Consider the following 115,343-nt stretch of genomic DNA (forward strand, 5'->3'; position numbering starts at 1 on the left):
GAACATCGTACCAGTGATTGCCACACCGAAAGTTAGCGACGTTGTGACAAGCACTCTCGATGCTGTTTCTGCCGCCCTGACGACGAAAGATCTCGTCGTTATGAACGGTCGTCTGGCCAATCACGACAGTTTCGATGTCGTGGCGGGCGACTGGCTGGCCGAACACAAATTGAACTGAATCCATCGGCAAAGGGCGTGGCATTGCCCCTCCCTTTGCCGACAACCCTGCGTATTGGTGACGTCATAGCTATGGATCACGACAGAAAGATTTTCCGGGAAGTGATGTCACCGATATCTGAGAACGCTCATGACGCGCAGGGCACCGAAGACCAGAGTTCACCACTCTATGTAAAGCTGAAGGACTATGTCCGCAGTCGCGTCGAGGCGGGTGAGTGGAAGATCGGTCAACGTGTTCCATCGGAAAACGAACTGGTCGATATTCTCGGTGTCAGCCGTATGACGGCCAACCGCGCTTTGCGTGAGCTGGCCGACGAAGGGCTTGTGGTGCGTGTACGCGGCAAAGGTTCGTTCGTTGCGTCCAAGAAGCGCACATCGCAGTTCCAGAGCGTACCCAACATTGCCGAAGAAATAACACGCAACGGCGGTGTTCACAGCGCGCGGGTCATACTTCTTCAAATCGAAACCTGCGATCCAGATCTTGCCGAAGCGCTCGCTGTTCCGGCTGGCAGCCTTGCTGCGCACTCGATCATTGTGCATGCGGAAGACGGCGTGCCGATGCAAATCGAGGATCGTTTCGTCAATTCGGACTGCGCGCCCGATTACATCAAACAGGATTTCAACCTCGTAACACCCAACAGTTATCTCACGCGAGTGGCACCGATCGTGAAAGCCGAGCAGCATATCGAGGCGGTCAGCGCACAGCCCTGGGAATGCAAGCTGCTGGCGATTTCCAAGACGGAACCATGCCTGCTCGTGCGTCGTCGCACATGGTCGACAAAGGGGATCGTGTCTTCTGTCCGCCTCCTTTATCCCGGCAGCCGCTATCGTCTTTACAGCAGTAATTGAGACACGGGCCAACGCCGGCAGTATTCAAGATGGAAAATTCCCGCTCCTCGCAGCCGTTTCTGCATCATAGGAAAACGTCATGACTGTTCTACTGGATGATGGATTGAGTTGGCGCGATGTGGCCCATATCGGCAAGGGCGAGGCACTGCGTGTGTCAGACGCGGCCTATCTGCGGATTGACCGGGCGAGCCAGATCGTTGACAGCATCGTCGAAAGCGGTGTGCGTGCCTATGGCATCAATACCGGGGTCGGTGCACTGTCGGACACTGTGGTGGATCGCACCGCGCAGGGTCGGCTGTCGCGCTCCATTATTCTCAGCCATGCCTGCGGTGTCGGCCCGTTGTTGGATCCTCGCGAAGTTCGGGCAATCATGGCGGCGCAGATCGCCAATTTCGCCCATGGGCACTCCGGTGTCCGACGCGAGATCGTCTCGCATCTGTCGACGTTTCTGGAACAGGATTGTATTCCCGACGTGCCGTCCCGCGGATCGGCGGGCTATCTGGTGCACAACGCGCATGTTGCGCTTGTTCTGATCGGAGAGGGCCAGGCCCGGCTCGGCGGGCGCGTTATGAGTGGACGAGATGCCCTGGCGGCAATGGGACTTCAACCCATCGTGCTGGGTGCCAAGGAAGGGCTGAGCCTCGTCAATGGTACAGCCTGTGCGACCGGTCTTTCCTGCATGGCACTCGCGCGGGCCAATCACCTGCTAGATTGGGCCGATGCCATAGCGGCGCTGACGCTTGAAGCAGCAGGCTGCCAGATCGACGCTTTTGACGAGACGGTTCTCGCGCTGCGTCCCTCGACGGGAATCGCGGCCGTCGGGGCCGCTCTGCGATCCCGGCTTGAAGGCAGTGGGCTGGTTGCCGCCGCTCATGGCAGGCGGACACAGGACGCGCTAAGCCTGCGTGCCGTGCCGCATGCGCATGGTGCTGCACGCGACATCTTCGATGCCTGCGCCTCCATCGTTGACCGAGAGCTCGCCTCCGTCACCGACAATCCCGCGATCCTTGGCACGCCCGAGCAGCCCATCGTCTCGTCGGAGGCCCATGCCGTTGCCCCGGCATTGGGGCAGGCGGCAGACAGTCTCGCCATCGCCATTGCACAGATTGCGTCCATGAGCGAGCGCCGTATCGACAGGCTGGTCAATCCTCTGGTGAGTGGTCTGCCGCCATTTCTGGCGACCGATGCCGGAAGCCATTCAGGTTTCATGATCGCGCAATATACGGCCGTAGCCCTTGTCGGCGATAGCAGACGTCTTTCCGCGCCTGCCTCCACAGATGGAGGGCTGACATCGGGATTACAGGAGGATTTCCTCTCTCATCCCACGGCAGCCGCCAACAAGCTGCTCGCGGTTCTCGACAATGCAGAATATATTCTGGCCATCGAATGGATGGCCGGGGTGCAGGCCCATGATTTCCTGGAAAATGTTGCCGGGCGGGCAGCCGGAACAAATGCGGTCTACAATCTGCTTCGCGAGCACCTCCAGCCCTATTCGGATGACCGGCCCCTGTCTGCGGACATGGAAAAGGCAAGGCTGCTCCTGCGTGATTTCTCGCCACCGGATATGTGATTGAAAGCCGTAAGGCTCGTGCCTTACATGGTGAAAGGCAGATCGATACCCTTGGCGCGGATGAAGGGCAGGCCTTTGCGCCGTGCAGTCCAGCCGATAACGTGAAGGCTCCGGGCGGCCGGTTCATGCCGTTGCGCAAGCATCCAGGATTTGCAGTCGATCGCGGCAATGTCCGCCCGGCCCTCGGCCACTGCGATGACGGAAGCGCGGTGCGCACCGGTTTCGAGACAATTTTCAAACAGATCGAGGCCCGCGCCTTCTGCTTCCAGATCGCGTTTCAAGCTGAGATAGCCGGATAATGACTTGTGCTCGTTGAATGCCAGTATTTTCCCGCTAAGAAATCCTTTCGGCAAAGCGGCCTCACCGGTTCTCGAAGGTTCAGCACCCTCTCCACCGTCTGCTATGCGGGCAATGATGGCGCTGGAATAGAACTCGCCTGCACCACCCTTGATGCCATTATAATCGCTCTGTCCAATCACCTGCACATGATCCTGCAGGCCAAACTCCATTGGCCCCCAGCAGGTGCCGGAGATCAGCAGAGCCGGATGCCGCCAGAGCACCGCAAGATCCAATGCATCGGGATCGAGCGTGGCAGGGTCTGCGGCAATGATGGCGCCGTCCTTTCCACGAATACCTCCCGGAACCGCCGGCATATCGCCGTTGCGTCTGGTGAGGCCTTTGGGAGCGTCGATACCCTCTGCTAAAAAACGGGTGCGCATATCGGCCCACAGCTTGTCCGTCTCATTGCGCAGTTCGGGCCAGTCATACATTGGCAGTGCCGCGATCCATGTCACGACGGAATTTCCAGTCTCACGTCTTGTTCCTGCATCGCATGGTCAGAAAAAATCAGAGCGGCAGGCACGACGGGTGACGCGATTAAAACTTGCTCGTCCCGTCTCAAGACAGGATGCGCTACCGGTTCCTTGGCCTTGAAGGCGAAAGCGCGGAACACCTCGAAATAATTGCTGAACACATATCCGTCATTCATCTTCTGCCACTCCGCCCGCCTCTCGCTGTAGAGGGAGGGCAATTTATACCAGGCGGCTGTCGGCATTTTGTGATGCACGAAATGCAGGTTGTTATAGAGAAACAGTGGAGCCAGGATGGAGTTTTCAACAATGATCGTTCTCCCATCCGGCTGTTCGGACCATTGATGTTCGCAATAGGAGCGAATGGCAATGATGGATATGCCCAGATAGGCCGCCACACTAACATAGAGCCAGATTGGAACGCCGAAAATCAGGGATATGACCAGCAGTGTCGGAACAAGTCCGGCCAGATGCAGGGTCCAGGCATAGATCACCCGCCGATCACCCTGCGCGATCTTGCGCCATTCGGATATCGTGAAACCAACAACCATCAACGGAGGGCCGATGACCAGACGCCCGATGAACGTATTGTTCCATCCCAGCAGGACCTTGAGGAACGACGGCATCTTTTGCCAGTCGCCCATGGCCCGGTAATAGCTTTCCGGATCGTCGAATGGGTCGGTCAGACGCTCGTCTGCATGGTGTTGCAGATGCGTGCGCTTGTAACTGCGATAGGGGTAGAAAATCCCGAGCGGCAGAAAGACCAAAGCTTCGTTCAGTCGTGCATTGCGCGTGGGGTGCCCATGCAGAACCTCGTGCTGGAGCGAGGAGTGCAGGGCAACTGCAATGCCCATGAGCACCAGAGAAACGATTGGAAACAACGGATACAGAAAATATCCCGCGAAAATCCAGAGACCGTAACAGACCGCCAACAGCGAGACTGTTGGCCATTCAATTCGGTCACGCGTTCTTCTGCGGCGAATGCCAGTCAGCCGCGCCGTCTTCTTTGCCAATATGTCTGTCATTTCATACTCTTGATGCCCCTGTCACCGTAGGGTCGCATCAGTCTCAGCCAGCCACAACGGGTTTATGGTGACCAACTGTTGATTTTGATAACAGTTTAAGCATTATGGTGATAATTATAAACAAACGGGTGAATTATGGACAAACGCGCGCTCGCAGAATTGTTTCGTGCCCGCCTGATCCAGCTGGTGAACAGGTCAGAAGACAGCCAGGCGTCTTTTGCCGCCGCCATTGGCATTGATCGATCAGCACTTTCGCAATTGCTTTCCGGTGATTCGGCGCGGCTTCCGCGTGTGGAGACGCTGCTGAATATCGCCGAGCGACATTCCGTCTCGCTCGACTGGCTACTCGGTCTTTCCCATGATCAGGGGTTGATGGGGGAATTGCGGCCAAGTTTCGAGATCGAGGAGGGCGGTGCTGATTATACGGATACGCTGTTGATGAAGTGGCATGCGGAAGCTGCAGGCACCAAAATCCGTTATGTTCCGGCACGCATTCCCGATCTGCTTCGCACACCCGAGATCATCGCTTTCGAGGCCATGGGCGCGCATCAGAGTGTGATGGCGCAGGCCAGCGAAACGGCGTTTCGACTCGATTATAATCGCCAGCCTGGTACCGACATGGAAGTTTGCATGCCGCTCGAAACGCTGGAAGCTTTTGCGCAGGGGCGCGGTATGTGGAGCGGTTTGGACCGCGAGACACGTGCCGAACAACTCAAACATATGTCGGGACTTATCAGCGAGCTATACCCATCGTTCCGGCTGTTTCTGTTCAATGAAAAAGAACGCTTTTCCGTGCCCTATACGATCTTCGGTTCGCAACGGGCAGCACTTTTCGTCGGCGCCATGTATCTTGTGCTCAACAACGCTGAAGCCATCCGTAAGATGCAACGTCACTTCGACGAGCTGATACGTTTTACCCGCATTCATGCCCATGAAACCGCGGATTTTGTGATGAATTTGGAAGTCGCTTAGTCCTGTGACGGGTACCAGCTTTCGCACATCATCGAACCGGTTTGCTACGTGACGACATGGTCGGGATTGAACAGGAGAGGAAGGCCGCCATGGCCGCGAAATAACGACCTCCTCCACAAACCGGATCTTTTGTAACGGCGCCAGAAAAAGCCCGGCAGTGCCGGGCTGTAATCTATGATGTTACTTCGGCCGAAAACGCGGATTTGATCAGTGTTTTGGTATATTCAGCCGCCGGCCGCTCGAATATCGCGTCCGTTTCTCCCTCTTCGACAATCTTCCCGTTTCTCATCACGATGACATAATCCGAAATGGCTTTGATGACAGAGAGGTCGTGGCTGATGAAGATGTAGGAAAGGTTGTGCGTTTTCTGCAAATTACGCAAGAGATCGATGACTTGGCCTTGAATGGATCGGTCCAGCGCCGATGTAGGTTCATCGAGAATGACGACATCTGGCTTGAGGATGATCGCGCGGGCAATTGCGATACGCTGACGTTGCCCGCCTGAAAACTCGTGCGGGTAGCGGTTGCGGGCGGCGGGATCGAGGCCGACTTCTTTCAGCGCTTCTATTGCTCGCTCGTCGCGCTGCGCGCGGCTGAGCTGTGGGTCGTGCACAAAGAGACCCTCAGTGATGATCTCTCCAACAGTCTGCCTTGGCGAAAGAGATCCATACGGATCCTGGAACACAAGCTGCAGCTGCCGCCGCAATGGCCTCATTGCCGTTCGGCCAAGTCCGGTGATTTCCGTCTTGCCGAAGAAAATGCGGCCCTCTGCAGTGACAAGGCGCAGAAGCGCGCGACCGAGCGTGGACTTGCCTGATCCGGATTCACCGACGATGCCGATCGTCTGCCCTTGATGAAGGCTGACATTAACGCTGTCCACGGCCCTGAAAGCCCGTGACTTCGACAGGAAGCCGCCCGGGATCACATAATCGATCGTGACGTTCTGGCCAGAAAGAACGACCGGCGCTTCTTTGCCGACCGGCGGCTTGTGGCCGCTGGGTTCGGCATCGAGAAGCATCCTCGTATAGTCCGCCTTCGGGCGCTCGAAGATCTCTTCCGTCGGACCGGTTTCAACGATCTCGCCTCGGCGCATAACCGCAACACGATCGGCAAAATGCCTGACGACACCGAGATCGTGCGTTATCAGCACCACTGCCATGCCGAAGCGCTGCTGCAACGACTTCAGAAGATCGAGAATCTGCGCCTGGATTGTCACGTCGAGCGCGGTGGTTGGCTCATCCGCGATCAGAATATCCGGCTCGTTTGCCAGCGCCATGGCGATCATGACGCGTTGGCGCTGGCCGCCGGAAAGCTCATGCGGGTAGCTGTCGATGCGCCGCTCCGGGTCCGGAATACCGACAAGTTTCAGAAGTTCGAGAACGCGTGCCCTTGCTTCCTTCTTGCTGCCGCCCCGGTGATGGACGATTGGCTCGGCGATCTGCGCGCCGATCCTGTAAAGCGGATCGAGCGAAGTCATCGGCTCCTGGAAAATCATGGTGATTTTCGCGCCACGGATTTTGTTCAGCTCGTTGACCGGCAAGCCTACCAACTCGCGTCCACGATATTGCGCCGAGCCTTGAATGACGCCGTTGGAAGCCAAGAGGCCCATGATGCCCATCATGGTCTGGCTTTTGCCGGAGCCGGATTCCCCGACGACAGCGAGCGTTTCACCCTGCTTTACGTGGAGATCGACACCTTTGACGGCGTTGACCGTGCCGTCTGGCGTGGCAAAATCGACCTTGAGATTGCGGACGGTGAGAATGTTTTCAGATGTCGTATTCATGTCAACGATCCTTGGGATCGAGTGCATCACGCAATCCGTCGCCTACGAAGTTCAGCGAAAAAAGCGTCAGCACGAAGAAGATTGCCGGGAATATCAGTAACCACGGGGCCGACTGAATATTGTTGGCGCCTTCGGAAATGAGCGCACCCCAGCTCGTGAGTGGCGCCTGAACGCCAAGCCCCAGGAAGGAGAGAAAGCTTTCAAGAAGAATGACTTTCGGGACAACGACCGTCACGAACACGACCACGGGACCGATGGTGTTGGGGATGATGTGACGGCGGATGATCTGCCAGTCACTCAAACCCAAGGCCTGAGCTGCCGCCACAAATTCCCGCCGTTTCAAGGCAAGCGTCTGGCCACGCACGATACGCGCCATATCCAGCCACTCCACTGCGCCAATGACAAGGAAGATCAGGATGAAGCTACGCCCGAAGAAAACCACGAGAACCACGACCAGGAAGACGAAGGGCAGCGAATAGAGGATCTCGACGAAACGCATCATTACATTGTCGACGCGCCCGCCGATGTAACCCGCCGTAGCGCCGTAAAGCACGCCGATGCCGAGCGAAACGAGGCTGGCGAGAACGCCGACGGCAATGGAGATCTGGCCGCCCAGCATTACGCGAGCCAGCATGTCGCGACCGTTTGAATCTGTGCCGAAGAAGAAGTATTCGCGATTGACATCGCCTTCCAACTTAAGCGTTCGACCATCATCTTCCGTAGCAACGACTTTCGTGTTTTCGAATTCGTTGGCGCGGTCGAAATAACGTGTCGTGCGCGGGTCAATCGGGCTGCTGGAGGTAACCGTTGCCGTGAAGGTCTGCCCTTCGACGGCAAACTCCTTCAGTTCGACGCGCGCACGGCCTGCCACACCTTCCATGACGCTCTGGAGGTTGTTCACGTCCGGGCGCGGCTCGAGGCTTGGCGCGACGGAGACGTAGGACGAAAACACCTGATCATAGGTGTGTGAAAGGAAATGCGGGCCGATAAACGAGAAAAGTGTGATCAGCACAAGCATGATGGAACCAGCCATGGCGGCCTTGTTTCGTCTGAAACGCAGGGCTGCAAGCTGGAACAAGCTTCGGCTTTTCACCGATGGCTGAGGGGCTATATTGCCGGAGATATCAGTCATGTCTGACCCTCGGATCGAGCAGGCCGTAGAGAATATCGACCACGAGATTGAACAGGATGACGAAAATGGCGATGAGAACCACCGTTCCCATGACCAGCGTGTAGTCGCGATTGATGGCGCCAAGAACGAAGTAGCGGCCGACACCGGGAATGGTGAAGATCGTCTCGATGACCGCCGAGCCCGTCAGCAGCGCTGCGGCGCAAGGCGCAAGATATGAAACGACCGGCAGCATCGCCGCGCGCATGGCGTGAATCACCACGACGCTGCGAGCCGGGAGGCCATAGGCCCTGGCGGTGCGGATATGGTCCATGCGCAGAGCCTCGATCATTGCACCGCGCGTCAGACGCGCGATGACCGCAAGCTGCGGCAAGGCGAGCGCGATCATCGGAAGAATGAGATAGCGTAGCGACCCATCACCCCAGCTACCTGCGGGCAGAAGCCCCAGCAACACGGCGAAGATAAGCGTGAGGACAGGTGCGACGACGAAGTTCGGCACGGTGATACCGATGGTCGAAATGGACATGATGGAGAAATCGAAGGTGCTATTCTGCCTGAGTGCGGCAAAGGTGCCGGCAAGAATACCGCCGACCAACGCCAGCAAAAGAGCATAGCAACCGAGCTCCAGCGAATAGGGCAGGCCTTTGCCGATCAACTGGGCGACGGTGTTGTCCTTGTAGATGTAGCTCGGACCGAAATCGCCGGTGGCGGCGTTGCCGAGATAGATGAGATACTGGCGCCACAATGGCTCATCCAGATGATAGGTTCTCATCAGGTTTTCCATGGTTTGCGGGGGCAGGGGCCGCTCGAGGTTGAACGGACCGCCCGGTGCGAAACGCATCAGGAAAAACGAAATCGTGACGACGATGAACAATGTCGGCACGGCGCTCGCCAAACGGCGCAGGATAAATGAAATCATGATTTTCAGGCTCCGACATGGCACGGTGGTTTCGGCCACCGTGCCAGCACTGCTTATTCGGAAACGCTCAGGAAGCGGCTGAGGTGTTCGTTAGCAGCATTGTCTTCCCAACCCTTCACGCGGTTGGAAACCAGCCACAGGTCCGCCTGTGTGAGAAGCGGAGCAACCGGCTGTTCCTTCATGAGGATGGTTTCTGCCTCGTGCAACAGTTTGGAGCGAGCAGCAGGATCCTTTTCGTCATAGGACTTCTGCATCAGCGCATCATATTCGGCATTATTGAACTTCGAGTAGTTGAAGGTCTTGTTGGAGGATACCGAAAGGGCGAGGAAGTTTTCCGCATCCGCATAGTCGGCAACCCAGCCTGCACGCGCAACGTTGTACTTGCCGCCTTCCTGCAGGTAGCCGTAATGCGAGGCGACGTCGAGGTTCACCAGTGACACTTTGGCGCCAAAGGTGTTTTTCCACATATCCGCAATAGCGGTGGCAACGCGCTCATGGTTCGGGTTTGTGTTGTAGCGAATTTCAACGGAAAGCGGCTTGCCACCCTCGCCGTAACCGGCTTCCTTCATGAGTTTGACGGCTTCGTCTTCACGATCGAGTTGCGACAGCGTCGCAAACTCTGCTTTCGCAGGCTCACCGTAGGAGTCCATGCCCGGAGGAACCATGGAGTAGGCGGGAACCTGCGAACCGCTGTAGATTTCCTTGGCGAGGAAATCGCGGTCGACTGCCATGGACAGGGCTTGACGGACGCGGACATCGTTATACGGCGCTTCACGCGTGTCGAAGGTATAGTAGTATGTCGCAAGCGTCGGCGAAACGTGAACCTGTTCGCCATAGGCCTTGCGCAGGCGGTCGATCTGGTCCGCGGAAAAGTTGTAGGCGAGGTCCATTTCCTTGGCTTCGAAACGACGAACGGATGCGGCCTGGTCGTCGATCGGGTAGAAGATGACCTTGTCGATCTTGGTGTTCGATGCGTCCCAGAAGTTGGTGTTCTTGACCACCGTCAAGCTGTCATTGGGAACATGCGCTTCAAGCTTGTAAGCACCGTTCGACACCATGACGCCCGGCTTTACGAAGTTGGTTCCGTTCTTGTCAAAGCTTGCCTTCGAGATCGGCAGAGCTGTCTGGTGGGCAAGGAGTTCAAGGAAGAACGGTGTTGAGCGCTCGAGTGTGATCTCAAGGGTCTTGTCATCCACGGCCTTGACGCCAAGCTGGTCAACCGAAGTTTCACCCTTGTTTATTTTCTCGGCGTTCTTGATCGGATAAAGAATATTCGCATATTTTGCTGCGGTCTTCGGGTCTTCGACGCGCTGATAGGAGAAAACAAAATCTCCAGCCGTTACCGGAGTGCCATCCGACCACTTCGCATCTGCACGCAGTTTGAACGTGTAGACGGTACCATCCTCAGACAGCGTCCAGCTTTCCGCCGTACCGGGAACGATCTTGCCGGCAGCATCGTAAATGGTGAGACCTTCATAAAGGTCTTTGAGGATAAAGGCTTCGATATTGATCGAGGTCTGTGCCTGATCGAGCGTCTGAGGCTCCCCGGAATTGCCGCGGTGAAGAACTGTTTCTGCAAGTGCGGAACTTGCGCCAATCAGAAGCGATCCTACCAGCAGCGTGGCGCGAGTTGTTGTTTTTATCGACATAATTTCCCTCCCGTGAAGAGTGTGAGTCTACAAACAAGGCCAAATTGCTCCGAAGGGCAACCACAATAAATTGTGAGTTTATGCATACACCGTGACTGCTGATCGAACAGAATAAGGGCAAAGCCATGGCCCGCACGCTGGACATTGCCTCGCGTGACGCGACCTCCGGACGGTTAAATCGATGCGGGAAGCCGTCGGCCCCATCGATATCCTCGTGAAAATACCGATGCCGCCAAAAGCCCGAGTAAGTTTACGGCATCATACATGTCATCGTTTGCATATGCCGGGTAACACTTCATTTAGTAATTTTGTGAAATCTAAAATACGCAGGTTCCAAAGTTTCATCGGCGGGGCTGGTAGAACGAGTGGATCCAACGCGCCCAGCCTTTGGCGGCCCGGAGCGGATATCCGCTTGTCGCCCTATGAGGAGGGGCACAGCTACCCGCGATGTTCCATTGTTTGTTTCCCTGGCTTCCTGCGCGGACAGCTGGAGGAGCGCTTGCCCTGAGGCTATTCATGTCTTTCCTGAAGAATACCAAAATAAAAACAAAGGTCTTATTCGTCATATCAGTGATGAGTTTGATGTCGCTTTCCGGAATCAGCTACGTCAGCTTGCAGTATAAAAATACCGACAATGTTTACAGCGATTTCATCGCCAATGAGGCGCTTGCTGCGGTGCTGAACGCCCGAACGAGCGGCAATCTCAATGCACTCGGCATGCAGATGCTTCGCGCCAGCCTCAATGACTCGACCAGCAGTGATTTCGAGGCCGCTGTCAAAACATTCAAGGCCGACCGGAAGCAACTGGAAGAACGGCAGAATAAAATCATGCAGCTGGTGCCGGCCCGGACGGATGCCGCTCGTGATATCCTCAAGGGCGTTGCCGAGGTTGAGGAAATCGGCAATCAGGTCATCGCTCTCATGCAGGCGGGAAAAAATGCTGAAGCTCAGCAGATGGCGCTTAACGTCCTTCGAAAAATAACTGAAGTCTCACCGAAAATCAGTGCGGGCAACGAGCAACTGATCCAGGTGATGAACGATGGAAGAGAGCGCCTCACGGCCAGCACCAACACGACAATCTGGACAGCTCTGGTCAGCATAGCAATTGTTTCCCTGGCATTGATCGCGCTCGGCCTGCTTATTTCTTCGCGTGGCATTACCACTCCGATTGCGCGGCTTCGCGAGCGGATGGGGTCGTTGGCGGCAGGCGATACAGCCAGCGAAATCGAAGGTATGGACCGCAAGGATGAAGTCGGCCAGATGGCCGCTGCTGTTCAGGCATTTCGCGAGAACGCCATCGAGCGCCTCCGGCTTGAGAATGAAACGGAAAACCATCGGTCATCTTCAGAGCAGGACCGGATAGAGCGCGAGAAACAGAAGGCGAAAGAAGCTGCCGACGTGCAATTCGCCGTCGACAACCTTGCTGCTGCCCTTTCGAAGATCGCTCAGGGCGACGTTACTTACCGGATCGCTCAGCCGTTCGTGTCCAGCCTTGACGGTATTCGCGGCGACTTCAACAGGGCAGCGGAACAGCTGCAATCGACTCTGAACCAGGTGGCGCAGAACGCGCGCGGCATCGACTCCGGCGCGAACGAGATCAGGGCCGCAGCCGACGATCTGGCCAAGCGTACGGAACAGCAGGCAGCGGCCGTCGAGGAGACAGCTGCTGCACTGGAAGAGATCACCACGACGGTGAAAGACTCGACCAAACGGGCGCAAGAAGCGGGCCATTTTGTCAGTCGCGCAAAAGTCGGTGCGGAACAGTCGGGAGAAGTGGTGCAGAAAGCTGTCACGGCAATGGAGCAAATTGCTGCATCCGCTGATGAGATTTCCAACATTATCGGCGTGATCGACGAGATTGCTTTCCAGACCAACCTTCTGGCGCTGAATGCAGGCGTGGAAGCTGCCCGTGCCGGTGAGGCGGGCAAGGGATTTGCGGTTGTTGCCCAAGAGGTTCGCGAACTGGCCCAGCGTTCCGCCGGTGCCGCCAAGGAGATCAAGAATCTCATTACGACATCGAACAGTCAGGTTCAGCAGGGTGTGCAACTGGTTGGCGAAACGGGCAAGGCACTCGAACTCATCGTCACGGAAGTACAGGAAATCAACCGTCACGTGATGGCGATCGCGGAATCGGCACAGGAGCAATCCTCTGGTCTCCAGCAGATCAATACGGCTGTGAACCAGATGGACCAGGACACCCAGAAGAACGCTGCCATGGTGGAAGAAAGCACGGCGGCAAGCCACGGGCTTGCACGCGAGGCTTCGTCGCTCAACCAACTGCTCGCTCGGTTCAAGTTGTCAGAAGGTGGTTACAGCGAAATCTCCGCACCGGTTCGCGCAGCCTCGTCCGCCGACAGGCCTGCAGTTTCTCCTGCGCGTGCACTCGGCGGAAAGATTAAAGCTGCGTTCTCCGGCAATGCTGCCCTGAGCACATCGCCGGACAACTGGGAAGAGTTTTGATAAATGCGCGTCTTTCACGCCTGACGTCTGATGAGAGACTGAAAGCATTGTTTTAAACACTTGCACCGGCGATTGGACTCTGATCGCCGGTGTCTTGCCGATCGCACATCGAATCCGTGACGATTTTTGATCGTATCTCCCCCAAAAAGCGTCCGCTCTTGGGAGAAGTGCCAGTTGATCATTCCAGTACTATTGGCGATTGCCCGCATCACCGACACCTTGCAACCGTATTGGTGGTTATAGCGGTTGTTCTGCGCAGGCGGATCGATATATCTAGGGCCTGGTTCGTCACTTTAATCCGCGGGTACATGGAAACTTCGCTTTATCTGCCCGTCAAAAGTTTCCTCGAGGAAGCGGGCTACACTGTCAAAGGCGAGGTTGGCAGTTGCGACCTCGTGGGCTTGAGCGATAACGATCCGCCTGTTGTCGTCATCTGCGAGCTGAAACTGAGCTTCAATCTGGAGCTTATTTTGCAGGCGGTTGATCGCGCGGCTATGGCAGACGAGGTCTGGATTGCGGCACGGGTCTCAGCCAAGGGCAAGGGCCGCGAGGCTGACAAACGTTACCGCGACCTTTGCCGCAGGCTCGGGATCGGCATGCTCGGCATTTCCGATGTTGGCGACGTCAGCGTCATCGTCAGTTCCATATCACCGATGCCGCGAACCAACCCAAAACGGCGTTCGCGATTGATACGTGAACACAAGAGGCGACGCGGAGATCCGGCGGTGGGTGGAAGCACTCGCGCACCAATCATGACCGCGTATCGCCAACAGGCACTCGGCTGCGCTTTGGCGTTGGCATCAGGGCCGCTGCGCGTGCGTCAGGTCAGATCCGGCATACCAGATGCCGGAAAGATCTTGCTTGCAAACGTCTATGGCTGGTTTGAACGTCTGGATAGAGGCGTCTATGGCTTGACCCCTGCCGGACAGGAGGCGCTACAGCGATGGCCGCAACAAGAAACGCCGGCAACGATCGTCGTACCCAGCTAATTTCTATTCAGCAATAGAGCTTATTTGCGCAGATTATGTAAAAACATGACTGCACACCTTGGAGTTGATTTCATTTCCTCTTGATTTACCTTGTGTATTTCCAATGATGTAATACGGACTTGATAAATAACCGACTCTGTACTCGATGAGTCGTGCAAATGAACATACTTAGCGCCAAACAGAAATTGCTGTATTTTATGTCTGTCCGGTCCGACAATCCGGACCTGCTGAAAGCACAATATCGCGCTTTCACCCGGCAGATGCCGATGATGTATTTGATACTGATTTCAAGTACATGGGCGCTGGCTACTACACATCTGCAACTGGCGCCGTTTTGGCTCACCATTGGAATTCCCGCTTTTTTCACACTCGGCTGCACCGTCAGGGTTGCATTCTGGTGGAGAACCCGCGGTATCGATCCCCCGCCGAAGGTGGCCCATGCAGCGCTTCAGCGCACAAATCGCCTGGCAGCCGGTATCGCCATTATATTCACGCTCTGGTCTTTTTTGCTGGTGCCTTATGGGGACGCCTATACGCAGTCCCATGTCGCCTTCTACATGGCGATTACCGTTATCTCCTGCATCTTCTGTCTGATGTATGTGCGTTCGGCCGCCTTCATGGTCACGGCCATCGTCAACGGCGCCTTCATCATCTTCTTTTTGGCCTCAAGGCAACCGACATTCATCGCCATTGCCATCAATGTCCTTCTGGTCTGCGCTGGCATGATGTCCATCCTGTTGACCAACTACCGCAATTTCGAGCGCATGATTGTTTCGCAGCAGCGTACGGAAGCGCTGAACAATGAGAACCTGCTGCTTGCCAATATCGACAGTCTGACGGAACTGCCCAACCGCCGCGCCTTTTTCGCCCATCTGGAAGCCGAAATCGAAAAAGCAAGGGTGGCGGGAACGCGACTGGCGCTTGGCGTTATCGATCTTGATGGGTTCAAGCCCGTCAACGACCTTTACGGCCATTCCGTGGGCGACAGGCTGCTCGTCAACGTCAGCAAACGTCTCACCGAAACTCTGACGACCAGCAAGGCATTCCGCCTTGGGGGAGATGAGTTTGCGATCGTTGCCCCGATCATACCCGATGATGCGCAACTCGTCGTAAATGCGAACGTGATCTCGGAACGGTTGAGGGCGCCCTATCATCTGCCCGAGGGAACGGTGCATGTCGCTGCTTCCATGGGGATAGCCGTATTTCCGTGCCTCGCTTTGACGCTTGAGCAACTTTTCGACCGCGCGGACTATGCGTTGTATCACGCCAAGAAAACCCGGCGCGGCGATGCCGTCCTATTCGATGCGGAGCACGAAAAGCAGATCAATATCGAAGCCCGTATCGAACATCTGCTCAAGCAGAAAGAGATAGAAAACGAGCTTTCAGTCGTGTTCCAACCGATCGTCGACATACGCGATGGAAGAGCTGCGGGCTTTGAAGCACTGGCGCGCTGGCACAGCCCGGTCCTTGGGCATGTCCCGCCTGCCCAGTTCTTCGCCATTGCCGAGCGGGCCGGTATCGTCAGCTCGCTGACACGGCCTCTTCTTCGAGCCGCTCTCGTTTCCGCATCGGCATGGGAGCCATCCCTTAGACTATCCTTCAACCTCTCGGCCCATGACCTCAATTCCTGCGAAGGCGTGCTGTCATTGATCGGCATCATCGAAAACAGCGGCTTCGACGCAACACGTATTGACCTTGAAATTACCGAAACGGCCTTTGCGCATGATTTCGAACAGGTCAGGCAGTCGGTCGAAATGCTGCGGCGGCTCGGTTGCGGCATTTCGCTTGATGATTTCGGCACCGGTTATTCCAGCCTGACACGGCTGCACGCTCTGCCCCTCACCAAGATCAAGATTGACCGCAGCTTCGTCACGGATCTGCACGAAAAGCCAGCCAGCTACAAAATCGTGAAATCGCTGCTCACGCTCAGCCGCGACATGGGGCTGGAATGCGTGGTGGAAGGGGTCGAAACACGGGAGGAACTCGCGGCCCTTGAAGGTCTCGGTGCTACGCTGGTGCAGGGTTATATCTATGCGGCGCCACTACGAGAACAGGATGTCCGTGAGTTTCTTTCCAGACAGGAAAAAAAGCGCATGATCCTATCAGCCTAAAGTGGCCTGGGTTTTTCGGGCCCGATTTTCCGGCTGCGATGCCTGCCTGCTGATGTTGATCCGGGGAAGGACAGGAAAACAGGGCTCGGCTACTTCTATCGTGGCGTAGAAATGCGTGCTTTGAATAGACGTGTTTGCTTTGTGTGCCCGGCAGGTTTTAGCGTCCGCCTTGTTTTCCGCGCAATCCAGGCGCAGTATAAGCTTCGTTGTGCTGGCAGCACGGCTCCCCGGTGTCAGAGAGGCACCGCCTCTTCTTCGTTGTCATTTAGTGAATGTTTGCGCTGACGGTGCCGTATTTCTTTGCGGTAATCACCGAGATGTCACCTGTCGCGTCACGAGCATGCAGGTTGACGGGCGATTACGCTGCCACCAGTCACAACGCAGACCATCTGCATTTCTCCAGTGCCATTTCATGGCATCTGGTCGTTTCGCTCCTGGATTTTCTTGGTACCGCCCGGACACGACACCGCATCTAGTCCTTAGGGATGTCTGGCTCAAGCACCACTCCGATCGATAGGGGCTTTCGACCGAGAGACAGGAACGCAGCAGTTGCAATGTAGAATAAAACAAGCTCCACGCGGATCAAAGCCGCGCTGAAGCCTCGGATGAAAGGCAAGACCATGAATAGTTACAACGACCAAAGACGCCAGGCGCTCAGGATCGAAGTTTGGGAGAACGAAGGCGGGACTTCCGTCGCCGATACGCTTGACTCCCAATATGGAAGAAGGATCGAGAGGGACCAAACCTGGACCATATATCATGTATTCACCGGTGTGCCGGTACGGGTGGGTGGCCGCAGGCTGACTGAACTCAGCATATCGGAAGCAACCGATGGCATGCTTTCACTCAATCGTCGCAACGTTTTGCGAAGGGAAGAACGCAGCAGGTGTGAAGCATGACACTGGCTTTCCCCAACTCGGCCCGCAGTTTTGACGATGTGCGTAAAGCTGTGCGGTTTTTCGGCCATGACGGCATGTTCGAAATCCGGTTTTTTGTCGAAGCCGCTGCACTCGCCAAGGGCGGCGTGCATGCAACAGGCATGTCGGAAGCCCAATGCCTTTCGTCTTTTGACGTAATGCGCACGCCGATCTACGAGGCTGCCAAGAAGGTGTATGCCAAGTACCGGCGCAATTTGAACGTCCTGACGCCTTCCGACTTCGGCTAGAGCACATCCTGTTTAGACAAAATTGTCTGACGTGCTCTAGCTATTTGTTTTTACGCATTTTCCGGGCGTAAAACTGCTACGCACTTTAGGAAATGCGCGACCATTGCGGGATCATGGAATGGCGCGCGGGCCGGCGTCTACGGTTGCGACGTCGCGAGCCAATGCATCATCGATTTCAGATGGGGACACCTGAAGGAACTGGCGGCGGTTCATGGCGACAGCGATCGCGGGAATCTCTAGATGGGTTCCCACGCGGCGATACGCCGTGAAGCTGAGGCCCTCTATCAATTCCTCGTCTATGACCAGGCGATAAGTGCCCGCTCCCAAGGGTTCCGAAAGGGCCTCCAGACGGAACGGATGCGTGAATGTGATTTCGGTCTCTGTGGTTCTTTCGATCATGTCCAACACCGCTTTCCGTTGCGTTAAAACCTGCACAGTTACAGCCGGTTATCGCAACTACGCGCCGATCAGGATGTAAACGATCAGCGCCACACTTGCCGCAGACAAGACGTAGCCAGCCAGCGTTGCGAGATTCTGTTTTGTCGGTTGGTGAAATATGGAAGACATGGCGTCCTCCTTTGTCGGGGCCAGGGTATTCAACCCTTAAACAGCAGCGCCCGTACTATAGCTGCTGGAACAAACACAGTGGACCCGTTTCACTCATTTAGCAATGAAACAATCCTGATAATCAGAGGTGCTGATCGAAGACACCTCTATGTGAAGGCGAGGAGCGCCGTCACTCGTCCCCCGATGGCCTTTGTCCGTCGGAAGGCCGCAAAAGTCTCGGATATGCCAAAATTCGAATGCCTCACCAAATGATCTTGACAGGGGGCAAGTTTTGGATTTCCTTGTAAACCGGTTTAGTAAATCGCTTTACAAGCCTATCAAGAGGCCAAAGGCCCACGGGAACAGGAACGGGAAGAATGATGGCGCCAAATCGTGCGACCAGTCTGAAGGATGTTGCCCGCACCGCGGGTGTTTCCGTCGCCACGGTGTCGCGGCTGCTCAACGGCTCGCTGGAATTGCCTGCGGACACGAAGGCCCGCATCGAAGACGCCATTCGCCAGCTCAACTATGTTCCTAACCCGCATGCCCGGCGTCTGAGCCGTGGGCGCTCCGATACGATCGGTCTCGTCGTTCCCGATATCGGCAACCCGTTCTTCGGCATGCTGGTTGCAGCAGTGGAAGAGGAGGCAGACAGGCGCGGTCTTGCTGTATCACTTTTCGCAACGTTGAACCGGCCGGGACGCGAACTGTCCTATCTGCGGCTTCTTGCCCGCAACCATGTCGACGGGCTGGTCTTCGTTACCAACCACCCCGATACGGACGAGCTTGCCGAGCTTATCAGCGCCACCGGCAAAGTCGTTGTGGTCGATGAAGACGTCAGTGGGGCATCCGTGCCGAAGCTGTTCTGTGACAATGAACAGGGCGGCCGCCTGGCTGGCGAACACCTTGCCGGATATGGCCACGAACGCGTGCTTTATGTCGGCGGCCCGGCAGAGATGCTCAGCACGCAGCGGCGTTTCCTTGGGTTGGAGACAGCGTTGCGGACACATTGCGGCTCCGAGCCGTCGATCATGCGTTATTGCGGCGACTATACCGCGGAGTTCGGTCGCGAGGCGGCCTTGCGTTTTCTTTCCGAAGGCCGTCCCGCCACGGCAATTTTCGCGAGCTCCGACGAAATCGCCATCGGGATGATTGAAGTCTTGCGGGCGCAGGGTGTGCGCATTCCGCAGGACGTATCGATGATCGGCTTCGACGATGTCGGCCCGCTGCATCTGTTCGATCCGCCGCTTACCGCCATTCGCCAGCCGGTCAGGGCCATTGGCCAGCGCGCCCTGTCGTTGCTCGCCGAAACCAATTGGGAACAGGAAACTCCGGCCCATCCGGAAGAGCTGCTTCCCGTAGAAATCGTCGTGCGGAGCTCCGTTGCGCCGCCGTCGAAACAATAATTGCGACGGACAAAACCAACAGAGGAAGAACGCAAATGACAATAATCAAACGCAGATATTTCTCCGCAGCCCTTGCCGCCACCGTTCTGGCCGGGGCGACGCTTTCCGCCGGCATTGCCGGTGCCGCGGAAAAGACGATAGCCCTCGTGCAGATCAACCAGCAGGCCATCTTTTTCAACGACATGAACAAGGGTGCGGAAAAGGCGGCGAAGGAAGCGGGCGTCAAGCTCGTCATCTTCAATGCCAACAACGATCCTGCAGCGCAAAACAGCGCCATCGAGACCTATATCCAGCAGAAGGTCGATGGGATCGCGGTCGTCGCCATTGATGTCAACGGCATCATGCCTGCGGTAAAGCAGGCCGCCGAAGCGAACATCCCAGTGGTCGCTATCGACGCAATATTGCCCGAAGGGCCTCAGAAGGCACAGATTGGCGTCGACAATGCCAATGCTGGTGCCGACATGGGCAAGTTCTTCGTCGACTATGTGAAGTCAGACATGGGCGGCAAGGCCAAGATCGGCGTCGTCGGGGCCCTAAACTCTTTCATCCAGAATATCCGCCAGAAGGGCTTTGAGGACACGCTCAAGGATCAGTCCGGCATCACGGCGGCTGGCGTCGTTGACGGACAGAACGTGCAGGATACGGCTCTTTCCGCAGCGGAAAACCTCATAACCGGCAATCCGGATATGACCGCAATCTACGCAACGGGTGAACCGGCCCTTCTCGGCGCCGTCGCTGCCGTCGAAAGCCAGAGCAAGCAGAAGGACATCAAGGTCTTCGGCTGGGATCTGACCAAGCAGGCGATCGCTGGCATCGACGCCGGTTATGTCGCGGGTGTCATCCAGCAGGACCCGGCGGCCATGGGTGCTGCGGCCGTCAAGGCGCTGAAGACTGTTTCTGATGGCGGCAGTGTCGAAAAGACGATTGCCGTGCCCGTGACCATCGTCACCAAGGCCAATGTCGAGCCCTACCGGGCGGTCTTCAAATGATCGCCGGCGGACAGCACCCAACCGCTGTCACCGGCGCTGGGGGAGATATTCTCCCCCAGCATCTCTCCGGTGCGGCGCAAGAACCGCGCGTCTCGCTTCGCGGTATCGTAAAGACTTTCGGTTCACATCAGGCGCTGCGCGGCGTCGATCTCGACATCTATCCCGGTGAATGCCTGGGCCTTGTCGGTGACAACGCGGCTGGAAAATCGACGCTGACGAAGGTTATTTCCGGAACCTACATTCCTGATGAAGGATCCATTACGCTCGAAGGGGAAGAGGTCCGTTTCTCCGGTCCCGCCGATGCGCGCAATCGCAATATCGAGATGGTCTTTCAGGATTTGAGCCTCTGTGACCATATAGACGTGATCGGCAACCTGTTTCTTGGGCGCGAGATCACCAAGGGTCCGTTCCTCGACCGGCAGACGATGTTGGCCGAGGCCCGCAAGATGCTGGATGCGCTGGAAATCCGTATTCCAAGGTTGACGGCCAAGGTGGAAAAACTCTCCGGCGGACAGCGGCAGGCAATCGCAATTGCCCGTGCGGCGTCCTTCAATCCCAAGGTCCTGATCATGGACGAACCCACTTCGGCGCTTGCCGTGGCAGAGGTGGAGGCCGTTCTGGCGCTGATCAACCGGGTCAAGGCCAAGGGCGTGTCCGTCATCCTCATCACTCATCGTCTTCAGGATCTGTTCCGCGTGTGTGATCGCATCGCCGTCATGTACGAGGGAACGAAGGTCGCCGAACGGCAGATCAACGAAACCAGCCTCGAAGACCTCGTCAAACTGATCGTGGGAGGTCGCCATTGACCGTCTACACTGAACGCGCCAAGGGCTCACCCGTCGCCGATTTCATCGCCGAAAACGCGCAGGTCTTGTCCATAACGGCCTTTTTCATCGCCTGCATGCTGTTCTTTGCCGTAAGCACTGATACGTTCCTGACGGCAGGCAACCTGCTGAACGTCGTGCGTCAGGCCGCTCCCATCCTCATCGTTTCCGTCGCCATGACGCTTGTCATCATCACCGGCGGGATCGACCTGTCGGTCGGCTCCATGGTTGCGCTGATCAACGCCGTCGGTGCCATCCTCATGGCGGCGGGCTATCCCTGGCCTCTGGTGCTGGTCGCCATGCTCATGCTCGGCGCCGTGCTTGGTCTCTTGCAGGGCTGGTTCATTGCCTATCAGGGCATTCCGGCCTTCATCGTTACGCTCGCAGGCTTGTCCATCCTTCGAGGGGTCGCACTCTATATCACCCAAGGGTATTCGGTGCCTATTCCGGATGCGCCCGGCTTCTTTTTTCTCGGTCGCGGAGACCTGTTCGGTTTCCCGGTGCCGGCGCTGATCGGTATCCTCATCACTGTCGTGGCCTATGTGGTCATTTCGTCCACCCGCTACGGACGCCGGGTCGTGGCGGTAGGCTCCAATCTGGAGGCTGCCCGTCGTGTGGGTATGCCGGCAAAATGGATCCTTGCATCGGTCTATCTGGTGGCAGGCGTGGCATCCGCAATCGCTGGGCTGCTGATCGCGTCACGCCTCGGCTCGGGTTCCTCCAATGCTGCTGTCGGCTTTGAGCTGCAGGTCGTGGCAGCGGTTGTGCTTGGCGGTACATCGTTGATGGGCGGACGCGGAACCATTCTCGGCTCCGTGCTTGGCACCATGACCATTGCCGTGATCGGCAACGGGCTGATCCTGATGCATATTTCGCCCTTTTTCACACAGATCGTCACGGGCGCGATCATTCTTGCCGCAATCTGGCTGAACACGCGCATCTTCACCACCAACTTCCGCTTGGGTTCCAGAAAAAAGGGTTGAGGCCATGGTGGATGAACTCTCGAAAGGCCATATTCGCTCCGGTAATTTCATGACGGTTGCCGGCCCCGTCCCGGTGGAAAAGCTCGGCGTGACGCTGATGCACGAGCATATTCTCAACGATTGCCGCTGCTGGTGGCACGCCCCGAAAACGCCGGAGCGGCAATATCTGGCGGAGGGCTTGGTCTGCCAGGAAATCCTCGGCGAACTTCGCCAGGATCCCTTCGTCAACAAGCACAACATCACGCTGGATGATGAGCCGCTTGCGATTAAAGAACTGCATGAATTCGCCGCCCAGGGCGGCCATACAGTGGTGGAGCCGACCTGCCAGGGTATCGGCAGAAATCCGCTTGCCCTCAGGCGGATATCCGAGGCGACCGGGCTCAACATCGTGATGGGGGCGGGTTATTATCTGGCCTCCTCCCATCCTGAGAAAGTGGCAGCGCTCAGCATCGACGACATCGCCAATGAAATCGTTCACGAGGCGCTTCAGGGCGTCGACGGAACCGGCGTGAAAATCGGTCTGATCGGAGAGATCGGTGTGTCCTCGGACTTCACCCCCGAGGAGCAAAAATCGCTGCGGGGTGCGGCGAGGGCGCAGGCCCGTACAGGTTTGCCCCTCATGGTGCATCTTCCGGGCTGGTTAAGGCTGGGTCACAGGGTTCTCGATGTAGTCGAGCAGGAAGGCGCGGATGTCAGTCACACCGTTCTGTGTCACATGAACCCGTCGCATGATGACCTTGGCTATCAGGGAGAACTTGCCGGCCGCGGTGCCTTCATCGAATACGACATGATCGGAATGGATTTCTTCTATGCCGATCAGCAGGTCCAATGCCCGAGTGACGACGAAGCGGCCAAAGCCATCGTCCAGTTGGTGGAGCGGGGATATCTGGACCGCATCCTGCTTTCTCACGATGTTTTCCTGAAGATGATGCTGACGCGGTATGGCGGCAATGGTTACGCCTATATCCTCAAGCATTTCCTGCCGCGATTGAAGCGGCATAGTCTGGATGACCTCACCTTGCAAATCCTCATGCGGGATAACCCGCGCTCGGTCTTCCAGGCGAAGACGTGACGAACCCATAGAAATGGAACGAAAAATGACAAAGAAAATACTTCTCGTGGGCGAAAGCTGGGTCAGCTCCGCCACTCACTACAAGGGCTTCGACCAGTTCGGCAGCGTCACCTTTCACTTGGGCGCGGAACCTCTGGTAAAGGCGCTCGAAAGTAGTGAATACGAGCTGACCTACCTGACGGCGCATGATGCTGTCGAGAAACTTCCCTTCGATATGGCGGGGCTGGATGCGTATGACGCGATCATCCTCTCTGACATCGGTGCCAATTCGCTGCTTTTGCCGCCTGCGGTTTGGCTGCACTCGAAAACCGTTCCAAACCGTCTGAAGCTTCTCAAGGCATGGGTCGAAAAGGGTGGCGGCCTGCTGATGGTTGGCGGATATTTCTCGTTCCAGGGTATCGATGGCAAGGCCCGGTGGCGTCGCACCCCCGTGGAAGATACGCTTCCCGTGACCTGCCTGCCATGGGATGACCGCGTTGAAATTCCAGAAGGATCGACGGCCGACATTCTGATGCCGGATCATCCCACCGTTGCGGGTCTTTCCGGCGAATGGCCGCTTCTCCTCGGTGTCAATGAGGTAGAGGTGCGCGAGCGCGCGGATGTGGACGTGGTCGCCCGCCTGCCTGCGGAGCAGGGCGGTCATCCGCTTCTGGTCACCGGCGTTTTTGGCCAGGGTCGGACAGCGGCGTGGACATCCGACATTGGTCCGCACTGGCTCTCTCCCGCCTTCTGCGAATGGCAGGGCTACGGCCGTTTGTGGAAAAACATTCTGGGCTGGCTGACAGAAGCTCGCTGAGCGCGGCGGCAGGTATCGGTGGAGAGGATCGTCAGTTGGACAAAATATCCGCGAGCTCAAGGATATCGGGAAAGGCTGAAAGCGTGCCCCGACGACTGACGGTCAGCGCAGATGCCTTTGCGCCATGCCTCAACGCCCGTTCATCCACACTGACGTTTCTCAACGCGGCGGAGGCCAGCGTGACGGCCATGAAGCAATCGCCAGCACCCGTCGTGTCGACAACGCCAGTTTTTTCGGCGGGCACGGTCAGGCATTGGTTTGTCGTGCCCAGCATCGAACCCTCGCCGCCAAGGGTGAGGATGACCTGGCGGACACCGGCTGAAATAAGCAATTTTATCGCTGTCGATCCGGTATCCCCGGTCAGGGCGGCCGCTTCGCCGCGGTTGAGGAAAGCGATGTCCGTGAGCGGCCAGAGACTTTCAAACCAGGGTTGGAGAGGTGACGGATTGAATGCGGTGATCATTCCCGTTGCCTTTGCCTGCGACAGTGCGAGACGGGTGGTTGTTTCACCCAGATTGCCTTGAACGACGAGAAGGTCGCCGGGGCTGGCTGTACCAAGGGTTCCGGCCACGTCTTCCGGGGTCAGGGATTGTGCGCAGGCAGTGGTCGTGACGATGCTGTTTTCACCATCGGGCGTGTTGAAGATGATGGAGAGATCGCTGGTCTGCCCATCCATGCCAATGAGGTCGGCGGTCAGAGGTTCGGTTGCAAGGCGGGCGCGGATGGTCGCAGACCTGTCATCTGTACCTACAGCAGCAGTCAATGTGGTATCGAGCCCGCATCGGGCCATGACAATGGCTTGATTGCAGCCTTTTCCGCCAAGATCGCGGAAGGCCTGCCGGCCGAAAATCGAAGCCCCGGCTTCCGGCAGGGCGGAAACGGAATAGGTTTCGTCGAGCGCGATATTGCCGATGACGAAGGCACGCATGAAAAACTTTCGAGAGGACAAGGCATGCAGATCATATCCGACAATAGGGCGAACGCCATCCAGGAAATCTTTGGTCGTGACAAGGCCTTGATCGGCATGGTGCATTGCCCACCGTTTCCCGGAGCACCGAGGTATCGTGGCGCGGCCATGGATGCCATCTACGACGTCTGCATGCGCGATGCCGAGGCTTTGATCGAAGGCGGTATGCATGGTCTTCTCGTTGAAAACCATGGCGATATTCCCTTTTCCAAGCCGGAGGATATCGGTCATGAGACAGCTGCCTTCATGAGCGTGGTGACTGACCGGGTCGCGCGGGCGACTGGCGTTCCGCTCGGTATCAACGTGCTTGCCAATGCGCCGATCCCGGCTTTCGCCACTGCCATGGCAGGCGGGGCGAAATTCATCCGCGTCAACCAGTGGGCCAATGCCTATGTCGCTAACGAGGGTTTCATGGAAGGGCGTGCGGCGGAAGCGATGCGTTATCGATCCCTGCTCAGGGCCGAGCACATAAAGGTTTTCGCCGACAGCCACGTTAAGCATGGCGCGCATGCGATCACGGGTGATCGTAGCATCGATGAGCTGACCCGCGACCTTGCTTTCTTTGATGCGGATGCGGTGATCGCTACTGGCCAGCGAACCGGTAACAGCGCAACGATGGCGGAAATCGAAGAGATCGGGCAGGCCACACATCTTCCGCTTCTGGTCGGTTCTGGTGTTGGGGAAGCCAATATCGTTGAAATCCTGAAGCGCACCAGCGGTGTCATCGTCGCTTCGTCGCTAAAACAGGGCGGTGTCTGGTGGAACCCTGTCGAGCCTGCCCGTGTGCGATCGTTTGTTGAGGCGGCGCAGCCAGGGCTTTCGGGTTGAGGGCAAACGGGAAATGATGATGATGCAAACTCTTTCGATCAACGGGCAGCGACTTATCGATCGACTCGACCGGTTTGCGCAAATAGGCGCGACGGCAAAGGGTGGCGTCAACCGCCAGGCCTTGACCGGCCTCGACCGGCAGGCGCGGCAATTGCTGACGGAGCTGGCGCTGCAGCGGGGCTTCAAGGTCTTTCAGGACCCGATTGCCAATCTGTTCATTCGCCGCGAGGGGAGCAACCCGGATCTGTCGCCGCTGCTTATCGGCAGTCATCTCGACAGTCAGCCCACAGGCGGTCGTTTTGACGGTGCGCTCGGCACGCTCGCAGCTTTTGAGGTTCTGGAAACACTCGAGGATTGCGGGGTGGAAACCGAGCGGCCGGTGGAGGTCGTGTCTTTCACGAATGAAGAGGGCTGCCGCTTCGCGCCGGGCTGCATGGGCTCCATGGCCTTTGCCGCCGGTTCAATTCCAAGCGCCTGGGAGACCATGCGCGCGACTGACGGTGCGCTTTTCGCAGATGAACTCTCCGCCACGCTGGAAAGTCTCCCGGTTGCCGCGATGCGGCCTCTGGGCACGCCGGTTTTCGCTTATCTCGAGGTCCATATCGAGCAAGGCCCTTCATTGGAAAAAGAGGGCTTACCGATCGGCATCGTCACCGGCATACAGGGAACGCGCTGGCTGGAGGTGATTATCGAAGGGCAGACCGCCCACGCTGGAACAACGGCGCTGCAATATCGGCACGACCCCATGCAAGCCACGGCCAACGCGTTTGCTGAACTCTATCGCGACATCATGCCGGCCGATCCGGCCGCGCGTTTCACGATTGGCCGAATGGCCCTTGAGCCCGGCGCGGTGAACGCGATCCCGGCAACGGTGCGCTTCACGATCGATTTTAGACACCCTTCGCTGACAACAATCGGCGTCATGGAGCAGACAATCCGCATGGCTATCCAGCAGGCAGCGGCGGACACAGGCTGCTCGGCGACTATTTCGCAGATTTTTGACATGCCGCCGGCAAGTTTTCCGGATGAATTGCTTGCCGTATTGGATCAGGCCGCACAAGAGCGGGACTTTGCAACAAAGAGAATGCTCTCCGGCGCATTCCACGATGCGCTTTTTATGAACCGCGTCGCGCCATCGGCCATGATTTTCGTACCCTGCCGGGATGGTCTCAGTCACAATGAGGCTGAATATGTGGAGCAGGAGCATAGTATTGCGGGTGGCAACATGCTCTTGGCTTCGCTTCTCCAGCTGCTGGCGCCGACGGCAGCGTTGTAAATTGAATGTTTGCGGGGAGCTTTCGCCCCTTGTTGGGGTTGCTCCGTTTGCAGATCACTGCGCGCTGGCCGATCGCGAGTATAGTTCGGTTGAGAAAAAGCCGAAATGAATCAGCGCTGTAGCAAGTGATCGTATGAAACTGCCTTTTGCTTGAAACTTTCCTCCTGTCGCTCTCGTCACTTGTGCTGTTCCCCGAGACGGGAACGACAGGCCTTCAGAGGCGCGCTTCCGCGCCGAGGCGATTAGGGAAGAGGAATATTCAATGTTCAAGTCCGCAATCCGTACGCTCGCCCTTGCGACGGCAATCTCGACTCTTGCTTCGGGTGCCTTTGCTGAAAATCCAAAGGTCGGCGGTGCAGCAATGTACGAAAACAAGAACATCATCGAGAATGCCGTCAACTCGAAGGATCACACCACGCTGGTCGCCGCCGTCAAGGCTGCCGGTCTCGTAGAAACCCTTCAGGGCAAGGGACCGTTCACGGTCTTTGCTCCGACCAATGAGGCCTTTGCCAAATTGCCGAAGGGTACAGTCGAAACTCTGCTGAAGCCGGAAAACAAGGCGCAGCTGACCAAAATCCTGACCTGTCATGTCGTGGCGGCCGATGCCATGTCCAGCGCCATCGAGAAGATGATCAAGGATGACAACGGCACCCATGATGTGAAGACGGTCGGCGGCTGCATCCTCAAGGCGAAGGAAAGCATGGGCAAGATTACCCTGACCGACGAAGCGGGTGGTGTTGCGCATGTGACGATCGCCGATGTCAAGCAGTCGAACGGCGTCATTCATGTCATCGACAAGGTTCTGCTTCCGAAGATGTGATTGCTCTTATCTTCTGCATGCCTGATCCGGCCACCTCCTCGGTGGCCGGATTTTTTTGTGCTCGACGTTGCTTCTATCGGTGAGTCTATGGTTTGCCGGCATCGCGTACGGCAGGCCGCGGGGAGGAATGCCGGGCGCATCCCTGGGGGCACGACGGCAGACGGCATGCCTGCCCGCATGTTCTCCTGTTCCGTTATCGAAAACAGAAACAGAGTGCGCTATCTTGCCTTCCGGCCCTGGTTGACGTACTCGAAATCGATAGGACCCTGGGCCGATTAACAATAGTGTTTCGTGGCGCTGCGTTTCGGCGCCATACACCTCATGACGTTGGGATTGCGATGAACCTTTACTTGGATTACCTGGCTGAGATCGAAAGCAGAAAAACTCAAGGGCTCGCTCCCAAGCCGATCGACGATGGCGGATTAACCGGCGAAATCATTGCCTTGATCAGGGATACCGGTAGCGAATATCGCGCGGATGCCCTCAAATTCTTCATTTACAACACCTTGCCAGGCACCACGAGCGCTGCCGGCGTCAAGGCGGCCTTTCTGAAGCAGATCATTCTGGGCGAAACTGTCGTTCCGGAGATCACGCCCACTTTCGCCCTTGAACTGCTGTCGCATATGAAGGGTGGCCCCTCCATCGAAGCGCTGCTCGACATCGCCCTTGGCGATGATGCCGGGCTTGCCCAGCAGGCAGGCGAAGTGCTGAAGACGCAGGTGTTCCTCTATGACGCCGACATGTTCCGGCTGCGTGATGCGTTCAAGGCGGGCAATACCGTCGCGAAGGGCGTTCTTGAGAGCTATGCCAAGGCTGAGTTCTTTACCAAGCTCCCCGATGTCGAGGATGAGATCAAGGTCGTGACCTTCATCGCCGCCGAAGGCGATATTTCGACCGATCTTCTGTCGCCTGGCAACCAGGCGCATTCGCGCTCCGACCGGCAGCTGCACGGCCAGTGTATGATCACGCCGGAAGCGCAGGCGGAAATCGTCGCGCTACAGAAGCAGCATCCCGACAAGCGGGTGATGATGATCGCCGAAAAGGGCACGATGGGCGTCGGCTCGTCGCGCATGTCGGGCGTCAACAACGTGGCGCTGTGGACCGGCAAGCAGGCCAGCCCCTATGTGCCCTTCGTCAACTTCGCCCCGATCGTTGCCGGCACCAACGGCATTTCGCCGATCTTCGCCACCACTGTCGACGTCACGGGCGGCATCGGCATCAACCTGAAGAACTGGGTGAAGAAACTCGGCGAAGACGGCAAGCCCATCCTCAACAATGACGGCAATCCGGTTCTGGAGCAGAAATATTCGGTTGAGACCGGCACCGTTTTGAAGATCGACGCCAAGAACTACAAGCTTCGTGACGAGAACGGCACGGAACTGGTCGATCTCTCATCCTCCTTCACACCGCAGAAGATGGAATTCATGAAGGCGGGCAGCTCCTATGCCATCGTCTTCGGCAAGAAGCTCCAGACGTTTGCGGCTGAAACGCTTGGCGTCGAGGCCACCCCGGTCTTTGCGCCCAACAAGGAAATTTCCATCGAAGGCCAGGGCCTCACCGCCGTGGAGAAGATCTTCAACCGCAACGCCGTTGGCGTCACGCCCGGCAAGGTGCTGCATGCCGGCTCCGACGTGCGCGTGAAGGTCAACATCGTCGGCTCGCAGGACACGACCGGTCTGATGACGGCGCAGGAACTTGAGGCGATGGCGGCAACCGTCATTTCGCCGCTGGTGGATGGTGCGTACCAGTCGGGTTGCCACACGGCCTCCGTCTGGGACAAGAAGGCGCAGGCGAACATTCCGAAGCTCATGTCCTTCATGAACAACTTCGGCGTCATCACTGCCCGCGACCCCAAGGGCGTCTATCATTCGATGACGGACGTGATCCACAAGGTGCTGAACGACATCACCGTGGACGACTGGGCGATCATCATCGGCGGCGACAGCCACACCCGCATGTCCAAGGGCGTGGCCTTCGGTGCCGACTCGGGCACTGTGGCGCTGGCACTGGCGACGGGCGAGGCGACCATGCCGATCCCGCAATCCGTCAAGGTCACCTTTAAGGGCAAGATGCAGCCGCATATGGACTTCCGCGATGTTGTCCATGCGACGCAGGCGCAGATGCTGAAGCAGCATGGCGACAACGTTTTCCAGGGCCGCATCATCGAAGTCCATATCGGCACGCTGCTCGCTGACCAGGCCTTCACCTTTACCGACTGGACGGCCGAGATGAAGGCCAAGGCGTCGATCTGTATCTCTGAAGACGAGACGCTGATCGAGTCGCTGGAAATCGCCAAGTCGCGTATCCAGATCATGATCGACAAGGGCATGGATAATGCCGCCCAGACACTGAAGGGCCTGATCGCCAAGGCAGATCAGCGTATTGCCGAAATCCGCTCGGGCGAAAAGCCCGCTCTGGCCCCTGACGACAATGCGAAATATTTCGCTGAAGTCGTCGTGGATCTGGACGTGATCGACGAACCGATGATCGCCGACCCCGACGTCAACAACACCGATGTCTCCCGGCGCTACACCCATGACACGATCCGTCCGGTGTCCTATTACGGCGGCACCAAGAAGGTCGATCTGGGCTTCGTCGGTTCGTGCATGGTGCATAAGGGCGACATAAAGATCGTCGCCCAGATGCTGAAGAACATCGAGAAGGCCGAAGGCAAGGTCGAGTTCAAGGCGCCGCTCGTGGTCGCGGCACCGACCTATAACATCATCGACGAGCTGAAGGCGGAAGGGGATTGGGAAATCCTGCAGAAGTATTCCGGCTTCGAGTTCGATGATCTCAAGCCGAAGACTGCCAACCGGACGGAATACGAGAACATCCTCTATCTGGAGCGCCCGGGCTGCAACCTTTGCATGGGCAACCAGGAGAAGGCGGAGAAGGGTGATACTGTTCTGGCAACCTCGACCCGTCTCTTCCAGGGCCGCGTTGTTGAGGACACTGCCGAGAAGAAGGGTGAATCGCTGCTGGCCTCGACCCCTGTCGTGGTACTGTCGGCAATCCTTGGCCGCACACCGAGCGCTGAGGAATACAAGGCCGCCGTGGTAGGTATCGATCTGACCAAGTTCGCACCGCCGAAAGCTGCGCCAATCGATTCCCTGTCTGTCCAATACTAAAGTATTTCCGGGCGTAGAACTTTACGTCCGGAAAAACGTTTGAAACCAAAGATATAGAGCGCGTCCACCGAATTTAGTTGAAACCGGACGCGCTCTAGGGTTGAAATTACCCGTCAAATTATTGGCAAAACGCCACAATCACGCGAAAAAACGCCGGCACATAACTTCTGATTAATACGCCTGCGGCAGAATAGGAATGATAATTACTTTCGATTAAATATCTATCCGGCAAGAAGCGGCGAGTATGTCTGAAATACGCTCATTTATTGCGGACGATCTCGTGTCCGTGGCTGACATGTTTCACCGTTTTTTGCGGAAGAAAGATGGGGCCGCGACAGATGATCTGACCTCATATTTGCGCGCCGTCTTTCTCGAAAATTCAAACATAAATCCGGATATTCACTCCAAGGTCTATGTGCGCGACGATGGGCGCGTGTCTGGATTTCTGGGTGTTTTGCCCGTGGCAATGGAACTTAATGGCCGGAACATACAGGCCGCTGTCTGCTCTTCCTTTGTCGCTGAAGACCGTGAGACCGATCCCTTTGCCGGAGCGCGTTTGCTGCGCGAAGTTTTGGGTGGACCTCAGGAGCTGACATTTGGGGAGACGATCAACGACGTTTCCGCCGATATGTGGAAGACGATGCGCGGCCAGCTGCTCGCCTCCTACAGTCTCGATTGGCTGCGGATTTTACGCCCGGCTTCATTCGGGCTGGAAATAGCCGCTGATCGTTTCTCCAGCACTTTCCGCGCGCTGACGCCGTTCAGCAAGATCATCGACCGCACCATTTCGGCGCGTGGCCATGGGCGAGCATTATCCTATTACGCATCACATCCGGACAAGGTGGACAGCTTTACCGACGACGACGCGAGCGATACCGAATTCGCGCGTCTGGCACGGGAACTCGTCGGCCACTTTCCGCTCCATCCCGTTTGGACCGAGGAAAGCCTGTTGCACATGCTCCAACACGCCAAACGCAAACGTCTGCACGGCGAACCAGTCCAGCGGATTGTGAGGGCCCGCGGCGGTAGAGCGGTGGGGCTTTTTCTTTACCACGGCAATCCAACGGGCATCGGCCGGACGCTGCAGATCATGGCCGTACCCGGGCAGGAGCAGATCGTGATCGACCGGCTGATCCGCAATGCCTATGATCGTGGTCTCGCGGCCATCAGAGGTCGCACCCAGCCGGCACTGCTCCGGGCGATGCTCGGCAAGAAATGCACGTTTCTGCATGCGTCATCCACCATCGTGCATTCGCGCAATGCGGACCTCCTCAAGGCAGCGACGGATGGGACGGCATTTTTCAACGGCTTTTGCGGTGAAAGCTGGACGCGCCTCATCGGTGACAGCTTTGGTCAGGCGGTCGAGTAATGTGCGGAATTGCCGGATTTTATCGACACGACATGCCGGCCGAGCGCGCAAACGAGCGCCTTGCGCTGATGGCGTCGCGTCTTAAGCATCGTGGTCCAGATGCGCATGGAGCCCTGCTGCGCGGCGATGTCGGCCTTGCCCACGCACGGCTGGCGATTGTGGGCATTGCCGATGGCGCGCAGCCGATGCGCACCGTCGAAGACGATCTTGCCATTTCCTTCAACGGCGAAATCTTCAATCACGTCGAACTGCGCGAAACGCTGTCCGCACGCGGCCACCATTTCCGCACCCACTCCGACACCGAAGTCATCCTGCATGACTATCGAGACAAGGGGCTGGATTGCCTCAACGAATTCAACGGCGATTTTGCCTTCGCCCTGCACGACGCCCGCAACGACACGCTGGTGCTTGCGCGTGACCGGATGGGTGTCCGGCCGCTTTATTATACGTGGCATGAAGGTACGTTTTATTTCGCATCCGAGATCGGGGCCCTTCTGGCGTTGCCGGGAATGACGGCCGAGATCGATCCGGTAGCGCTGGATCAGATATTCACCTTCTGGTTCCCGTTGCCGCCGCGCACCGCCTTTCGCGGCATTCACGAATTGCCGCCCGGTCATCTGATGATCCTGCGCGATGGCGCGTCCACGGTACGGCGCTGGTGGCAGCTTTCCTATCCTGACGGCAAGGACGCAGCACCGCCGGCAAGCCTTGGCGCGCAGGTGGAAGAGCTGACGGCGCTTCTGGCCGACGCAACGCGGATCAGGCTTCGCGCCGATGTGCCTGTCGGCTCCTATCTGTCCGGCGGGCTCGATTCCTCCCTCGTTTCTGCCCTGGCTGCGCAAAGCGTTAGCCGAGGCCTGCGCACATTTTCGCTGGCCTTCGAAAGTGCGGAGCACGACGAAAGTATCTGGCAGAAAACAATGAGCCAGCATCTTGGCGTCGCATCCGAAACCACGGAGTGCTCAACTGCGGACATAGCGCAATACATGCCTGAGGTCATGGAGCACGTGCAGACGCCCATTCTTCGCACAGCACCGGTGCCGCTTTACCTGCTTTCCCGGCATGTGCGCGAACGGGGCATGAAGGTGGTGCTGACCGGTGAAGGTGCTGATGAGCTGTTCGCTGGCTACGATATTTTCCGCGAAGCGCGGGTACGGCGCTTTTGCAGCCGCCAGCCGCAATCGGCTCGCCGGCCGAAACTGTTCCAGCGGCTTTATCCCTACCTTCCGGGGCTGAAACAGCAGACGCCGGATTATCTGGCACGCTTCTTCTCCTTCGGCGCAGAAGCCACCGACGAGCCGCTGTTTTCCCATCGGCCGCGCTTGCGCTCGACGGCGGCGGCGAAAATCTTCTTTTCAGCGGAATTGAAAGCGCAGCTTGGCGACTACGACGCTGCGGCCGATCTTGCCGCGCAGTTGCCGGAGGATTTCCGCCGCTGGCATCCGCTTCATCAGGCGCAGTACCTCGAGACAGCATTTCTCTTGCCCGGCTATATTCTGTCCAGTCAGGGAGACCGGGTCATGATGGCAAATGGAGTGGAAGGCCGGTTTCCGTTCCTCGATCCCCGTGTGGTGGACTTTGCCGCAGCGCTCCATCCCGAGGCGAAACTGCGCGGTCTGAAGGAAAAATATATCCTCAAACAGGCGGCAGCCGAGCTGGTGCCCGATTCAATATTAAACCGACCCAAGCAGCCCTATCGCGCGCCCGACGCAGAAGCCTTCGCGGATGCCGGCTATCTCGAAACCGTACTTTCCACCGGTCAAGTGAGGACCACCGGCCTGTTCCATGCCCAGGCGGTGGAAAAGCTGACGACAAAGGTGCGGCAAAAACAGGCGACCGGCTTTCGCGACAACGCCGCCTTCGTCGGCATACTCTCGACCCAGCTTCTGCACGCTGCCACGACCCATAATTCCACAATGTCATCGCAAAAAATCGAAGGAAGCTCCAAATGACCAATGAAAGCACCGGCATGAAAGCCGAAATTCGCGGTTTCATCATCGAAAACTTTTTGTTCGGTGACGAAAGCCGGCCGTTTGGCGATGATCTTTCGTTGATCGACAATGACATGGTCGATTCCACGGGAATTCTCGAATTGGTGAGCTTCATCGAGGAACGCTATGGCGTCCGCGTTGCCGACGGCGATATCGTACCGGCCAATCTCGATACGATCGACAACATCGCCGCCTTCATCGGTCGCAAGCAGACCGCCTGAAATTTCGGGAAGCGCCAATTGCGTATCGACCACTACCTGCATCGAAGTGCGGAGCGCCATGCCGGCAAGACGGCGCTGGTGGCCGGTGAGACGCGCCTGAGTTACGGCGAACTCAAGACGATGAGCGAGGCTTTCGCCACTGCTCTGATAGCGCGAGGCGCAAACCCGGGAGACCGTGTCGTTCTTGTGCTGGACAATGGCTGGCGCATGGCGGTTGCGGTTTTCGGTTGCTGGATGGCGGGCGCTGTTGCCTGCCCTATCAACCCATCGTCCAAGGCCGCACGCCTTTCGCAAATTCTGGACAGTTGTACGCCCTTTGCCGTGGTTGCCGAGGCCCGGCTGGAAAAGGTCGTTTCGGATGCGGCCGGTTCTTCTCCGTTGTTGCGCATCGTTTCCGGCGCGCCGAACCCAACGGCCGATAGTGTCGATTTTGACGCGATGCTCGAGGAACCGATAGGCGCGCTGCCGCAAAACCTGCTCGATACCGATCTGGCAGTAATCATCTATACATCTGGCTCCACCGGCGAGCCAAAGGGCGTGATGCTGGCACATGATAACATGGATGCGGCCGTCCGTTCGATTACCTTTTATCTCGGCAATAGGCCGGAAGATATTCTGCTCGGAGTATTGCCGCTTTCGTTCGGATATGGCCTGAACCAGCTGCTTTCCAGCGTTTTCGTCGGCGGCACGCTGGTGATCGAGAAATCCTTCGCCTATCCGCATCTGATTTTCGAGCGTATCCGCGACGAGCGGATAACGGGCTTCGCGCTGGTGCCGACCATGCTGTCCATCATGATGCAGACGCGCGATCTGCCGCCGGCGCTGTTTGAAAGCCTGCGCTACGTCACCGCTGCCGCCGCACCCTTGTCGCCCACCCATATCGACTGGCTGCGGACCTTTCTGCCGCATGTGCACCTGTTTTGCATGTATGGCCAGACGGAGTGTACCCGTATCAGCTTTCTGCCGCCGGAAGACCTCGACAGGAAACGCGGTTCTGTCGGCATCGCCATTCCGGGCACTGCCATCGCCGTGGTGAACGAGGACGGAGACAGCCTGTTGCCCGGAGAGGTCGGCGAACTCGTGGTCAGCGGGCCGCACGTCATGCGTGGTTATTGGCGCAACGAGGCTGCCACAGCGCGCGCGCTGCGCGTTGATGCCGCAACGGGCCGGACGCGTCTTCACACCGGCGACCTGTTTACCTGCGATGCCGAGGGTTATCTCACCTTCGTTGCCCGCAAGGACGATATCATCAAGTCGCGTGGCGAAAAGGTTGCGCCGCAGGCGGTCGAGGCCGTTCTGCAAGCCATGCCGGGCGTCTCGGACGCATTGGTCGTCGGCGTTGCGCATGAGGTTTTCGGTCAGGCGGTGAAGGCGATCGTGATCGCATCCGACGAGGCGATCACCGCAAAAGACGTCATGCGCTACTGCGCTCTGCACCTCGAAACCCACATGGTGCCAACACTGGTTGAATTTCGCGATTTCCTGCCGACGACGGATACCGGCAAGGTCAGTCGCCGCCTCGCTGCTCAAGATACGGAGAACAATCGATGACGAACAATGCACAGAGCCTGCCTTTCTCGCCGCTTGAACTTGATGCGGCGGCGGAGGTAGAGCGTATCGCCGAAAAAATCCGCCAGTCGCTTCGTTTCAACCTGCGCAAGCGTGGGCTGGTGCTCGGCATTTCCGGCGGTATCGATTCCAGCGTCTGCGCCGCACTTGCCGTTCACGCGCTCGGGGCAGCAAATGTTATTGGCCTGTTCATGCCGGAAAACGATTCCGACCCGGAAAGCCTGCGCTTGGGGCAGGCTTTGGCGACGAAGCTGGGTATGGACTGCGTGCTGGAAGATATCGGCCCTTCGCTTGCCGCCATGGGTTGTTATGAAAGGCGCGATGGCTTCATCCGCGAGGTTGTTCCTGAATACGGGCCGGGCTGGGCCTCCAAGATCGTCTTCGACAACGCCATGAGCACCGGCGCCTATAATATTTCCTCGCTGGTCGTCCGTTCGCCATCGGGCGAAACGCGCAAGGTTCGTCTCTCCGCAAAAGCCTATCTCGGCATCGTTGCGGCGACGAATATGAAGCAGCGCACGCGCAAGCAGTTCGAATATTATCACGCCGACCGCCTGAACTTCGCGGTGCTCGGAACCCCGAACCGGCTGGAGTACGACCAGGGCTTCTTCGTCAAGAACGGCGACGGCGCTGCCGACATCAAGCCGATCGCCCATCTTTACAAATCACAGGTCTATCAACTCGCGGCCCATCTCGGCGTCCCGCAGGAAATCCGCTCCCGCCCGCCGACAACGGATACCTATTCCATGCCGCAGACGCAGGAAGAGTTCTATTTCGCGCTTCCTTACGACAAGATGGATATCTGCCTCTACGGTCTGGAACACGGCGTGCCTGCAACCGAGATCGCCACGGCGACCGGGTTGACGGAGGACAATGTCCGGTTCGTCTGGACCGATATCGCCGCCAAGCGAAAGGTTGCGCACTATCTGCACCACGCCCCTATCCATTTCCATGAGGGCGCTCAGGCGAAATCCTGAGATTGTTCCAAGCGGCGCCGGCCTGGGCGATCAGGCTGGCGTATGAAACAAACCTCGATATGAATATGTAGCCGCCCGCCAGCAGAAGAGCTGCGAAAGCGGTATGCGGGCGGTAATTACATTTGTTAGTCAAGCCGTTAGGATTGGCAGTGCTTCGCCACCATTCAGTCCGCTGCGAATTCGCACGCCAACAGGGTCTTGTCGCCAAGTGCCGCACCTTCGCGCGCCACAATGGAGACTTTTCCCGGTCCAGCCAGACCTTCAGGCGGCTGCTGGTCCTGCGGAAGCTGCCGGGCATAACCCTTGCTCGATGTACCCATCAGGTCTGAAGTTTCCGGTTTCAAATCATATTTCGCTGCCAGAGCATCGGCACGCTGGCCCTTGATCAAAACACCGACTGCACCATTGGCGAAGAAGACTTCGTCACTCTCAAACCCATCGCGGCCGATCTGGTTCGGAAGCTTATAGATAGCCGCACCCAAAGATGATGTGTCGGCCTTTGCAAGTTTTTCGGCGGCATCATAAATTTCGGTCGCCGATGTCATCGAATAGGGCGGATTGCACAGGGCCGCATCATAGAATGCGGGATCGATTTCGGCAGCCAAAGCGCTACCGGCATGAAGCGCAGTAATGGCTACGGACATTACGACGGTGCCGCGAAGGAAAGGTGTGAATGCAAACATTGGCGTCCCTTAGAATTTGCCCGTCGTGCGTTTGAAGAGATTGCGTCAGGCTTTGCCATTCCTTGGAGCACCATAATTCACGCCCTGTCGATATACGCGAAGCGTTTTCCCCAGCTCGCCAGAACAAAACTCGTCATCCGACCGCAAGGAAAGCGGGGCGGAAGACGGCATTTCCATAGTGGGAATGAAAATGCTCTGTTGTTGCTAGCCTGGCCGATTCAATACAGTTCGGCCGGCTTGGTGTTTGACAATCTGCAGCATGGGCTGCCCGCCCATTTCGGCGGATTCAAACCGGGCAAGAAGGTCGAATGAGGTTACGGCTTCGCCCGCCTTGAAGCATTTTCCGTGGACGGCGAGATGTCCAAGCCCAAATACGGCAAGAAGAGCCTCCGTTTGGTTATCCGACGACGTGTCGAAGAGCAAATTCGCTTGGCCGAAATGCTCGAGACCGGTAGTCCAGGCTCTGGTCGCGCCGTCGTCAAAATAGAGTGTTGCCGAAAAATATTGAACATTGTCGCTTGTCACTACGATAACCTCATATTTCCGCTGCACTAGTCCGGCCGTTTTCACAGGCGGCGATAGCCCATCTAGTCGATTTTTGCGACAATATGATTTGCGCCGTCGTCAGAGCGATTATTCACTGATGGCTCAGAACGGTAACCGTTCGAGATGATCCCGATGCGCCCATGTCAACACGACACAGTTCGCCCGTACACGTCGACGATTGGCAAAAAACGGTCTGGTGGCTTTGCAGTCCCGCTTTATGCGGCAGCGCCAAGAAGTTCCGCCTGACGACGGATCGCAGTCTCGATCACATGCCACAGTGTTTCCGCAGCGGAGCGCATGCCGAGGATGGCAAGGCGGTCCGGCGCGCGCCGGATGACGAAAACGCTCATATGTTCCATGCCTGTGCGCGTGGCGGCCCCTTGCCCGAATACCGAGGGATCGAGGTTCACCAGCTTCTGCATGAGCGCGACAATCGGCGCCTCGCCTGCGTCGCTCTCGATTTCGAAGGCGACGAAGCCATCGGTCTGTTCAGTCACGGAACAGGAAGGGCAAAGGCTCGCGAGTTCTGCGGCGAAATCCGTTTCGGCCCGGTCTGCGGCCTCAATCAGCCATTGGCCCGGCCCCGTCCAAAAAGCTGAAACCGTGCCTTGCTGGACCCATTTTCCGGGACCCGGCAAGGTGAGGTCAAAAGGCACCGGTTCTTTGACGTTGCGGCGCAGGCTGAGCGATGCGAGGGCAAGCCCCGAATTTTCCTCAAGTCGCAGCGTGCCATGGCGGGCGCGCCGCGAAGTTTGCGCGCCGAGTGCGGTTGTCGGCTTCAAATCAGGCACGGAGTCTCTCTCCCTCAGGGTCGATGAAATGGGGCGAGACCACACGCAATTCGACCGACTGTCCCTGCAAGGGGTTGGCCGCGACGACGATCTCTCCGATACGGTTTGCACCATCGGCAAGGAAACCAAGACCGATGCTGAAACCGAGGTTGGGCGAATAGCAGGCGGATGTGATCCAGCCTTGATCGGTCTCGGTATTCTGGCTGGCGCCGCGGGTAAACAGATGTGAACCTGACACCACAGGGTCCGTTGCCGCAAGCGGCTGCAGGCCGACGAGCACCCGGCTTTCGCCGACAAGCCCTTCGCGGCGAGTCATGACGGTACCAATCGCGTCTTTCTTGGCCGAAACCATCCTGCCCATGCCCAGCATCTGCGCCGTCGTCTGGCCGTTCAACTCGTTTCCGGCAGCATGGCCTTTTTCGATACGCATGACACCAAGCGCTTCCGTCCCGTAGGCGGTGGCTCCAAAATCCGCACCGATCTCCATCAGCCGGGACATCAGGGCATTACCGTAACGGGCGGGGACTGCAATCTCGTAAGCAAGTTCCCCTGAAAACGAGATCCGGAACAGCCGTGCTCGCAATCCCGCGCAAACCGTCAGTTCGGCGCAGGCCATGAAGGGAAAGGCTGCGTTGGAAAGGTCGAAACCATCGACAATGCGTTCGATAAGGCGGCGGGCGTTCGGACCGGCGACTGCGAGCTGTGCCCAGGCATCCGTTGCCGAGATCAATTGCACATCCAATTCCGGCCACAGGCATTGGCGGGCGAATTCCATGTGACGATAGACCGGGCCGGCCTGGGCCGTGGTCGTGGTGACGATATAATGATCCTCACGCAGACGGGCACAGGTGCCGTCATCATAGGCGTGGCCGTCTTCCCGCAGCATCAGGCCGTAACGGACCATGCCGACCTTGAGGCTCTTCATTGCATTGCAGTAGAGACGGTCGAGAAATTCAGCCGCATCGGCGCCCTGAACATCCACCTTGCCAAGCGTCGTCACATCGCAGATGCCGACGCCCTTTCGGGTGGCCAGAACCTCGCGGTCGACGGATTGCCGCCAATGGGTCTCCCCGGCTTGAGGGAAATATTGGGCACGCATCCATTGACCGACTTCGACGAAAACGGCGCCATGCGCTTCAGCCCAGGCATGGCTGGGTGTCAGGCGGCGCGGACGGAAATGTGCGCCGGTGTCGCCGCCGCCGAGTACCGCCATCGAAACCGGCGTATAGGGAGGGCGAAAAATCGTCGTACCCGTATCCGGTATCGATTTGCCCGTCAGTTCGGACATGATCGCCAATGCGGTGGCATTCGATGTCTTGCCCTGGTCAGTTGCCATACCAAGCGTTGTCCAGCGCTTGAGATGCTCGATGGGCCGCATGTTTTCCTGATGGGCGAGCTTGATGTCCTTGACCGTGACGTCGTTCTGAAAATCGACCCAGGCGCGCCCTTTCCCCGGCACATGCCACAGGGGCTTGATGCCGATTTGCGTATCCTCGGCCTCCGGCAGGGCTGGCCTGGATGCGGCGATCCCCATTTGCTCCAGAGCCGTTATGGCAGCGGATGCACCGGAGATCAGCGCCGCCCCCGTGCTGCCTTTGCCGGCCGCGGCCCCTGAAACGAGCATATGCGAGGGTACGTCACCGGGCAGGAATGCCTGTAGCCCGTCATCCCATAACGGGCGACCGCGCTGGTGCGATGTAAGATGAACATTGGGGTTCCAGCCCCCGGAGATACCAAGCGCACCGCAATCGATGGTTTCGTCATAGCCATCCTTGCGGACATCGATGGAAACCAACCCCAGCCTGCCTTTGCTGCCGGTAACTGTCGCCCCCGCAATCAGGCGGTATTCCGCAAGCGCCCGCGCATCCGGGCGCGGATCGATGACTGCGGCGATCTCGACACCTTTCGCAGCCAGGTCGACAGCGGTCCGATGGCCGTCATCGTTATTGGTGAAGATTGCGACTCTGCCTGCCGGACTGACTGCCCAGCGATTGGCATAGGCACGCAGCGAACCGGCAAGCATGATCCCCGGCCGGTCGTTATTTTTAAACGGGATATGCCTCTCTGTCGCCCCGGCGGCAAGCACCGTGCGCTTTGCAGTGATGCGCCAGAGGGACTGGCGTACGCCCTTAGGTGCGGCAAGATGGTCGGAAACCCGCTCGACCGCACCGAATATGCCATGGTCGAATGAGCCGAAAACCGTGGTGCGGCGCATGACGCGCAGGTTCGGCAGGGTTGAAAACTCCGCCTCTAGCGTTCCGATCCAGTCGGTTGCAGGGGCGCCGTCGAGCAGGTGGCTCTCTGCAAGCAGGCGACCTCCGAGGCGATTGTCCTCGTCCGCCAGAATAACCTTGGCACCGGCACGCGCCGCGGTCAGGGCAGCAGCCAGACCGGCCGCTCCGGCGCCGATGACCAGCAGATCGCAGTGAAGGAACCCCTTGTCGTAACTGTCGGGGTCCGGTTTCATCGACAGGCTTCCAAGTCCCGCAGCCTTGCGAATGGCGGGCTCATAGAGCTTTTCCCAGAACGCCTTCGGCCACATGAACGTTTTGTAGTAAAAGCCTGCGGTCAGGAAATCGGCAAACAGATCATTGATCGCAAGGGCATCGAAAGACAGGGACGGCCAGCGGTTCTGGCTTTTCGCCTCCAACCCGTCGAACAGTTCGACCGTCGTGGCGCGGGTATTCGGCTCCAGCCGCGATCCCGTGCGCAATTCGACCAGCGCATTCGGCTCTTCTGAGCCGGCAGAGATCACGCCTCTGGGGCGATGATATTTGAAGCTGCGCCCCATCAGGCGGACATCGTTTGCCAGAAGTGCCGAGGCGAGCGTGTCGCCGGGATGCCCCTGATAATTCTTTCCATCGAAGGTGAAATGCAGCACCTTGCTGCGGTCGATCAAGCCGTCCTTCAGTCTCATGCTTCATCTGCCTTCTGACGGAGCGCCACCTCGTTTGCGAGTTCCGCTCCGAGGATTTCATGGGTGACGGTGTTTCGCGTGACCACGAGCCAGCTGCGATCACCCTGTTCGTGAAACCACAGTTCCCGATGCAGGCCGGCGGGATTGTCACGCAGATAGACATAATCGTTGAAGTCTTTCGCAGCGCTCTCGGCCATTCCGTCCGGTCGACGCAACAGGGCGGCATCGCCGAGATAGGTGAATTCCTGAGCGTCGCGCGGCCCGAGCAGTGGGTGAGGGATCAGCATTGTTCAAGCCTCAGTGAAGGTTCGGTTGGGCACCGGCGCCCTTTTCGTCGATGACATAGCCCTTTTCGAACCGGTCGAGCCGGTAGGCCTTGGCCGTATCATGCGGGGTATCCGTGGCCAGCAGGTGCGCGAATGCATAGCCGCTGGCCGGCGTCGCCTTGAAGCCGCCGTAACACCAGCCGGCATTGAGATAGAGGCCCTTCACAGGCGTGTGGTCGATGATCGGTGAACCGTCCATCGACATGTCCATGATGCCACCCCATATGCGCAGCAGGCGCGCCCGGCCGATCATCGGCATCAGCGCCATGCCGCCCTCGGCGACATCTTCGATGACGGGCAGATTGCCGCGCTGGGCATAGGAATTATAGCCGTCGATATCGCCACCGAAGACCAGGCCACCCTTGTCGGACTGGCTGACGTAGAAATGGCCTGCTCCGAAGGTTATGACGCCCGGTATGGTCGGCTTCAGCCCTTCCGAAACGAAGGCTTGCAGCACATGGCTTTCAATAGGCAGACGCATGCCCGCCATGGCCATGACGCGGCCGGTCGATCCCGCCACGGCGACGCCGACCTTTCCGGCACCGATGTAGCCACGGCTGGTTTCCACGCCCTTGATCGTTCCATCCTCGATGCGAAATCCCTGGACTTCGCAGTTCTGGATAAGATCGACCCCTGCCAGATCGGCGCCACGCGCGTAACCCCAGGCAACGCCATCGTGGCGGGCAGTTCCAGCGCGGCGCTGGTAAAGGCCGCCCTTGATCGGAAAGCGTGCATTGTCGAAATTGAGAAACGGGATCATAGCGCGGAGATCGTCTTGCGCCAGCAGTTGCGCGTCCGCACCGGCCAGCAGCATGGCGTTGCCGCGACGGCGGTAGGCATCGCGCTGCGCGTCGGTGTGGAACAGGTTCACAATGCCGCGCTGGCTTACCATCGCATTGAAATTGAATTCCTGTTCAAGCCCTTCCCAGAGTTTCATCGAAAACTCATAGAATGGCTCGTTTCCGGGCAGCAGATAGTTTGAGCGGATGATCGTGGTGTTGCGCCCGATGTTTCCTGATCCCAGCCAGCCTTTTTCCAGAACGGCGATCCGCGACTTGGAGAAGGTCTTGGCTAGATAATAGGCCGTTGCAAGTCCATGACCGCCACCGCCAACAATGATGAAATCGTAATGAGGTTGCGGATCGGGGTTCCGCCACAGTGGGCGCCAGCCCTTGTGGCCGGTCAGGGCCTGTTTGAAAACCTGGAGAGCCGAATAGCGCAAATCTGTGTTCCTCGAAAACAGGGCGGTTGTCCAAGTTTATAGCGCGATACCGCACGATTTTTTTATCCGTGACGGACGCATTATTGTCCATTTTGGCCAAGTCGGCTAAGCTTGCCCTGGGGATTGTCTTGGAGCAGGTCATGCACGCCGAAGGGTCGATGTCGATCGGGTTCATACTCATTGAGGGTTATGCGCTGATGTCGTTGGCTGCGGCGGTTGAGCCGCTGCGCGCGGCCAATCACCTTGCCGGCAAAACGCTCTACCATTGCCGGTTTTATTCGGCGAATGGCGGGTTTGGCGCATCCACGTCAGGCGGAGGTTTTGATACCGCGCCCGTTTCGCGGGCTTTGTCTGAGAAGCTGGATCTGGTCTTCATCGTCGCGGGCGGAAATCCCATGCTCTATGAAGATCCGGCACTTGTGCGCAACCTGCGCACGCTCAACCAGCGGGGTGTCAAGCTCGGAGGCATTTCCGGCGGCGCGGCGATCCTTGCTAAATCCGGTCTGATGACGGGCAGACGTTTTACCGTTCACTGGACCCACATCGATCCGCTTAGTGAATATGCCAGCGATCTCCTGATCGAGCGTGCGCTCTACGTCATCGATCGCGATCGCTACACTTGCGCGGGCGGCGTTGCCGCCATTGACATGATGGGGGCTTTTATTGCGAAAGACCATGGTTCTGCCTTCGCGCGCGATGTCAGCGAATGGTTCATACATCCGCGTTTGAGAACGGCCGATGAGCCTCAGTTGGGCCGCGCCGGCCAACGTTTCAACGTCCACCACCCGGTACTCGAAGCTGCAATTGAACTCATGACGACCCATGTTGCGGATCCCCTGTCGCCGGAGCAGCTGGGCCAATTGTGCGGCAGCAGTATTCGCCAGCTCCACCGTCTGTTTTCCAGCCATTTCGACCAGTCCATGATGTCTTTTTACCGTGGTCTTCGGCTGGCAAAGGCGGATGAGCTGCTGCAGCAGACCTCGCTTTCGATCGTTGACGTGGCCTTGCTGACGGGGTTCTCGACCGCTGCCCATTTCACCCGTTGCTACACCCAGAAATACGGCGTCCCGCCCAGCAGAAGGCGTCGTGCCGGGAGAGATTTCGAGCAGCCGTCCGATGGTACCTGACGCCCTACCGGAACAGCGTGCGGTTTTTGCGATGACACTTCGGCAAGGCCGTGCGTCATGCCTGACGTGAAAGGGCCGTTTCGCGCTCCGCATCATGGATCAAGCCCATGATACCCTCGCTCATATCGGCATAGACGCCATTGTTTTCGACCACGCCTTTAACCCGATAGCGGTCCATGACAACAATGCGGTCGGCCAGTGCCACCATCTCCGGCATGTCACTGGTAATGACGAGAATGGCGGTGCCGCCGTCTGCAAGCTCGCGCAGCAGATCGTGCAGATAGGCCTTGGTCTTGATGTCGATGCCAACAGAAGGTTCGTCTACAATCAGCAGCTTCACGTCGGCGGCAAGCCACTTGGCGACGCTGATCTTCTGCTGGTTGCCGCCGGAAAGATTACCCACGGTCTGGCTCAGGCTCGGCGTCTTCACCTCAAGTTTCTGCAGGAAAGGGGTGACCGCCGCACGGATGCGGCTGTCGGAAAGCACGCCGAATGCGTTTGAGAGCTTGCGCCAGATGGGAACGCCCGCATTGGCGAGAACGGAATGCTGGAGAATGAGGCCGTCACCCTTGCGGTCCTCGCTGACGTAACCGACGCCGTATTCGTGGATGGCTTCGGCAACGGAGCGGATGCGGGCCGGGCGATCTTCGATCCGGACTTCGCCCTCCGTGACGGCGAATTTACCCATGATCGATTTTGCCAATTCGGTGCGCCCAGCGCCCACCAGCCCGTAAAGGCCGACGATTTCACCCTTGCGCACGGAAAGACTGACATCGCGATGGCCGATTGCGGTAGAAACACCTTTGAGTTCAAGCACCAGCGGATTGTGCTCGACCGCGCGTTTGCGCCAGCCACCGCCGCCTTCGGCACGGCCAATCATCAGGCGCACCAGGTCCTGGCGTCCGAGACCTTCCATCGACCGGCTTTCGCAGGCGTTTTCGCCATCCCTCAGCACCGTCACCCGGTCGCAAATGTCGAGAACCTCCTCCAACTTGTGGCTGACGAAGACCAGGCTTGCGCCATCATCGCGCAGGCGGCGCAGAATGCGGAAGAGGTTGTCCGTTTCGCTCGGGGTCAGCGATGTCGTGGGTTCGTCGAGCAAAAGAACCCGGCTTTGCAGGGAAAGCGCCTTCGCAATTTCCACGAGCTGCATTTGCGCAACGGAAAGCTCGGATACCGGCATCGCCGGATCGACTTCCAGATTGAGAGCCTGCAGCCAGCGGCGTGCGTCGCGGTTCAGCGCGGCGTAGTCGATGGGTTTGAGATAGTGCGCCCCAAGCTTTTCCATGTGGATATTCTCGGCAATCGAGAAGCGCGGGATGAGGTTGCGTTCCTGATGGACGACACCGATGCCGCGGGCAATGGCCTCGCGCGGGTTGCCGAAGCGTACTTCCTGCCCATCGACAAGGATTTGGCCACTGCTCTGATGGTGGACGCCGGTAATGACCTTGATCAACGTCGATTTGCCGGCGCCGTTCTCACCTAGCAACGCGTGGATCGATCCCGGCTCCAGCGAAAGATTGACGCCCTTGAGCGCCCGAACGCCGGGAAACACTTTTTCGATGTTGCGCGCCTGAAAAACAGGTTGCTTGTCCATGATGTCAGGCCTTTCCTGTCTTTTTGCCGAGATGCGTTTCGCGCAGGCGGTTGATGCCGACGGCGGCGAGGATCATTGCGCCAAGCACCACCTGCACGAGGAACGGATCGATGGAGAACAGCACGAGTGCCTGCGTGATGATGGCAACGATGACGACGCCGAGCAGGGTCGCCCCCACGCTGACATGCCCGCCAGCCAGTACGGCACCGCCGATAACGGGTGCGGCAAAGGACAGGATGAGCCAGTCATCGCCAATGGACGGCTGGCCGATCTGCAGGCGGGATACGAGCAGAATGCCGGCGACCGACGCCAGGAGGCCGGAAATGCCGTGCGCCACAATCATTGTCGTGCGGATCGAAATGCCGGAAAGCTCTGCCGCATGGCTGTTGCCGCCAATGGCAAGGATGAAGCGGCCTATCGGCTGGCGGCGCAGCATGAACCACAGCGCGAATGCAATGATGATGGTGGGTGCGGCGAGCCACGGAACCGGGCCAACGAGCAGTGCCGAGCCGAAGGCTTTCACCGATTCCGGCACGCCGTAGAACGGCTCCGCCCGGGTGATGCCGAGGTTGATACCCTTGTAGATCGACAGGGTCGCCAGTGTGATGACGAAGGCGGAAATGCCTGTGATGGCGATCAGCAGACCGTTGAGCATGCCGCAGACAACACCGATCAGTACCGCAGCAATGGCGGCCACCGGTGCCGGAAGCCCCCAGACCTGCATCAGTCCCGCAAAGGATATTGCCGCCAGTCCGCCGATTGCGCCCACGGACAGGTTCATCTGGCCAATGGCAATGATGATCATCTGGGAAAAGGCGATGAGCGCATTGACCGCGATTGCAAGAAGCAAAATCTGGATGTTGAAGGAAGAGAGGAAGTTGGGGCTGAAGCTGCGGATAAGCGCGATTGCCAGCACCGTGACCAATAGAGGGCCGAACCAGTCGGTTCTGGCAAGTCGTAGAAGGGTGTTGTCGGTCTTCATCGTCCAGTCCTCAAGCCAGGTTACGTCGGGCGAGATAGCTTCGCCGCGCCTTGTCCATCAAAACCGCTAGCAACAGCAGCAGGCCGAGAAATGTCTGGACCCAGAATTCACCGAGCTGAAGCAGCAGCAGGCCGCTGGTGAGCATGGTGACCAAAAGTGCGCCAAGACAGGTGCCGAGCACCGAAACCTTGCCGCCCTGCAAAAGCGTGCCACCGAGAACCGGGCCGAGAAATGCTGGCAGAAGCCAGTCCTGCCCAAGCTGGCCTGCCATGGAAGGAATGGCGGCGCCCGTGCGCGTCACCAGCATCAGGGCGGCGAGTGCTGCAAGCAGGCCCGACAGCATGTGACAGGCAATGAAGATACGGTCGACCCGAATGCCGGAAAGTTCCGCCGCTTCCGGGCGTGCGCCTGCCGCCAGCATTTCGCGGCCAAGAACGGTGCGTCGGTAGAGAAAGGACAGGGCAAGCGCCGTTGCGAGCGTGACGAGAAGCAGCGGCGAGAAATAGGTCGCGAGCTTCATTTTTCCGAAGGCGGCGAAGATCGGCGGTAGGCCACGGTAGGCCTCGGCGCGCGTCAGGAAGATCATCACGCCGAAAAAGATGCTCATGGTGGCAAGCGTGATGATGAAGCTGTGCAGCCCCGTGCGGATGACGGTCCAGCCATTGACGAAACCGAGCGCCGCGCCGGTGGCGAGACCGCCAATGAGGGCGAGCGGCCACGGCACGCCAAGCACCTCGATCAGATAACCACAGGCCATGGCCGCCGAGACGCCGATCGCTCCAACGGCAAGATTGAGGCCGCCAGTCACGATCACCGCCATCATCGACAGGCCGATCATGATGTTGATCGCGGCACTGCGACCAAGCGTGAACAGATTGAAAGGCGAAAGGAAGCCGCTGGCCGCGACGCCAAAAATGACGGCGAAGACGACGATCAGCAGAATGAGGCCAAATTCATTGGTCAGAAAAAAGCGGCCTTGCGAAAGGCTGGACCCCATACGTCTGTCGCCCTCCTGCGAGCCCTTTGTGAGCAAAGTATCGTTCACGGTCATGAAACTGTCCCGGTATTGGTTCGCCCGAAGCGCCTGCGCGGGTCGCCTGGTCATTGCGCTGCCGCCTGAAAGAATATTTTCTGGCGGGGCAGATTGCCGGGCGCGGTCGTTTGCCGCCCGGCAATTGCTCAAGGCATGATTAGTTGCAGCTCAGATAGGTCGTATCGAAGTTGGTGAGCAGCTTTTTAGTCTCGGCGCGCATGGCATCGATGTAGTTGTCCACCTTGGCGGCATCGACATAGGCGGTGCCGGAATCGATGAACTTGGTCGTCAGCGCATTGGATTTGAACGGCGCATCTTCTTTCACCTTGCAGCCGGCCTGAAGTTTGCTCAGTGCAAACGCGCCGATATAACCCTGGCCATAGGGGTTCTGAAGCATCGTGCCGTCGACGAAACCGTCCTTGATCGCTTTCAGCACGACTTCGTCGTGGTCGATGCCGACCATGTGGATACGCTTGTCGCCGATCTTGCGCAGTGCGTTGGAGGCAACGACAGCAGGAACCCAGGCTGTGGTCACGATACCGTCCACTTCGGAAGCGTGGGCGGCCAGGTAGGCGCTGATCTTTTCTTCCGCCGGTTCCGGCGCGTCGATATCGGCGATGACCTGAACGACCTCGGCGCCGGCTTCGTCAGCTGCCTTTTTTACGGCATCGATACGAAGCTGGGTGTTGGGGTCAACAAGGAAGCCGGTGAAATGAGCGATGCGTTTTTTGCCCGCTCCCATCGCCTTGATCAGCTCCTTGGTGCCGAGATAAGCGGAATTACCGGTGTCGGTACCAAGGCAGAAGGCGGCGGGCGAGGGGTCCTTGAAGCATCCGGCGCCAGCAATCACATTCGCGCCGTTGCCGGTCAGTTCCTCTGCTGTCGAGACCGCGCCGACGGGATCGCCTGGGAAAATCAGGAAGCCGTTATAACCCTGGCTCAGAAGGCTTTCGAGAAGCTGGTTCTGCTGTGCCAGTTCCCACTTTTGCGGCACCTTATAGTCGGCGCCAGCCAGGCCGAAGTCCTTGGCCGCGTCCTTGCCGGCCTGTTCCCAGGCGGCGAAATAAGGGTGCGGACCGCCCGGAACGAGGGCGATCTTGCTGGCGTCCGCCGCCTGCGCGACACCGCACGCTCCCGCGCCGATGATTGCGGCAGCGACGAGGCTGCGCATGAAATACGTCATGTTTTTCTCCTCCATGAAACGGCCTGCTCCTTAAAAAAAGCGACTGGAACCTCCCTTAATCGCTCTTTCTCCCAACAGCCGACTTGCGTAAGCACCATGGACACTAGTATACTTGTATCCAAGTAGCAATGAGATTTTCACGACCGCCTTTTGAAGGGGAGCGTTCATGACGAAAAACACCACTGCCGGTTTCACTGGGCGCGGCTCTCATCAAGAGGCCCCCGGCTCCGGAATCGAAAGCGTGGAGCTTGTGGTCAATCGTTATGGCTCGGTTGCCGATCAGGTTCATGCGGCGTTGCGTCAGGCGATCGTCGAGGTCCGCCTAGCGCCCGGTGCGCCGATCAGTGAAAACTCGATCTGCCGTCAGTTTTCGGTGTCGCGCACCCCGGTGCGTGCCGCGATCCAGCGCCTGTCGGAAGAGGGTCTTGTGGACGTCTATCCGCAACTCGGCAGCTTTGTTGCGCCGATCAGGCTTGGCGAAATTCAGGACAGCCATTTTATCCGCCGTTCACTCGAAGTGGCTTTGCTGCGCGAAGTCGCGCCGAAGTGGACGAAAGAAATGAGCCGTACGATGCGCGACGTCATCGCCGAGCAGGAAAGAGTGATTGCCGCCAACGACGCATCCGGCTTCTTCCATGCCGACGAGGCGTTTCATCGCCTGCTCGGCACGTTTTCCGGTCGCGAAGGTGTCTGGCAGGCGATCCTTGCCGCCAAGGTGACCCTGTCGCGGTTCCATCGTTATTGGGCAAAGCCGGAACGATTGCCCGCCGTCATCGAAGAGCATCTGGCAGTCGTGGATGCTCTCGATCGTGGCGATGCCGAAGGTGCGGAAAAGGCGCTGGTGACGCATCTGGATATGGTTTTCGTGATCTACGAACAGTTGCCTGAAGAAGAGCGGAAGCATTTGTCCATTTGATAGTGGACGTGGAGGAGACAGAATGGAACTGAAACACAAGACGGCGCTCGTGACAGGCGCTTGTGGCGGCATCGGCCGTGCCGTGGTTGCGGCGCTGGTCGCGCAAGGGGCGAGGGTAATCGCCTTCGATCGCGACATCGAAGCTGTTGCGGCGCTTGCGGAGGGGTTTGGCGGTGCTTGTGATCCCGTCGCCGTCGATCTCGGCGATGCGACTGCGCTGCAGGCCGTCATGAAAGATGTCGCCAACCGTTTCGAGGTCATAGACATTCTCGTCAACAATGCCGGTGTGCTGTCGCCGCACAAGCTGGGAGCGACCACGCTTGATGACTGGCACAGGCTGATGGCCGTCAATCTCGATGCCGCCCTGCTGCTGACGCAGGCCGTCGTTCCCGCCATGAAGGAAAACCGCTGGGGGCGGCTGATCAACATCTCGTCCTATGCCTGGAAGTCCGGTGGCCTGACGGCGGGCACGGCCTATTCGGTCTCGAAATCGGCGCTGGTGGGCCTCACTTACTCGTCCGCTCGCGAACTTGCCCCTTTCGGCGTCACCGCCAATGCAGTCGCGCCGGCCTATGTGGTTTCGCCGATGATCATGGAGCAACTGTCAGAGGAAGACCGCCAGCGCCAGCTTGCAGCCATTCCGGTCGGGCGGTTCTGCCAGCCGGAGGAGGTGGCCCATACCGTAGGTTTCCTCGCCTCGCCGCTGTCCGGCTTCATGACCGGCACTGTCGTTGACATGAATGGCGGCCTGCAATTCGGCTGAGATACGGAGATAAATGACCATGACAGAACGCCTCTCGTCCCTTGCGTTGCCGCATCTGCCAAACGACGTCCTTTTGCCCGCCTATGACCGCAAAGCGGTGACACCGGGTATCGTGCATCTCGGCGTTGGCGCTTTTCACCGCGCCCATCAGGCGGTCTTCATCGACGATTGCCTGGCGCGTGGCGAAACCGGCTGGGGCATTGTCGCTGCCTCGCTGCGCAGCCCCGATACTCGCGATGCCATCGCGCCGCAGGACAATCTCTATACATTCTGCCTGCGTGACGGTGAAAACGAAACGCTGCGGATTGTCGGTTCAATCCTCGAGACCATCGTCGCTCCTGAGGATCCGGAGCGGCTGCTGCAAGCCATGACCGATCCGCGGGTCAGAATCGTCACGTTGACGGTCACGGAAAAGGGTTACCTCGCCGATTTGTCGGCGGGCACGCTTCTTCGTGACCATCCCGATGTCGTTCATGATCTGGCGCATCCGCAAAAGCCGCGCTCCGCGCTCGGTTTTCTGCTGGAAGCGACAAGACGCCGGCGGGCCGCCGGGGCTGTGCCGCTGACTTTGCTCTCCTGCGACAATCTTCCGTCCAACGGTCGCATCCTGCACCGTCTTCTGGTGGAGATGGCTGGTCTCACCGATAATGATCTCGCTGCCTTCATCGCGGAAAATCTCTCCTGCCCCTGCGTCATGGTGGACCGCATCGTGCCCGCCACCACCGCAACTGACCGCGAGCGTGTGACGGCGCGTCTCGGCTGCGAGGATGCCTGGCCGGTAATTGCGGAACCCTACTTCCGCTGGGTAATCGAGGATCGCTTTCCGCACGGTCGCCCCGGCATCGAGCTGTCAGGTGCCGAAATCGTTGATGAGGTCGAGCCGTATGAGCATATGAAGCTCAGGATGCTGAACGGCGCTCACACCGCCATGGCCGCAATCGGCCAATGCAGCGGGCTTGAGACGATCGCCGATATCTATGCCGATGCGCGTGTACGCGGTTACGTCGACCGTTACTGGCGGGAGGTTGGTTCGACATTGAGCCCGGCCGTCAGCGGACCGGACTATGTTGCCGGTCTGCGCCAGCGTTTCGCCAACCCCGCCCTTCGTCATCGCGCCGCCCAGATCGCCTCTGACGCTTCACAGAAAGTGCCGCAGCGCATTCTCGCGCCGCTTGCGGAGCTACGTGCCGCAGGCGCGCCGAATACGGCCGCTCTTTTTGCTGTTGCCATGTGGATACGGTCCTGCGCAGCGCTGAACGAGCGGGGAGAGGCAATTGTCATGGCCGATCCGGCATTTTCCGAATGGAGTGCACCCACCGGCAACGGCGAAGAGCAGGACGCGGTCATCGACCGGTTTTTAACATTCCGTCGCGTCTTCGGGCCTGAATGGCAGGCGGATGAGGCATTCGTAACGGCGCTTCGGGCGGTCTATCGCGACATCGTCCAATACGGCGCACTCGGCGCCATCGAACGGCATTTTTCGGAGGAGTAGAATATGAAGGAAACCTGGCGCTGGTTCGGTGAATCGGACCCCATCACCTTGCAGCATGTGCGGCAGACCGGCGCCAGCGGCGTTGTAACGGCGCTGCACCAGATCCCCGACGGCACGGCGTGGCCGGCCGAAGAGATCGCCAAACGCAAGGCGATGATCGAGGCGGCCGGTCTGGAATGGAGTGTCTGCGAATCCATTCCGATGGAACAGTCCATCAAGCGCGGCGATGCCGATGCGCCGAAGGCGATTGCGCGCTGGAAAGATACACTCTCCCGTCTCGGTCGCGCGGGTGTTCCCGTCGTCTGCTACAATTTCATGCCGGTGGTGGACTGGACACGCACGAACCTGCGCTGGCAGGCACGCAATACCGGATTGGCGCTGCGCTTCGAAATGGCGGATTTCGTCGCCTATGACGTCTTCATCCTGAAGCGTATTCGTGCTGCTGAAAATTACGATCCTGCGCTCGTGGCGCGAGCCGAAAAGCGTTTTGCGCAAATGAGCGAAGATGACCAGTCGCTTCTCGAGCGTAACATCATCGCCGGCCTGCCGGGCGGCGCCCTGGTGCAGACGCGCGAATCCATCGCCGCTCTGATTGCTTCGTTCGATGGCGTCGACAGCGCGACCATGCAGGGCAATCTTCTGGCCTTTCTGAGAGAGGTCGTGCCGGTGGCGGAAGAGGTGGGCGTGCATCTCGGCATCCACCCTGATGATCCACCGTTCTCCCTGTTCGGCCTGCCGCGCGTTGTGTCGACACCTGCAGATATTCGCGCCATTCTCTCGGCCGTTGAAAGCCCGAACAATGGCATCACCCTTTGTACCGGCTCCTACGGCGCCCGCAGCGACAATGATCTTGTGGCGATGGCACGGGAGTTCGCGTCTCGCATCAATTTCGCCCATCTTCGGAATGTGACCGTTGAGCCGGATGGTTCCTTCTTTGAGGACGATCATCTGGATGGCGGAAGGGACATGATTGGAGTCATCGAGGCATTGTTGCGCGAGGAGCGGGCCGCCGCCAAGGCTGGCCGCCGCACCAATATTCCAATGCGGCCTGACCACGGCCATCTGCTGGGTGATGACATCACCAAAAAGACCAATCCCGGATATTCCTACATTGGCCGCATGAAGGGGCTCGGCGAACTCCGCGGCGTCATCCGCACCATTGAGCGCCAGCTTCGCCGCGAGGAGGGTGCCGCATGAAAACCCGCAAACTTGGTCGCACGGCGCTGTCGCTGAGCGAACTTTCCTTCGGCGCGGCCGGTATCGGTAATCTCTATCGCAGCGTCAGCCGCGAAGATGCGATGGAGACGCTGCAAGCCGCCTGGGACGCCGGCATCCGCTATTTCGATACCGCACCCTATTACGGGCAGGGCCTTTCCGAACGCCGCCTCGGGGATTTTCTTCAGGGGAAACCACGCGACGAATTCGTGCTGTCCACCAAGGTCGGGCGGATTCTGAAACCGGCTGAAGCGGGCGTGACACCGGATTACGGTTTTGTCGATGCACTGCCTTTCGTGGTGGAATACGACTACAGCTATGATGGCATCATGCGCTCGCATGAGCAAAGCCTCGCCCGGCTTGGTCTCGGTTCAGTGGATATTCTCTATGTCCACGATCTGGAGGAGACCACGCTTGGGGAAGAGGCCTATCGCCATCATTTCAGGATATTCACCGAAAGCGGCATCGAGGCCCTGCACGAGTTGAAGGCGACAGGCCGGATCGGCGCGTTCGGTCTTGGCGTGAATGAGGTTCCGGCTTGTCTGAACCTCATGGAGATAGACGAGATCGACTGCATTCTTCTGGCGGGTCGTTACACGCTGCTCGACCGGTCGGCTGCAGCAAAGCTGCTGGGGCGTTGTGCGGAAACCGGCACCTCGCTCGTCATCGGCGGCGTCTTCAACTCTGGCATTCTTGCGACGGGTGCAAGGCCGGGTGCGACTTTCAACTATAGTGAAGCAGCAGCAGATGTCATGGAGCGGGTGCGCGCCATGGAGCTCCACGCTGCCGGGCACGGGGTTGCACTTGCGGCCGCTGCCCTGCATTTTCCGCTGCAAAATGCCGATGTCGCAAGTGTCCTGATCGGCACCGCAAAACCGGACAGCCTTTTGCGCAACCTGTCTATTTTCGAAACGGCCGTGCCGGACGCCGCCTGGGCGGGTTTCGACGCGCTCGCCCTCGAAAATTGACCGCAACGACAGGGAGGAGGACGCCATGGATCTGATCGATACTCACCAGCATCTGATCTTGCGAGGCAAGCTCGGTTATGCCTGGACACGAGGGGAGCCCAGCCTTGCGGGAAGCTTCACCCAGGCTGATTACGCAGCGCTTGTCGAGGGATGTGGCGTAGTGGGTACGATCTTCATGGAAAGCGGGGTGGATGACGGCGACTATCAGGCTGAGGCTCGCCTCATCGCCAGCATGATCGGCGAGGGTGGCTTGCCGATGTTCGGCCAGATCGCCAGTTGCCGACCGGAAACGGATAATGGTTTCGAAGCCTGGCTGGAGGAGTGCCGCCACCTCAACGTGGTCGGTTTCCGGCGCATTCTCCACGTTATGCCCGACGACCTCAGCCGCGAGGAAAATTACCGACGAAACGTGCGCACGATTGGAAAGGCCGGATGGCCGGTCGATCTGTGTTTTCATTCCCGCCAGCTTGCCATTGCCGCCGAACTTGTCGGGGCCTGCCCCGATGTGCGCTTCATGCTCGACCATTGCGGCACGCCGGACATTGCCGGAAACGATTTTCGGGAGTGGAGCGGGCGTATGGCCGACTTGGCGACGCTGCCCAATCTCTTCGTCAAACTCTCCGGCATCACCGCCTATTGTGCACCGGGATGCGCGACGCTGGAAAGCGTGACACCCTATGTGGAAACCGTGATCAACCTGTTCGGACCTGAGAGAATGGTCTGGGGCGGCGACTGGCCGGTGGTCGATCTCGGCTCGGGTCTACCGGAATGGATCGGTATGACGAGTGAGCTTCTTTCAACGCTCTCGCCCGACGAGCAGGCATCGATCGGCCACCGCAATGCCAGACTGTTTTATTTGGCGACATAGCTTGCAGCTTTTCATGCCGATTGTGCATTGCGTCGGCCGGATATGCCAAGAAGCGCGCCGGCGCGCGCTTCATACGCCTGTGCTTTACTCGGCTGGCTGCGCTGCGGTTGTCGTCGCAGAGCGGTTGGTCTCTCCAGAAAGGCTGCGCTGACCGAGGCTGATAATGGTGACTGTCGACAGGGTGGCGGCAATCGATACCCAGAAGCCGTTGCTCGGGCCGAAATTATCGATCACCCAGCCGGAAATGAAGGCGCCGAGCGCCATGCCGATACCGATGCCGGTCATCACCCAGGTCACGCCTTCCGTCAGCATCGATTCCGGGACGCGGCGCTCGATCAGGCCAAATGCCGTGATGAAGATGGGAGAGATTGCAACGCCGCTGAGGAATACGGCGAAGGCAAGCAGGGAAACTGTCGTGCTTGCAAAGAGGAGCGGCAGCGCGGTGAGCGCAAGGACGCTGACGGCGATCAGCAATTGCCGTTGCAGCGGCATTTTGGGGTTGATCGCGCCCAGAAGCAGGCCGACGACAAACGAACCGATGGCATAGACGCCGATGACGAGGCTGGCAGCTTCCGGTTGACCGAGTTCTTTGGTGATGGCAACGGCACTTACCTCGGCTGTGGCGAAAGTGGACCCTACGAAGATCAGGGCGACCGTGATGATCTGGACCGAACGCAGCCGGATAGCCGAATGTTGCCTGCTGCCACTTTCAAAACTGCGTACCTTGGGTTCGGTCGATCGTTGCAGCAGAAAGGCAAAGGTACCGAGTGCCAGCGAGGCGGTGCTGATCATCATACCTGCTTCCGGAAAGAGTGAGACCGCGAGACCGACGGAGAGCGAGGCGCCGGCGATGTAGACAAGTTCGTCGGCGGCGGATTCAAATGCAAAAGCAGTGTTCAGCTCAGGCCGGTCACGGAAGATTTCCGTCCAGCGGGCGCGCATCATCGCGGGAATACTCGGCATGGCCGCGGCGAGGAAGGCCGAAAGAAAGAGCGTCCAGGCAGGCCATCTCTGGTTGGTCGCGATAATCAGGATAGCAAAGGCGATGACCGATATGATGGTGGCCGGGACAAGGACGCTGCTCTGGCCCTTGCGGTCCACCAATCGGGAAATCTGCGGCGCAACCGCGGCATTGGTCAGCGCGAAGGTTGCCGAGACCGCACCGGCAAGCCAATATTCACCATGGGTCTGGGAAAGCATGGCGACGATGCCGATCGGTGCCATCGCAATCGGAAGACGGGCAAAGAAGCCTGCGGCGGAAAAGCCTTTGGCGCCCGGAGCCCGGAAAATTTCTCTATATGGATTAGACATCGGGATGCACCTTGTTTAGGGAGTACCCACCACAAACATACGTGGCGTATGCAAATGAAATAATTGCATACGTCGCGTATGTCAACTAGTATACGCGACGTATGTAGAATTCGGAGAAAAAATGCGCAAACCTCGCAGTGAAATGATTGCCGAGACGCGGGCGAAGCTTCTGGTCGCTGGCCGCAAGGCATTTGGCAGCATCGGCTATGCCGACGCTTCGATGGACGACTTCACTGCCGAAGCAGGGCTGACCCGCGGCGCGCTTTATCATCATTTTGGCGACAAGAAAGGCCTGCTGCTGGCGGTTGTGGGTGAGATCGACGCCGAGATGACGAAAAGGCTCTGTGACATCTCGTCTAGGGCCGCGACGCGTTGGGAGGGTTTCGTTGAGGAAAATGTCGGTTACATTCTCATGGCTCTGGAGCCGGAAATCCAGCGGATCATGTTCCGTGATGGGCCAGCCGTTCTCGGCGACCCTTCACGTTGGCCAAATGCCAATGGTTGTATCTCGGCCGTTGCGCGAAGTCTCGATGCGCTGAAGCAGGAAGGGACGATCGTCGACATTGATCCGGAGGCCTGTGCGCGTTTCATCAATGCGGCGAGCAGCAGTGCAGCCCAGTGGATCGCGAATTCCGACGACCCCGAAACGACCTCGAAACGCGCCGTCGACAGTTTCCGCACCTTTCTGGAAGGGCTGAGGATCACACGCTGATCCGCTTGTCGCCGGTTCTGCGTACACATCAGTGTCAATCTCGTTCCGGCTGAGTGGGTAACCCTGAGCCGGCGATATTCCCCGAAGCGCGCTGAGCGAATCGTGCTGTCTCTCTCCCCCGTAGACTCGTTGGCGCGCCAGGGATGATAAGAAATTGCGGGCTCATCGATACAGTTTTTCCTCCTTGAAGAAAAACCGGCCGATCCGGCTGATTTCTGTTTACTTTTGTCGAAATTGCATCGCATCACGCTGTTTGAATTCGCTCTAAGGCCTTTCGCAAACTACGGAGGATGAGATGAAAGCACTGGTGCTGGAAGAAAAAGGAAAGCTCTCGCTCAGGGAGTTCGACATTCCCGGCAAGCTCGGACCCAAGGATGTGCGCATCCGTACCCATACCGTCGGGATTTGCGGCTCGGACGTCCATTATTATACCCATGGCAAGATCGGCCATTTCGTTGTGCATGCGCCGATGGTGCTGGGCCATGAAGCTTCCGGAACGGTAATCGAGACCGGTGCCGAGGTTGCGCATCTGAAGCCGGGTGATCGCGTCTGCATGGAGCCGGGCATTCCCGATCCGACCTCGCGCGCCTCCAAACTTGGCATTTACAATGTTGATCCGGCGGTCAGCTTCTGGGCAACGCCACCCGTTCACGGTTGCCTGACACCGGAAGTCATTCATCCCGCCGCCTTTACATACAAGTTGCCCGACAACGTTTCCTTTGCCGAAGGCGCCATGGTGGAACCCTTCGCCATCGGGATGCAGGCAGCGCTCAGGGCGCGTATTCAGCCCGGCGATGTTGCCATCGTGACGGGCGCCGGTCCGATCGGCATGATGGTTGCGCTGGCGGCGCTAGCCGGCGGTTGCGCAAAGGTTATCGTTGCCGATCTTGCCCAGCCGAAGCTGGATATCATCGCAGCCTATGACGGCATCGAGACCGTCAACATCCGCGAACGTGACCTGTCGCAGGCCGTGGCTGATGCGACGGATGGCTGGGGTTGCGATGTCGTTTTCGAATGCTCTGGCGCTGCACCCGCCGTGCTCGGTATGGCGAAACTCGCACGTCCCGGCGGCGCCATCGTCCTCGTCGGTATGCCGGTCGATCCGGTGCCGGTCGATATCGTCGGCTTGCAGGCAAAAGAGCTGCGGGTGGAGACGGTTTTCCGCTACGCCAATGTGTATGACCGTGCGGTCGCTCTCATCGCGTCCGGCAAGGTCGATCTGAAGCCGCTGATCTCCGCGACCATTCCCTTCGAAGACAGCATTGCCGGTTTTGATCGTGCGGTGGAGGCAAGGGAAACGGACGTGAAGCTGCAAATTCTGATGCCGCAATAATCCCTTCCGGCAAGCCGCCTGCCGATGCAGGGGCGTCAAAAACCCTTCGGAAAAGTATAAGCTCGACCTGCTGGTGATCGGCGGGTCGAGCTTTAAAAAATCATCACATCGATCTTTAAGATGCGCATTTTCTGGGCGTATGGCGTGCAACTGCGCGAAAAAATGGGCGCAACCGCTGGCTTAGTTGTCGGCGGATGCACGGCACTCTTCAATTTCTGACAAAAAACAGTCAAAAAAGTATCGGTAATTTCCCCGGTATGATGTGGAAGTAAATGTGCCGCAGGCCATATGCTCCCCATCAACGCCTGGGACGAGCCATAAAGAGGAATGGCTTTGCTCCGCGAATACGGCGGACGTGACCGATGGGAGGAAACATCGATGCAGCCCGATCTGGAACTGGTACATATCCGCAAGGGCGAATCCTTCGCCGCCTGGCGGCATGGCTATCCGTTCCGCACCGTGCGCTGGCATTACCATCCCGAATATGAAATTCATCTGGTCGTGGCGACGTCAGGCACGTTCTACATTGGCGATTTCGTCGGTCGCTTCGGCCCGGGCCAGCTAATCATGACTGGCCCAAATCTCCCTCAAAACTGGATCAGCGAGATCGAGCCGGACGAGATCGTTCCCACGCGCTCTCTCGTCATCCAGTTTCCGGAAGCTTTTATCGAGGATGCCTGCGCTTCCATGTCCGAGATGGAGGTAGTTCGCGCCCTTCTGGACCGCAGCCGCCGCGGCATTCTGTTCGACGATGAGACCAGCGATCGCGTTCGCCCGCTGATACTGCGTTTGATCGAGGCGCAGGGGTTGAAGCGTCTTGCGATTTTTTGGGAAATTCTCGATCTGCTGGTCAATGCGCCGGCGCCCGAGGTGCTGGCGAGCCTGAGCTACGAGCTGGACCTGACGGGCATCGGCGATAGCGGCATCAACCGCGCCTTGTCGCATCTGCGCCAGCACCTGACCGAACAGGTCGAGGAAATCGATCTGGCCGACATGGTTGGCCAGAGCCAGAGTGCCTTTTCCCGTGCCTTCAAGCGACATACGGGAACGACTTTGGTGCGCTATCGCAATCAGCTGCGCATCGATCTGGCCTGCCAGATGCTTCTGGTGGATCAGGACGTGAAGGTGGCGGAAGTCTGCTACGACGTGGGCTTTTCAAACCTTTCGAATTTCAACAGGCATTTCCTGAAGCTGAAGGGAATGTCGCCATCGAGGTTTCGTACGGTGTTCGCGGCCCAGAAGGCAGCGGTCATGGCGGATTAAACCAAGATACATCGCGGATTTTTCACCAATTCGGGCAGAGGACTGTCCGGAAACGGGCTCTTATTGCCCAGATTTTCCAAACGGGAGGAAGTTACTATGAGAATGAAATCCAAGTTCCTGATGGCATCGGCCGCACTTGCAATGATGGCCGCTCCGGCATTGGCACAGGACAAGCTGAAAATCGGCATGACGTTCCAGGAACTGAACAACCCCTATTTCGTGTCCATGCAGGAAGCGCTGAAGGAAGCCGCGGCAAGCATCGGCGCTGATGTTGTCGTCACCGACGCCGGCCACGATGTGGCAAAGCAGATTTCCGACGTGGAAGACATGCTGCAGCAGAAGATCGACATCCTGCTTCTGAACCCGACCGACAGCGCCGGCATCGAAGCCGCCGTGCACGCTGCCAAAGCTGCCGGTGTGATTGTCGTTGCTGTCGACGCCAACGCAAACGGCCCGGTCGACACCTTCGTCGGCTCGAAGAACCGTGACGCAGGCTACAAGTCTTGCAAGCATCTCGGTGATGCGCTCGGCGGCAAGGGTGAAGTTGCAATCCTCGACGGTATCCCGGTCGTGCCGATCCTGCAGCGCGTCGAAGGCTGCAAGGCAGCGCTTGCCGAATTTGCCGACATCAAGCTTGTCGACACGCAGAATGGTCGTCAGGACCGCTCCGTTGCGCTCGGCGTCGTTGAAAACATGATCCAGTCCCGTCCGAACCTCGCCGGTATCTTCTCGGTGAATGATGGCGGCGCAATGGGTGCACTCGCTGCGATCCAGGGCTCCGGCAAGGACATCAAGCTGACCTCGGTTGATGGTGCTCCCGAAGCTGTGAAGGCAATTGCCGACGGCGGCCCTTTCATCGAAACGACCGCGCAGTTCCCGCGTGACCAGGTGCGCGTTGGCCTTGCCATGGCGCTTGCCCAGAAGTGGGGCGCCCGCGTCGTTCCGAAGGAAGTACCGATCGACGTCATGGTCGTTGACAGCAAGAACGCCGGCGACTTCAGCTGGTAAGAATTCCTCCCCAGGTCCCGTCCCCGCCTCGTGTGGGGGCGGGACATGTCCCGACCATCGAGGAGGGTAAAATGCTGGAACTGAATGGAATAAGAAAAAGCTTCGGCAAGATCGAGGTCCTGCGCGGCGTTGACCTGCAGGCGCGCGCCGGCGAGGTGCATGCGCTTCTGGGAGAGAACGGCGCTGGCAAGTCGACATTGATGAAAATCCTGTGCGGCATTTTGCAGCCCTCGGAGGGCACGATCCGCATTGATGGAAAGGACCGCCGCTTCGCCAATTACGACGAGGCGATTGCCGCCGGTATCGGCATCGTGTTTCAGGAATTCAGCCTGATCCCCTATCTCGATGCGGTCGAAAACATGTTTCTGGCACGCGAAATCCGCGGACCGCTGCGCCTGCTGAACAAGCGTGCGATGCGTAAACGTGCCGCCGAAATCATGAGCCGTCTGGCCGTGGACGTTCCGCTCGATGTGCCGGTGCACCGCCTTTCCGTTGCCCAGCAGCAATTCGTGGAAATTGCCAAGGCGCTTTCACTCGATGCCCGTATTCTCGTTCTCGATGAGCCGACTGCGACGCTTACCCCGTCCGAGACCGAGCATCTCTTCAAGGTCATGCGCGAGCTGCGGCGTCAGGGTGTCGCTATCATCTTCATTTCCCATCATCTCGAGGAAATATTCGAGATCTGCGACCGCATCACCGTCCTGCGTGATGGCGAACTCATCGCCTCCTGCCTCACCTCTGACGTCGATAATGACCGTCTGGTGGAGATGATGGTCGGCCGGCGCATCGAGGCCAATTTTCCGCCCAAACCGAAGATCGATACAGCTGCGCGCAACGTGATCGAGGTCGAAGAGCTTCAACTGAAAAAAGGCGGGCCGGTCTCGCGCTTTACCCTGCGGCAGGGTGAGATACTCGGTTTTGCCGGGCTTGTCGGTTCCGGGCGCACGGAAACGGTGCTGGCCATGCTTGGCGCGCATTCCGCTTCGCGCCGCAAGATCAAGGTCGATGGCGTCGAGACCCGCTTTTCCGGCCCGGATGAGGCGCTGATGCGCGGCATTGGCCTGCTGCCGGAAAGCCGCAAGGAAGAGGGTCTGATCACCAGTTTCTCCATCCTGCAGAACATCTCCCTCAACAACTATCGCAAGTACCAGAAGGCTCACTGGTTTATCGACCTGAAAAAAGAGCTGGAGCACACGAAAAAGGCGATGGCGCAGGTTCAGGTCAAGGCACAGGGACCCTATGCCCGCGTGGACACGCTGTCCGGTGGAAACCAGCAGAAGATCGTTATCGCCCGCTGGCTGAACCATGACATGCGCGTCCTGATCTTCGACGAACCGACGCGCGGCATCGATGTCGGCGCGAAGGCGGAAATCTATGCGCTGATGCGCGAATTCGCAGCCAAGGGCTATTCTATCATCATGATCTCTTCGGAGCTGCCGGAAGTGATCGGCATGTCGGACCGCGTCTGCGTGTTCCGCTCCGGGGGCATCGTCGCCACCGTCGAGGGCGCAGACATCAATTCAGAAACAATAATGACAAACGCCACCACCGGGAGGGTTGAACATGTCGCTTGATGCAAATGCCGGCATTGCCGAAAAGACGAGCGGTTTCGGCCTTGGCAGCATGCTGCGCTCGCCACTCGCCCTGCCTCTGGCGGGCCTGATTGTCGTATCGATCCTGATGGGTCTTGCGAGCGACAATTTCTTCAGCGTGAACAACATCATGAACGTGCTGCGACAGGTTTCAGTCGTCGGCATTCTGGCCGTGGGCATGACATTCGTCATCCTCACAGGCGGCATCGACCTGTCGGTCGGCGCGGTCATGGCGCTTGTCGGCACGTTGTCTGCCGGCCTGATGGTGAATACCGGCCTGCCTGCGTCGCTCGCCTTGCCGGCCGGGCTGTTCATCGGACTTGGCATCGGTATCTTCAACGGAGCACTTGTCGCCTGGGGCAAGATGCCGGCCATCATCGTCACGCTTGCGACGATGGGAATGGCGCGCGGTCTCGGCCTCATCTATTCCGGCGGTTATCCCGTCAGCGGCATTCCGAGCTGGATTTCCTGGTTTGGCGTCGGTCGCGTTGGCGTCGTGCCGGTGCCTGTTATCATCATGGTGGTGATCTACGCCGTGGCCTGGGTGCTTTTGCAGCGTACGGCTTTCGGTCGTCATGTCTATGCACTCGGCGGCAACGAGTTGGCCGCGCGCCTCTCCGGCGTCAAGACCCGGCGCGTCAAGCTTGCCGTCTATGGTATCTCAGGCGTGACGGCAGCGCTTGCAGCTCTCATTCTGACCGGCCGGCTCATGAGCGGACAGCCCAATGCGGGTGTCGGTTTCGAGCTGGATGCCATTGCGGCCGTGGTTCTCGGCGGCACGGCGATTGCCGGCGGACGCGGGCTCATTCTTGGTACCCTTATCGGCGCGGTGCTGCTCGGCATCCTGAATAACGGCCTCAATCTCATGGGTATCAACCCTTATCTGCAGGATGTCATCAAGGGCGGCATCATTCTGCTCGCCATCTATATCGGGCGCGACTGGCGTTGAGCCCACACGTCATATCTTCAAAGAAGCAGGAGAATTAAATGTCTGAATTGCTGCAAGGCAAGATCGCGGTCATCACCGGCGCCGCGTCCGGTATTGGCCTCGCCACCACCGAGGCGCTACTGGAAAACGGTGCAACCGTCGTCATGGTCGACTGGAACGAGAAAGCCCTGAATGAACTTGTCGGTAAACTCGGCAAGCGCGCCATCGCGCAGGTCACGAACCTTCTGGATGCAGACAGCTGCAATGCCATGATCCCGGAAATCCTTGAGAAGGTCGATCACATCGACATTCTCTACTGCAACGCAGGCACTTATATCGGTGGCGATCTCACCGAAACCACGCCGGAAGCCATCGACAAGATGTTGAACCTCAACGTCAATGCCGTGATGAAGAATGTACAGGCCGTCGTGCCGCACATGTCGGAGCGCAAGACCGGCGACATCATCGTCACCTGCTCGATCGCCGGACATTTCCCGACCTATTGGGAACCGGTCTATTCGGGTTCGAAATGGGCGATCACCAGCTTCGTGCAGGGCATGCGTCGCCAGATGATCCCGCATGGTGTGCGCGTCGCGCAGGTCTCTCCCGGCCCGGTCGTCTCGGCCCTTCTGGCAGACTGGCCGGAAGAAAATCTTCGCAACGCCAAGGAATCGGGTAGCCTCATCGACGCGAGTGAAGTGGCCGATGCGGTTGTTTACATGCTGACCCGCAAGCGCACCGTCACCATCCGCGACATGCTGGTGCTGCCCACCAACTTCGACCGCGTTTAAACTACACTCCCAAGGAGTATCGCAAATGGCTTCCTACCTGATTGGCGTCGATGTCGGTACCGGCTCTGCCCGTGCCGGTGTCTTTGATGTGGCGGGCAGGCTTCTCGCCACCGCCAAGCGCCCGATCACGATGCATCGTGAAGACGGCGGCATAGCCGAACAATCGAGTGGTGAGGTTTGGAAAGCCGTTTGCGACAGCGTGCGGGAAAGTGTCTCGCGCGCCGGCATAGATCCCGCAGCCGTGGTTGGCATCGGTTTCGATGCCACCTGCTCGCTCGTGGTGCGCGGGCCTGAGGATGAGACCCTTCCGGTCGGCGCGCCGGATCATCCAGAGCGCGATATCATCGTCTGGATGGATCACCGCGCCGTCGAACAGGCGGAGCGGATCAATGCGGGCGAACATGCCGTTCTGAAATATGTCGGTGGCCGGATTTCCCCGGAAATGCAGACGCCCAAGCTGCTCTGGCTTCGCGAAAACAGGCCGGATATCTATGCGCGCGCCGAGCACTTCTTTGACCTGACGGACTTCCTGACCTGGAAAGCCTCAGGCGCGCTCGATCGTTCCGCGTGCACGGTTACCTGCAAGTGGACTTATCTCGCCCATGAGGAACGTTGGGATGCGGAATATTTCACCCGCATCGGGCTTGGCGATCTGGCGGAGCAGGGATTCCGCCGTATCGGTGAAAGCGTCGTTCATCCAGGCACGGCGCTGGGTAATGGTTTGACCGATGAAGCCGCAAAAGCCATGGGGCTGGTTGCTGGAACCGCCGTTGCCGCCGGTCTGATCGATGCGCATGCCGGGGGTGTCGGCACGGTGGCTGCGGGCGGCGACGCTTCGCGGTGCCTCGGTTACGTCTTTGGTACCTCTTCCTGTACCATGACAACCACCTCGGAGCCGGCTTTCGTGCCGGGTGTTTGGGGTCCCTATTATTCCGCCATGGTTCCCGGCGCATGGCTCAATGAAGGCGGCCAATCCGCCGCCGGTGCGGCCATTGATTATCTGGTGCAATTGCACCCGGCATTTTCAGAGGCAAAGGCGCTTTCCGAAAAAGAAGGCAAGTCATTACCTGCATGGCTTGCCGACCGTGCACTGGCTTTGGCCACGTCTGCTTCCGCTGCCGTGAAGATTGCCGAGAATTTTCACGTGGTGCCGGAGTTCCTCGGCAACCGCGCGCCCTTCGCCGATCCTCATGCCCGTGCCGTCATTGCCGGTTACGGCACCGAGACGGGGGTGGATTCGCTTGTCGCGCTTTACGTGGCGGGGCTTCTCGGCCTCGGTTACGGGCTTCGCCAGATCATCGAGACGCAGGCGCGTCATGGCGCTCCCGTGGAAACGATCAGTGTCAGCGGCGGCGCGGGCGCGCATCCGCTTGCCAGACAATTGCTGGCGGATGCGACGGGGCTTTCGGTTGAACTCACTGAATGCGAGGAGCCGGTGCTTCTGGGATCGGCGATGCTCGGCGCGGTTGCTGCCAAGGCCTATCCCGACCTGATTTCCGCAATGCCCGCCATGTCGCGTATTGCCAAATATTCGGCACCGGACGCTGCATTCAGCCAAGTGCACCAGTCACGCTACGACGCGTTTCTGGCACTGCAGAATGCGGCGCGCGCCATTCGTTCCGCAAACCATTCCTGAAGCGCCACAAGCTTCCATCGTCCGGCCGTTTTGGCCGCAAAATAAAGAGGATTCCATGCAGTTTTCCGGAAAATCCGTCATCATCACCGGCGCAGGCAAGGGCATCGGCCGTGCCTGCGCTATCCTGATGGCCGCGCGCGGTGCTGAGGTCGTGGCAATCAGCCGGACCCAGTCCGATCTCGACAGCCTGAAAAGCGAAATCGGCGGACGCTCGATCCGTGTCGATCTCGCAGATGTGGCGTCGACGCGGGCCGCGATGGTCGAGGCGGGTCCATGCGATTTTCTCATCAACAGCGCCGGCATCAACGTGCTCGAAAGCGTGCTTGATATGAGCGACGAAGGTTATGAGGCTGTGCTCGGCATCAATCTGCGTGCAGCGCTCATTGCCTGTCAGGAATTCGCCCGCGCCCGCGTCGCAAAGGGTGGCGGTGGCGCAATCGTCAACATCACGTCAATTGCCGGTCATCGCGGTTTTCAGGATCATCTCTGCTACGCGGCCTCGAAAGCGGGGCTTGAAGGCGCAACCCGCGTTCTTGCCAAGGAACTCGGGCCGCACGGCATCCGTGTCAACGCCGTGGCGCCAACCATCACGCTCACTGAACTGGCTGCCGAAGCATGGAACGATCCGGCCAAGAGCGCACCGATGATGGTTCGCCATCCGCTGCAGCGCTTTGCCGAGGCCGAAGACGTGGCACAGAGCATCGCACTGCTTCTGTCAGATGATAGCAGCATGATTTCCGGCGCGGTGTTGCCCATCGATGGCGGGTTCCTTGCCGTCTGACGTTTAAGGGATGCGCGGGTGCAATGCATCGCCGCGCATACTGTTCCAGGACTGGATATCCGCTCAGGTCAGATCCGGATGTCTGCCAACCAGCTGGTTGCGTTTTGCTTGAAGAATTTCCTTCTGTTCATCAAGTTTGAGCAATTCGTCGTCTATCTCCTCGACGCTTTTCTCGATGTGCAGATATTGCTCTGCAAGAAGCGACTTCGCTTCCTTTCGGCTAGACGCATTCGGCGTGTCGCCATAAAGCGGCCGGTTGGCGGTTTCCTTGAGGAAAAATGTCGTCACAATGCCAAAGATGGCCGCGACCATGAGATAGTAGGCCGGCATATAGATATTTTCCGTTACCTCCACCAACCATGCGGTGAGTGTCGGCGTGAGCCCGGCAACGATGATCGAGATATTAAACGCGATAGCCAGCGCGCTGTAGCGGATGCGGGCCGGGAAAAGGGCCGGGAGGGTGGATGCCATGATCCCGATCAGGCAGTTAAGTGCGACCGCCAGGATGAGCAGGCCGAAGAAAATCTGAACAACCTGCCCGCTGGCGATGAGATGAAATGCCGGCAGTGAAAGAAACAGGATCGCCGTGCTGCCAACCGCCAGAAACGGCCTGCGTCCGATCCGGTCGCTCAAAAGCCCAATGGCGGGCTGGACGAACAGCATGCCAACCATAACCGCGATGATGATGAGGACGCCATGGTCCTCGCTGTAATTCAGCGTCTTCGACAGATATGTCGGCATGTAGGTGAGCAGCATGTAATAGGTGACGTTGGTCACGAGGACCATGCCTATGCATATTGCCAGCGAGCGGGAATGTTGGCTCACGATCTCGGCGATGGGAACCATGGGGCGCTCTTTCAGCGACTGCCGGTCTTCTTCTTCGGAGCGCTGCAGGCGTTCGGTGAAGGCTGGTGTTTCTTCTGCCGCGTGGCGCAGATAAAGCCCGATCAGCCCGAGCGGTGCCGCCAGAAAGAACGGAATGCGCCAGCCCCAGTCGAGGAACTTGGCTTCACCCATCGCGGTGCTGAGCAGCACGACGAGCCCCGCGCCAAGCACAAAGCCGGCGATGGAGCCGAAGTCGAGCCAGCTTCCAAGGTAACCGCGCTTCCGGTCAGGCGCGTATTCCGCCACGAAAATGGCCGCACCGGTATATTCGCCGCCAACGGAAAACCCCTGGGCAAGCTTGCATAACAGCAACAGAATGGGTGCCCATATGCCGATGGTGGCATAACCGGGGATGAGGCCGATACAGAAGGTGCTCGCGGCCATGATGATGATTGTCAGGGAGAGGACTTTTTGACGCCCGAATTTGTCGCCCATGGCGCCAAAAAATACGCCCCCCAATGGGCGGATGAGGAAGGGGACGGAGAAGGTTGCGAGCGCCGCCACCGTTTGAACGGCGGGTGACGCGTCAGGGAAGAAGACCTTGCCGACGGCATAGGCGACGAAGCCGTAAACTCCGAAGTCGAACCACTCCATCGCGTTACCGAGAGCGGCTGCCGTAACTGCTTTTTTGACCTTCTCGTCATCGATGACGGTGACGTCGTCGATGCTCAGCGGAGTGGCCTGTATCTGGTTGTTCAATCACTGTCCCCCTGAACTGCATTGCGCCCGAATTTTTTGAGCGCCATGAAAATGCTCGATACGCTTAAGCGTTCCATCGGTCGGCAGAACAATCGGGCCTTAGCTCATCTTATGGGGAGTATGGGCGGGGTCGCCCGAAAGGAGAAAAAAGAACGCCCGGCTGGTAGCCGGGCGTTTTTTAAAGATTAGTGGTGATGCTCAGGCATTTCCTTGAGCTGATCCTTGGTCCACGAGGTAATCGCGTGGACATCGCCGTCTTCATCGCGCATGAAATCGAGATCGCTGAGCGGTACTGCGACGGGCTTTGCGCCAATGCCGAGAAAGCCGCCGACGTCGATGATCGCGGTGCTTGCCGCGCCGACGCCATGGACGTGATCGACCTTGCCGACCTTGTGGTCATCTGCGCCATAAACTGTTGCACCTTCCAGAACCGACGGGGTCAGTTCGGTTTCAACGAGGCGTACGTGATTGGCATGATCCATTTTTCTTCCTCCTGCTTGGGTTGCGATATGGAAACTCCCGCAGTGCAAAACCGTTCCATCGCGTCTGGGGGATTTTGGGCTAAACCGGTTGTCTGAACGCTTAGGGGGCTGGTATGAACTCCAGCGGACCGCCCGCCGCAAAATCACGCTTGAAAAGATTGAACACGTGTGCAATATGAACGCGTGTTCAATCTTTTGAGAGATGGTTATTCCGCATGGACCTGATGCCTTATCCGGATACGTTGGCAGCCCGTGCCGAACTGTGCCGCAGCGTTATTCTTTCCGCCGGGGAACTGGTGCTGAAAGGCTTTCAGGGCGAGGCGACACGCAGCTTCTCGATGAAGGGCCCGCAGGACTTTCTGACGGTGACGGATGCAGCCTCCGAAGCGCATATTCGCGGCGCGATCTCGGCCTGCTTTCCTAAGGACAGTTTTTTCGGCGAGGAGGGCGGCGGTGTGATCGGTGATCGCGTCTGGGTCGTTGATCCCGTGGACGGCACCGCAAATTTCGCCCGCGGCATTCCGCACTTCTGCATCTCCATCGCCTATGTCGAAAACGGGCAAACCGAAATCGGCGCTATCTATAATCCGGCTCTGAATGAACTTTATTTCGCCCGACGCGGCGAGGGGGCAACGCGTAACGGGCAGCCGATCCAGGTTGCGCAGACGGAACGTTTCGATGCGGCCTCGATCGAAATGGGCTGGTCGACCCGTATCGCGAACGCCACCTATCTTGATGTCGTCAAGAACCTGCTCGATATGGGCACCAATGTGCGCCGCGCCGGTTCCGGTGCGCTGGCGCTTGCCTATGTGGCCGATGGCCGCTCCGATGCCTATCTCGAATTGCACATGAATTCATGGGATTGTCTTGCGGGACTGCTACTCGTCAGCGAAGCTGGCGGCGACGTCTGCCCTTTCCTGGAGATCGGTAGTCTTGAAGATGGCGGGCCGGTGCTGGCCGCAGCCAGCGGTGTTGCAAGCGGCGTCAGTCGGGCATCGAAGATACCTTTGGCAGAGCGGCAGCCTTCGGATCGGCAGCGGGCCGTATCGGCCTGAGTTTAGACGAGCGCCCGTCCGTGAAGGGTGCTTGGTGCATGTGGAGGAATGAGATGGATGGACCCGTTTATGCCCGGCCTGCGATCAGCCTGATTGCGGAAGGGCTCGGCCCGCGTAACGTTGCGCTCTATATCGGCGGCAGCGATGGTGCGAGCGACCTTGGGCTCCTTCACCGGCACGGCATTACCACCGTCGTCAACTGCGCCGTCAATCTGGATATCAATCTCGTGCAGGCGTCGGCGGAAGATGGCGACAGGTGCGCGGTGGGGTATGGCGACATCCGTTATTATAAGCTCGGTCTTATCGACGGCGAAGGCAGTCCGGACACGATGATGCTGGGGGCCTATTATATTCTCGACGGCGCATTGCGGCAGACCATGCCGAAGCGCGAAACCTATCCGTTCCCCGATGGCGGCAATGTGCTCGTCAATTGCCGCAGCGGCCGCAGCCGCTCGGTATCGCTGGTCGCGCTTTTCCTGCACAAGCAGCAGCCGCATCTTTACCCTAACCTCGACGATGCACTGGCTGTGATCCGCACGAAGCGGGAATTGCGGCCGGACGAATGGTTCGAGACACCGAAACCGATGCTTTATGCTGCTGCCCGCCGCGCTTCCGACTGGATCGATATGGTCGAAGGCAGAAAGACTGTCCAACCATGCTGAAACGCACGCTTCCTTCCGTCGCCGTCATTGCCGACGCCCATTTCCATGACACGGCGGCCGATTTCGGTTTTCCCGGAATAGAGGTCGATGGAGAACGCATCACCATGCGTAGCTGGTCGGATACACGCGAATCCACCCGTGTTTTCAACGAAAGCGCCGATGCGCTGCATGCTGCACTCGAAGAAGTGCGGCAGCGGGGCATTCGCCATGTGGTGCTGCTTGGCGACTATACCGACGACGGCCAGCGCGCGACATCCGAAACGCTGAAGGGTATTCTGGAGCGTCATCGTGATACCCATGGCACCGCCTTTTATGCGCTGCCCGGCAACCACGATATTTTCGGCCCGCGTGGCCGACATCATACCAAGGAGTTTCTAACGGAGAACGGCAAATGCCTTTCCGTTTCAAGCGATGCGCGGCGGGCCGGTGATCGGGTGGTGATCAGCGACCGGATGTATTGCGAAGGCTACCCCGTTGGCCTTGGCCCGATGGGGGCTTTCGGATATTTCCGCCAGCCGGACTATCTGCATTGGGAAACACCGTTCGGGCTTTCCGATGCGACGGAAGATCGTCTCTACGAGGTGCGTTCCCCCGATGGCACCAATATCTACTGGCTGATGGACGCATCTTATCTGGTTGAGCCGGAGCCGGGCCTCTGGCTGCTCATGATCGACGCCAATATTTTCGAACCGCTTGACGGCACTTTCGAGACGGGTGAGGAAGCGGCTTTCACCGACAGTACCTCTGGCGGCTGGAATGCGCTTTTGCGCTGCAAGCCCTTCATCATCGACTGGATTGCCGATGTGCGCAAAAGAGCGCAGGCGCTCGGCAAGACTTTGCTCGGCTTTTCGCACTATCCGGCGCTCGATCCCTTCGATGGCGCAAGCGGTGCCGAAAGTGCGCTGTTCGGCGAAACCAACGTGGTGCGTCGCACGCCGCGCAAGGCGGTTGAGGATGCGCTGGTTGAGGCCGGGTTCCAAGTCCATTTCAGCGGGCATCTGCATGTGGAAGGCGTAACCCGGCGTGGGGAAGGGGAAACCTCGCTCACCAATATCGCCGTGCCGTCTCTGGTTGCCTTTCCACCCGCCTTCAAGGTCGTCCATCCCCAGCAGCACGAGATTTCCATCGAGACGGTGGAAATGGCCGCGCTGCCGATTAACAGCCGCATTTGCCGGGGGTATGCGCAGGAAATGGCACTTGCGGGCGAGGATGAGGACCGCGCATTTGCGGCCGGCAATTATGGTGATTTCCTGCTTGGCCACAAACGCGCGCTTATCAGGCATCGTTATTTCACCAAGGAGTGGCCAGCCGGGATCGTGGCGGCGATTGCGGATAAAACCATATCCGAGGTTATCGGCCTGCTTGGTGAAAAAAGCCTTGCCTCGCATGATGCCGGGCTTTCCTCCGATCTGCCGATGTTCGAGCTTATTGCTGACTGGTATTGCCTGCGTCAGGGCGCGGGGCTGGCGCTTGTCCATATCGCGCCTCAACGGCTTTCCCTTTACCGGATGCTGGCGGAGCGGTTCGGCCGTGAGCCCGATCACCACGACGGTTCGGTTAAGAGTTTTATCGAAATCTTCTTCGGTGCCCTTGGGCTGTTTCTCGACCGTGCCGAAGGCGGTTTGCGGCATCTGGAGCTCCGTCTCACACCGCAACTCCAATCCGTTGCGGTGTGATCCGTAGGTTTTTTCGACGCAATCCACGATGTGAACGGGGCAGATCAACGTCCCCTCGGGGAAGAGTGGCGGCAAGCAGGACAGGCGAGGTGATCTAGTGGAATCGGTCGTTGTCAGCATCAATCTGTTCGGCGCGGTGGCGCTGCTGCTTTTCGGCCTTGGGCAGATCAAGGACGGAATGTCGCGTGCCTTCGGCGCCAAGCTTCGCATCGGGCTTGCCGCCGGTACACGGGGAGGGTTTCGCTCCTTCATCGCCGGTCTCGTGGCGACGATCGCCCTGCAGAGTTCGACAGCCACGGCGCTGATGGTTGCCTCCTTCGTTGAAAAAGACTTGATCGCACCGGCGATGGCGCAAATCGTGCTGCTCGGCGCGAATGTGGGTACTGCGACGACCGCGTGGATTGTCGCACTCGGTCTTGGCTGGCTGTCGCCGATGCTGATCCTTGCCGGTGTCATTCTATTGCGTGGAAAGTCGGTGCAGCGGCAGGGTGCGGGTGCTGCCCTTGCCGGTGTCGGCCTGATGCTGCTTTCCCTGCATCTTCTTTCCGCGGCGACGGATCCGATCCGGCAGTCGCCGGCGCTTAACCTCTTCATTTCCATGCTCGGCAATGCCTGGCCGGTCGCGTTGATCTTTTCCGCGGTGCTGGCCGTGCTGGCATCATCGAGCCTTGCCATCGTCGTCCTCATACTCTCGCTTGCGGCAAGCGGCGGCATTGAAACAAGCCTCGTTATCGTGCTGGTACTCGGCGCCAATCTCGGCGGCGCGGTTCCGCCGGTGCTGGCGACGTTGAAGGCGCCGGTCGCGGCGCGCCGGGTGGCGCTTGGCAACCTCATCGTCCGGACCACCGGCTGTGTCGCAGCCCTGCCTCTTGCCGGGTACGGCGCGGCACTGCTCGACATGTCGCCTTTCTCGCACGCCAATCTAGCGGTCGATGCGCATCTCCTTTTCAATCTTGCTGTTGCCGCGATCGCATGGCCGCTATCGCCGTTGTTGCTGCGGATGACGACCGCGCTGCTGCCGGAAAAAGAGGGAACCGAAAGCCGCCGCAGCTATCTCGACAGTCATGATCTGGGTCAACCGGTTGCGGCGCTTGCCGGTGCAAGCCGCGAGGTCATGCTGGTTGGTGACCTGATCGAGCGCATGCTGCGTCAGGCGAATGACGCCATGCGCGACAGCGATCTTTCCAAGCTCAATGATATCAGTACGCTGGAAGGCCGGGTCGACAGTATCCAGCATGCCATCAAGGTCTATGTCTCAAAGGTGGGCCAGGACGGTTTGTGCCAGAAGGATCAGCGACGTGCGATGGATATCGTTGAATATGCCATCAATCTCGAACATATCGGCGATATCATCGAGAAGGGCATCCGCCCGGAAATCGCCAAGAAGATCAATCTTGGTCTCAGGTTTTCCGATGATGGCAAAAGCGAGCTGGAACGTCTATTCTCCATCACGCTCGACAATATCCGCATGGCGCAATCCGTTTTCGCCACCCGCAATGCCGACCTTGCCCGTCGGCTGGTGGAGGTGAAGGAAGACGTGCGCCGGCTGGAAAAACAGTCATCGGAGCGACATCTCCAGCGCCTGCGCGACGGCCTGACCGACAGCATCCAGACAAGCTCAGTGCATCTCGACATGCTGCGCGATCTGAAGCGCATCAACGCCCATATCGCCGCCGTCGCACATCCGATCCTCGATGAAAGCGGTCTCCTGATCGAAAGCCGGATCAAGCAGGCGGGTTGAAGCCATGCCAGTAAAACGGCGCTGTGGTTTTTGCCCAGGAGTGCTCTTCTAGCGCGCGGTGATCCTTTCGACCATCTCAACGGGCACGACCTGAAGCCGGGTCTCGGGCTCGTCGCTGTCGAGGGCGGTCAGGACCTTCTCGGTCAGCGCGTCAAAGGATTGGGCAACGGTCGTCAGCTGATAGCTTTTCCAGCCCGCCTGCGGAATATCGTCGAAACCGACAATCGACAGGTCTTCAGGAATTCGGCGGCCCATCTCTAGCCTTGCTGCATCCATGAAGCCAAGTGCCAGCAGATCAGTCACGCAGAAGGCGCCGTCTATTGTCTTGTCCGTCAGCAACTCGCAGCCTGCCTGATAGCCGCTGTCATAACTCGTCGGACCGCCCGACCATGGAACGACCTCGATACCCTCGATGCTCATGCGCTGGGTGAAAGCGCCGGCGCGGCGCAGCTGTGCCGGTGTCTGGCTGCCGCTGGAAACGACCGCGACCTTCCGGCATTTTGCCGCCACAAGCCGCATGGCGGCGAGATCGGCGCCGTGGGAATCGTCGCTCAGCACCATGTTCGTATCGGTCCGGTCGAGGCGCTGGTTGATGAGGATGAGGCGCACGCCATTGGCAATGCATTCGTCGACGATAGATGCTGGCGGCTCGCCGGAGAGTACGACGATGGCCTGGGCGCGAAACTCGAAAAGCAGTTCGATCAGCGGCGCGATATCCTTGCGTGCATCGGCCGCATTCAGCAGCAGGCATTGCAAGCCGCGACGCAGAAGGCCGATGCTGAGGAGGTCGAGCTGTTTTGAAATAAACGGCGAGCTGAGATTGGCACCGACCACCCCGATGAGATTGGATCGGTCATTATTGAGGCCCTGGGCCAGACGGTTGACGCGGTAGCCAAGCTCATGCGCGGCTTTCAGCACCTTGCGCCGGACGGCCTTCGATACGCTGCCGCCGGGGGTGAATGTGCGCGAGACGGCGGAGCGCGAGACACCAGCCTTTTTCGCCACCTCTTCGGCCGTCACGAACCCTCTAGCCATTCAACTTCCCCGTTGCAAAACCTCATGTCTGATATCACAGGCCATAAGGGTCGACTATTCCAATCGAAATATTTCAGGTGCGAAGCGCTTTTGCTGATGGAAGGCGGTTCTCGCTTTCGCCGGCAAATATATCGTCCTTTCCATTTTCATTCTGCGGGAAAAAATGACTGCTTGTGCGTCGATAAAAAAATTTGCAAAACACGTTCAATAAAACCGTTTAAAAACAATGGCATATATCAATGATCACGTGTGCATTTTTTCGTTGACAAAATGCCGTTTAGGATGGATCATGCATTCCAAGGTTAAGCGCTATATGGAATATTTATTCCACGTTTTGCTTGCCGGCGATGTTTCCGGGAGGAGCTGGATCATCGTTGCTCGCGGGCCTGATGTGCCCGCTGCTGAAGCATTGACGCATTGCTCATGTTCGACGCACGCGCCGCCTGTTCCGCAGGTTGCGCGCAGGCAGATGCTTGCCGGCGTGTCGGAGCAATGTTGCGGCCATATGGGGAGGAATAATGGCTCTTTTAAGCGAATCAACGAAGGCGGAGGCACTGGGGCGTCCCCCGGCGACCGCGCCTTCGGCATGGCAGGCCTGGCGATATCGCCTCAAGGTCGCGCTCAGGGAGCCGACGACGCTCATCGGCGTGCTAACGGCGTTACTTTTCACCTATCTGATCGTCGTTCCGATCATCTCTATCGTTCTGGATGCCGTCCGTGTCCAGTTCGGCCACGAACGGCGTCTTGGCAAGGATGTCGGTGACCTCACGCTCTATTATCTCGACAGGGCGTTCTTCTCGCCCGTCGCAACGGATCTTTTCTGGCATCCGCTCTTCAACACGCTCACCGTCGCTTTGGGGGCGATTGCGCTTTCGCTTGTTATCGGCACGGTGCTTGCCTGGCTTATCAGCCGCACGGACATGTTCGGTCGCCGCTGGTTCGCGACCGCGCTGATCGTGCCCTACATGCTGCCCGCATGGACCTTCGCTCTCGCCTGGACGACGCTGTTCAAGAACCGCACCGTTGGCGGCCAACCCGGCTGGTTCGAGGCGATGGGCCTGACACCGCCGGACTGGGTGGCCTATGGGCGCTTCCCGATCACCATCATCCTTGCCCTGCATTACACACCTTTCGTTATCCTGCTGTTCGGCTCGGCGCTGCGCCGCTTCGACTCGCAGCTGGAGGATTCGGCCCGCATTCTCGGCGCTCATCGTTATCAGGTGGCTTTGCAGGTCATCCTGCCCTTGATGCGCCCGGCGCTGCTCTCTTCCATGGTGCTGATCTTTGCAAAGTGCCTTGGCGAATTCGGCGTACCCTATGTTCTCGGGCTTCCCGTGAAGTTCGAAGTCCTCTCGACATCGCTGTTCCGCAGCATCGCCTCGCGCCAGACCGGTGTTGCCGGCGTCGTTGCGGCCTCGATCATGCTCATCGGCATCATCACGCTGATGATCGATGCCCGCCTGGTTCGCGAAGCCCGCCGTTTCGTGACGATCGGCTCGAAGGGGTCGATGAACCGGCAAAGCCGCCTCGGCAAAATGCGTCTTCCGGCAACGGGCTTTGCGGCCGCTGTCTTCATTCTCAGCGTCGGCCTGCCTTTGCTCACCCTCGCTCTCTCGACCGTCATGAAGATGCCGGCCAAATTCACGTTCGACAATTTCACGCTCGATTACTGGATTGGCAGCAATCTCAACACGGTGGCCTTGCAGACCGGCGTTCTTTTAAGCCCCGATCTATGGGCAGCCGCGAAGAACACGATGATGATCGTTGGTCTTGCCTCGCTCACATCTGGCGTCCTCGGTCTTCTGGTCGGGTATGTCGTCATCCGCACGCCGGTGCGCGCCCTGTCGGTCTATCTGCGTCAGGTCACGTTCCTGCCCTATCTCGTGCCCGGCATCGCCTTTGCCGCCGCCTATCTCTCGCTGTTTGCGGTTCCACGCGGGCCGATGCCGGCGCTCTACGGCACGGTGACGATCCTTATCCTCGCACTGATTGCCGACCAGATGCCCTATGCCTCGCGCGCCGGTATCTCGGCCATGACACAGCTTGGAAAGGACCCGGAAGAGGCAGCACAGATTGCCGGTGCCGGTTGGTTCCGCCGCATGGTCTCGATCGTCATCCCGATCCAGAAGGGATCGCTGGTAACGGGGGTTCTCCTGCCCTTCATCTCGGGCATCAAGGGCTTGAGCCTGTTCGTGATACTCGCGGTGCCGAGCACGGATGTTCTGACCACCTATTCGCTGCGGTTGGTCGACTACCACTATACGCAGGCCGCAAACGCCGTGGTGCTGATCATCGCTGGCATTGCCTATTTCGGTACCCTGTTGGCCCAGAAGCTGACCCGCACAAATCTTGCAGAAGGACTTGGAAGCTGATGCCTACCATCAACCTGCGCGGGGCGCAGAAGAACTACGGCGTGAATTCCGCAAATGCGGTTTCCGATCTCGATCTCGAAATCCGCGACGGCGAATTCATGTGCCTGCTTGGCCCTTCCGGCTGCGGCAAGACCACGACGCTGCGCATGATCGCGGGTCTTGAAAACCTCTCCGGCGGTGAAATCCGTGTCGGCGACAGGGTGATAGATTCCGTCAATGACGGCATATTCGTGCCGCCGGAAAAGCGCGAAATGGGGCTCGTCTTCCAGAGCTACGCGCTCTGGCCACATCTGACCATCGAGCGCAACACCGATTTCGGCCTGCGCCTGCGCAAGCTGCCGAAAGCCGAGCGGGAGGCACGCGTCGAGCGCGTCATGCAGGCGCTCGACATTGCCAAGTACCGCGACCGTTATCCGTCACAGCTTTCCGGTGGGCAGCAGCAGCGTGTGGCGCTGGCCCGCATGCTTGCCGTCAATCCCGGCGTGCTGCTTCTGGATGAGCCGCTGTCCAACCTCGATGCCCGGCTGCGGCTGGAAATGCGCGCCGAGCTGAAGCGGCTGCACAAGGAGTTCAAGACCACCATCGTCTTCGTGACGCATGACCAGTGGGAGGCAATGACACTTGCAACGACAATCGCCGTCATGAACGAGGGCACGCTCCAGCAGATGGGTACGCCGAACGATATCTACGACCGTCCGGCCAACCGCTTCGTCGCCGAATTCGTCGGCAGTCCGCCGATCAATATTCTGACCTTCAGCCAGCCCGGCGTGTCTGATATCGCCGACAATGCGGAGGCTTATTTCGCAACGCGCTATCCGCAGTTGCGCGGCATCGCCTCGGTCGGCATGCGGCCGGAGGCGATGGGTTACACGGCAAGGTCTGAGGATGTGCCGCAGGGCAGCCTTTTCGGTGAAATGACGGTGACCGGCGTGCTTCCGACGGGCGGTAGCTGGATTCTCGAATTGAGGAGCGAGAACCACACGCTGTTCCTGACCACCCATGCCCTGCCGCGCGTCGATAGTGGCGACCGTGTGTTTTTCCACGTGCCTCCCGACGCCCTGCATGTGTTCGACGCAAAAGGGCAACGGATTACGGAAGCGGACGCCGTGCTGAGGAGCAGTAGCTACAACTGACAACGACGAAAAGACTGACAATCGCTTGCTGAAGGAGGAGCAGTATGAAGCGGAAAATGACGGGCGGCCTTAGCCGTCTCCTGTGTGCAACGGCAATTCTGGCAACGTTTGGCGGCGTGGCGAAGGCGGGGGAGCCTTTCGACCTCAACGCCCTGATCGAGGCTGCCAAAAAGGAAAAGCCGATCACCGTCTATGACAGCACGGGCAAAATCGTCGAAATGGCGAAGAATTTCGCCAAGAAGTATGGCGTGGGCGCGGAGGGTGCGAAGGTAAAGGCAACAGCGCAGCTGGAGATGGTCATCCGCGAGGCGCGGGCCAACAATATTCAGGGTGACGTCTCGATCATCAGCGATGCCCCGGCGGCGATGGCACAGCTTATTCCAATGGGCTTCGTCGAAAGCTGGTTGCCGCCGGATCTCGCTGGCAATATTCCGCCGGAATATCAGGATCCGCTGACCGTCGTCACCAGCGCCAATGTCTGGGCCTACAATACCGAGCTTTTCGACAAATGCCCGGTTTCCAATATCTGGGAACTGACCGACCCGAAGTGGAAGGGCAAGGTGGCGATGCAGGATCCGCTCGGCAAGGCATCCTATGTCGACTGGTTCAACCAGATGGCTAAGCATGGCGATGGGGAGGTGAAGGCGGCCTATAAGGCGCTTTACGGCAAGGATCTCGAGACCGCAGAGTCAAGCGCGACAGCGGCCTGGGTCAAGGCACTTGCCGCCAACGCGCCGCTGCTGACCGATGCCGATGCAGCGGCGGCGGAAGCCGTTGGCACGCCGGGCCAGAAGCAGCCCTTCATGGGCCTCATCAGCTCGGCGAAGTTTCGCGATAATGCCGACAAGGGCATGAAACTCGGCCTCTGCAAGGAGCTGAAGCCGTGGATCGGCTGGCTTTATCCAGGTGTCGGCCTGATCACCAAGGGTACGGATAGCCCCAATGCTGCAAAGCTGTTCATTCACTACGTCATGACTGCTGAAGGCATCGCGCCGCAGGCGATCGACGGCAAGATGTCCACCAACAAAGACGTGAAACTGCCCGCCGACGAACCTTCGGGTATCGGCGCCGTGCTCGACCGCGTTCTGCCCTACAGCATGGCCACCAGCCTGGAAGACTGGGATGCGCGCGAAACCTGGCAGGACTTCTGGCGGGTGAATTACAAGAAATAACGGGGGGACCGACACAGTGAATATCATGACCAAGAACCGATATGGTGGCGAGCGGCGGCGGATGGCGGCTTCAGCCCTTTCCCTCATCTTCTCGCTGGCGCTTGGCGGTGCTGCCCACGCGCAGGACGCCTTTAATCTCGATGCGCTCATCGACGCCGCGAAGAAGGAAAAACCGATCACCGTTTATGCGGTGACCGGCAAGATCGTCGACACCGCACAGGCCTTCACCGCCAAATATGGCGTGCAGGCAAGCGGCAAGAAAGTGAACGAGGCAACTCAGGTCGAGTTGATGATCCGCGAACATCGCGCCGGCAATGTCGTCGGCGATGTCAGCGTCGCAACGGATGTCGCCTCCGCCATGGGGGAACTTCTGCCGGAAGGCATTGCCACCAGCTGGTCGCCACCGGATATGGAAAGCGATATTCCGCAAAAGCTGCGCGATCCGCTCGTGGTCGTTTCGGATCCGCATGTGTGGACCTACAATACCGAGAAATACGACAAATGCCCGGTCACCAACATCTGGCAGCTGACGGAGTCGCGTTGGAAGGGCAAGCTTGCCATGCTCGATCTCTTCGACAAGCCGCTTTATGCCGACTGGTTCAACCAGATCGAAACCCATCATGATGCCGATGTCGCCAAGGCCTATGAGGAGCTTTACGGCAAGAAGCTGGAAACGGGTGAAAAAAGCGCGACGGCTGCCTGGGTGAAGGCCTTTGCCGAGAACGCTCCCCTGCTGACGGACTCGAGCACGGTTGCCGATGCGGCGGGCGCTCCGGGACAGACCGATCCCTTTTTCGTCATCACCTCGGCGGCGAAATACCGCGATAATGAGGCCAAGGGGCTGAAGCTCGGTCTTTGCAGCGGTGTCAAACCGTTTTCCGGGTTCCTCTATCCCGGCTTCGGCCTGATTGCCGGGCAGACCAAAAGCCCGAATGCTGCAAAGCTCTTCCTTCACTATCTGATGACGGAAGAGGGCATCGCGCCGCAGACGGTCGATGGCAAAATCTCCGGCAACACGAAAATCGGTCTGCCGGCGGACGAACCATCGCGGGTAGCCGATCATCTCGACGAGTTGATGGCCTTTGATGCCGCAACGGCGGCCGACGACCTCGACAAGCGCGAAGGCTGGCAGGATTTTTGGCGTGTGAACTACAAAAAATAACGGCAGGGCAGGCGCGAGCCTGCCTTGCCTCTTCCTTGGGAGGGGAACGATGAGAAGAAGCAGATTTTTACCGATGACGGCGATAGCCATCGCCGTTGCAGGCATATCCGCAATGGGGGCTGCAGCCGAAGAAACCTTCGATCTCGATGCGATCTTGGCGGCGGCGAAGCAGGAAAAGCCGATCAATATCTACGACAGCACCGGCAAGATCGTGGAGATGGCCGACAAGTTCAGCGCCAAATACGGGTTAAAGGCGACAGGCGTGAAGGTTTCCGCCAACAGCCAGCTGGAAATGATCATCCGTGAAAGCCAGTCCGGCAATGTGCAGGGCGACGTGGTGCTGATCACCGATGCGCCATCGGCGCTCGCGCAGCTTCTGCCGGCGGGTTTTGTCGAGAATTACCTGCCGGGCGACATGGTTGCGAAAATCCCGGCGCAGTTCCAGAACCCGCTGGCAATCTCCACCAACGCCAATGTCTGGGCTTACAATACGGAAGCCTATGATAAATGCCCGGTGACCAACATCTGGGAACTGACCGAGCCGAAATGGAAAGGCAAGGTCGCCATGGTCGATCCCTTGAGCAAGAGCACCTATACGGACTGGTTCAACCAGCTCGAAGCCCACGGCAACGAGAAGGTGGCGGCCGCCTACAAGGCCCATTTTGGCAAGGATATCGAAAAGGATGCGGCCGCAGCCTGGATCAAGGCGCTGGCGCAGAACGGCCCGCTTGCCACTGATGGCGATGACCCGGTGGCAGAGGCCGTCGGCGCACCCGGCCAGAAGCAGCCCTTCTTCGGCCTGCTCAGCTCTGCCAAGTTCCGCGACAATGCCGACAAGGGCTACAAGCTCGGCCTCTGCACTGGTCTCGATCCCTGGGTCGGCTGGACCTACATCAAGCTTGGGCTCATCGCCTCCAAGACCAAAAGTCCGAACATGGCGAAACTCTTCGTCCACTACATACTGACGGAAGAGGGCATCGCACCGCAGATGAAGGACGGCAAGCTGCCGACCAATATCGACATCAAGATGCCGGCTGACGAGCCGTCGGGGCTGATGAAGGTTGCCGACAGGCTGATGGGTTACGAGTCCGCCACCGGCCTCAACGATTTCGATCGTCGCGAGGAATGGCAGGATGTCTGGCGCGTCAACTACAGGAAATAATCCAGGCTGGCGCGGTCCTGCCGCGCCGGTCCCTCCTTTGCGAAAAAATAGACTGGATATGCCGATGCAAAGCCCTTCTTCGACTGAAAACAAATCTGGAAATGAGGAGGCGCTTTCCCGCTCGGTGCGGCTGATGAAAATCGCCGAAGCGGCGGCGCGTGCCGTGCGCGATCCGCTGCTGGTGGCATTCCGCTCTGATATGGCGGTGGATTACAAGGTCGATCTCCACGACATCGTCACCATTCACGACAAACGCGCCGAAGCCGCGATCCGCGCCGTCATTCTCGAACGGGAGCCGAATTCGGCGATCATGGGCGAAGAGGGTGGGCAGATCGGCAACGGCGAGGTGCAATGGTATGTCGATCCGATTGACGGCACGGCGAATTTTGCCCGTGGCCTTGCCTTCTGGTGCGTATCGATTGCCGCCGTCATCGGTGGGGAAGCCGTCGCCGGCGTGGTGTACGACCCCGTGACTGACCAGATGTTTTCCGCCGACCTCGAGGCTTCTTATCTCAATGGCGAAAGGCTACGCTCCCGCAGCGTTGCAGATGAAACCCGGGCGACGCTTATCACGGGCTATCCGGTCTCGCGCGATTTCCGGCTGGATGGGCGGGATGCGGCGCTTTCCAATTTCGGTGCGCTTGTCGAGACCTTCTCGACGCTGCGCCGGCCCGGTAGCGCTGCACTCAGCATCGCGCATGTGGCGGCTGGCTGGACAGATGCTGCTGCGGGCTTCGGCGTCAACGCCTGGGATGTGGCAGCAGCCATCCTCATTCTCAAGAATGCCGGGGGAACATACGAGCCGCTGACCTTGGGGAAGGTGGCGGAGGGGTCGGCCGATTTTCTCTGCCCCGGCTATATCGCTACGGGCGAGGGGGCTAATTACCAGACATTGCAGCGGGTGGCGCGATCCATATCCGCAAGCCGCATAGCCAGGGCAGCGATCCCGCCAAGCCAGACGGCTGCAAACGCCTGAACAAGCAAGGACATGACGGCCGCCACATCGGCGCCGATGGAGACAAGACATGCCGCAACCGGAAAAGACCCTATCTCGCGAACAGGAAACCGGCGAATTGCCGAAGCTCAGCCGCATCTATGAACGGCATCCTCTTTATGGCGTCGATCTCTTCATTTCAGGTAAGGAAGGCGCCAGCGATCTGAAGCTTCTGCGTGAAAACGGCATCACCACCGTCGTCAATTGCGCCGTCAATCTCGACTTCAACTTCGTGGAGCAGCCGCAGATCGTTTCCGATCATGAAGGCAGCGTCTATGGACCCGGCGAAATACGTTATTACAAGATCGGCCTGATCGACGGCGATGGAAATCCCGATACCCAGATGGTTGCGGCCCATTACATCCTGCGGGCGGCGCTCGAACAGATACTGCCCGACAAGCCGTCCTATCCCCGGCGCGAGCGCGGCAGCGTGCTGATCAATTGCCGCGGCGGCCGCTCGCGTTCCGTCGCCGTTGTTGCGCTCTTTCTGCATATGACGTTGCCGGTGGAATTCCCGACGCTCGACGATGCCATCAGCTTCGTACGCGTGAAGCGTGAGCTGCCTGAAAACGAATGGTACAAGGCGCCGAAACCGGTGCTTGCGGAAGCAGCCCGCCGCGCCGCCGGCTGGATTACCACGATCGATGCCGCCCACTAGAGCGGAGGACGGTTTTCACCGCTCGGCCGCTTCCTCGGTGATGCAAATGTGGAGACGTGCCGTGGCTTGCACGTCACGTCGCCATTTTGAAACGGGTTCGGGATTTTTCCAGCTCACGCCTCGGGAAGCGTGGTGTTCCAGACCCGGACCTTTTCGATGTTTCTGTCCGAGCAGGAAACGATCTCGAACTCGAACCCGTCGCCGGAAACACGTTCGCCGATCTCGGGAAGGCGATTGAGGCGCCAGAGGATGTAGCCGGCGACGGTGGAGTAACGATCGTCCTCGTCCACCAGATCGATATCCAGCAGATAGGATACCCGTCTCACGTCGACAGCGCCGTCCAGCAGCCAGGAACCGTCCTCTGCCCGTTCCGAAATCTGCGATTCCTCGCCTTCATCCGGAAATTCGCCGGCGATAGCCTCGAGAATGTCGGTAGGCGTCGTTATTCCCTGAAGCGTGCCGTATTCGTCGACGATGACGGCCATCTGGAGCGGGGATTTGCGCAGCTGCTCCATGACCTGCAACGCGGTGGCGCTTTCATGCACGACGAGGGGTTTGCGCAGCGAGCGCTCTAGGTTCAATTTGCCGTCATGCAGAAGATCGCGTAGCAAGTCCCTTGTTGCGGCGACACCGAGGAACGAATCCAGCTTGCCCTGCGCGAGCATCAGGCGGGAATGGTCGAGTTCCAGCAGGCGGTTCCTTAGCGTATCATGATCGGCGTCGACATCGAGCCAGTCGATTTCCGTCCGTGGCGTCATGATTGAGACAACGGGGCGCTCGGCAAGCGTAAGGACACCGCGGATCATGTCCTTTTCCTCGGATTTGAACAGGTCGCTTCGTGCCGCCTGTGCCGCGATGACGTCGGCTGTCTCGCCTAGGGACTGTTCTTCGCCGACACGGCCGCCCAGAAGCCGCAGAATGGCATCGGACGTCCGCTCGCGCATATCACCGGCGGTGATACGTCTTTCGCGATTGCGCCTGCCAATCTGGTTTGCCGCCTCGATGAGCACAGAAAAGCCGATTGCGGCATAGAGGTAACCCTTGGGAAGGTGGAAGCCGAAGCCTTCGACGATCAGGCTGAAGCCGATCATCAACAAGAAGCCGAGGCAGAGAATGACCACGGTGGGATGTTTCGACACGAAGCTCATCAGCGGCTTCGATGCTGCCATCATCACGGCCATGGCCACGCAGACGGCGGTAATCATCACCCAGAGATTGTTGACCATGCCGACGGCGGTGATGACGCTGTCGAGCGAGAACACGGCATCAAGCACCACGATCTGCACGATCACCTGCCAGAAGACGGCATGGACGACCTTGCCCTGTTTTGGCTTATGCGCGCCCTCCAACCGTTCGTGCAGTTCCATCGTTCCCTTGGCGAGCAGGAACGCACCACCGAGAATGAGGATGAGGTCGCGCCCGGAGAAGGAGAAGTCCGCGACCTGAAATAGCGGCCGCGTCAACGTCACGATCCATGAAATCGAAAACAGCAGCAGAATGCGCATGACAAGCGCCAGCGACAGACCGACGATCCGCGCCTTGTGGCGTTGATGCGGCGGCAGCTTGTCGGCGAGGATCGCGATGAAAACGAGGTTGTCGATGCCGAGGACGACTTCGAGGACGATAAGGGTAACGAGGCCGATCCAGATATTTGGATCTGCGAGGAATTCCATGGTCAGGGGCCTTTATGGGAACGGGCGCGAACGCAAAAAGCCCCGGACTGAACATCCGAGGTTGAAACCCGTTTCGTTGAAGAAAACAAGAAAGGACGAGGCTGGCTTCGCTTTACGCAAGCCAGCCTCGTTCGGTGTCGACTATCGTCGGTACTGTCGCCTTCGTCAGGCATATCGCGGAATTATCCCACTATCAGTCAATTCTTGTGCACGTGGCAGTAGCAGATTCCGGGCGGTCGGGGAAGCGTTTTGCGTGCATCATCCTTTGCGAGGCGGATTTGCAATCCTCCCTGCAAGGGCATTATCGCGTTTTTTCGCCGATATCCGAGGTGGTTCGCTTGTCGATGGCCTTGCCATCGAGGATGCCTCTCAGAACGTCGAGGCGCTCGTTGATAAGCCATCCATAGTAGTTTTCAACCGGCAGGAGGTTCTTTGCGCCTGCATCCACGGCCGTCCGCAGGCGTTCGGCGCGACGCCGGGGTTGGCCGACATTGTAGAGGGTGGCGGTGATGCCGGGATTGCCGGAAATGTCGAAGCCTTTTTCCCTGTAGGCGTCGATGGAATCTCGAAGGATAGCGGCGATGTAGATGATGCTCCGGTCAGGATCCATGACGTCGCGGTAAATCTCTTTCGGCCTGTCGGCGGAGAGTTTCGGCAGACCACTGGTTCTGTTTACGAGATCGGTAACCTGCAGCGCCGTCAACGGGCTGATCTGGCCAAGACCAAAGGTCTGTCCGGCATAGAAGGGCTGGAAGAAGGCCCGCTGGAACGAAATCGCTTCATAGCTCACGCCATCGACGACCTTGCCGCGGAAACTTGCATCCCAAACGATATCGCGGCAGCTCCATTGCTCGGATGTCGTGGCAAGCGTCGCGCAGGAGCGGAATTCCGGACGCTCGAGAAACGTCTTCAGGGCAACGCCCTGATAGCTGAATTTTATATCGAGTTCCGCATAGGAAATGGCCTTGACGTAATATGTCTGCAGGCGGTCCACGGCGGTGACGTTGAAAGTGTGTTCGCCAACGATAGCGCCGACGATATGGATAGGATCGATGCCATAGGCCGCTCCCGCCTTCCTGATCTTGCCAAGTAGACCGGGTTCGCTGTTTAGAAGATCGACCGTCTTGCGGAATTTTTCCTCATAGGTCGTGGAAAACGCCCTGGTCCTGATCGCCGAGGCCTGGGGTATTTCCGGCTGTTGGGCGGAGCGGTTTCCGGGAGGTACGACGACCATCTGCTGCGCTGCGGCATTTGAGGGCAGGCAGGCCAGTGCCAGAATGACAGCGGCCGCGCGGGTGGTCTTCGCAAACAGGCTCATGCAGCGTTCTCTAATATGTGGATTACTATTGCGTGACGGCCTCTTCATAGGCAGGCCGCCCCGGCGTGGCAAGTTCCCGCTGCTCACTTTACCGTTGCTGACCGTTCAGATGCCGTGGCTCCCCCGGCGTTATCCCAGTCAACGCCGCTCGTTGTCGGGACCATCGGGAGCGGAATTATCGGGTTCGTTAAAAGTCGAGCATTTTGTTTCATGTGAACTCAAATCGCCACCGGTAGGTCATGTCGTCAGGAGACGAACATGACCCATCTCATCAAATTGCTGCAAGCATGTTTCATTCTGGCCGTCGCGGGTTTCGCTGCGCCGGTGCAGGCGTCTCCTTCGATGCAGACTGGCAAGTTCACGTCGCAGCCCATCGGGCATTACGATTTCTGCAAGCGGCATACGGATGAATGTCAGCCGGTCAAGGAAATGCCGCCGCTCAGTCTTACGCCTGATGTCTGGGCTACCCTTGTTTCGATCAACAGCGCAGTCAATATCGAAATCGACCAGCGTTCCGACATGGAAGTGTGGGGTTACGAGGACTATTGGGAGTATCCCTATAACGGCGCGGGAGACTGCGAGGACCTCACGCTGGAGAAACGGAAACGGCTTATGGATGCCGGTTTCCCGGTTTCCGATCTGCTGATCACCGTTGTCCGCGACGAAAAAGGCGATGGCCATGCCATCCTCACGGTGAGAACGGACCGCGGAGATTTCATTCTCGACAATATGAAATCGAAGATCTTTCGCTGGGACGAAACGCCCTATACCTATCTCAAGCGTCAATCCACGGAACATGCCGGTCGATGGGTGGATATTGAAGGTTCCGGTTCGCCCGCCATCGCCGCTCGCGAGGTTGGCCGGGCCACCGCCACCTCCGCAACCGCGCGCCGCAACATCCTCGACATCATCATGGGGCGCTGAAGATTTCGCCTCGTGCGGATCGGAAAGCCCCGAAGGGCCGTCCGGTCCGGATATGCCCGGTGGTTCGTTTCACCGGCCTCCGAGGCCGGCTCCGGTCTCTTCATCAAACAAATGCAGGTCGGTCGGGTTGATGTCGAGGCCGACGACTTCGCCGCTCCTGACCTCACTGCGTCCCTGTATAGCGATGACCACTTCGGTCGATGTGCCAAGGGTGAGGAAGGTGGCCGAACCTGTGGTTTCCACGGCCGAAACAGGTAACGTCAGCGCCGCGCCGGTTGCGGTTCGCGGCCGGATGTGTTCCGGCCTGATACCAACGATGACACGCTTGCCGGGCGATAAGGGAGCCGGGTTTTTGATGGACTGCTGCGGCTCGCCTTCACTGAAACGCAGCTGAAGCGCCGCGCCGTCCGGGCTGACCGTTGCCGGAATGAAATTCATTGCCGGTGAACCGATGAAGCCAGCAACAAAACGATTGATCGGGCGGTCGTATAATTCCAGTGGCGTGCCCTGCTGTTCGATCACGCCGTCGCGCATGACGACGACGTGATCCGCCATCGTCATCGCCTCTATCTGGTCATGGGTGACATAGACCGAGGTGGCGTGGAGGCGGTCGTGCAACGCTCGGATTTCCTTGCGCATGTGCACACGCAGGGCCGCGTCTAGATTGGAGAGCGGTTCGTCGAACAGGAATGCCTGCGGGTTGCGGATGATCGCGCGGCTCATCGCCACACGCTGGCGCTGCCCGCCGGAAAGTTCGCGCGGATAGCGCTTCATCAGCTTTGACAGGCCTGTGGTGGCTGCAACCTCCTCTGCCGCCTTGCGGGCTTCCGATTTTGCCACGCCGCGCATGCGCAGCGAGTAGGTCAGGTTCTCCTCCACCGTCATGTGCGGGTAGAGCGCATAGGACTGGAACACCATCGCCACATCGCGCTTGCGCGGCGGCACACCGTTCATCAAAGTGCCTGCAATACGCATGTCGCCGCTCGATATGGTTTCCAGCCCCGCCAGCGAACGCAGCAAGGTGGACTTTCCGCAACCGGACGGGCCGACGAGGGCGACGAAGGTGCCCTTCTTGATGGAAAGATGGATGTTCTTCAGCGCGTGGAAGGCGCCGTAATATTTGTTTACGCCGGAAAGTTCGATCTGAAGGGTCATTTTAACGCTCCCGATGTCAGGCCGGAAACGATGCGGCGCTGCAAGAGAATGAACAGGGCAAGAATGGGCGTCACATACATGGTCGCATAGGCCATGATGTTGTTCCATTCGCTGGTGTTGGGGCCCATGAAGGAATTGAGGCCGACACTGGCAGGCTGCAATTCAGCCGCCTGGATCATCGATTTCGAATAGACGAATTCCCCGAATGCCTGCATGAAAATGAGAATGGCGCTGACGAGAATGCCGTTTCTGGCAAGCGGCAGCACGATGTTGAAGAAGGCGCCGACGCGGGAATTGCCGTCCACAAGCGCTGCCTCTTCCAGCTCCTGCGGCACCGCCATGAAGGTTGCGCGCACCAGCACCACGAAGAAGGGCATACTTTTCGCCGCAATGGCGAGAATGACCGACAGGCGGGGATAATCCAGCAGACCCACTTGCGAGAAGCCGACGAAGATCGGCGTAATCATCAGGGACGCCGGCAGAACCTGCAGCATGAGGATGAGGAAGAGGCCGATATCAACCCAGACGTTGCGATAGCGCGCCAGCACATAGGCGCAGCCAACGCCAAGCACGGTGATGAGCGCCACGGCACTTGAAGCGATGAGCACCGAATTCCACAGATAACGGCCCATATTGCGGCTTTCCCAGACATAGGCATAGGTCTGCCATTGCGGATCGGCCGGCCAGAAGCCCGGCGGGTTCGCAAACATCTCCGAGCCGCTTTTCAGCGAGGTCAGATACATCCAGTAGAGCGGAAAGAGATAGATGACGGCAAGCACGATGGCGATTGCCAGCATCAACCGGTTGCGGGTCGTGATACTCATCCGCGCACCTCATGCCGTGTCGAGCGCACATAAACGACGGAAGCCAGCATGACGAAAACGATCATGATGACGGAGATCGTCGCGCCCTTGCCGAAATCATATTGCCGGAACGAAAGATCCCAGGCCCAATATTGCGCCACGTTGGAACTGTTGTTGGGCCCGCCATCGGTGATGGCCGCGAAAAGATCGAACTGCTGAAGCGTGAAGATCAGGCCGAGCGAGATGATCGCGCCGATGGTGGAACGCATCATCGGCAGGGTGATGGTGTAAAAACGCTGCCAGGCGTTCGCGCCATCCAGCTCCGCCGCTTCGTAGAGATCACCGGGGATGGAGGCGAGGCCGACAGAAAGAAGGATCATGTTGAACGAGGTGCCGAGCCAGATATTGGCGATGACCACGGCCCAGAGCGAAAAATTCGCGTCGGATCGCCAGAAGATATTGCCTGAGATCATGCCGCTTTCCCGCAGGAAGAAATTCAGCACGCCGAAATCGCCTGACAATATCCAGTTCCAGATCGCGCCGACGACGAGGCCGGGCATGACCCAGGAAACGAGGAACAGCCCGCGCAGCCAGGTGGCGCCGGGAAAGTTCACCCAGAAGAACAGCGCCAGACCGAAGCCGATGGCAAATTGCCCGGCAATCGAGGTGACGACAAAGGTGACGGTGTTGAAAAGGATCGGCAATGTTTCCGGTTGCCGGAACAGGTCGATATAATTCTTGAAGCCGACGAAGGGGCGCACGAAGGTGCCCAGGCTGAACATGTCGACTTCCTGAAAGCTCATGACGATGTTGTAGATGAGCGGCAGCCCCGCCATGACGAACAGGAAGCCCAAAGGAAAAGCGACAAGGATGAGGTCAAAACCACGACCGTCGCTGACGCTGGAAAACAGTTTTTTCATGAAACATCCTCACAAGCTCCGATCGGGGCCGCCGCTGCATCAAGCAGCAGGCAGCCCCACCGGGAGGAACCCCTTGGATGGGGCCGGGTGAACCCGGCCGCCCGCCCAGACAGATCAGCCTTCGATCAGCTTTATCTTTTCAGCGGCCTGATCGAGCGCGGCCTTCGGCGTCATCTGACCCGACAGGGCGCCCTGGATAGCGTCCTGGATCGCCTTGGAAATCTTCGGCCATTCAGGCGAGGGACCACGCGGCTGCGCATATTTGAGTTGCTCGATAAAGGTCTTGAGCGCTTCGTCCTTCAGCGCGTTGCCGGTGGGCGGAACGGGAATATCGGAACGCGCCGGCAATTGCCCGAAGTTTTTGAACATGTCCTTGTCCTGCGAGGCGAAAAATTCGATGGCCTTGAAGGCTTCGGCGGGATGTTTGCTCTTGGAGAAGATCGCCCAGTTATAGTCGCCCATGGCCGAAGACCGCGGCGCGTCCGGCGTCGGAACCGGCAGTAGCGTCACGCCCCAGTCGAACTTGGCGTCCTTGAGCATGCGGTCGATTTCCCAAGGACCGGAGATCGCCATGGCCGCGTTGCCGGCGTTGAAGGTGGCGGTGGAATCCCACTGGCTGCGCGTCAGCGTATCCGGCGAGGCCAGCTTTTCACTGAGAAGGGTCTTCCATGTTTCAAGCGCCTTCACCGCGCCATCGGTATTGATGTTTTTGTAGGTGGCGCCGGCCATCTGCGCCCATGGCAGAAACTGGAAGGTGCCTTCCTCGTTGGCCTTGGCGCTGAAGCTGATGCCGTAAACATTCTTGGCGGGGTTGGTCAGCTTGCGGGCAGCTCCCACAAGCTCGTCCCAGGTCTGCGGCGGTTTTGCCGCATCGAGACCGGCTGCCTTGAACAGGTCCTTGTTGTAATAGAGTGCGATCGTATTCGTCGCCTTCGGAACGCCGAAATATTTGCCATCCCAGGTTACGGATTTCAGCGGGCCCGGAAAATAGTTTGCCGTCTTGATGACGTCCGACTTCGCAATCATATCCGTCACGTCAAGAAACGCGCCACGTGCGGCGAACATGGCGTGGTTTGGGTTGTCGATGGCGATGATATCGGGCGCGTTGCCGGTCGAGTAGGCGCGCATGGATTCGCTCACCACATCATCGAACTGCAATTGCCGGTATTCGATCTTGATGCCGTTATTGAGCTTGTTGAACTCGTTTACGAGGTTGGGTGCCGGCTGGATGTCCCTGTCCAGCGACCACAGGGTCAAGGTGACATCTTCCGCATGCGCCACCATCGCACCGGCGGATACGCCTGCCAGAACAAGCGCACCGGCGATCATGCATTTCGCGATACCCATAATAATCTCCTCCTCTTGGTTATCGTCTCTGCAATTACTGGAAGCCTTCTCCCAAAGGCTTCCATTCCTCAGGTGGGATCGACGACAAAATCGCCGCCCCGGCAATGTTTCAGATAGTTCAGACCGTGTACCTGTCCCGTCATTTCCAGCGCGTCGCGATAGACGGGGTCATGCCAGCCTTCGATGTCGATCGAGCCGGACCAGCCGGCCAGGCGCAGTTCCGAAATAATGTCCGTCCAGTTGCTGTCGCCGAAGCCCGGCGTGCGCATGAAGACGAATTTTTCCTTGCCGAAAATCCCATGCTCACGAATGACATCCCAACGAATGGTCGCATCCTTGCCGTGCACGTGGAAAATCTTGTCCGCCCATTTGCGGATCTGCGGCAGCGGATCGATGAGATAAACCATCTGGTGGCAGGGTTCCCATTCGATGCCGATATTCTCGTCCGGCGTTTCGTTGAACATGAGTTCCCACGCATCCGGATTATGGGCGATGTTCCAGTCGCCGGTTTGCCAGTTGCCGTCCATGGCGCAATTTTCAAAGGCGATTTTCACGCCCTTGTCCGCTGCGCGTTTGGCAAGCTCGCTCCAGATTTCCTTGTAACGGGGCAGGCTCTCGGGCAGCGGCTTTCCGCGCAGGCGGCCGGTGAAACCGGCAACGCAGGTGGCACCGAAGTGATGAGCATTGTCGATGCAGTCTTTCCAGCCCTGCAAGGTCTGAAGGTCGATTTCCGTTTCCTCCAGCGGATTGCCGAACATGCCGAGCGTGCCGATGGTGATGTCGCGGTCACCGATCGCGTCAAGTGAACGCTTGCCAAGCTCGGCAAGGTCCTGGCCGTTGGTCGTCTGCCAGAAGAACGGTTCGAAGCTTTCGAAACCAAGATCGGCTATCTGCCCGATGCGTTCAGCCGCCTGTCCCTTGGTGGCGCTGACCATGGTGCCGATGCGGATGGATTTTGCCGGATTGCTCACGTCTGTCGGTCCTTATGCTGCGATGGAAACGCGCTGGCCGATGCGGGCGCTTTCAATCGCGCCGATCACCATTGCCAGGCTGTTGATGTTGTCGAAGGAGGCCGTTTCCGGCATCTGGCCGGTACGGATGGATTGAAGAAACGAGAGTATGACGCTGGCGTGGCCGTGCGTATCCTTCTCGGAAATACTATCGGAAACGTTTACGGTTTTGAATCCGCGTAGAAGACCCGGCTCTTCGCCGGCGACGGATGCGGAGAAATTGTCTTCGCCGTCCCAGAGGATCATTCCTTTGGAGCCAATCAGCCGCCAGCGGGCTTCCCAGCTGGTTCTTTCGCCTTCCGCGCACCAGGAGCCGCGATAGGTAAACACCACATCGTTGGAGAATTCGAATATGGCATTGGCGCTTGCCCCGTGGGCGTACCAGGAGCCTGCCGGATTTTTCTCCACGCAAAACACGGAGAGCGGCTTTTCATCGGCGACGAAACGCGCCGCATCGAAAGTGTGGATCGCCATGTCGAGAAGAAGAACGTTCTTCATCTCCTCGCGGAAACCGCCGAAATGGGGCCCGAGGAAAAAGTCGCAGTGAATGGCCGTCAAATCACCGATAATGCCGTCTTCCACGGCCCGGCGCAGCCGTCGGATGCCGGAGATAAAGCGCCGGTTTTGCACCACAGCATGAATTTTTCCGGCCTTTTCCGCCAGTTCCACCAGCTTTTCGGCTTCTTCCATCGAGGCCGCAAGCGGCTTTTCGCTGAGCACATGGCACCCGGCTGCAAGACCGGTTTCAACCACGGCATACCGTGCCTGCGGGATGACGACATCGAACAGGATGTCGGCTTTGGTCCGTGCGAGAACATCGCGGAGATCGACGCCGATGATGACGTCGGTGAGGGAGAATTCTTCGGCAAGCGCGCGTGCCGTGTCTTCGTTCAGATCGACGAACCCGACGATCTTGATCGCGCCGAGAATGTCCGGCGTCGATTGAATGGCGCGCAGCCAGCCTCTGGCCATAGCTCCGCACCCGCATAAAACGGCATTGTATGTCATCTTCTCTCCCCGCTCTCTGGGCAAACTCCTCTTTGCGCAGAGCATCGTAAACGTTTACGACACTAGGATGATCATGTTAGATATGTCAATACCGTTATTGGGGACCCATATTTGGTACCCGGCTCAGGAGGGGGAGTGCATGAAAGGAATTCGTCAGCTTGCCGATTATCTGGAGATATCGATAGGCACCGTTTCCCGTGCCTTGAACGGCAAGCCCGACGTTAACGAGGAGACGCGGCGGCGTGTTCTGGAGGCCGCGGAAAAACTTGGCTATGTCGCAAACCAGTCAGGCCGCAGCCTCAGGCAGGGGACGACTAACGTCATCGGCCTGATGACCGGCAGCGACGCGCAGACGGTGGAGAACTCCGACAACTTCTTCATGGGAGTGACGGATGGTTTGCAAAGCGTGTTTTCCGCTCACAATCTCGATCTTATCGTTCTGCCGTGTCCCGGTGAGGAAGACCCGGACGAATATCTAAAGCGCATGGTGGCGCGCCGCATGGTGGATGCGATGATCATTTCCTCGACCCGCCGTGTCGATAAGCGTGTCGATTTTTTAAAGCAGACCCGCTTGCCTTTCGTAACGCTCGGCCGCACCTCTTCCAGCGCCGATCACGCGTGGATCGATCTCGATTTCGAAGAGGTTGCGCGCAGTGCCGTCAACCGGCTCGCCGCTGCCGGCCATCGCACCATTGCGGTTGCTGCACCCGATAGCGACGTCAATCTCGGTTATGTTTTCATGGACGGGTACCGGCGTGGACTGGAGGAGAACGGCATTGCTTACGATCCTTCTCTGGTCATCCGGGCGAAATCGAGCGAGCAGGGCGGATATCACGCCGCCAGCGAGTGGCTACAGATGCGGCCGCGGCCAACCGCGCTTGTGCTGATCTATGAGTTGATGGCCCTTGGCCTTTATCGCCGTCTGGCGGAAGTGGGTCTGAAACCGGGACGGGATCTTGCGGTCATCGGTTTTCGTGATGGTCCACGCGGCCAGTTTCTCGAACCGCGATTGACCAGTTTCCGCATGTCCCTGCACGATCTCGGCGTAATGGTCGCGCAGACGCTTCTGTCTACCATGCCGGCCTATGCGCCGTTTTACCCAAATCAGGCGCGTTACTGCGTCTGGCCGATGCAGCTTGTCGCCGGAGAGAGCGACCCAGGCCCCCCATCATTATAGGCGTGGCGTCAAAACTTGTGGTCTCGAATGGTCGCAACGCCGAACGGATTGAATTTATATTCGTCCTCCTCATACCGCGTGTCATCGGACAGGTCGGCACGACGATCCTTCAAGGCCGCTTCAACGCCGTCGCGGGTCATTTGATCGGCAATATCGTCAATCAGCGCGGCGATCTTCAGCTGCTCGCTATTGGTTGAGGGCTGCTGCTGGTCTTTTCGGGTGAAGTGTATCTCCACGTCAGGCAATCCGACCAGATGAAAGCCGACGCTCCCCATTCCGTCGGCATCGCCGCCGATGGGCCGGCGCGCGAAGGCTAGACGGCAGGTTCTGGCGAATGCCAGGGCGTCGTTTGCGGTCGCGTTACGGCGCGACTGTTCGAAGAGTTCCTTCCACCGCTGCACGCCATGGGCAACGCCGGCGCTTTCACCCTTTACGGCAACTGCGCCACTATCGAGCATGTGGTGCACGAACATCAGGGCTTTACCGCAGGTCGCCACGGCTGTTTCCGCGGCCATTGACGGGCCGAGCACATAAAGAACCGAGCCGTGGCCTGCAACTGCCTCCTCGTCACTCTCCTGATAGGCGTCCGGCTCGACACGATCCCAGCAGACATTGAAGGAGCGTTCCATCCTGTCGTCCGGTTCATCCTGCGAATAATCCTCATCGAGACTGAAATCGCCGGCAAATTTATCGATAGCGGCGCGAGCGCTCTGCCGCAGCGCTGCCAGACCATTTTCTGGGCCGAGAAAACAAAGGACATGGCGGGGTTTGTATTCGGAGCGGGATTGGGCAACTGCCGGAACGTTGCTCGCGGCCTTGCCGACAGACGGTCTTCCCAGCACAAGGCCACCTAAAAGCGCGAGAACGCCACGACGCTCTGAATTCATCCCATACCTCCCCCACGGCTCCCCTAAACAGGATCGAGGACTTTTATACCGGTACGGGCAAGTCTGACCATATCAATTACGTTGATCTATTTTTTGCAGGGCCCGACTTTTCGCAGGTGAACAGCAAAGCCTCAAGGTTGCGGCAACAACACGCCGACGGCGAATTCTTCGTCCGTTGTCGTGTGGCCAATCTGCGTTTTGCGATATTCGCTGGGGCTGAAGCCGCGCTCGGCACGAAGTGTACGGGAAAGGTGTGGGGCATCGCAAAACCCGGTGGCGAGCGCAATCTGGGTGATCGGGTCCCGCGTGGTGCGCAGGAGGGAAAGGGCGCGGTCGAGCCGCAGCTCAAGATAGACCTTGGAGGGCGTTGCTTTCAGGTCTCCAAGGAAACGCCGTTCGAGGCTGCGTCGGCCAAGGCCGAGATCGCGCGCGAGTTCCAGCACGGTTCTCGGAACCTCGATGTTCTGCTGCATGCGCAGGATCGCCTTTCTGACCAGGGGATCGGTTGCCGTTCTGGTGCTCTGCTGGCCGGGCTGGGGTTTTTCGCCGCTTAGCGCACTGTCGATCATCATGATATTGAGGCTTTTGATGGCGGCCGACTGGCCGACATGGCGCTCAACAAGGAACGCCGCCAGATGCGCAGCACCATGGCCGCCCGAACAGGTCAGGCGGTTACGATCTACGACGAAGAGCTGGTCGGAGACCATCTGCTCGGCGTCAAACCGGTCGAGAAAATCCTGATGATGGAACCAGCTGACGCAGCAGCGATAACCATCCAGCAGGCCGGCTTCATGTAGAATGAAAACGCCGGTGCAGAGCCCGATAAGGGGAGTGCCCGCTGCCGCACGGTCTTTCAGGAACCGCAATGCCTCCGGCGGCAGGGCGCTGTGGTCGCTGATCAATCCGCCGACAACAACGATATAGTCGTAATGCACGGCGTCGATGAGCCGCGTATCCGGTTGCACCTTCACACCACAGCTCGATTGCACATTGCCTAGGGTCGCCGACAGCACGGACCATTCGCACAGGATCGGCCGGGAACGGTCAGCCTCATCGGCAGCAAGACGCAGCACATCGACGAAATTGGCGAAGGCCGACAGCGTGAACCGGTCGGCGAGCAGGAAGGCGACGCTGAGGCGTTTCTTGGCGCGATGAGAACTCATGGCGCAAATATTCACGCAAACAGACGCGATTGTCCAGCCCGGCCGCTGTAAATCTCCGTAGGCTTTTGAATACCGAGAGTTCCAACCAGCAGGCCCGCTCATGACGCGTTTTAATGCCTTCAATCTCCTGCGGAATGCCCTGACCGGCCACAAGAACTGGGACGAGCAATGGCCCGACAGTCAGCCAAAAGCCGAATATGACGTGGTCATCGTCGGCGCCGGCGGCCATGGTCTGGGTGCGGCCTATTATCTGGCCAGCCAGCACGGTATCACCAATGTCGCTGTCATCGACAAGGGCTGGCTCGGCGGCGGCAATACCGGCCGCAACACGACCATCATCCGCTCCAACTATCTCTACGACGAAAGCGCGCGTCTTTACGATCACGCCGTCGATTTGTGGGAGAACTTGAGCCAGGAGCTGAACTACAACGTCATGTATTCGCGGCGCGGCGTGCTGATGCTCGCCCATAATGTCCACGACGTGCAGAGCTTCAAGCGCCACATCCATTCCAACCGTTTGAACGGTGTCGACAATCGCTGGCTTACCCCGGAAGAATGCAAGGAATATTGTCCGCCGCTGAGCATATCGCCAAACGCCCGCTACCCGGTGATGGGCGGTGCGCTTCAGGAACGTGCCGGCACGGCGCGCCACGATGCGGTTGCCTGGGGTTATGCGCGCGGTGCTGCCGCCCGTGGCGTCGATATCATCCAGAATTGCCCGGTCACCGCCATTCGCCGCAACGCCGACGGGTCCGTCGCGGGTGTCGAGACGGCGCGAGGTTTCATCAAGGCGAAGAAGGTGGCGGTTTCCGCCGCTGGCCATACGTCCGTTGTCATGGATACCGCAGGCGTGCGCCTGCCGCTCGAAAGCTATCCGCTGCAGGCTTTGGTATCCGAGCCGATCAAGCCGATCTTCCCCTGCGTGGTCATGTCGAATGCGGTTCACGCCTATATCAGCCAGTCCGACAAGGGTGAGCTGGTGATCGGTTCGGGTACGGACCAGTATACCTCTTATTCGCAGCGCGGCGGCCTGCCGCTGATCGAACATACGATCGCCGCCATCGTCGAAATCTTCCCGATCTTCAACCGCATGCGGATGCTGCGCAAATGGGGCGGCATTGTTGATGTCACGCCGGATCGCTCTGCCATTCTCGGCAAGACGCCGGTCGACGGGCTTTATGTGAATTGCGGCTGGGGCACGGGTGGTTTCAAGGCCACGCCGGGCGCTGCCCACACCTTCGCCTGGACCATCGCGAAAAACGAACCGCACCCGATCAACGCGCCTTTCACGCTGGAGCGTTTCCGCTCCGGCCGCCTGATCGACGAGGCCGCCGCCGCTGCCGTGGCGCACTGAGGAGCTAACCAATGCTGCTGATCCGTTGCCCCTATTGCCATGAAACGCTGCCCGAAGCCGAATTCACCTATGCCGGGCAGGCCCATGTCGTGCGCGCGGCCGACCCCTCATCTCAGAGTGATGAACAGTGGGAAGAATTCCTGTTCATCCGCGAAAACGCCAGGGGTCCGCATTTCGAGCGCTGGCGGCACCTGCATGGCTGTGGCCGCTTCTTCAATGCGGTGCGCGACACGGTGAGCGACCGTTTCCTGACGACCTATCGCGCAGGCGAGCCGCGTCCTGATCTCTCCTCCCTATCCAGCGCACCAGCCAGCTCCGAGGTGTCGAAATGAGTTCCTATCGCGTTCCCGGCCGTGGCCGGGTGGATGCCGCCCGCTCGGTCAGCTTCACCTTCGATGGGAAGACCTATCGCGGCGTAAAGGGGGATACGGTCGCCTCCGCGCTTCTCGCCAATGGCGTACATCTCATGGGCCGCTCGTTCAAATACCACCGCCCGCGCGGCCCTGTAGCGGCGGGTTCCGAGGAGCCGAATGCGCTGATCGGCACCCGCCGCGGCTCCGGCCGGTTCGAGCCAAATACCCGCGCCACGGTGCAGGAAATCTGGAGCGGGCTGGAAACCACCTCTCAGAACAAATATCCGAGCCTGAAATTCGATATCGGCGCAGTCAACGACATGGCCTATATGCTGTTTTCGGCGGGCTTTTACTACAAGACCTTCATGTGGCCGAAGAGCTTCTGGAACAAGGTCTATGAGCCCTTCATCCGCGCGGCGGCCGGTCTCGGCGTCTCGCCCACGGAAGAAGACCCCGATACCTACGCCTCGCGCAACCTGCATTGCGACGTGTTGATCGTCGGCGCCGGTCCTGCGGGTCTGGCTGCGGCGCGCGCAGCGGCGGTCAATGGTCTCAAGGTCGTGCTAGTGGACGAAAATGCCGAAGCCGGCGGGACGCTGCTGTCCGAGCCGCAGGCGCAGATCGACGGCCAGCCAGCATGGAACTGGCTGGCGGACGAGTTGAAGGCGCTGAAGGAGCGCGGCGTCAGGGTCATGACCCGCACGACGGCGATTGCCTACTACCACCAGAACATGATCGGCCTTTGCGAAAAGCTGACCGACCATCTCGAGACCGTGACCAAGGACATGCCGCGTGAACGCCTGTGGCGGGTGCGGGCGCGCCATGTGGTGCTGGCGCAGGGGGCTCTCGAGAAACCGCTGGTCTTCCATGGCAATGATCGGCCGGGCGTGATGCTTGCGGGCTCCGCCCAGACCTATCTGAACCGCTATGGCGTCAAGGTCGGCAACAGGCCGGTGGTGGTGACGAGCCATGACAGCGCCTGGTATGCCGCCTTCGATCTTCATGGCGCAGGCGCGCCGGTGCAGGCCATCGTCGATACCCGTGCGAAGGTGCGCGAGGAACTGGTGAACGAGGCGCGCGCGCTCGGCATTCCGGTGCGGCTGTCGCATACCGTGACGGCGACTTCGGGCCGGTTGCGTGTGAAATCAGTCCGCGTCAATCCGGTGAATGGCTCCACGGTCGGCGCGGGGCAGGAAATCGCCTGTGATGCGTTGCTGATGTCTGGCGGCTGGACGCCGTCGCTGCATCTGTTTTCCCATACGCAGGGCAAGATTGCCTGGGACGATCAGCGGACCACCTTCCTGCCGGCCATGACCAATGAGGATTGTGCAATTGCCGGCGCTGGGCGCGGGCTTTGGGGCATTGAAGCGGTGCTGAAGGATGGCGCCGAGCAGGGCCGGAAGATCGCTGCAGCCCTGGGCAAGACGGGCGATACCCGCGACTATGCGGTGGAGCACGACCGCACCGGCAGCGGCGTATCGCTGACGGAATTGCCGAGCGATCGCGATGCCGGCAAGGCCAAGGCCTTCGTCGATTACCAGAACGACGTGACCGCAAAGGATCTGCGGCTGGCCGTGCGCGAGGGCATGCGCTCCATCGAGCACGTCAAGCGCTACACCACCAACGGCATGGCGACCGATCAGGGCAAGATGTCCAATATCAACGGCCTCAACATCGCGGCAGAAGCGCTCGGCAAACGCCAGCCGGAAGTAGGCCTCACGACCTTCCGCCCACCCTATACGCCGACGACCTTCGGCGCTTTCGCCGGTTATCATCGCGGCCAGCATTTCGAGGTGACGCGCAAGACGCAGATCGACAGCTGGGCTGAGGAGCATGGCGCGGTTTACGAACCGGTCGGCCAATGGCGGCGCGCCTGGTACTTCCCCAAACCAGGTGAAGACATGGATGCGGCAGTCGGCCGCGAATGCCGGGCGGTGCGGCAAAGCCTCGGCATGTTCGACGCGTCGACGCTCGGCAAGATCGAGGTCGTCGGGCCGGATGCGGTCGAGTTCATGAACCGCATGTACACCAACCCGTGGTCGAAGCTCGCGCCCGGCCGCTGCCGTTACGGCCTGCTTCTGGGTGATGACGGCTTCATTCGCGACGACGGCGTCATCGGCCGCATGACCGAGGATCGCTTCCACGTCACCACCACCACCGGCGGTGCGGCAAGGGTGATGAACATGATGGAGGATTACCTCCAGACCGAATGGCCGGATCTCAACGTCTGGCTGACTTCCACCACCGAGCAATGGTCTACCATTGCGCTGAACGGCCCGAATGCGGCAAAGCTGCTCGCTCCGCTGGTCGAGGGCGTCGAGCTGACGGAAGAGGCTTTCCCGCATATGTCCTGCGCGGAATGCACGGTGGCCGGCATGCCGGCGCGGCTGTTCCGGGTGTCGTTCACCGGCGAGATCGGCTTCGAAGTCAACGTGCCCGCGCCGCTCGGCCGCAAACTCTGGGAAATCCTGTGGGAGGCCGGCCAGCTATGGCACGGAAACCATGCATGTGCTGCGTGCCGAAAAGGGTTACATCATCGTCGGCCAGGATACCGACGGCACAGTCACGCCCTATGATGCCGCGATGGGCTGGGCCGTGGGCAAGACCAAACCGGATTTCGTCGGCAAGCGTGGCCTCGCGCGCCCCGATCTCGTCGCCAAGGGCCGTCGTCACCTCGTCGGTCTTCTGACCGAAGACCGCTCGAAGCTGGAAGAGGGCGCGCAGATTGTCTTCGATCCGAAGCAGCCTATCCCGATGAAAATGGTCGGTCATGTCACCTCATCCTATCATTCGGATGCGGTTGGCCAGCCGATTGCGCTGGCGCTGGTCGAGGGCGGCCATGAGCGGATGGGAGAGACCGTCTATATTCCGATGCCCGAACGCACGATTGCCGCAAAAATCACCGGGATGGTCTTTGTCGATCCCGAAAACACCCGCCTGAAGATCTGACCCGGAGATGACAATGAACATGCGCGTTTCCTCCCCCGTTCCCGGCACGCTGGCCGAGAGCAAAGCAGCCCGGGTCAGCATATTGGCTGCGCAGGGGCGGCTGTCGCTGCGTGCGCGCGGCGATCTGGTGCCGCTCAATACAGCCCTTGGCCTGACCTTGCCCGACCGGATCGGCGCTCGCACTGCTGCAGGCGAAATCGAGGCCGTGCGCCTTGGCCCCGACGAATGGACGATCCTTGCTCCCGTTGGCGCGGTCGACGTGGTGATTGCGGCCTGCGCTGGCGTTTATGCCGGCCATCCGCATAGTCTTGTCGATATTTCCGGAAGGGAAGTGACGCTCGCGATCAAGGGGCCGCTCGCCGCCGAGCTTTTGACACTCGGCTGTGCCCGCGACATCGACACCATTGCGGTTGGCGAGGCCCGCAGAACGATTTTCGATGGCGTGACCGTGGTGCTGTGGCGCGATGCGCCGGATGGTTTCCGTATGGATATCTGGAACAGTTTCGCGCCGCATCTCGGCCATTTGCTTGAAACCGGCTGCAAGGAACTTGCCGCCGAAATCGCCTGATCCTTGAGGAGGAAACAATGCTCAACCGTCTGTCCCATAATGCCGTTTCGGATACGGTGATCGCTGACGCCATCGCCGAGGAACTCGATCGCCAGAAAACCCAGATTGAACTGATCGCTTCGGAAAACATCGTGTCCGCCGACGTTCTGGCGGCGCAAGGCTCGGTGCTGACCAACAAATATGCCGAAGGTTATCCCGGCAAACGCTACTATGGCGGCTGCGAATTCGTCGACAAGGTCGAGCAGGTCGCCATCGACCGGCTGAAGCAACTTTTCGGCGCGGAGTTTGCGAACGTTCAGCCGCATTCCGGCGCGCAGGCCAATCAGGCGGTGTTTCTGGCACTTCTTCAGCCGGGCGACCGGATCATGGGGCTTTCGCTGGCCCATGGCGGCCACCTGACCCACGGTTCGCCGGTCACCATGTCGGGCAAGTGGTTCGATGTCGTCTCCTATGAGGTGGATGCAGAGACGCATCTGATCGATATGGAAAAGGTTCGGGCAAAGGCGCTGGAAACCAGGCCGAAGCTGATCGTCGCAGGCGCCTCGGCCTATCCGCGCCAGATCGATTTCGAAGGCTTCCGCAAGATCGCCGACGAGGTTGGCGCATGGCTGATGGTCGACATGGCCCATTATGCCGGCCTGATCGCCGGCGGCAAATATCCAAATCCGGTGCCGCACGCCCATGTCGTCACCTCCACCACCCACAAGACCCTGCGCGGCCCTCGCGGCGGCGTCATTTTGACCAACGATGCCGATCTGGCAAAGAAGCTGAATTCGGCCGTCTTCCCCGGCAATCAGGGCGGCCCGCTGATGCATGTCATCGCTGCCAAGGCCGTTGCCTTCGGCGAGGCGCTGCGGCCGGACTTTGCCGACTACGCCGGTCAGGTCATAGCCAATGCTCAGGCTCTGGCGCGAGTGCTGACGGATGGCGGTCTGGGGATCGTGTCTGGTGGAACCGACAGCCACATGGTTCTGGTCGATCTGCGTCCGAAGGGCGTTACCGGCAAGGTTGCCGAAATCGCTCTTGAGCGGGCAGGTCTCACCTGCAACAAGAACTCCATTCCCAACGACCCGGAAAAGCCCTTCGTCACCTCGGGCATCCGGCTCGGCAGCTCGGCCGGTACCACGCGCGGCTTCGGCGTGGCCGAATTCGAGCGGATCGGCGTGCTGATCCTGCGCGTCATCGACGCGCTGGCTGTCAGTGCCGAAGGCAATGCTGAGATTGAGGCGAACGTGCGGGCCGAGGTTGCAGCGCTGTGTGAGGACTTCCCGATCTACGGCGCGTAACACGCTATTATCGGTCTCGTTAGCCATGATCGGGCAGGGCGGCATCACCGCCAATGTGCCCGATCGCTGATCCATCAAGGGGAGCAGGATTTGACCAGCTATGTCATGAAAGTCTCGTGCCCGGCACGCAGCGGCATCGTTGCTGCCGTGTCCGGATATCTCGCGCGGTCCGGCTGCAACATCAACGACAGTTCGCAATTCACCGACCTGGAAACGGGCCGCTTTTTCATGCGGCTGAGCTTCGTTTCGGAGGAAGGGATGGAACCCGCTGCTCTCGTCGCAGGGTTCGCTTCCGTCGCCGCCGATTTCGACATGGAATACGATGTCCATGATCTCTCGCGGAAAACGAAAGTCGTGATCATGGTTTCACGCTTCGGCCATTGCCTGAACGATCTGCTCTACCGTTCCCACATTGGTGCATTGCCTGTGGAGATTGTCGCTGTCATCTCCAATCACCTCGAATACCAGAAGCAGGTGGTGAACGAGGATATTCCCTTTCACCACATTCGCGTCACGCCGGAGACGAAACCGGAAGCCGAGGCGGCCATACTGCAGGTGGTGCGCGATGCAGGCGCCGAACTCGTCGTGCTGGCGCGCTACATGCAGGTTCTGTCGGAACGGCTGTGCCAGGAAATGTCTGGCCGCATCATCAACATCCACCATTCCTTCCTGCCTTCCTTCAAGGGCGCAAACCCTTACAAGCAGGCCTATGAGCGCGGCGTGCGACTGATCGGCGCGACGGCCCATTACGTCACCGCTGATCTCGATGAAGGCCCGATCATCGAACAGGACACGATCCGCGTCACCCATGCCCAGAGCGGCATGGATTATGTGAGCCTCGGGAGGGACGTGGAAAGCCAGGTTCTGGCACGCGCCATTCATGCCCATATCCATCACCGTGTCTTCCTCAACGGCAACAAGACCGTGGTGTTTCCAGCTTCGCCGGGCGAATATATGTCCGAACGAATGGGATAAGGTTGGGGCGCGGTTGCCGGAGGCCTATTCTTCCACCGGCCCCGTCCCGTCGCTTGCTTCGGGCTCCTGTGGCCGCGCGCTTCGTGTAGATGTGGGATAGGCGCCCGCCATGCTGGCGAACTGGATGTCGTTTTGCGCAAAGGCATCCTTCAGCATCGAATAGGCCTTGCGGCGCACCATGGAGGATTGCCCGCCGGCGCGCAGCATCATGCCGAAACCAAGCGTCATGCCATATTCGCCGAATTGCTCGACACCCTTCAGCTTGACGGTTTCGATCAGGAACTGTCCGAATTCCGGGTCTTCCTTCAGCGCCTTGCCGATCTCCTTGGTAATGGCCCGGACCTTGGCAATGTCAGTATCGAAGGCGACCGTGACGAGGAATTTGTCGATCGACCAGTCGCGGCTCATATTTTCGACGGCGCCGAGCGATCCGAACGGCACGGTGAAAATCGGGCCGCGATGGTGCCGCAGTTTGACCGAGCGGATGCTGAAGGATTCCACCGTGCCGCGGTAGGAACCGCTCTGGATGTATTCGCCGACGCGGAAGGCGTCGTCGATCATGTAGAACACGCCGCTGATGATGTCCTTGACCAGCGTCTGCGAACCGAAACCGATGGCGATGCCGAAGATGCCGGCGCTCGCCAGCAGCGGCCCGATATTGACGCCGAGTTCCGAAAGTGCCGTCATGACCGCAACCGCGGCGATGATGATGCCGAGCATGTTGCGAAGGATCGGCAGAATGGTCAAAAGCCGGTCATCTTGCGGCTGGCCCACACCCGGTTGGCCGCTCATCGGGTTGCCGGCGGGTGTACTCAACTCCAGCCGCCGTGCGATCATCGACTTGATCGCGATCCAGACGAGATCGGCAAGAAGCAGGATCAGCGCCCCGTGCAGGACGCCGACGACGATCGACGTCAGCAATGCGCCATCGGGCAGGGAATTCGGATGCGCGCGCACGAGGAAGATCAGCCACAGGATGGCAGTCCCGACGATTGCAAGCCGCACGCCTCGCTCGACCAGTACCGGGCGAAGATCGCTTTCCCCATAGGTGCCGATGTCGGTTGCCAGCTTTCGCGCCGCGATGCCAAGCGTCGAGGCAAGGCCGGGCAGAACCAGCGCATAAAGCCCGATCCAGAACAGGACCCCGGCACCGGCAAGCCGCAGCCCGAAGAGGATGATGAGGCTGAAGATCAACGCGACGTCGATTGCCCTTGCCCGCTCCGAACCCGGATCGCCGACCGGGCGACGCCAGATCCAGATGCATGCGAGCAGGAACAGGAGCCCGACCATGGCGGAGGACAGAAGCCCGAGCGTTTCACGCGGGACATCGAGATTTTCGAGCGTCCTGAGCAGGGACCAGAAAATGCCGGCAAGTGTCAGGAGCCATGTCCAGCGGACGATCCAGAAATCGCGCCGGGCATAGGCCTCACGGCCAACGACCCGCCGCAGCAGGCGCGTGAAGGCAAAAAGCAGCGGCAACACGATGCTGGTTGCAAGCCAGGGCAGCAGAACGGCGCTCAGCAAAGGTGACCACTGGATGGCAAGGAACATGGCGGTGGCAGCAATGCCGTAGCCGAAGACGGGCAAAAGCCTCCGCGATACGACAGACGAGGCCTCCTTGCCGATATCCGCGCCGTTCCTGCGGGAGGCCTGCATCGCTATGATCCGGTTCGTGGTAATGCCGCCGGCAAGGCCCGCACCGAACAGGATGGATACGTGCAGCAAAAAGACGGCTGCACCGTAGTTTCTGATCTCGTCGCAAAGCCTTCCCAGCGCCGCGATGATCTGCGTGGACATGCCGGGCAGGTCCCTTGCGAGGCGGCCTAGGTGTTCGCGCCGCTTGCTTGCCCATTGGTCGAGATCGCTCAACTGGCTCTGCGGCGTCAGTTCTGGCGGCTGCTCTGTGCCGGCGGCCGCAAGCTTCTGTGTGAGAAGGGCACGAACATCGTCCTGTCCCAGAAGCTGTAGCAACTGGTCGACTTTCTGCTCTGTCGTCTGTTCCGTAGGGGCCGGTCTCGCTGGCGGCGGCAGTTCCTGCGCAGGCAGGCTCGCCGCGCCCAGTACGAAAACTGCGATGGCAGCCGCCATCACTCGGAAAAGGGAGGGAAGGGTGGTCATTGGTCCGCTCCACACCATCCAGGCAGATGCCGCGCATCGCGCGAGCGTGCCAGTTGCATCGCTTCCTCCACAGCGTCCTCGAAGGAATGTCGCAGCTTCTTGCCACCCACCCGGCGGCGCAGGAAATCCGCCCAGAGGAATTCACTGAAGGGAGCGTCTATTTTGGCAAAACCGCCAGCGTCGCGAACCGCGCCGGCCAGCGCGCGGAAGGGATCGTCCTTGAGATCGACGATCCGTTTGGGAAGGTTTTCGATGGGATGGCGCACGCCATCCACGTCGAAAGGATAGACGAAGTTGCGATGGTCCATCACCGACCAGAATTCCTGCCGGTCGAGATGGGAAAGATCGGCAACGATACTGGTCAGGACATGTTTCACGCCTTCCTCATGCAAAGCCAAAGCGAGGTGGTGGTGGTCCACCAGATAAAGACGTTGTTTGTGACCAAGGACGACGGGTACCATATGGTGTCCGAGGAAGTCGGCTCCCTTTTCCTCACGGATGGCGGCCCATTGCCGCCGCTTGTCCTCCACCTCGCGCAGACCGACTGTCATCTGCGTTGGTTTGAGTGAGGTGATTTCAACCGGGGTCAGATGCGGTTCAAGATTGTGTGACATGGCTGTCCTCCCGATGCATGGCCGCCGTCACGGCATCATCGACACTGAAATTGCTGCGCGCCACCATGTCGGATCCGCCGCCCGCAAGCAGCAGATCCTTCACATGGTCGTGCATGCGCGCATAATAGACCACGATGCTGCTGCGCTGCATCGCTGCATCGAACTCCAGCAACGCATCAAGCGCTGTGGAATCCAGTTCGAATGTTTCCTCAAGGCTGACAATCGCGATGTGCAGTTCCGGCCGCGCAACGATGTATTTGGTAACGGCGGCAAGGATCGGTTCCGCATTGCCGAAGAAAAGCGGCTGTGCGGGCCGGAGAATAATCATGCCTGACACATCCTTCGCATCCGGGTGGCGTTCCATGTCGACAAAGTCGTGGCTATCGCCCAGCCGGCCAAGATGCATGACATGCGGTAGGGAAAGCCGGCGAACGAAGACGGCGAAGGAAAGGGCGACGGCGACAAGCATGCCGTTTAGCACACCGAAGGCAAGTACGCTGGCTGCGGCGGCAAGTGCCAGATAGGCGTCGTTGCCGAGCCGCCATAAACGGATGATCGGCGCGGGGTCGAGCGCATGCAGCAGCGCCACGGCGATCACGGCGGCAAGGACTGCTTCCGGGATGAAAGCGAACCAGCTGGCGGCGAGCAGGCTGAAGACCGCCAGGCCGATTGCGGCGATGGCAGAGGCAAGCCGGCTTTGCGGCCCAACCGCCTCGCTTGCTGCGCCTGCGGAAAAACCCGCACCAACCGGCATACCCTGCATGGCGGCGCTGGCGATATTGGCAAGCCCGAATGCTCTGAGTTCGCGATTGGAATCGACAATCTCGCCATGGCGAAGCGAAAGGCTTCGGATGGTGCCCCATGATTCCGCAAAGAGGATGAGGACGAGTGGCGGCGCGAAGCGGGCAACATGCGCGACATCGTCGAGCGACACCGAAAACGGGCCGGCCCATATGCCGGCAAGATCGATCTGGCCGACGACGGCTACGCCCCGACTTTGAAGGTTGAGCAGGATCGAGATGGCAATTCCTGCCACGATGACGACGAGGCTGCCGGGAATGGCGGGGCTCCTGCGCAGGAGAAGCAGCACGGCGAGTGCCGCAACGCCGACGGCGATGCTTTCAAGGCTCCAGTCCTGCGGGCGGGAGAGGATTTGCAGGAGAATGGAAAGCGGCTCGCCCGACTGCGCCTTTATCCCGAAGAGGCTCGGCAATTGCTTTATGGTGATCAGAATGGCGAGGCCGAAGGCAAAACCGCGCAGCACCGGGCGCGAGATCACACTCGACAGGGCGCCGAGCCGCGTGGCAGCTGCAAGCAGAAACAGCAGGCCCACCAGAGCGACCGTAATGGCAACGAGCAGCATCTTTTGCGCTGGTGTGACCGAGAGCGTCGCAAGCATTGCCGCCAGGATTGCGGCGGAGGAGGATGTGGGCGAGACGACCGCAAAACGGCTCTGGCCAAAAATGGCATAGACGATGCAGCCCATGATGGCGGCAAGGATGGCGTGCTGGGCTGGAACGCCGGCAATCCCCGAATAGGCGATCGCTTCCGGTAACATCAGGCCGGCAATCGACAACCCCGCCACCACATCGCGCCGGTTGAGTGTCATGGGCATGGAATTGCAACCGCATTGGCGGTGATAAGGGCAAGGACAATTCCACCGGTTAAGATCACGATTCTCCACCATGTTCCCGCGACGCGATGAAGGTTCACCCAATGCGCATACGAGTCAAAGTTTAAATCGCGCCCCCGAAATATTTCGGCTCTTCCGGATGTTGCTTAACGCTGGAGATCGTCCGGCAGGCAGGACGAGCGCCATTTCGGCCAGGCCGCTTCAGCCACCATACTGATCGTCCGTGACGTGCTCCATCCAGTCCACGACCTTGCCGTCTTTCACTTCCTGAAGCGCGATATGCGTCATGGCGACATCGGGTGCCGCCCCGTGCCAGTGCCTTTCGCCCGGCGCGAACCACACGGTATCGCCGGGGCGGATTTCTTCCACGGGGCCACCCTCGCGCTGCACCCTTCCAAACCCTGAAACCACGATCAGGGTCTGTCCGAGCGGGTGCGTGTGCCATGCGGTTCGCGCGCCTGGTTCGAAGGTGACCTGAGCGCCCTGCACCCGCTCTGCATCGAACGGGTTGAACAGAGGATCGATACGGACCGTGCCGGTAAACCATGCCTCGGGGCCTTTGGTTGAGGCCCGTGTTCCCGCGCGCAATATTTCCATGGTCATTCTCCTGACTGGTATCGTGTGGGGGGATTTGAAGCGGTAATGCCTCTCTTGTCCACTGGCGAGTGAAAATTCAGTCAGGCCGCATCGACCCTTGGTCACGGGTGACAGGAACCGGATCTCCGCTATGCCGAGACCCGGTTCCGCCTAAGCCAAAGCGTCAGCCGATCTGCGCGTTGTCGTCACGCTTGATGGCGATAACGGTGGAGCGCGGCAGCTTGCCTTCGCCATCCGGGAAGGGGGCGTCGGGGTGCTGGATGCCGACGAAGTGGGTACGCTTGTCGCCGGACCATGTCTGGCCGGTAACTTCGGAACCCTTCGGCGCGGTCAGGAAACGCTCGATACGGCCGGTGGCCGGATCGCCTGCCAGCATCTGGTTATTGCCCTGGCCGGCGAAGTTGCCTTCGTTGCTGTCCTCTCCGTCGGTCTGGATCCAGAGGAGACCGGTCGAGTCAAACATCATGCCATCGGGCGAGTTGAACATGTTGCCTTCGTTGATGTTCGAAGAGCCGGCATAGGCATCCTTGTGAACGGTGGGGTTGCCGGCCATGCAGAACAGGTCCCACTTGAATCTGCCGTCCGCGTGATCGTCGTTTTCCGGGTACCAGCGCACGATCTGGCCGTATTCGTTCTTTTCGCGCGGGTTGGCAGCATTGATCGCCATGGCGTCGCCGCCAGCATTGGCGCGCAACTTGCCGTCTTTCATTTCGCCGCGACGGCTGTTGTTGGTAAGGGCGCAATAGGCTTCGATGGCGACCGGGTTGATGGCGACCCATTCCGGGCGGTCCATCGTTGTCGCGCCCACCTTGGAAGCGGCCTGACGGGTGAAGACGCAGATTTCATCGATCTTCATGCCTGTCGTCTCAGGCGTTAGAGCCAGCCATTCACCAGCGCCGTCGTCCGAGAACCTGGCGACGTAGAGCGTGCCTTCGTCTAGCAGTTTCGAGGTGTCGCCACCGGGCACGTAAATGCCGTTGGAGACGAATTTGTAGAGGAATTCGCCACGCTCGTCATCGCCCATGTAAACCACCACGCGGCCGTCACGCGCGATCACCACAGCGGCGTTTTCGTGCTTGATGCGGCCAAGGGCGGTGCGCTTGATCGGGGTGGAGGAGGCGTCCGAAGGATCGATCTCAACCACGTAACCGGCGCGGCGCGGCTCGTTGGGGTTCTTGGCGACATCGAAACGCGCATCGAACTTCTCATAGGCGTAACGGGTCTCGGCGACGATGCCGTAGCGCTTGTAGTCATCCGGCAGCTTGAAGGCGGCATCAGTGGTACCGAAATAGCCGTTGAAGTTTTCCTCGCAGGTGAGGTAGGTGCCCCAGGGCGTGCGGCCGGCGCCGCAATTGTTGAAGGTCCCCAGACAGTCGACACCCTTCGGATCTGCGGCGGTCTTGACGAGGTCCGAGCCTGCGGCCGGGCCGGAAAGCTTCATCGGGGTGTTGTGGTGAATACGGCGGTTGAACGGGCTGTCGAGAACGATTTCCCAGCCTCCGGTGCCTTCCGCAACTTCCATGACGGTGACGCCCTGCATGTTCTGCAGGATCTTGACGTCGTCGGCCGTTTTCGGGTTGCCCTTTTCGGCATGCGGCAGGTTGGTTTCGGGGTTTACATATTCATGGTTGACGGCGATCAGCTGGTGATTGCCAACCATGAACAGTTCCATGCCGTCAGTATTTTCGCCGAAGACCTTGTCGGAGTTTTCAACGCTGACACCCTTGGTAGGGTCGAGGTCGGGCACGTTGGAGAACAGCGGCTGGCCCCACTTGGCGACTGGCTTCCAGCTGTAGCCTTCCGGCACGTGAATGGTGTGGTCGGTCGCGGCAGCCACCGGCTTGAAGGGGAAACGGCCGGCTGCCGCTTCCTGCGCTTCCGCCGAGGTGCTGGTCATCAGGTTGCCGAGCGTGCCCATGGCTGCTGCGGCCGAACCGAAGGCAAGCACGCCACCGAGAAAGCCGCGGCGGGAAATCGCGGTCTCGACCACGCGGTCGAAATCGGTTTCGGCCGGCGGCGGGTTTTGCAGCTCGTCCCACGCATCCCAGGAAAGCTTGCTCGTATCGATGTCGGTCATATCGTATCTCCACCGTTGCATGTTTGGAATCATTCCAACACGGTGCGTACCGTTTCAGTGTTTCACACAAATGACGGGAATAACGACTTTAAATATGATCTTCACAGAAAATGATTCTGTATTTTTCCCTTAATGCGGGAGAAGGATACGGGTGAGCAAAAAGCCTTCGAAGCGGCAGAAGTGGAAAGCAATGTCCGTTCCCTTGCGCCACTCGCCGCTGATGTCGGTCGTCAGCCGAAGGGATGCTGAACCGCACTCTTCATAGCCGGATAACTCCGCCGCCTCGAAAAAGAACGAACGCCTGACGGTCGGATAAAGCGCTTTGAACAGGCTTTCCTTGGCCGAAAAGATCAGCCCGGTCATGAAGGGATCGATGTCGTTTCCAAGACTGAGGCGTTCGTTCGCGGTCAGTACCTGCGGGGCAATATCGCAAGCTTCCTCCTCGTTCAGAAGCCTTTCGATATCGATGCCAATGCCGCAGAACCGCTCGGAAGAGCCGGCAAGCGCAATTGCCCGCTCGTGGCTGTGGGAAATCGCGCCGACCACGCCTTCGGGCCAGATAGGGGCGCGATCCTCTCCCATGCCGGGAAAGGAGGCGCGGCCGGTCAGACGGCGTATGGCTTCGGCAGCACATCTGCGCCCGGCGATAAATTCCGCCTTGCGTCTGGGCGCAGCGCGCAAAAGCTGCGGCGGCAAGGGAGGGACCTTGCCGCCGCGCCCTTCTTCGGCGCTGTAATGAAGGGTGACACAGTGACAATCGCATCTGTCATCCGGCCAAGGCCAGATGGCCTCGGGTGGATCGCCGGAAACAGCTTCGCCGTGAAACGCCGGCACGTTGGCCATTTCTGTCATCCTCATCACGCGGACCGATGCTCAGGCGGCAAGCGTGGCGCCGCCATCGACCACGATCTGCTGCATCGTCACATGGCCTGCCTGATCGGAGGCGAGGAACAGCACCGTGTCGGCGATGTCGTCCGGCCGCGCGATTTTGCCCAGCGGAATGCCGAGCTTGAACTGCTCGGGAAGACCGGCGACCAGTCGCTGTTTGCCGCTGGGATCGTTCAGCATGCCGGCCAGCATCGGCGTATCGGTGGAGCCGGGTGACACCACATTGCAGCGCACGCCATAGGGCGCGAGTTCAAGTGCTGCGCAATGGCTGAGGCTGACGAGTGCGGCCTTGGAAGCACAATAGGCGAGCATGCCGATGCGCGGCACAACGGCGGCGTTGGAGGCAATGTTGACGATTGCCCCGCGCCGCTGCCGCTTGAAGACGCCGCTCCATTGCCGCAGCAGGTAGAACGGCCCCGCAGCATTGACATCCATGCAGGCGTTCCAGTCCTGCGGCGTCAGGCTTTCGCTGTCGCCGAGCCGGAGGATGCCGGCGGCATTGACGAGAATGTCTAGCCCGCCCCATTCCTTCTCGATCGCCTTGCTCGCCGCCTCCACTGCCGCCGCGTCCGTGATGTCGAGCGTGATTTGGCGGAAGGTTGCATCGGTTGCATCGGCAATGAGGTCAAGGCCGATGACCTCGGCCCCTTCCTCGGTGAAACGCTCGGCGATGCGGCGGCCGATGCCCTGCGCGGCACCCGTCACCAGCACGCGCCGCCCGTTAAATCTGTTCTGCATCATCTTGTCCGTCCGCTCAGGCCGCGAGCCGCTTTTCTTCGATCAGCGCCCACCAGGCAGAAAGCGTCGGTACGCGGGCAAGCTCTTCGAAGCCCACGATGACGCCGCGTTCCTTCAGTTCGCCGGCAAGCTTCATCACCTGCAGCGAATCCAGCCCATAGAAGATCAGGTTCTCATCCGGGTCGATGTCGCTCTCGTCCTCCACCATTTGCAGGACGCGGGCCTTCAGCCATTCGCTGATATCGGTGGTCTCTCCCGCGCCGGCAAGGCTTTCAGTGTCGATCACCACGCCGCAGCGTGTTGCCACATATTGCAGCGCCATGCGGTGTTCGGCTTCGGAAAAATCGGCGACGGCATCACCCAGCATGAAGGGCTGAATATCCTTCATGAAGGCTTCAACAGCCGTCATCATGCAGCCGATATGGGCATAGACGCCGCCGATGATGATCTGGTCGCGGCCCCACCCCTTCATACGCTCGGCAAGGTCTGAACGCTGGAAGGCGCTGTAGCGCCATTTGGTCAGCACCACATCGTCGGGCGTCGGCGCAAGCTTGTCCACGACCTTCTGCAACTCCGGGTCGACCACGGTCAGGCCCGGTCCCCACATGTCGTTCAGAAGCGCGCGGTCGGCGGCAGGCTGGTCGTGCGGCTGGGCGGTGTAGATGACCGGCACGCCGTTCTGAACCGCCCATGCCTTTACCTTTGCAAGATTGTCGATGAGGGTTGTCATCAACCTGCCGTCGGCCTCGTAGAACCGCAGGAAATAACGCTGCATGTCGTGGATGAGCAGCACGGCGCGCTTGGCGTCCGGCTGCCATTTGGTCTTGTTGGCCGGAAAGCTTGCTGCGACCGGCATCGGATAATCGGAAATGGTGGGGATCGTCATATTGACCTCGATAGTTTGGCGCATCGGCATGGGCGACACGCAATTTTCAAATGGTTGGGGCGTGCACGCTCCGTTACGCCGGGATGGGCGCTGCGAGCATGTCGCGTAGACGTTTCTTGTCGATCTTGCCGACGGCAGTAAGCGGCATGGTGTCGATGAAACGCACCCGGTCCGGCAGCTTGTAATCCGCAACACCCAGACCAGAGAGATGCTGGCGGATGGCCGGTGCCTTGAGAGCGGGATTGCGGGAAACGACGAAGACGCAGCTTTTTTCACCGAGGAGTTCGTCCTGCATCGCCACCAGTGCGGCATGCGTCACATCCGGATGCTGCAGGATCAGGTTTTCCACCTCTTCCGATGCGACCTTCTCGCCGCCGCGATTGATCTGGTCTTTCACCCGGCCAACCACCCGCAGGTAACCTTCGGGCGTGCGCTGAACGACATCGCCGGAATAATAAAAACCCTGGTTGTCGAAGACGCGCGCGCTGTGCTCGGCGGCGCGGTAATATCCGCGAAACGTATAGGGGCCGCGCGTCGCCAGCATGCCGGCTTCGCCTTCTGGAACGTCGTTGCCGTCCTCATCAACGATGCGGATCTCGTCATCCGGGCTGATCGGCCGCCCTTGCGTGGTGAAGACAACATGGTCGGGATCACCGGCGCGGGTATAGTTCACCAGACCTT

General features: G+C 59.1%; 99 protein-coding genes and 1 pseudogene (2 of these 100 running past the window's edge). 59 read left to right on the top strand and 41 right to left on the bottom strand.

Translation table 11 applies throughout. From position 1 onward, the window contains the following. The 3 genes from J5276_RS21615 to hutH all read left to right on the top strand — a co-directional run. On the top strand, nt 1-178 hold the 3' portion of the coding sequence (locus J5276_RS21615; protein WP_003518329.1) for an ABC transporter substrate-binding protein. 737 nt of this gene lie to the left of the window's left edge; only the last 178 of its 915 coding nucleotides appear in the window; the start codon falls outside the window, past its left edge; its stop codon occupies nt 176-178. Between the two features lie 104 nt (nt 179-282). Then, complete coding sequence (gene hutC, locus J5276_RS21620) at nt 283-1,026, top strand: histidine utilization repressor (protein WP_174012265.1); 744 nt, start codon at nt 283-285, stop codon at nt 1,024-1,026. 79 nt (nt 1,027-1,105) lie between these two features. Beyond that, entirely contained in the window at nt 1,106-2,596 is a 1,491-nt protein-coding gene (hutH, locus tag J5276_RS21625) for a histidine ammonia-lyase (protein WP_065705719.1), read from the top strand. A 23-nt stretch (nt 2,597-2,619) separates the two neighbouring features. Here the strand turns inward: hutH and J5276_RS21630 are convergent, their stop codons facing one another. After that, nucleotides 2,620-3,366: a PhnD/SsuA/transferrin family substrate-binding protein gene (locus J5276_RS21630; RefSeq protein ID WP_065687446.1), complete on the bottom strand. Its 747-nt coding sequence runs from the start codon at nt 3,364-3,366 to the stop codon at nt 2,620-2,622. 20 nt (nt 3,367-3,386) lie between these two features. Continuing rightward, nucleotides 3,387-4,430, bottom strand: coding sequence for a fatty acid desaturase (locus J5276_RS21635; protein ID WP_065705723.1), 1,044 nt, complete (start codon nt 4,428-4,430; stop codon nt 3,387-3,389). Between the two features lie 135 nt (nt 4,431-4,565). On the opposite strand from J5276_RS21635, the gene J5276_RS21640 reads away from it, so the two are divergent. Beyond that, complete coding sequence (locus J5276_RS21640) at nt 4,566-5,402, top strand: helix-turn-helix domain-containing protein (protein WP_019566842.1); 837 nt, start codon at nt 4,566-4,568, stop codon at nt 5,400-5,402. Between the two features lie 172 nt (nt 5,403-5,574). Here the strand turns inward: J5276_RS21640 and J5276_RS21645 are convergent, their stop codons facing one another. From J5276_RS21645 to J5276_RS21660, 4 genes are read right to left on the bottom strand one after another with little or no spacing between them, the layout of a single operon-like run. After that, the gene (locus tag J5276_RS21645; RefSeq protein WP_065687444.1) at nt 5,575-7,185 is read right to left on the bottom strand and encodes an ABC transporter ATP-binding protein; all 1,611 of its coding nucleotides are present in this window, start codon (nt 7,183-7,185) and stop codon (nt 5,575-5,577) included. 1 nt (nt 7,186) lies between these two features. After that, entirely contained in the window at nt 7,187-8,317 is a 1,131-nt protein-coding gene (locus J5276_RS21650; protein ID WP_003518322.1) for an ABC transporter permease, read from the bottom strand. Beyond that, entirely contained in the window at nt 8,310-9,233 is a 924-nt protein-coding gene (gene oppB / locus J5276_RS21655) for an oligopeptide ABC transporter permease OppB (RefSeq protein ID WP_003518321.1), read from the bottom strand. The genes J5276_RS21650 and oppB overlap by 8 nt, the downstream gene beginning before the upstream one ends. Before the next feature lie 53 nt (nt 9,234-9,286). After that, on the bottom strand, nt 9,287-10,882 hold the full coding sequence (locus J5276_RS21660; RefSeq protein WP_003518320.1) for a peptide ABC transporter substrate-binding protein: 1,596 nt from the start codon (nt 10,880-10,882) through the stop codon (nt 9,287-9,289). Nucleotides 10,883-11,398: 516 nt separating this feature from the next. Here J5276_RS21660 and J5276_RS21665 point away from each other — a divergent pair. The 5 genes from J5276_RS21665 to J5276_RS21685 all read left to right on the top strand — a co-directional run bounded on the left by J5276_RS21665 (nt 11,399) and on the right by J5276_RS21685 (nt 17,607). Beyond that, nucleotides 11,399-13,342, top strand: coding sequence for a methyl-accepting chemotaxis protein (locus tag J5276_RS21665; protein ID WP_112391853.1), 1,944 nt, complete (start codon nt 11,399-11,401; stop codon nt 13,340-13,342). A gap of 308 nt (nt 13,343-13,650) precedes the next feature. Further along, on the top strand, nt 13,651-14,331 hold the full coding sequence (locus J5276_RS21670; protein ID WP_065658436.1) for a DUF2161 domain-containing phosphodiesterase: 681 nt from the start codon (nt 13,651-13,653) through the stop codon (nt 14,329-14,331). Between the two features lie 158 nt (nt 14,332-14,489). Next, complete coding sequence (locus tag J5276_RS21675) at nt 14,490-16,442, top strand: bifunctional diguanylate cyclase/phosphodiesterase (protein ID WP_174012267.1); 1,953 nt, start codon at nt 14,490-14,492, stop codon at nt 16,440-16,442. A 605-nt stretch (nt 16,443-17,047) separates the two neighbouring features. Beyond that, a complete protein-coding gene (locus J5276_RS21680) occupies nt 17,048-17,341 on the top strand; it encodes a hypothetical protein (RefSeq protein ID WP_111800146.1) in 294 nt (97 codons plus the stop codon). Next, a complete protein-coding gene (locus tag J5276_RS21685) occupies nt 17,338-17,607 on the top strand; it encodes a DUF1488 domain-containing protein (protein ID WP_209159650.1) in 270 nt (89 codons plus the stop codon). Before J5276_RS21680 ends, J5276_RS21685 begins: the two co-directional genes overlap by 4 nt. 111 nt (nt 17,608-17,718) lie before the next feature. Here J5276_RS21685 and J5276_RS21690 read toward each other — a convergent pair whose 3' ends face one another. Next, nucleotides 17,719-18,006, bottom strand: a complete 288-nt coding sequence (locus J5276_RS21690) for a hypothetical protein (RefSeq protein ID WP_174012315.1) — start codon at nt 18,004-18,006, stop codon at nt 17,719-17,721. 527 nt (nt 18,007-18,533) lie between these two features. On the opposite strand from J5276_RS21690, the gene J5276_RS21695 reads away from it, so the two are divergent. The 6 genes from J5276_RS21695 to J5276_RS21720 are packed head-to-tail and all read left to right on the top strand — an operon-like array spanning nt 18,534 to nt 24,223. Next, nucleotides 18,534-19,559 carry a LacI family DNA-binding transcriptional regulator gene (locus J5276_RS21695; protein ID WP_112391855.1) on the top strand — a complete coding sequence of 342 codons (1,026 nt, stop codon included), beginning with the start codon at nt 18,534-18,536 and terminating at the stop codon, nt 19,557-19,559. A gap of 35 nt (nt 19,560-19,594) precedes the next feature. Then, the gene (locus J5276_RS21700) at nt 19,595-20,548 is read left to right on the top strand and encodes a substrate-binding domain-containing protein (RefSeq protein WP_174012270.1); all 954 of its coding nucleotides are present in this window, start codon (nt 19,595-19,597) and stop codon (nt 20,546-20,548) included. Then, entirely contained in the window at nt 20,545-21,354 is an 810-nt protein-coding gene (locus J5276_RS21705; protein ID WP_013762213.1) for an ATP-binding cassette domain-containing protein, read from the top strand. Before J5276_RS21700 ends, J5276_RS21705 begins: the two co-directional genes overlap by 4 nt. After that, nucleotides 21,351-22,355 (top strand): ABC transporter permease, encoded by a 1,005-nt coding sequence (locus J5276_RS21710; protein WP_003518264.1) that lies wholly within the window; start codon nt 21,351-21,353, stop codon nt 22,353-22,355. Before J5276_RS21705 ends, J5276_RS21710 begins: the two co-directional genes overlap by 4 nt. 4 nt (nt 22,356-22,359) lie before the next feature. Continuing rightward, nucleotides 22,360-23,427, top strand: coding sequence for a phosphotriesterase (locus J5276_RS21715; RefSeq protein ID WP_174012272.1), 1,068 nt, complete (start codon nt 22,360-22,362; stop codon nt 23,425-23,427). Between the two features lie 25 nt (nt 23,428-23,452). Continuing rightward, a complete protein-coding gene (locus tag J5276_RS21720) occupies nt 23,453-24,223 on the top strand; it encodes a glutamine amidotransferase (protein ID WP_174012274.1) in 771 nt (256 codons plus the stop codon). Between the two features lie 31 nt (nt 24,224-24,254). Here J5276_RS21720 and J5276_RS21725 read toward each other — a convergent pair whose 3' ends face one another. After that, nucleotides 24,255-25,151 (bottom strand): ribokinase, encoded by an 897-nt coding sequence (locus J5276_RS21725; protein WP_013762216.1) that lies wholly within the window; start codon nt 25,149-25,151, stop codon nt 24,255-24,257. Between the two features lie 24 nt (nt 25,152-25,175). Here J5276_RS21725 and J5276_RS21730 point away from each other — a divergent pair, with 24 nt between their 5' ends. The 9 genes from J5276_RS21730 (at nt 25,176) to nadE (ending at nt 37,369) form a co-directional block, all read left to right on the top strand. Continuing rightward, nucleotides 25,176-26,018, top strand: a complete 843-nt coding sequence (locus tag J5276_RS21730) for a BtpA/SgcQ family protein (RefSeq protein ID WP_174012276.1) — start codon at nt 25,176-25,178, stop codon at nt 26,016-26,018. A gap of 22 nt (nt 26,019-26,040) precedes the next feature. Continuing rightward, on the top strand, nt 26,041-27,294 hold the full coding sequence (locus tag J5276_RS21735) for a Zn-dependent hydrolase (protein ID WP_174012317.1): 1,254 nt from the start codon (nt 26,041-26,043) through the stop codon (nt 27,292-27,294). 262 nt (nt 27,295-27,556) lie between these two features. Further along, on the top strand, nt 27,557-28,114 hold the full coding sequence (locus tag J5276_RS21740; RefSeq protein ID WP_003518253.1) for a fasciclin domain-containing protein: 558 nt from the start codon (nt 27,557-27,559) through the stop codon (nt 28,112-28,114). 338 nt (nt 28,115-28,452) lie between these two features. Further along, nucleotides 28,453-31,242, top strand: coding sequence for a bifunctional aconitate hydratase 2/2-methylisocitrate dehydratase (locus J5276_RS21745; RefSeq protein WP_019566858.1), 2,790 nt, complete (start codon nt 28,453-28,455; stop codon nt 31,240-31,242). A gap of 244 nt (nt 31,243-31,486) precedes the next feature. After that, nucleotides 31,487-32,611 carry a hypothetical protein gene (locus tag J5276_RS21750; protein ID WP_013762220.1) on the top strand — a complete coding sequence of 375 codons (1,125 nt, stop codon included), beginning with the start codon at nt 31,487-31,489 and terminating at the stop codon, nt 32,609-32,611. Continuing rightward, a complete protein-coding gene (gene asnB / locus J5276_RS21755) occupies nt 32,611-34,563 on the top strand; it encodes an asparagine synthase (glutamine-hydrolyzing) (RefSeq protein WP_065705743.1) in 1,953 nt (650 codons plus the stop codon). Before J5276_RS21750 ends, asnB begins: the two co-directional genes overlap by 1 nt. After that, on the top strand, nt 34,560-34,823 hold the full coding sequence (locus tag J5276_RS21760; protein WP_003518245.1) for an acyl carrier protein: 264 nt from the start codon (nt 34,560-34,562) through the stop codon (nt 34,821-34,823). Before asnB ends, J5276_RS21760 begins: the two co-directional genes overlap by 4 nt. Nucleotides 34,824-34,841: 18 nt before the next feature. Further along, nucleotides 34,842-36,374 (top strand): class I adenylate-forming enzyme family protein, encoded by a 1,533-nt coding sequence (locus J5276_RS21765; protein WP_174012278.1) that lies wholly within the window; start codon nt 34,842-34,844, stop codon nt 36,372-36,374. After that, entirely contained in the window at nt 36,371-37,369 is a 999-nt protein-coding gene (nadE, locus tag J5276_RS21770) for an NAD(+) synthase (RefSeq protein WP_065705748.1), read from the top strand. Before J5276_RS21765 ends, nadE begins: the two co-directional genes overlap by 4 nt. Before the next feature lie 164 nt (nt 37,370-37,533). Here the strand turns inward: nadE and J5276_RS21775 are convergent, their stop codons facing one another. The 6 genes from J5276_RS21775 to J5276_RS21800 all read right to left on the bottom strand — a co-directional run bounded on the left by J5276_RS21775 (nt 37,534) and on the right by J5276_RS21800 (nt 43,854). Beyond that, a complete protein-coding gene (locus tag J5276_RS21775) occupies nt 37,534-38,052 on the bottom strand; it encodes a hypothetical protein (RefSeq protein ID WP_013762224.1) in 519 nt (172 codons plus the stop codon). A 204-nt stretch (nt 38,053-38,256) separates the two neighbouring features. Beyond that, nucleotides 38,257-38,577 (bottom strand): hypothetical protein, encoded by a 321-nt coding sequence (locus J5276_RS21780; RefSeq protein WP_236761584.1) that lies wholly within the window; start codon nt 38,575-38,577, stop codon nt 38,257-38,259. Nucleotides 38,578-38,813: 236 nt separating this feature from the next. Beyond that, nucleotides 38,814-39,389, bottom strand: a complete 576-nt coding sequence (locus J5276_RS21785) for a sarcosine oxidase subunit gamma (RefSeq protein WP_065663424.1) — start codon at nt 39,387-39,389, stop codon at nt 38,814-38,816. After that, entirely contained in the window at nt 39,382-42,306 is a 2,925-nt protein-coding gene (locus tag J5276_RS21790) for a sarcosine oxidase subunit alpha family protein (RefSeq protein ID WP_065705752.1), read from the bottom strand. Before J5276_RS21790 ends, J5276_RS21785 begins: the two co-directional genes overlap by 8 nt. Continuing rightward, a complete protein-coding gene (locus J5276_RS21795) occupies nt 42,303-42,593 on the bottom strand; it encodes a sarcosine oxidase subunit delta (RefSeq protein WP_003518230.1) in 291 nt (96 codons plus the stop codon). The genes J5276_RS21790 and J5276_RS21795 overlap by 4 nt, the downstream gene beginning before the upstream one ends. Nucleotides 42,594-42,603: 10 nt before the next feature. Next, nucleotides 42,604-43,854, bottom strand: coding sequence for a sarcosine oxidase subunit beta family protein (locus J5276_RS21800; RefSeq protein WP_003518227.1), 1,251 nt, complete (start codon nt 43,852-43,854; stop codon nt 42,604-42,606). A 140-nt stretch (nt 43,855-43,994) separates the two neighbouring features. Here J5276_RS21800 and J5276_RS21805 point away from each other — a divergent pair, with 140 nt between their 5' ends. Then, nucleotides 43,995-44,981 carry a GlxA family transcriptional regulator gene (locus tag J5276_RS21805; RefSeq protein WP_065705754.1) on the top strand — a complete coding sequence of 329 codons (987 nt, stop codon included), beginning with the start codon at nt 43,995-43,997 and terminating at the stop codon, nt 44,979-44,981. 55 nt (nt 44,982-45,036) lie between these two features. On the opposite strand, the gene J5276_RS21810 is transcribed toward J5276_RS21805, so the two are convergent. The 4 genes from J5276_RS21810 to J5276_RS21825 all read right to left on the bottom strand — a co-directional run bounded on the left by J5276_RS21810 (nt 45,037) and on the right by J5276_RS21825 (nt 49,791). Beyond that, nucleotides 45,037-46,578, bottom strand: a complete 1,542-nt coding sequence (locus J5276_RS21810; protein ID WP_019566868.1) for a sugar ABC transporter ATP-binding protein — start codon at nt 46,576-46,578, stop codon at nt 45,037-45,039. Between the two features lie 4 nt (nt 46,579-46,582). Beyond that, the gene (locus J5276_RS21815) at nt 46,583-47,560 is read right to left on the bottom strand and encodes an ABC transporter permease (RefSeq protein ID WP_019566869.1); all 978 of its coding nucleotides are present in this window, start codon (nt 47,558-47,560) and stop codon (nt 46,583-46,585) included. Nucleotides 47,561-47,570: 10 nt separating this feature from the next. Next, the gene (locus J5276_RS21820) at nt 47,571-48,611 is read right to left on the bottom strand and encodes an ABC transporter permease (RefSeq protein WP_019566870.1); all 1,041 of its coding nucleotides are present in this window, start codon (nt 48,609-48,611) and stop codon (nt 47,571-47,573) included. A 139-nt stretch (nt 48,612-48,750) separates the two neighbouring features. Further along, on the bottom strand, nt 48,751-49,791 hold the full coding sequence (locus J5276_RS21825; protein ID WP_019566871.1) for a sugar ABC transporter substrate-binding protein: 1,041 nt from the start codon (nt 49,789-49,791) through the stop codon (nt 48,751-48,753). A 151-nt stretch (nt 49,792-49,942) separates the two neighbouring features. Here J5276_RS21825 and J5276_RS21830 point away from each other — a divergent pair, with 151 nt between their 5' ends. From J5276_RS21830 to J5276_RS21855, 6 genes are read left to right on the top strand one after another with little or no spacing between them, the layout of a single operon-like run. Then, nucleotides 49,943-50,692, top strand: coding sequence for a GntR family transcriptional regulator (locus J5276_RS21830; RefSeq protein ID WP_019566872.1), 750 nt, complete (start codon nt 49,943-49,945; stop codon nt 50,690-50,692). A gap of 22 nt (nt 50,693-50,714) precedes the next feature. Then, entirely contained in the window at nt 50,715-51,455 is a 741-nt protein-coding gene (locus tag J5276_RS21835) for an SDR family NAD(P)-dependent oxidoreductase (RefSeq protein WP_003518213.1), read from the top strand. A gap of 19 nt (nt 51,456-51,474) precedes the next feature. After that, entirely contained in the window at nt 51,475-52,947 is a 1,473-nt protein-coding gene (locus J5276_RS21840) for a mannitol dehydrogenase family protein (protein WP_065705832.1), read from the top strand. Nucleotides 52,948-52,950: 3 nt separating this feature from the next. Beyond that, nucleotides 52,951-54,144, top strand: a complete 1,194-nt coding sequence (gene uxuA / locus J5276_RS21845; RefSeq protein WP_209159652.1) for a mannonate dehydratase — start codon at nt 52,951-52,953, stop codon at nt 54,142-54,144. Then, complete coding sequence (locus tag J5276_RS21850) at nt 54,141-55,130, top strand: aldo/keto reductase (protein WP_065705758.1); 990 nt, start codon at nt 54,141-54,143, stop codon at nt 55,128-55,130. The genes uxuA and J5276_RS21850 overlap by 4 nt, the downstream gene beginning before the upstream one ends. A 25-nt stretch (nt 55,131-55,155) precedes the next feature. Next, on the top strand, nt 55,156-55,998 hold the full coding sequence (locus J5276_RS21855; RefSeq protein WP_060642853.1) for an amidohydrolase: 843 nt from the start codon (nt 55,156-55,158) through the stop codon (nt 55,996-55,998). Nucleotides 55,999-56,082: 84 nt separating this feature from the next. On the opposite strand, the gene J5276_RS21860 is transcribed toward J5276_RS21855, so the two are convergent. Then, complete coding sequence (locus J5276_RS21860) at nt 56,083-57,309, bottom strand: MFS transporter (protein WP_065705760.1); 1,227 nt, start codon at nt 57,307-57,309, stop codon at nt 56,083-56,085. 121 nt (nt 57,310-57,430) lie between these two features. On the opposite strand from J5276_RS21860, the gene J5276_RS21865 reads away from it, so the two are divergent. From J5276_RS21865 to J5276_RS21905, 9 genes are all read left to right on the top strand, one after another. Continuing rightward, nucleotides 57,431-58,021, top strand: a complete 591-nt coding sequence (locus J5276_RS21865; protein ID WP_065705762.1) for a TetR/AcrR family transcriptional regulator — start codon at nt 57,431-57,433, stop codon at nt 58,019-58,021. Nucleotides 58,022-58,316: 295 nt separating this feature from the next. Continuing rightward, nucleotides 58,317-59,354, top strand: a complete 1,038-nt coding sequence (locus J5276_RS21870; RefSeq protein ID WP_019566879.1) for an NAD(P)-dependent alcohol dehydrogenase — start codon at nt 58,317-58,319, stop codon at nt 59,352-59,354. 378 nt (nt 59,355-59,732) lie between these two features. Then, nucleotides 59,733-60,617: an AraC family transcriptional regulator gene (locus J5276_RS21875; protein WP_003518205.1), complete on the top strand. Its 885-nt coding sequence runs from the start codon at nt 59,733-59,735 to the stop codon at nt 60,615-60,617. 96 nt (nt 60,618-60,713) lie between these two features. After that, entirely contained in the window at nt 60,714-61,625 is a 912-nt protein-coding gene (locus J5276_RS21880) for an ABC transporter substrate-binding protein (RefSeq protein WP_013762239.1), read from the top strand. Between the two features lie 71 nt (nt 61,626-61,696). After that, nucleotides 61,697-63,199, top strand: a complete 1,503-nt coding sequence (locus J5276_RS21885; RefSeq protein WP_065705766.1) for a sugar ABC transporter ATP-binding protein — start codon at nt 61,697-61,699, stop codon at nt 63,197-63,199. Beyond that, a complete protein-coding gene (locus tag J5276_RS21890) occupies nt 63,189-64,166 on the top strand; it encodes an ABC transporter permease (protein ID WP_174012288.1) in 978 nt (325 codons plus the stop codon). The genes J5276_RS21885 and J5276_RS21890 overlap by 11 nt, the downstream gene beginning before the upstream one ends. A 38-nt stretch (nt 64,167-64,204) precedes the next feature. Next, nucleotides 64,205-64,936: an SDR family oxidoreductase gene (locus tag J5276_RS21895; RefSeq protein WP_065705768.1), complete on the top strand. Its 732-nt coding sequence runs from the start codon at nt 64,205-64,207 to the stop codon at nt 64,934-64,936. A gap of 25 nt (nt 64,937-64,961) precedes the next feature. Next, nucleotides 64,962-66,572, top strand: coding sequence for an FGGY-family carbohydrate kinase (locus J5276_RS21900; RefSeq protein ID WP_013762242.1), 1,611 nt, complete (start codon nt 64,962-64,964; stop codon nt 66,570-66,572). A gap of 55 nt (nt 66,573-66,627) precedes the next feature. After that, complete coding sequence (locus J5276_RS21905) at nt 66,628-67,353, top strand: SDR family oxidoreductase (protein WP_065705833.1); 726 nt, start codon at nt 66,628-66,630, stop codon at nt 67,351-67,353. Nucleotides 67,354-67,416: 63 nt separating this feature from the next. On the opposite strand, the gene proP is transcribed toward J5276_RS21905, so the two are convergent. Next, entirely contained in the window at nt 67,417-68,937 is a 1,521-nt protein-coding gene (gene proP, locus J5276_RS21910) for a glycine betaine/L-proline transporter ProP (protein WP_162995277.1), read from the bottom strand. Nucleotides 68,938-69,122: 185 nt separating this feature from the next. After that, the gene (locus J5276_RS21915; RefSeq protein WP_003518197.1) at nt 69,123-69,419 is read right to left on the bottom strand and encodes a PRC-barrel domain-containing protein; all 297 of its coding nucleotides are present in this window, start codon (nt 69,417-69,419) and stop codon (nt 69,123-69,125) included. Nucleotides 69,420-69,634: 215 nt separating this feature from the next. On the opposite strand from J5276_RS21915, the gene J5276_RS21920 reads away from it, so the two are divergent. From J5276_RS21920 to J5276_RS21935, 4 genes are all read left to right on the top strand, one after another. Beyond that, nucleotides 69,635-70,474 carry an inositol monophosphatase family protein gene (locus tag J5276_RS21920; protein WP_019566887.1) on the top strand — a complete coding sequence of 280 codons (840 nt, stop codon included), beginning with the start codon at nt 69,635-69,637 and terminating at the stop codon, nt 70,472-70,474. 53 nt (nt 70,475-70,527) lie between these two features. After that, nucleotides 70,528-71,136 carry a dual specificity protein phosphatase gene (locus J5276_RS21925; protein ID WP_019566888.1) on the top strand — a complete coding sequence of 203 codons (609 nt, stop codon included), beginning with the start codon at nt 70,528-70,530 and terminating at the stop codon, nt 71,134-71,136. Then, nucleotides 71,130-72,812 carry a metallophosphoesterase gene (locus J5276_RS21930; RefSeq protein ID WP_065705772.1) on the top strand — a complete coding sequence of 561 codons (1,683 nt, stop codon included), beginning with the start codon at nt 71,130-71,132 and terminating at the stop codon, nt 72,810-72,812. The genes J5276_RS21925 and J5276_RS21930 overlap by 7 nt, the downstream gene beginning before the upstream one ends. 97 nt (nt 72,813-72,909) lie before the next feature. Beyond that, complete coding sequence (locus J5276_RS21935) at nt 72,910-74,553, top strand: Na/Pi cotransporter family protein (RefSeq protein ID WP_065705774.1); 1,644 nt, start codon at nt 72,910-72,912, stop codon at nt 74,551-74,553. 48 nt (nt 74,554-74,601) lie between these two features. Here J5276_RS21935 and J5276_RS21940 read toward each other — a convergent pair whose 3' ends face one another. Further along, complete coding sequence (locus J5276_RS21940) at nt 74,602-75,588, bottom strand: LacI family DNA-binding transcriptional regulator (RefSeq protein ID WP_003518188.1); 987 nt, start codon at nt 75,586-75,588, stop codon at nt 74,602-74,604. A 518-nt stretch (nt 75,589-76,106) separates the two neighbouring features. Here J5276_RS21940 and J5276_RS21945 point away from each other — a divergent pair. The 7 genes from J5276_RS21945 (at nt 76,107) to J5276_RS21975 (ending at nt 84,241) form a co-directional block, all read left to right on the top strand. After that, nucleotides 76,107-77,960, top strand: a complete 1,854-nt coding sequence (locus J5276_RS21945; RefSeq protein ID WP_003518186.1) for an iron ABC transporter permease — start codon at nt 76,107-76,109, stop codon at nt 77,958-77,960. After that, entirely contained in the window at nt 77,960-79,093 is a 1,134-nt protein-coding gene (locus J5276_RS21950; protein WP_174012291.1) for an ABC transporter ATP-binding protein, read from the top strand. Before J5276_RS21945 ends, J5276_RS21950 begins: the two co-directional genes overlap by 1 nt. A 44-nt stretch (nt 79,094-79,137) precedes the next feature. Then, nucleotides 79,138-80,265, top strand: a complete 1,128-nt coding sequence (locus J5276_RS21955; RefSeq protein WP_019566893.1) for an ABC transporter substrate-binding protein — start codon at nt 79,138-79,140, stop codon at nt 80,263-80,265. Between the two features lie 61 nt (nt 80,266-80,326). Next, nucleotides 80,327-81,427, top strand: coding sequence for an ABC transporter substrate-binding protein (locus tag J5276_RS21960; protein WP_209159657.1), 1,101 nt, complete (start codon nt 80,327-80,329; stop codon nt 81,425-81,427). A 73-nt stretch (nt 81,428-81,500) separates the two neighbouring features. Further along, nucleotides 81,501-82,589, top strand: coding sequence for an ABC transporter substrate-binding protein (locus tag J5276_RS21965; RefSeq protein WP_035200115.1), 1,089 nt, complete (start codon nt 81,501-81,503; stop codon nt 82,587-82,589). A 58-nt stretch (nt 82,590-82,647) separates the two neighbouring features. After that, complete coding sequence (locus J5276_RS21970; protein ID WP_035252692.1) at nt 82,648-83,565, top strand: inositol monophosphatase; 918 nt, start codon at nt 82,648-82,650, stop codon at nt 83,563-83,565. A 49-nt stretch (nt 83,566-83,614) separates the two neighbouring features. After that, entirely contained in the window at nt 83,615-84,241 is a 627-nt protein-coding gene (locus tag J5276_RS21975; RefSeq protein ID WP_013762253.1) for a dual specificity protein phosphatase, read from the top strand. Between the two features lie 113 nt (nt 84,242-84,354). Here the strand turns inward: J5276_RS21975 and J5276_RS21980 are convergent, their stop codons facing one another. Both J5276_RS21980 and J5276_RS21985 read right to left on the bottom strand, forming a co-directional pair. Then, nucleotides 84,355-85,914 carry a TerC family protein gene (locus J5276_RS21980; RefSeq protein WP_038494886.1) on the bottom strand — a complete coding sequence of 520 codons (1,560 nt, stop codon included), beginning with the start codon at nt 85,912-85,914 and terminating at the stop codon, nt 84,355-84,357. A 301-nt stretch (nt 85,915-86,215) separates the two neighbouring features. Further along, nucleotides 86,216-87,232, bottom strand: a complete 1,017-nt coding sequence (locus J5276_RS21985) for a DUF1402 family protein (protein ID WP_003518169.1) — start codon at nt 87,230-87,232, stop codon at nt 86,216-86,218. A 258-nt stretch (nt 87,233-87,490) separates the two neighbouring features. On the opposite strand from J5276_RS21985, the gene J5276_RS21990 reads away from it, so the two are divergent. Further along, on the top strand, nt 87,491-88,156 hold the full coding sequence (locus J5276_RS21990; protein WP_038494889.1) for a transglutaminase-like cysteine peptidase: 666 nt from the start codon (nt 87,491-87,493) through the stop codon (nt 88,154-88,156). Nucleotides 88,157-88,225: 69 nt separating this feature from the next. On the opposite strand, the gene J5276_RS21995 is transcribed toward J5276_RS21990, so the two are convergent. The 6 genes from J5276_RS21995 to J5276_RS22020 all read right to left on the bottom strand — a co-directional run bounded on the left by J5276_RS21995 (nt 88,226) and on the right by J5276_RS22020 (nt 94,399). Further along, nucleotides 88,226-89,311, bottom strand: coding sequence for an ABC transporter ATP-binding protein (locus tag J5276_RS21995; protein ID WP_065658464.1), 1,086 nt, complete (start codon nt 89,309-89,311; stop codon nt 88,226-88,228). Continuing rightward, nucleotides 89,308-90,135 carry a carbohydrate ABC transporter permease gene (locus tag J5276_RS22000; RefSeq protein WP_003518166.1) on the bottom strand — a complete coding sequence of 276 codons (828 nt, stop codon included), beginning with the start codon at nt 90,133-90,135 and terminating at the stop codon, nt 89,308-89,310. The genes J5276_RS21995 and J5276_RS22000 overlap by 4 nt, the downstream gene beginning before the upstream one ends. Beyond that, complete coding sequence (locus J5276_RS22005) at nt 90,132-91,034, bottom strand: carbohydrate ABC transporter permease (protein ID WP_003518164.1); 903 nt, start codon at nt 91,032-91,034, stop codon at nt 90,132-90,134. The genes J5276_RS22000 and J5276_RS22005 overlap by 4 nt, the downstream gene beginning before the upstream one ends. 114 nt (nt 91,035-91,148) lie before the next feature. Further along, nucleotides 91,149-92,381 (bottom strand): sugar ABC transporter substrate-binding protein, encoded by a 1,233-nt coding sequence (locus J5276_RS22010; RefSeq protein ID WP_111800903.1) that lies wholly within the window; start codon nt 92,379-92,381, stop codon nt 91,149-91,151. A 68-nt stretch (nt 92,382-92,449) separates the two neighbouring features. After that, entirely contained in the window at nt 92,450-93,352 is a 903-nt protein-coding gene (locus J5276_RS22015) for a sugar phosphate isomerase/epimerase (protein ID WP_013762259.1), read from the bottom strand. 12 nt (nt 93,353-93,364) lie between these two features. Then, nucleotides 93,365-94,399 carry a Gfo/Idh/MocA family protein gene (locus J5276_RS22020; RefSeq protein ID WP_174012295.1) on the bottom strand — a complete coding sequence of 345 codons (1,035 nt, stop codon included), beginning with the start codon at nt 94,397-94,399 and terminating at the stop codon, nt 93,365-93,367. A gap of 139 nt (nt 94,400-94,538) precedes the next feature. Between J5276_RS22020 and J5276_RS22025 the strand changes: the two genes are divergently transcribed. Next, entirely contained in the window at nt 94,539-95,576 is a 1,038-nt protein-coding gene (locus tag J5276_RS22025; protein ID WP_019566904.1) for a LacI family DNA-binding transcriptional regulator, read from the top strand. Nucleotides 95,577-95,584: 8 nt separating this feature from the next. Here J5276_RS22025 and J5276_RS22030 read toward each other — a convergent pair whose 3' ends face one another. Then, nucleotides 95,585-96,463 carry a hypothetical protein gene (locus J5276_RS22030; RefSeq protein WP_174012297.1) on the bottom strand — a complete coding sequence of 293 codons (879 nt, stop codon included), beginning with the start codon at nt 96,461-96,463 and terminating at the stop codon, nt 95,585-95,587. A gap of 131 nt (nt 96,464-96,594) precedes the next feature. After that, nucleotides 96,595-97,626: a GlxA family transcriptional regulator gene (locus J5276_RS22035; RefSeq protein WP_060642870.1), complete on the bottom strand. Its 1,032-nt coding sequence runs from the start codon at nt 97,624-97,626 to the stop codon at nt 96,595-96,597. A 100-nt stretch (nt 97,627-97,726) separates the two neighbouring features. On the opposite strand from J5276_RS22035, the gene J5276_RS22040 reads away from it, so the two are divergent. From J5276_RS22040 to purU, 6 genes and pseudogenes are all read left to right on the top strand, one after another. Next, nucleotides 97,727-98,980 carry a sarcosine oxidase subunit beta family protein gene (locus J5276_RS22040; RefSeq protein ID WP_003518155.1) on the top strand — a complete coding sequence of 418 codons (1,254 nt, stop codon included), beginning with the start codon at nt 97,727-97,729 and terminating at the stop codon, nt 98,978-98,980. Between the two features lie 11 nt (nt 98,981-98,991). Then, entirely contained in the window at nt 98,992-99,312 is a 321-nt protein-coding gene (locus tag J5276_RS22045; RefSeq protein ID WP_019566908.1) for a sarcosine oxidase subunit delta, read from the top strand. Beyond that, nucleotides 99,309-102,282: pseudogene (locus tag J5276_RS22050) on the top strand (sarcosine oxidase subunit alpha). Before J5276_RS22045 ends, J5276_RS22050 begins: the two are co-directional and overlap by 4 nt. Nucleotides 102,283-102,295: 13 nt before the next feature. Next, entirely contained in the window at nt 102,296-102,850 is a 555-nt protein-coding gene (gene soxG, locus J5276_RS22055; protein WP_174012301.1) for a sarcosine oxidase subunit gamma family protein, read from the top strand. A 17-nt stretch (nt 102,851-102,867) separates the two neighbouring features. Beyond that, nucleotides 102,868-104,136 (top strand): serine hydroxymethyltransferase, encoded by a 1,269-nt coding sequence (gene glyA, locus J5276_RS22060; protein WP_019566911.1) that lies wholly within the window; start codon nt 102,868-102,870, stop codon nt 104,134-104,136. Nucleotides 104,137-104,226: 90 nt separating this feature from the next. Further along, nucleotides 104,227-105,111, top strand: coding sequence for a formyltetrahydrofolate deformylase (purU, locus tag J5276_RS22065; protein WP_065705836.1), 885 nt, complete (start codon nt 104,227-104,229; stop codon nt 105,109-105,111). A 24-nt stretch (nt 105,112-105,135) separates the two neighbouring features. Here the strand turns inward: purU and J5276_RS22070 are convergent, their stop codons facing one another. From J5276_RS22070 to J5276_RS22110, 9 genes are all read right to left on the bottom strand, one after another. Then, the gene (locus tag J5276_RS22070) at nt 105,136-107,229 is read right to left on the bottom strand and encodes a mechanosensitive ion channel domain-containing protein (protein WP_174012303.1); all 2,094 of its coding nucleotides are present in this window, start codon (nt 107,227-107,229) and stop codon (nt 105,136-105,138) included. Then, on the bottom strand, nt 107,226-107,843 hold the full coding sequence (locus J5276_RS22075; RefSeq protein WP_013762270.1) for a ParB-like protein: 618 nt from the start codon (nt 107,841-107,843) through the stop codon (nt 107,226-107,228). Before J5276_RS22075 ends, J5276_RS22070 begins: the two co-directional genes overlap by 4 nt. After that, nucleotides 107,827-109,458: a SulP family inorganic anion transporter gene (locus J5276_RS22080; protein ID WP_370647632.1), complete on the bottom strand. Its 1,632-nt coding sequence runs from the start codon at nt 109,456-109,458 to the stop codon at nt 107,827-107,829. The genes J5276_RS22075 and J5276_RS22080 overlap by 17 nt, the downstream gene beginning before the upstream one ends. A 219-nt stretch (nt 109,459-109,677) precedes the next feature. Next, on the bottom strand, nt 109,678-110,073 hold the full coding sequence (locus J5276_RS22085; protein WP_003518141.1) for a cupin domain-containing protein: 396 nt from the start codon (nt 110,071-110,073) through the stop codon (nt 109,678-109,680). 163 nt (nt 110,074-110,236) lie between these two features. Then, nucleotides 110,237-112,150: a PhoX family phosphatase gene (locus J5276_RS22090; protein WP_025595095.1), complete on the bottom strand. Its 1,914-nt coding sequence runs from the start codon at nt 112,148-112,150 to the stop codon at nt 110,237-110,239. 129 nt (nt 112,151-112,279) lie between these two features. Then, nucleotides 112,280-112,993, bottom strand: a complete 714-nt coding sequence (locus tag J5276_RS22095) for a 4'-phosphopantetheinyl transferase (protein WP_065658476.1) — start codon at nt 112,991-112,993, stop codon at nt 112,280-112,282. 30 nt (nt 112,994-113,023) lie between these two features. Beyond that, a complete protein-coding gene (gene dhbA, locus J5276_RS22100) occupies nt 113,024-113,779 on the bottom strand; it encodes a 2,3-dihydro-2,3-dihydroxybenzoate dehydrogenase (RefSeq protein WP_013762274.1) in 756 nt (251 codons plus the stop codon). Nucleotides 113,780-113,792: 13 nt separating this feature from the next. Further along, the gene (locus J5276_RS22105) at nt 113,793-114,662 is read right to left on the bottom strand and encodes an isochorismatase (RefSeq protein ID WP_013762275.1); all 870 of its coding nucleotides are present in this window, start codon (nt 114,660-114,662) and stop codon (nt 113,793-113,795) included. Between the two features lie 73 nt (nt 114,663-114,735). Next, nucleotides 114,736-115,343: the 3' end of a (2,3-dihydroxybenzoyl)adenylate synthase gene (locus J5276_RS22110; RefSeq protein WP_065658478.1), read on the bottom strand. The gene runs 1,012 nt beyond the window's last position; only the last 608 of its 1,620 coding nucleotides appear in the window; the start codon falls outside the window, past its right edge; its stop codon occupies nt 114,736-114,738.

The sequence above is a fragment of the Agrobacterium sp. S7/73 genome, assembly GCF_019355535.1.
Lineage (GTDB): Bacteria > Pseudomonadota > Alphaproteobacteria > Rhizobiales > Rhizobiaceae > Agrobacterium > Agrobacterium tumefaciens.

Bases quoted from the DNA above. Each gene is read 5' to 3' on its own strand.
- J5276_RS21965 (WP_035200115.1), top strand. From the start codon at position 81,501: ATGACGGCGATAGCCATCGCCGTTGCAGGCATATCCGCAATGGGGGCT.
- J5276_RS21700 (WP_174012270.1), top strand. From the start codon at position 19,595: ATGACAATAATCAAACGCAGATATTTCTCCGCAGCCCTTGCCGCCACC.
- J5276_RS22085 (WP_003518141.1), bottom strand. From the start codon at position 110,073: ATGGAAATATTGCGCGCGGGAACACGGGCCTCAACCAAAGGCCCCGAG.
- J5276_RS21895 (WP_065705768.1), top strand. From the start codon at position 64,205: ATGTCTGAATTGCTGCAAGGCAAGATCGCGGTCATCACCGGCGCCGCG.
- J5276_RS21645 (WP_065687444.1), bottom strand. From the start codon at position 7,185: ATGAATACGACATCTGAAAACATTCTCACCGTCCGCAATCTCAAGGTC.
- J5276_RS21670 (WP_065658436.1), top strand. From the start codon at position 13,651: ATGGAAACTTCGCTTTATCTGCCCGTCAAAAGTTTCCTCGAGGAAGCG.
- J5276_RS22035 (WP_060642870.1), bottom strand. From the start codon at position 97,626: ATGAGTTCTCATCGCGCCAAGAAACGCCTCAGCGTCGCCTTCCTGCTC.
- J5276_RS22095 (WP_065658476.1), bottom strand. From the start codon at position 112,993: ATGGCCAACGTGCCGGCGTTTCACGGCGAAGCTGTTTCCGGCGATCCA.
- J5276_RS21690 (WP_174012315.1), bottom strand. From the start codon at position 18,006: ATGATCGAAAGAACCACAGAGACCGAAATCACATTCACGCATCCGTTC.
- J5276_RS21640 (WP_019566842.1), top strand. From the start codon at position 4,566: ATGGACAAACGCGCGCTCGCAGAATTGTTTCGTGCCCGCCTGATCCAG.
- J5276_RS21795 (WP_003518230.1), bottom strand. From the start codon at position 42,593: ATGCTGATCCCTCACCCACTGCTCGGGCCGCGCGACGCTCAGGAATTC.
- dhbA (WP_013762274.1), bottom strand. From the start codon at position 113,779: ATGATGCAGAACAGATTTAACGGGCGGCGCGTGCTGGTGACGGGTGCC.
- J5276_RS22030 (WP_174012297.1), bottom strand. From the start codon at position 96,463: ATGAATTCAGAGCGTCGTGGCGTTCTCGCGCTTTTAGGTGGCCTTGTG.
- J5276_RS21920 (WP_019566887.1), top strand. From the start codon at position 69,635: ATGGACCTGATGCCTTATCCGGATACGTTGGCAGCCCGTGCCGAACTG.
- J5276_RS21900 (WP_013762242.1), top strand. From the start codon at position 64,962: ATGGCTTCCTACCTGATTGGCGTCGATGTCGGTACCGGCTCTGCCCGT.
- J5276_RS21815 (WP_019566869.1), bottom strand. From the start codon at position 47,560: ATGAAGACCGACAACACCCTTCTACGACTTGCCAGAACCGACTGGTTC.
- J5276_RS21660 (WP_003518320.1), bottom strand. From the start codon at position 10,882: ATGTCGATAAAAACAACAACTCGCGCCACGCTGCTGGTAGGATCGCTT.
- J5276_RS21950 (WP_174012291.1), top strand. From the start codon at position 77,960: ATGCCTACCATCAACCTGCGCGGGGCGCAGAAGAACTACGGCGTGAAT.
- J5276_RS21925 (WP_019566888.1), top strand. From the start codon at position 70,528: ATGGATGGACCCGTTTATGCCCGGCCTGCGATCAGCCTGATTGCGGAA.
- J5276_RS22090 (WP_025595095.1), bottom strand. From the start codon at position 112,150: ATGACCGACATCGATACGAGCAAGCTTTCCTGGGATGCGTGGGACGAG.
- J5276_RS21685 (WP_209159650.1), top strand. From the start codon at position 17,338: ATGACACTGGCTTTCCCCAACTCGGCCCGCAGTTTTGACGATGTGCGT.
- J5276_RS21665 (WP_112391853.1), top strand. From the start codon at position 11,399: ATGTCTTTCCTGAAGAATACCAAAATAAAAACAAAGGTCTTATTCGTC.
- J5276_RS21705 (WP_013762213.1), top strand. From the start codon at position 20,545: ATGATCGCCGGCGGACAGCACCCAACCGCTGTCACCGGCGCTGGGGGA.
- J5276_RS21985 (WP_003518169.1), bottom strand. From the start codon at position 87,232: ATGAGCCTGTTTGCGAAGACCACCCGCGCGGCCGCTGTCATTCTGGCA.
- J5276_RS21990 (WP_038494889.1), top strand. From the start codon at position 87,491: ATGACCCATCTCATCAAATTGCTGCAAGCATGTTTCATTCTGGCCGTC.
- hutH (WP_065705719.1), top strand. From the start codon at position 1,106: ATGACTGTTCTACTGGATGATGGATTGAGTTGGCGCGATGTGGCCCAT.
- J5276_RS22025 (WP_019566904.1), top strand. From the start codon at position 94,539: ATGAAAGGAATTCGTCAGCTTGCCGATTATCTGGAGATATCGATAGGC.
- J5276_RS21970 (WP_035252692.1), top strand. From the start codon at position 82,648: ATGCCGATGCAAAGCCCTTCTTCGACTGAAAACAAATCTGGAAATGAG.
- J5276_RS22075 (WP_013762270.1), bottom strand. From the start codon at position 107,843: ATGTCACACAATCTTGAACCGCATCTGACCCCGGTTGAAATCACCTCA.
- J5276_RS21880 (WP_013762239.1), top strand. From the start codon at position 60,714: ATGAGAATGAAATCCAAGTTCCTGATGGCATCGGCCGCACTTGCAATG.
- J5276_RS21850 (WP_065705758.1), top strand. From the start codon at position 54,141: ATGAAAACCCGCAAACTTGGTCGCACGGCGCTGTCGCTGAGCGAACTT.
- glyA (WP_019566911.1), top strand. From the start codon at position 102,868: ATGCTCAACCGTCTGTCCCATAATGCCGTTTCGGATACGGTGATCGCT.
- J5276_RS21630 (WP_065687446.1), bottom strand. From the start codon at position 3,366: ATGTATGACTGGCCCGAACTGCGCAATGAGACGGACAAGCTGTGGGCC.
- J5276_RS21675 (WP_174012267.1), top strand. From the start codon at position 14,490: ATGAACATACTTAGCGCCAAACAGAAATTGCTGTATTTTATGTCTGTC.
- J5276_RS21635 (WP_065705723.1), bottom strand. From the start codon at position 4,430: ATGACAGACATATTGGCAAAGAAGACGGCGCGGCTGACTGGCATTCGC.
- J5276_RS21940 (WP_003518188.1), bottom strand. From the start codon at position 75,588: ATGGCTAGAGGGTTCGTGACGGCCGAAGAGGTGGCGAAAAAGGCTGGT.
- J5276_RS21805 (WP_065705754.1), top strand. From the start codon at position 43,995: ATGCACGCCGAAGGGTCGATGTCGATCGGGTTCATACTCATTGAGGGT.
- uxuA (WP_209159652.1), top strand. From the start codon at position 52,951: ATGAAGGAAACCTGGCGCTGGTTCGGTGAATCGGACCCCATCACCTTG.
- J5276_RS21745 (WP_019566858.1), top strand. From the start codon at position 28,453: ATGAACCTTTACTTGGATTACCTGGCTGAGATCGAAAGCAGAAAAACT.
- J5276_RS22000 (WP_003518166.1), bottom strand. From the start codon at position 90,135: ATGAGTATCACGACCCGCAACCGGTTGATGCTGGCAATCGCCATCGTG.
- J5276_RS21830 (WP_019566872.1), top strand. From the start codon at position 49,943: ATGACGAAAAACACCACTGCCGGTTTCACTGGGCGCGGCTCTCATCAA.
- J5276_RS21760 (WP_003518245.1), top strand. From the start codon at position 34,560: ATGACCAATGAAAGCACCGGCATGAAAGCCGAAATTCGCGGTTTCATC.
- J5276_RS21715 (WP_174012272.1), top strand. From the start codon at position 22,360: ATGGTGGATGAACTCTCGAAAGGCCATATTCGCTCCGGTAATTTCATG.
- J5276_RS21980 (WP_038494886.1), bottom strand. From the start codon at position 85,914: ATGGAATTCCTCGCAGATCCAAATATCTGGATCGGCCTCGTTACCCTT.
- J5276_RS21820 (WP_019566870.1), bottom strand. From the start codon at position 48,611: ATGACCGTGAACGATACTTTGCTCACAAAGGGCTCGCAGGAGGGCGAC.
- oppB (WP_003518321.1), bottom strand. From the start codon at position 9,233: ATGATTTCATTTATCCTGCGCCGTTTGGCGAGCGCCGTGCCGACATTG.
- hutC (WP_174012265.1), top strand. From the start codon at position 283: ATGTCACCGATATCTGAGAACGCTCATGACGCGCAGGGCACCGAAGAC.
- J5276_RS22010 (WP_111800903.1), bottom strand. From the start codon at position 92,381: ATGGGTATCGCGAAATGCATGATCGCCGGTGCGCTTGTTCTGGCAGGC.
- J5276_RS21725 (WP_013762216.1), bottom strand. From the start codon at position 25,151: ATGCGTGCCTTCGTCATCGGCAATATCGCGCTCGACGAAACCTATTCC.
- J5276_RS21835 (WP_003518213.1), top strand. From the start codon at position 50,715: ATGGAACTGAAACACAAGACGGCGCTCGTGACAGGCGCTTGTGGCGGC.
- J5276_RS21840 (WP_065705832.1), top strand. From the start codon at position 51,475: ATGACAGAACGCCTCTCGTCCCTTGCGTTGCCGCATCTGCCAAACGAC.
- J5276_RS21720 (WP_174012274.1), top strand. From the start codon at position 23,453: ATGACAAAGAAAATACTTCTCGTGGGCGAAAGCTGGGTCAGCTCCGCC.
- J5276_RS21860 (WP_065705760.1), bottom strand. From the start codon at position 57,309: ATGTCTAATCCATATAGAGAAATTTTCCGGGCTCCGGGCGCCAAAGGC.
- nadE (WP_065705748.1), top strand. From the start codon at position 36,371: ATGACGAACAATGCACAGAGCCTGCCTTTCTCGCCGCTTGAACTTGAT.
- J5276_RS21735 (WP_174012317.1), top strand. From the start codon at position 26,041: ATGCAAACTCTTTCGATCAACGGGCAGCGACTTATCGATCGACTCGAC.
- J5276_RS21695 (WP_112391855.1), top strand. From the start codon at position 18,534: ATGGCGCCAAATCGTGCGACCAGTCTGAAGGATGTTGCCCGCACCGCG.
- J5276_RS21890 (WP_174012288.1), top strand. From the start codon at position 63,189: ATGTCGCTTGATGCAAATGCCGGCATTGCCGAAAAGACGAGCGGTTTC.
- J5276_RS21775 (WP_013762224.1), bottom strand. From the start codon at position 38,052: ATGTTTGCATTCACACCTTTCCTTCGCGGCACCGTCGTAATGTCCGTA.
- J5276_RS21945 (WP_003518186.1), top strand. From the start codon at position 76,107: ATGGCTCTTTTAAGCGAATCAACGAAGGCGGAGGCACTGGGGCGTCCC.
- J5276_RS21730 (WP_174012276.1), top strand. From the start codon at position 25,176: ATGCAGATCATATCCGACAATAGGGCGAACGCCATCCAGGAAATCTTT.
- J5276_RS22005 (WP_003518164.1), bottom strand. From the start codon at position 91,034: ATGAAAAAACTGTTTTCCAGCGTCAGCGACGGTCGTGGTTTTGACCTC.
- J5276_RS21870 (WP_019566879.1), top strand. From the start codon at position 58,317: ATGAAAGCACTGGTGCTGGAAGAAAAAGGAAAGCTCTCGCTCAGGGAG.
- J5276_RS21915 (WP_003518197.1), bottom strand. From the start codon at position 69,419: ATGGATCATGCCAATCACGTACGCCTCGTTGAAACCGAACTGACCCCG.
- J5276_RS21680 (WP_111800146.1), top strand. From the start codon at position 17,048: ATGAAAGGCAAGACCATGAATAGTTACAACGACCAAAGACGCCAGGCG.
- J5276_RS21750 (WP_013762220.1), top strand. From the start codon at position 31,487: ATGTCTGAAATACGCTCATTTATTGCGGACGATCTCGTGTCCGTGGCT.
- asnB (WP_065705743.1), top strand. From the start codon at position 32,611: ATGTGCGGAATTGCCGGATTTTATCGACACGACATGCCGGCCGAGCGC.
- J5276_RS21960 (WP_209159657.1), top strand. From the start codon at position 80,327: ATGGCGGCTTCAGCCCTTTCCCTCATCTTCTCGCTGGCGCTTGGCGGT.
- J5276_RS21875 (WP_003518205.1), top strand. From the start codon at position 59,733: ATGCAGCCCGATCTGGAACTGGTACATATCCGCAAGGGCGAATCCTTC.
- J5276_RS21855 (WP_060642853.1), top strand. From the start codon at position 55,156: ATGGATCTGATCGATACTCACCAGCATCTGATCTTGCGAGGCAAGCTC.
- J5276_RS21740 (WP_003518253.1), top strand. From the start codon at position 27,557: ATGTTCAAGTCCGCAATCCGTACGCTCGCCCTTGCGACGGCAATCTCG.
- J5276_RS21995 (WP_065658464.1), bottom strand. From the start codon at position 89,311: ATGACCCTTCAGATCGAACTTTCCGGCGTAAACAAATATTACGGCGCC.
- J5276_RS21790 (WP_065705752.1), bottom strand. From the start codon at position 42,306: ATGAGACTGAAGGACGGCTTGATCGACCGCAGCAAGGTGCTGCATTTC.
- J5276_RS22020 (WP_174012295.1), bottom strand. From the start codon at position 94,399: ATGACATACAATGCCGTTTTATGCGGGTGCGGAGCTATGGCCAGAGGC.
- J5276_RS22045 (WP_019566908.1), top strand. From the start codon at position 98,992: ATGCTGCTGATCCGTTGCCCCTATTGCCATGAAACGCTGCCCGAAGCC.
- J5276_RS21905 (WP_065705833.1), top strand. From the start codon at position 66,628: ATGCAGTTTTCCGGAAAATCCGTCATCATCACCGGCGCAGGCAAGGGC.
- J5276_RS22070 (WP_174012303.1), bottom strand. From the start codon at position 107,229: ATGACCACCCTTCCCTCCCTTTTCCGAGTGATGGCGGCTGCCATCGCA.
- J5276_RS21975 (WP_013762253.1), top strand. From the start codon at position 83,615: ATGCCGCAACCGGAAAAGACCCTATCTCGCGAACAGGAAACCGGCGAA.
- J5276_RS21885 (WP_065705766.1), top strand. From the start codon at position 61,697: ATGCTGGAACTGAATGGAATAAGAAAAAGCTTCGGCAAGATCGAGGTC.
- J5276_RS21865 (WP_065705762.1), top strand. From the start codon at position 57,431: ATGCGCAAACCTCGCAGTGAAATGATTGCCGAGACGCGGGCGAAGCTT.
- J5276_RS22105 (WP_013762275.1), bottom strand. From the start codon at position 114,662: ATGACGATCCCCACCATTTCCGATTATCCGATGCCGGTCGCAGCAAGC.
- J5276_RS21825 (WP_019566871.1), bottom strand. From the start codon at position 49,791: ATGGAGGAGAAAAACATGACGTATTTCATGCGCAGCCTCGTCGCTGCC.
- J5276_RS21955 (WP_019566893.1), top strand. From the start codon at position 79,138: ATGAAGCGGAAAATGACGGGCGGCCTTAGCCGTCTCCTGTGTGCAACG.
- J5276_RS22040 (WP_003518155.1), top strand. From the start codon at position 97,727: ATGACGCGTTTTAATGCCTTCAATCTCCTGCGGAATGCCCTGACCGGC.
- soxG (WP_174012301.1), top strand. From the start codon at position 102,296: ATGAACATGCGCGTTTCCTCCCCCGTTCCCGGCACGCTGGCCGAGAGC.
- J5276_RS22080 (WP_370647632.1), bottom strand. From the start codon at position 109,458: ATGCCCATGACACTCAACCGGCGCGATGTGGTGGCGGGGTTGTCGATT.
- J5276_RS21810 (WP_019566868.1), bottom strand. From the start codon at position 46,578: ATGGACAAGCAACCTGTTTTTCAGGCGCGCAACATCGAAAAAGTGTTT.
- J5276_RS21930 (WP_065705772.1), top strand. From the start codon at position 71,130: ATGCTGAAACGCACGCTTCCTTCCGTCGCCGTCATTGCCGACGCCCAT.
- J5276_RS21650 (WP_003518322.1), bottom strand. From the start codon at position 8,317: ATGACTGATATCTCCGGCAATATAGCCCCTCAGCCATCGGTGAAAAGC.